Annotated in this window: 101 protein-coding genes and 1 pseudogene (2 of these 102 only partly in view); 29 read left to right on the plus strand and 73 right to left on the minus strand. The window is 67.9% G+C overall.

What is annotated here, in order from left to right:
* Positions 1 to 748, plus strand: partial view of a LuxR C-terminal-related transcriptional regulator gene (locus tag CLV29_RS05375; RefSeq protein ID WP_166649138.1) — the 3' portion only. The gene continues 248 nt to the left of window position 1, outside the view; the window shows 748 of its 996 coding nt (coding positions 249-996); its start codon lies beyond the left edge, outside the window; it ends in the stop codon at positions 746 to 748.
* On the opposite strand, the gene coaBC is transcribed toward CLV29_RS05375, so the two are convergent.
* The 9 genes from coaBC to CLV29_RS05420 form a co-directional block, all read right to left on the minus strand.
* Positions 711 to 1,940, minus strand: coding sequence for a bifunctional phosphopantothenoylcysteine decarboxylase/phosphopantothenate--cysteine ligase CoaBC (gene coaBC, locus CLV29_RS05380; RefSeq protein ID WP_133753971.1), 1,230 nt, complete (start codon positions 1,938 to 1,940; stop codon positions 711 to 713). The genes CLV29_RS05375 and coaBC overlap by 38 nt on opposite strands.
* Before the next feature lie 47 nt (positions 1,941 to 1,987).
* Entirely contained in the window at positions 1,988 to 2,335 is a 348-nt protein-coding gene (gene rpoZ / locus CLV29_RS05385) for a DNA-directed RNA polymerase subunit omega (protein ID WP_243831742.1), read from the minus strand.
* 134 nt (positions 2,336 to 2,469) lie between these two features.
* Positions 2,470 to 3,072, minus strand: a complete 603-nt coding sequence (gmk, locus tag CLV29_RS05390; protein ID WP_243831743.1) for a guanylate kinase — start codon at positions 3,070 to 3,072, stop codon at positions 2,470 to 2,472.
* Positions 3,069 to 3,392: an integration host factor, actinobacterial type gene (gene mihF / locus CLV29_RS05395; protein WP_133753972.1), complete on the minus strand. Its 324-nt coding sequence runs from the start codon at positions 3,390 to 3,392 to the stop codon at positions 3,069 to 3,071. The genes gmk and mihF overlap by 4 nt, the downstream gene beginning before the upstream one ends.
* 56 nt (positions 3,393 to 3,448) lie before the next feature.
* Complete coding sequence (pyrF, locus tag CLV29_RS05400) at positions 3,449 to 4,273, minus strand: orotidine-5'-phosphate decarboxylase (RefSeq protein WP_133753973.1); 825 nt, start codon at positions 4,271 to 4,273, stop codon at positions 3,449 to 3,451.
* Between the two features lie 34 nt (positions 4,274 to 4,307).
* Complete coding sequence (locus CLV29_RS05405) at positions 4,308 to 5,378, minus strand: quinone-dependent dihydroorotate dehydrogenase (protein WP_243831744.1); 1,071 nt, start codon at positions 5,376 to 5,378, stop codon at positions 4,308 to 4,310.
* A complete protein-coding gene (gene carB, locus CLV29_RS05410; RefSeq protein WP_133753975.1) occupies positions 5,371 to 8,733 on the minus strand; it encodes a carbamoyl-phosphate synthase large subunit in 3,363 nt (1,120 codons plus the stop codon). The genes CLV29_RS05405 and carB overlap by 8 nt, the downstream gene beginning before the upstream one ends.
* Positions 8,733 to 9,875 carry a glutamine-hydrolyzing carbamoyl-phosphate synthase small subunit gene (gene carA / locus CLV29_RS05415; protein WP_133753976.1) on the minus strand — a complete coding sequence of 381 codons (1,143 nt, stop codon included), beginning with the start codon at positions 9,873 to 9,875 and terminating at the stop codon, positions 8,733 to 8,735. Before carA ends, carB begins: the two co-directional genes overlap by 1 nt.
* A 96-nt stretch (positions 9,876 to 9,971) precedes the next feature.
* The gene (locus CLV29_RS05420; RefSeq protein ID WP_208292762.1) at positions 9,972 to 10,676 is read right to left on the minus strand and encodes a sugar-binding domain-containing protein; all 705 of its coding nucleotides are present in this window, start codon (positions 10,674 to 10,676) and stop codon (positions 9,972 to 9,974) included.
* A 171-nt stretch (positions 10,677 to 10,847) separates the two neighbouring features.
* On the opposite strand from CLV29_RS05420, the gene CLV29_RS05425 reads away from it, so the two are divergent.
* The 3 genes from CLV29_RS05425 (at position 10,848) to CLV29_RS05435 (ending at position 14,137) form a co-directional block, all read left to right on the plus strand.
* Entirely contained in the window at positions 10,848 to 12,170 is a 1,323-nt protein-coding gene (locus tag CLV29_RS05425) for an MFS transporter (protein ID WP_208292763.1), read from the plus strand.
* Positions 12,171 to 12,243: 73 nt separating this feature from the next.
* Positions 12,244 to 12,942: a GolD/DthD family dehydrogenase gene (locus CLV29_RS05430; protein ID WP_133753979.1), complete on the plus strand. Its 699-nt coding sequence runs from the start codon at positions 12,244 to 12,246 to the stop codon at positions 12,940 to 12,942.
* A 40-nt stretch (positions 12,943 to 12,982) separates the two neighbouring features.
* A complete protein-coding gene (locus tag CLV29_RS05435) occupies positions 12,983 to 14,137 on the plus strand; it encodes a PQQ-dependent sugar dehydrogenase (protein WP_133753980.1) in 1,155 nt (384 codons plus the stop codon).
* A gap of 84 nt (positions 14,138 to 14,221) precedes the next feature.
* Here the strand turns inward: CLV29_RS05435 and nusB are convergent, their stop codons facing one another.
* Together nusB and efp are read right to left on the minus strand one after the other, a co-directional pair.
* The gene (nusB, locus tag CLV29_RS05440) at positions 14,222 to 14,680 is read right to left on the minus strand and encodes a transcription antitermination factor NusB (protein ID WP_243831745.1); all 459 of its coding nucleotides are present in this window, start codon (positions 14,678 to 14,680) and stop codon (positions 14,222 to 14,224) included.
* Entirely contained in the window at positions 14,681 to 15,238 is a 558-nt protein-coding gene (gene efp / locus CLV29_RS05445; RefSeq protein ID WP_133753981.1) for an elongation factor P, read from the minus strand.
* Between the two features lie 939 nt (positions 15,239 to 16,177).
* Here efp and CLV29_RS05450 point away from each other — a divergent pair.
* Positions 16,178 to 16,591 (plus strand): hypothetical protein, encoded by a 414-nt coding sequence (locus tag CLV29_RS05450; protein WP_133753982.1) that lies wholly within the window; start codon positions 16,178 to 16,180, stop codon positions 16,589 to 16,591.
* A 379-nt stretch (positions 16,592 to 16,970) separates the two neighbouring features.
* Positions 16,971 to 17,468 carry a hypothetical protein gene (locus CLV29_RS05455; protein ID WP_133753983.1) on the plus strand — a complete coding sequence of 166 codons (498 nt, stop codon included), beginning with the start codon at positions 16,971 to 16,973 and terminating at the stop codon, positions 17,466 to 17,468.
* 99 nt (positions 17,469 to 17,567) lie between these two features.
* On the opposite strand, the gene amaB is transcribed toward CLV29_RS05455, so the two are convergent.
* From amaB to CLV29_RS05470, 3 genes are all read right to left on the minus strand, one after another.
* Positions 17,568 to 19,091 carry an L-piperidine-6-carboxylate dehydrogenase gene (amaB, locus tag CLV29_RS05460; protein ID WP_133753984.1) on the minus strand — a complete coding sequence of 508 codons (1,524 nt, stop codon included), beginning with the start codon at positions 19,089 to 19,091 and terminating at the stop codon, positions 17,568 to 17,570.
* Positions 19,092 to 19,247: 156 nt separating this feature from the next.
* Positions 19,248 to 20,705 (minus strand): 2-oxoadipate dioxygenase/decarboxylase, encoded by a 1,458-nt coding sequence (hglS, locus tag CLV29_RS05465; protein WP_133753985.1) that lies wholly within the window; start codon positions 20,703 to 20,705, stop codon positions 19,248 to 19,250.
* A 111-nt stretch (positions 20,706 to 20,816) separates the two neighbouring features.
* Positions 20,817 to 22,016 (minus strand): NAD(P)/FAD-dependent oxidoreductase, encoded by a 1,200-nt coding sequence (locus CLV29_RS05470; protein ID WP_208292764.1) that lies wholly within the window; start codon positions 22,014 to 22,016, stop codon positions 20,817 to 20,819.
* A 67-nt stretch (positions 22,017 to 22,083) separates the two neighbouring features.
* On the opposite strand from CLV29_RS05470, the gene CLV29_RS05475 reads away from it, so the two are divergent.
* The 3 genes from CLV29_RS05475 (at position 22,084) to CLV29_RS05485 (ending at position 26,909) form a co-directional block, all read left to right on the plus strand.
* Positions 22,084 to 22,995: a LysR family transcriptional regulator gene (locus CLV29_RS05475; protein WP_133753986.1), complete on the plus strand. Its 912-nt coding sequence runs from the start codon at positions 22,084 to 22,086 to the stop codon at positions 22,993 to 22,995.
* 119 nt (positions 22,996 to 23,114) lie between these two features.
* Positions 23,115 to 24,293 (plus strand): pyridoxal phosphate-dependent aminotransferase, encoded by a 1,179-nt coding sequence (locus tag CLV29_RS05480; RefSeq protein WP_243831746.1) that lies wholly within the window; start codon positions 23,115 to 23,117, stop codon positions 24,291 to 24,293.
* 240 nt (positions 24,294 to 24,533) lie between these two features.
* Positions 24,534 to 26,909 (plus strand): CocE/NonD family hydrolase, encoded by a 2,376-nt coding sequence (locus CLV29_RS05485; protein ID WP_133753987.1) that lies wholly within the window; start codon positions 24,534 to 24,536, stop codon positions 26,907 to 26,909.
* A 182-nt stretch (positions 26,910 to 27,091) separates the two neighbouring features.
* Here the strand turns inward: CLV29_RS05485 and CLV29_RS05490 are convergent, their stop codons facing one another.
* Complete coding sequence (locus CLV29_RS05490; protein WP_133753988.1) at positions 27,092 to 27,520, minus strand: hypothetical protein; 429 nt, start codon at positions 27,518 to 27,520, stop codon at positions 27,092 to 27,094.
* A 611-nt stretch (positions 27,521 to 28,131) separates the two neighbouring features.
* Here CLV29_RS05490 and CLV29_RS05495 point away from each other — a divergent pair.
* Entirely contained in the window at positions 28,132 to 28,794 is a 663-nt protein-coding gene (locus CLV29_RS05495; RefSeq protein WP_166649139.1) for a pentapeptide repeat-containing protein, read from the plus strand.
* 160 nt (positions 28,795 to 28,954) lie between these two features.
* Here the strand turns inward: CLV29_RS05495 and aroB are convergent, their stop codons facing one another.
* The 7 genes from aroB to alaS form a co-directional block, all read right to left on the minus strand.
* Positions 28,955 to 30,034, minus strand: a complete 1,080-nt coding sequence (gene aroB / locus CLV29_RS05500; protein WP_133753990.1) for a 3-dehydroquinate synthase — start codon at positions 30,032 to 30,034, stop codon at positions 28,955 to 28,957.
* Positions 30,031 to 30,540: a shikimate kinase gene (locus CLV29_RS05505; RefSeq protein ID WP_243831871.1), complete on the minus strand. Its 510-nt coding sequence runs from the start codon at positions 30,538 to 30,540 to the stop codon at positions 30,031 to 30,033. The genes aroB and CLV29_RS05505 overlap by 4 nt, the downstream gene beginning before the upstream one ends.
* A gap of 32 nt (positions 30,541 to 30,572) precedes the next feature.
* Positions 30,573 to 31,775: a chorismate synthase gene (aroC, locus tag CLV29_RS05510; protein ID WP_133753992.1), complete on the minus strand. Its 1,203-nt coding sequence runs from the start codon at positions 31,773 to 31,775 to the stop codon at positions 30,573 to 30,575.
* Positions 31,776 to 31,839: 64 nt separating this feature from the next.
* Positions 31,840 to 32,655, minus strand: coding sequence for a shikimate dehydrogenase (locus CLV29_RS05515; RefSeq protein WP_166649140.1), 816 nt, complete (start codon positions 32,653 to 32,655; stop codon positions 31,840 to 31,842).
* Positions 32,656 to 32,674: 19 nt separating this feature from the next.
* The gene (gene mltG, locus CLV29_RS05520) at positions 32,675 to 33,826 is read right to left on the minus strand and encodes an endolytic transglycosylase MltG (RefSeq protein ID WP_166649141.1); all 1,152 of its coding nucleotides are present in this window, start codon (positions 33,824 to 33,826) and stop codon (positions 32,675 to 32,677) included.
* Positions 33,823 to 34,323 carry a Holliday junction resolvase RuvX gene (gene ruvX, locus CLV29_RS05525; protein WP_133753995.1) on the minus strand — a complete coding sequence of 167 codons (501 nt, stop codon included), beginning with the start codon at positions 34,321 to 34,323 and terminating at the stop codon, positions 33,823 to 33,825. Before ruvX ends, mltG begins: the two co-directional genes overlap by 4 nt.
* Before the next feature lie 11 nt (positions 34,324 to 34,334).
* A complete protein-coding gene (gene alaS / locus CLV29_RS05530; RefSeq protein WP_133753996.1) occupies positions 34,335 to 37,022 on the minus strand; it encodes an alanine--tRNA ligase in 2,688 nt (895 codons plus the stop codon).
* 194 nt (positions 37,023 to 37,216) lie between these two features.
* Between alaS and CLV29_RS05535 the strand changes: the two genes are divergently transcribed.
* Positions 37,217 to 38,416 carry a cysteine desulfurase-like protein gene (locus tag CLV29_RS05535; RefSeq protein ID WP_133753997.1) on the plus strand — a complete coding sequence of 400 codons (1,200 nt, stop codon included), beginning with the start codon at positions 37,217 to 37,219 and terminating at the stop codon, positions 38,414 to 38,416.
* 83 nt (positions 38,417 to 38,499) lie between these two features.
* Here CLV29_RS05535 and CLV29_RS05540 read toward each other — a convergent pair whose 3' ends face one another.
* The 10 genes from CLV29_RS05540 to hisS form a co-directional block, all read right to left on the minus strand.
* Positions 38,500 to 39,288, minus strand: coding sequence for a TspO/MBR family protein (locus CLV29_RS05540; RefSeq protein ID WP_133753998.1), 789 nt, complete (start codon positions 39,286 to 39,288; stop codon positions 38,500 to 38,502).
* 7 nt (positions 39,289 to 39,295) lie between these two features.
* The gene (locus CLV29_RS05545) at positions 39,296 to 40,444 is read right to left on the minus strand and encodes a TerC family protein (RefSeq protein WP_133753999.1); all 1,149 of its coding nucleotides are present in this window, start codon (positions 40,442 to 40,444) and stop codon (positions 39,296 to 39,298) included.
* Between the two features lie 184 nt (positions 40,445 to 40,628).
* Positions 40,629 to 40,913 (minus strand): hypothetical protein, encoded by a 285-nt coding sequence (locus CLV29_RS05550; RefSeq protein ID WP_133754000.1) that lies wholly within the window; start codon positions 40,911 to 40,913, stop codon positions 40,629 to 40,631.
* Positions 40,910 to 41,356, minus strand: coding sequence for a DUF948 domain-containing protein (locus tag CLV29_RS05555; RefSeq protein WP_243831747.1), 447 nt, complete (start codon positions 41,354 to 41,356; stop codon positions 40,910 to 40,912). The genes CLV29_RS05550 and CLV29_RS05555 overlap by 4 nt, the downstream gene beginning before the upstream one ends.
* 10 nt (positions 41,357 to 41,366) lie before the next feature.
* Positions 41,367 to 43,367, minus strand: coding sequence for an acyltransferase family protein (locus tag CLV29_RS05560; protein WP_133754001.1), 2,001 nt, complete (start codon positions 43,365 to 43,367; stop codon positions 41,367 to 41,369).
* Between the two features lie 126 nt (positions 43,368 to 43,493).
* On the minus strand, positions 43,494 to 44,855 hold the full coding sequence (locus CLV29_RS05565) for a replication-associated recombination protein A (RefSeq protein ID WP_133754002.1): 1,362 nt from the start codon (positions 44,853 to 44,855) through the stop codon (positions 43,494 to 43,496).
* On the minus strand, positions 44,852 to 45,490 hold the full coding sequence (locus CLV29_RS05570; protein WP_166649142.1) for an alpha/beta hydrolase: 639 nt from the start codon (positions 45,488 to 45,490) through the stop codon (positions 44,852 to 44,854). Before CLV29_RS05570 ends, CLV29_RS05565 begins: the two co-directional genes overlap by 4 nt.
* A gap of 221 nt (positions 45,491 to 45,711) precedes the next feature.
* Complete coding sequence (gene aspS / locus CLV29_RS05575) at positions 45,712 to 47,586, minus strand: aspartate--tRNA ligase (protein WP_133754004.1); 1,875 nt, start codon at positions 47,584 to 47,586, stop codon at positions 45,712 to 45,714.
* Positions 47,587 to 47,747: 161 nt separating this feature from the next.
* Positions 47,748 to 49,160 carry a hypothetical protein gene (locus CLV29_RS05580; RefSeq protein ID WP_133754005.1) on the minus strand — a complete coding sequence of 471 codons (1,413 nt, stop codon included), beginning with the start codon at positions 49,158 to 49,160 and terminating at the stop codon, positions 47,748 to 47,750.
* Between the two features lie 94 nt (positions 49,161 to 49,254).
* Positions 49,255 to 50,580 carry a histidine--tRNA ligase gene (gene hisS / locus CLV29_RS05585; protein ID WP_133754006.1) on the minus strand — a complete coding sequence of 442 codons (1,326 nt, stop codon included), beginning with the start codon at positions 50,578 to 50,580 and terminating at the stop codon, positions 49,255 to 49,257.
* A 170-nt stretch (positions 50,581 to 50,750) separates the two neighbouring features.
* Between hisS and CLV29_RS05590 the strand changes: the two genes are divergently transcribed.
* Positions 50,751 to 52,109, plus strand: a complete 1,359-nt coding sequence (locus CLV29_RS05590; RefSeq protein WP_133754007.1) for a DUF349 domain-containing protein — start codon at positions 50,751 to 50,753, stop codon at positions 52,107 to 52,109.
* A 355-nt stretch (positions 52,110 to 52,464) separates the two neighbouring features.
* Positions 52,465 to 53,133: a DedA family protein gene (locus tag CLV29_RS05595; protein WP_208292765.1), complete on the plus strand. Its 669-nt coding sequence runs from the start codon at positions 52,465 to 52,467 to the stop codon at positions 53,131 to 53,133.
* Positions 53,134 to 53,479: 346 nt separating this feature from the next.
* On the opposite strand, the gene CLV29_RS16130 is transcribed toward CLV29_RS05595, so the two are convergent.
* From CLV29_RS16130 to hisD, 18 genes are all read right to left on the minus strand, one after another.
* Positions 53,480 to 53,623: a hypothetical protein gene (locus tag CLV29_RS16130; RefSeq protein ID WP_166649143.1), complete on the minus strand. Its 144-nt coding sequence runs from the start codon at positions 53,621 to 53,623 to the stop codon at positions 53,480 to 53,482.
* A gap of 302 nt (positions 53,624 to 53,925) precedes the next feature.
* Entirely contained in the window at positions 53,926 to 56,130 is a 2,205-nt protein-coding gene (locus tag CLV29_RS05600; protein ID WP_133755057.1) for a RelA/SpoT family protein, read from the minus strand.
* A gap of 297 nt (positions 56,131 to 56,427) precedes the next feature.
* The gene (locus tag CLV29_RS05605; protein ID WP_133754008.1) at positions 56,428 to 57,540 is read right to left on the minus strand and encodes a potassium channel family protein; all 1,113 of its coding nucleotides are present in this window, start codon (positions 57,538 to 57,540) and stop codon (positions 56,428 to 56,430) included.
* Between the two features lie 2 nt (positions 57,541 to 57,542).
* Positions 57,543 to 58,100: an adenine phosphoribosyltransferase gene (locus CLV29_RS05610; protein ID WP_133754009.1), complete on the minus strand. Its 558-nt coding sequence runs from the start codon at positions 58,098 to 58,100 to the stop codon at positions 57,543 to 57,545.
* Positions 58,097 to 59,272 carry a protein translocase subunit SecF gene (secF, locus tag CLV29_RS05615; protein WP_133754010.1) on the minus strand — a complete coding sequence of 392 codons (1,176 nt, stop codon included), beginning with the start codon at positions 59,270 to 59,272 and terminating at the stop codon, positions 58,097 to 58,099. The genes CLV29_RS05610 and secF overlap by 4 nt, the downstream gene beginning before the upstream one ends.
* Position 59,273: 1 nt before the next feature.
* Positions 59,274 to 60,887 carry a protein translocase subunit SecD gene (gene secD / locus CLV29_RS05620; protein WP_133754011.1) on the minus strand — a complete coding sequence of 538 codons (1,614 nt, stop codon included), beginning with the start codon at positions 60,885 to 60,887 and terminating at the stop codon, positions 59,274 to 59,276.
* Positions 60,888 to 60,912: 25 nt separating this feature from the next.
* Positions 60,913 to 61,410, minus strand: coding sequence for a preprotein translocase subunit YajC (gene yajC, locus CLV29_RS05625; RefSeq protein ID WP_133754012.1), 498 nt, complete (start codon positions 61,408 to 61,410; stop codon positions 60,913 to 60,915).
* 129 nt (positions 61,411 to 61,539) lie between these two features.
* On the minus strand, positions 61,540 to 62,577 hold the full coding sequence (gene ruvB / locus CLV29_RS05630; protein ID WP_166649230.1) for a Holliday junction branch migration DNA helicase RuvB: 1,038 nt from the start codon (positions 62,575 to 62,577) through the stop codon (positions 61,540 to 61,542).
* Positions 62,578 to 62,808: 231 nt separating this feature from the next.
* Positions 62,809 to 63,405 (minus strand): Holliday junction branch migration protein RuvA, encoded by a 597-nt coding sequence (gene ruvA, locus CLV29_RS05635; RefSeq protein WP_133754013.1) that lies wholly within the window; start codon positions 63,403 to 63,405, stop codon positions 62,809 to 62,811.
* A complete protein-coding gene (ruvC, locus tag CLV29_RS05640; protein WP_208292896.1) occupies positions 63,402 to 63,986 on the minus strand; it encodes a crossover junction endodeoxyribonuclease RuvC in 585 nt (194 codons plus the stop codon). Before ruvC ends, ruvA begins: the two co-directional genes overlap by 4 nt.
* 193 nt (positions 63,987 to 64,179) lie before the next feature.
* Positions 64,180 to 64,938: a YebC/PmpR family DNA-binding transcriptional regulator gene (locus tag CLV29_RS05645; RefSeq protein WP_133754015.1), complete on the minus strand. Its 759-nt coding sequence runs from the start codon at positions 64,936 to 64,938 to the stop codon at positions 64,180 to 64,182.
* Between the two features lie 18 nt (positions 64,939 to 64,956).
* Positions 64,957 to 65,955 (minus strand): GNAT family N-acetyltransferase, encoded by a 999-nt coding sequence (locus CLV29_RS05650; RefSeq protein ID WP_133754016.1) that lies wholly within the window; start codon positions 65,953 to 65,955, stop codon positions 64,957 to 64,959.
* Between the two features lie 124 nt (positions 65,956 to 66,079).
* A complete protein-coding gene (locus CLV29_RS05655) occupies positions 66,080 to 68,491 on the minus strand; it encodes an HAD-IB family phosphatase (RefSeq protein ID WP_133754017.1) in 2,412 nt (803 codons plus the stop codon).
* Complete coding sequence (gene priA, locus CLV29_RS05660) at positions 68,488 to 69,306, minus strand: bifunctional 1-(5-phosphoribosyl)-5-((5-phosphoribosylamino)methylideneamino)imidazole-4-carboxamide isomerase/phosphoribosylanthranilate isomerase PriA (RefSeq protein WP_133754018.1); 819 nt, start codon at positions 69,304 to 69,306, stop codon at positions 68,488 to 68,490. The genes CLV29_RS05655 and priA overlap by 4 nt, the downstream gene beginning before the upstream one ends.
* Positions 69,307 to 69,377: 71 nt before the next feature.
* Complete coding sequence (gene hisH, locus CLV29_RS05665) at positions 69,378 to 70,052, minus strand: imidazole glycerol phosphate synthase subunit HisH (RefSeq protein ID WP_243831748.1); 675 nt, start codon at positions 70,050 to 70,052, stop codon at positions 69,378 to 69,380.
* 52 nt (positions 70,053 to 70,104) lie between these two features.
* Entirely contained in the window at positions 70,105 to 70,719 is a 615-nt protein-coding gene (gene hisB / locus CLV29_RS05670; RefSeq protein WP_133754019.1) for an imidazoleglycerol-phosphate dehydratase HisB, read from the minus strand.
* The gene (locus CLV29_RS05675; RefSeq protein WP_133754020.1) at positions 70,716 to 71,924 is read right to left on the minus strand and encodes a histidinol-phosphate transaminase; all 1,209 of its coding nucleotides are present in this window, start codon (positions 71,922 to 71,924) and stop codon (positions 70,716 to 70,718) included. Before CLV29_RS05675 ends, hisB begins: the two co-directional genes overlap by 4 nt.
* On the minus strand, positions 71,921 to 73,282 hold the full coding sequence (gene hisD / locus CLV29_RS05680) for a histidinol dehydrogenase (protein WP_166649144.1): 1,362 nt from the start codon (positions 73,280 to 73,282) through the stop codon (positions 71,921 to 71,923). The genes CLV29_RS05675 and hisD overlap by 4 nt, the downstream gene beginning before the upstream one ends.
* 239 nt (positions 73,283 to 73,521) lie before the next feature.
* Between hisD and ybaK the strand changes: the two genes are divergently transcribed.
* On the plus strand, positions 73,522 to 73,995 hold the full coding sequence (gene ybaK / locus CLV29_RS05685) for a Cys-tRNA(Pro) deacylase (RefSeq protein ID WP_133754022.1): 474 nt from the start codon (positions 73,522 to 73,524) through the stop codon (positions 73,993 to 73,995).
* 33 nt (positions 73,996 to 74,028) lie between these two features.
* Here ybaK and CLV29_RS05690 read toward each other — a convergent pair whose 3' ends face one another.
* The 4 genes from CLV29_RS05690 to CLV29_RS05700 all read right to left on the minus strand — a co-directional run bounded on the left by CLV29_RS05690 (position 74,029) and on the right by CLV29_RS05700 (position 79,900).
* Positions 74,029 to 74,691: a hypothetical protein gene (locus tag CLV29_RS05690; RefSeq protein ID WP_243831749.1), complete on the minus strand. Its 663-nt coding sequence runs from the start codon at positions 74,689 to 74,691 to the stop codon at positions 74,029 to 74,031.
* On the minus strand, positions 74,691 to 78,236 hold the full coding sequence (dnaE, locus tag CLV29_RS05695) for a DNA polymerase III subunit alpha (protein WP_133754023.1): 3,546 nt from the start codon (positions 78,234 to 78,236) through the stop codon (positions 74,691 to 74,693). Before dnaE ends, CLV29_RS05690 begins: the two co-directional genes overlap by 1 nt.
* 162 nt (positions 78,237 to 78,398) lie before the next feature.
* The gene (locus CLV29_RS16970) at positions 78,399 to 78,527 is read right to left on the minus strand and encodes a hypothetical protein (RefSeq protein WP_279586453.1); all 129 of its coding nucleotides are present in this window, start codon (positions 78,525 to 78,527) and stop codon (positions 78,399 to 78,401) included.
* Positions 78,528 to 78,763: 236 nt separating this feature from the next.
* Positions 78,764 to 79,900: an MFS transporter gene (locus tag CLV29_RS05700; RefSeq protein ID WP_208292766.1), complete on the minus strand. Its 1,137-nt coding sequence runs from the start codon at positions 79,898 to 79,900 to the stop codon at positions 78,764 to 78,766.
* Here CLV29_RS05700 and CLV29_RS16410 point away from each other — a divergent pair.
* From CLV29_RS16410 to CLV29_RS17190, 4 genes are all read left to right on the plus strand, one after another.
* Complete coding sequence (locus tag CLV29_RS16410; RefSeq protein WP_208292767.1) at positions 79,872 to 80,351, plus strand: phosphoadenosine phosphosulfate reductase domain-containing protein; 480 nt, start codon at positions 79,872 to 79,874, stop codon at positions 80,349 to 80,351. The genes CLV29_RS05700 and CLV29_RS16410 overlap by 29 nt on opposite strands.
* Positions 80,352 to 80,402: 51 nt before the next feature.
* Positions 80,403 to 82,184, plus strand: coding sequence for a hypothetical protein (locus CLV29_RS05710; RefSeq protein WP_133754025.1), 1,782 nt, complete (start codon positions 80,403 to 80,405; stop codon positions 82,182 to 82,184).
* A 213-nt stretch (positions 82,185 to 82,397) separates the two neighbouring features.
* Positions 82,398 to 83,590, plus strand: a protein-coding gene (locus CLV29_RS05715) for an IS3 family transposase (RefSeq protein ID WP_133754026.1) whose coding sequence is annotated in 2 segments (ribosomal slippage) — positions 82,398 to 82,682 and positions 82,685 to 83,590 — 1,191 coding nt in all. Because the reading frame shifts where the segments join, the coding sequence is not laid out codon by codon here.
* A gap of 96 nt (positions 83,591 to 83,686) precedes the next feature.
* Positions 83,687 to 83,806, plus strand: coding sequence for a VOC family protein (locus CLV29_RS17190; RefSeq protein WP_392508926.1), 120 nt, complete (start codon positions 83,687 to 83,689; stop codon positions 83,804 to 83,806).
* A 236-nt stretch (positions 83,807 to 84,042) separates the two neighbouring features.
* Here CLV29_RS17190 and CLV29_RS05725 read toward each other — a convergent pair whose 3' ends face one another.
* The 4 genes from CLV29_RS05725 to CLV29_RS05740 form a co-directional block, all read right to left on the minus strand.
* Entirely contained in the window at positions 84,043 to 85,071 is a 1,029-nt protein-coding gene (locus CLV29_RS05725) for a YihY/virulence factor BrkB family protein (RefSeq protein WP_133754027.1), read from the minus strand.
* Positions 85,072 to 85,148: 77 nt separating this feature from the next.
* Positions 85,149 to 85,799: a DUF3618 domain-containing protein gene (locus CLV29_RS05730; protein WP_133754028.1), complete on the minus strand. Its 651-nt coding sequence runs from the start codon at positions 85,797 to 85,799 to the stop codon at positions 85,149 to 85,151.
* Complete coding sequence (locus CLV29_RS05735; protein ID WP_133754029.1) at positions 85,796 to 86,245, minus strand: phage holin family protein; 450 nt, start codon at positions 86,243 to 86,245, stop codon at positions 85,796 to 85,798. The genes CLV29_RS05730 and CLV29_RS05735 overlap by 4 nt, the downstream gene beginning before the upstream one ends.
* A complete protein-coding gene (locus tag CLV29_RS05740; RefSeq protein WP_133754030.1) occupies positions 86,242 to 86,949 on the minus strand; it encodes a hypothetical protein in 708 nt (235 codons plus the stop codon). The genes CLV29_RS05735 and CLV29_RS05740 overlap by 4 nt, the downstream gene beginning before the upstream one ends.
* A gap of 353 nt (positions 86,950 to 87,302) precedes the next feature.
* On the opposite strand from CLV29_RS05740, the gene CLV29_RS05745 reads away from it, so the two are divergent.
* The 3 genes from CLV29_RS05745 to CLV29_RS05755 all read left to right on the plus strand — a co-directional run bounded on the left by CLV29_RS05745 (position 87,303) and on the right by CLV29_RS05755 (position 88,932).
* Positions 87,303 to 88,010 carry a TetR/AcrR family transcriptional regulator gene (locus CLV29_RS05745; protein ID WP_208292768.1) on the plus strand — a complete coding sequence of 236 codons (708 nt, stop codon included), beginning with the start codon at positions 87,303 to 87,305 and terminating at the stop codon, positions 88,008 to 88,010.
* A 79-nt stretch (positions 88,011 to 88,089) separates the two neighbouring features.
* Positions 88,090 to 88,509 (plus strand): BLUF domain-containing protein, encoded by a 420-nt coding sequence (locus tag CLV29_RS05750; protein ID WP_133754031.1) that lies wholly within the window; start codon positions 88,090 to 88,092, stop codon positions 88,507 to 88,509.
* Between the two features lie 12 nt (positions 88,510 to 88,521).
* On the plus strand, positions 88,522 to 88,932 hold the full coding sequence (locus CLV29_RS05755; RefSeq protein ID WP_133754032.1) for a DUF1428 domain-containing protein: 411 nt from the start codon (positions 88,522 to 88,524) through the stop codon (positions 88,930 to 88,932).
* A 735-nt stretch (positions 88,933 to 89,667) separates the two neighbouring features.
* Here the strand turns inward: CLV29_RS05755 and CLV29_RS16415 are convergent.
* Positions 89,668 to 89,892: a hypothetical protein gene (locus CLV29_RS16415; RefSeq protein WP_133754033.1), complete on the minus strand. Its 225-nt coding sequence runs from the start codon at positions 89,890 to 89,892 to the stop codon at positions 89,668 to 89,670.
* A 115-nt stretch (positions 89,893 to 90,007) separates the two neighbouring features.
* On the minus strand, positions 90,008 to 90,340 hold the full coding sequence (locus tag CLV29_RS05765; protein WP_133754034.1) for a TfoX/Sxy family protein: 333 nt from the start codon (positions 90,338 to 90,340) through the stop codon (positions 90,008 to 90,010).
* 163 nt (positions 90,341 to 90,503) lie between these two features.
* Here CLV29_RS05765 and CLV29_RS05770 point away from each other — a divergent pair, with 163 nt between their 5' ends.
* Positions 90,504 to 91,607 (plus strand): TauD/TfdA family dioxygenase, encoded by a 1,104-nt coding sequence (locus CLV29_RS05770; RefSeq protein WP_133754035.1) that lies wholly within the window; start codon positions 90,504 to 90,506, stop codon positions 91,605 to 91,607.
* Positions 91,608 to 91,789: 182 nt separating this feature from the next.
* Entirely contained in the window at positions 91,790 to 93,121 is a 1,332-nt protein-coding gene (gene murD, locus CLV29_RS05775) for a UDP-N-acetylmuramoyl-L-alanine--D-glutamate ligase (protein ID WP_133754036.1), read from the plus strand.
* 39 nt (positions 93,122 to 93,160) lie between these two features.
* Here murD and CLV29_RS05780 read toward each other — a convergent pair whose 3' ends face one another.
* On the minus strand, positions 93,161 to 95,044 hold the full coding sequence (locus CLV29_RS05780; protein ID WP_392508927.1) for an ABC transporter ATP-binding protein: 1,884 nt from the start codon (positions 95,042 to 95,044) through the stop codon (positions 93,161 to 93,163).
* Entirely contained in the window at positions 94,984 to 96,729 is a 1,746-nt protein-coding gene (locus tag CLV29_RS05785; RefSeq protein WP_208292769.1) for an ABC transporter ATP-binding protein, read from the minus strand. The genes CLV29_RS05780 and CLV29_RS05785 overlap by 61 nt, the downstream gene beginning before the upstream one ends.
* A gap of 134 nt (positions 96,730 to 96,863) precedes the next feature.
* Between CLV29_RS05785 and CLV29_RS05790 the strand changes: the two genes are divergently transcribed.
* A complete protein-coding gene (locus tag CLV29_RS05790) occupies positions 96,864 to 98,177 on the plus strand; it encodes an aspartate aminotransferase family protein (RefSeq protein ID WP_133754038.1) in 1,314 nt (437 codons plus the stop codon).
* Between the two features lie 352 nt (positions 98,178 to 98,529).
* Here CLV29_RS05790 and CLV29_RS05795 read toward each other — a convergent pair whose 3' ends face one another.
* Complete coding sequence (locus CLV29_RS05795) at positions 98,530 to 98,970, minus strand: anthrone oxygenase family protein (RefSeq protein ID WP_133754039.1); 441 nt, start codon at positions 98,968 to 98,970, stop codon at positions 98,530 to 98,532.
* A gap of 65 nt (positions 98,971 to 99,035) precedes the next feature.
* Here CLV29_RS05795 and CLV29_RS05800 point away from each other — a divergent pair, with 65 nt between their 5' ends.
* Both CLV29_RS05800 and CLV29_RS05805 read left to right on the plus strand, forming a co-directional pair.
* Positions 99,036 to 99,437, plus strand: a complete 402-nt coding sequence (locus tag CLV29_RS05800) for a winged helix-turn-helix transcriptional regulator (RefSeq protein ID WP_243831750.1) — start codon at positions 99,036 to 99,038, stop codon at positions 99,435 to 99,437.
* A gap of 122 nt (positions 99,438 to 99,559) precedes the next feature.
* Positions 99,560 to 100,378, plus strand: a complete 819-nt coding sequence (locus CLV29_RS05805) for a hypothetical protein (protein ID WP_133754041.1) — start codon at positions 99,560 to 99,562, stop codon at positions 100,376 to 100,378.
* 57 nt (positions 100,379 to 100,435) lie between these two features.
* Here the strand turns inward: CLV29_RS05805 and CLV29_RS05810 are convergent, their stop codons facing one another.
* Complete coding sequence (locus CLV29_RS05810; protein WP_243831751.1) at positions 100,436 to 101,257, minus strand: cytochrome P450; 822 nt, start codon at positions 101,255 to 101,257, stop codon at positions 100,436 to 100,438.
* A complete protein-coding gene (locus CLV29_RS16710; RefSeq protein ID WP_243831752.1) occupies positions 101,251 to 101,421 on the minus strand; it encodes a hypothetical protein in 171 nt (56 codons plus the stop codon). The genes CLV29_RS05810 and CLV29_RS16710 overlap by 7 nt, the downstream gene beginning before the upstream one ends.
* Before the next feature lie 197 nt (positions 101,422 to 101,618).
* Here CLV29_RS16710 and CLV29_RS05815 point away from each other — a divergent pair, with 197 nt between their 5' ends.
* On the plus strand, positions 101,619 to 101,975 hold the full coding sequence (locus CLV29_RS05815) for a hypothetical protein (RefSeq protein WP_133754042.1): 357 nt from the start codon (positions 101,619 to 101,621) through the stop codon (positions 101,973 to 101,975).
* The gene (locus CLV29_RS05820) at positions 101,975 to 102,964 is read left to right on the plus strand and encodes an FAD:protein FMN transferase (RefSeq protein ID WP_166649146.1); all 990 of its coding nucleotides are present in this window, start codon (positions 101,975 to 101,977) and stop codon (positions 102,962 to 102,964) included. The genes CLV29_RS05815 and CLV29_RS05820 overlap by 1 nt, the downstream gene beginning before the upstream one ends.
* A 116-nt stretch (positions 102,965 to 103,080) precedes the next feature.
* On the opposite strand, the gene CLV29_RS05825 is transcribed toward CLV29_RS05820, so the two are convergent.
* On the minus strand, positions 103,081 to 103,662 hold the full coding sequence (locus tag CLV29_RS05825; protein WP_133754044.1) for a MarR family winged helix-turn-helix transcriptional regulator: 582 nt from the start codon (positions 103,660 to 103,662) through the stop codon (positions 103,081 to 103,083).
* Between the two features lie 89 nt (positions 103,663 to 103,751).
* On the opposite strand from CLV29_RS05825, the gene CLV29_RS05830 reads away from it, so the two are divergent.
* Positions 103,752 to 104,330 carry an NADPH-dependent F420 reductase gene (locus tag CLV29_RS05830; RefSeq protein ID WP_133754045.1) on the plus strand — a complete coding sequence of 193 codons (579 nt, stop codon included), beginning with the start codon at positions 103,752 to 103,754 and terminating at the stop codon, positions 104,328 to 104,330.
* A 154-nt stretch (positions 104,331 to 104,484) separates the two neighbouring features.
* Here CLV29_RS05830 and CLV29_RS05835 read toward each other — a convergent pair whose 3' ends face one another.
* The 7 genes and pseudogenes from CLV29_RS05835 to lgt all read right to left on the minus strand — a co-directional run.
* A complete protein-coding gene (locus CLV29_RS05835; protein ID WP_133754046.1) occupies positions 104,485 to 104,802 on the minus strand; it encodes a hypothetical protein in 318 nt (105 codons plus the stop codon).
* Positions 104,803 to 104,828: 26 nt separating this feature from the next.
* A pseudogene (locus CLV29_RS05840) lies at positions 104,829 to 106,527 on the minus strand (sodium:solute symporter family protein).
* Between the two features lie 253 nt (positions 106,528 to 106,780).
* Positions 106,781 to 107,293 carry a hypothetical protein gene (locus tag CLV29_RS05845; protein ID WP_133754047.1) on the minus strand — a complete coding sequence of 171 codons (513 nt, stop codon included), beginning with the start codon at positions 107,291 to 107,293 and terminating at the stop codon, positions 106,781 to 106,783.
* Between the two features lie 42 nt (positions 107,294 to 107,335).
* Positions 107,336 to 108,802: a glutamate synthase subunit beta gene (locus CLV29_RS05850; protein WP_133754048.1), complete on the minus strand. Its 1,467-nt coding sequence runs from the start codon at positions 108,800 to 108,802 to the stop codon at positions 107,336 to 107,338.
* Positions 108,795 to 113,333 (minus strand): glutamate synthase large subunit, encoded by a 4,539-nt coding sequence (gltB, locus tag CLV29_RS05855; RefSeq protein ID WP_133755063.1) that lies wholly within the window; start codon positions 113,331 to 113,333, stop codon positions 108,795 to 108,797. Before gltB ends, CLV29_RS05850 begins: the two co-directional genes overlap by 8 nt.
* 231 nt (positions 113,334 to 113,564) lie before the next feature.
* Positions 113,565 to 114,350 carry a CPBP family glutamic-type intramembrane protease gene (locus CLV29_RS05860; protein WP_133754049.1) on the minus strand — a complete coding sequence of 262 codons (786 nt, stop codon included), beginning with the start codon at positions 114,348 to 114,350 and terminating at the stop codon, positions 113,565 to 113,567.
* A protein-coding gene (gene lgt / locus CLV29_RS05865; RefSeq protein ID WP_243831753.1) for a prolipoprotein diacylglyceryl transferase crosses the window boundary here: on the minus strand, positions 114,347 to 115,343 show its 3' portion. The gene runs 101 nt beyond the window's last position; the window shows 997 of its 1,098 coding nt (coding positions 102-1,098); its start codon lies off the right edge, out of view; it ends in the stop codon at positions 114,347 to 114,349. The genes CLV29_RS05860 and lgt overlap by 4 nt, the downstream gene beginning before the upstream one ends.

Below are 115,343 nucleotides of genomic sequence, written 5' to 3' on the forward strand. Positions count from 1 at the left end.
CTCGGGGTGGATGCTGAAGAACCGACGTACCTACCGCTTCAACGAGGACAACGGTGCCCTGCTCGACCGCGGGGTCCGGTTCGGCGATCTGTCCCGCAGGTCCGCCGATGTGGTGACCGTGCCGATGTTCCGGTCCCGCGTCGACGACGTCCCGGAGGTCTATGGGATCGTCTCCATGCACAGTCACACCCCTCACGCCTACCCGCCGCCGGTGGTGCGTGCCTTCGAGTTGCTGTGCAAACTGGCGGCGCAGGTGATGGTGCGTGAGGTCGAGGACCGGGAGACCCTGGCCCAGCTGCACCTGGACGGTCCGCTGAGCTCGCTGATCGCGTCGAATCACTTCGCCGACACGTTGTCGGTACGCCTGGGCAAGGCGCGTCTGGTGGCCGAGCAGGTTCTGCAGGATCCCGAGGCCGACATCGAGACCCTGCGGCGGAGTCTGGGCGACCTGGTGACCGCGTCGCGGATGGTGCAGACCGAGCTGGTGGAGTTGCAACTGCAGATCACCGAGGGCCCGTCGCGCCGGTACGCCTCGTTGACCGACCGGGAGAAGGCGGTGGCCATCGAGCTGGCCGACGAGGCGTCGAATGCCGAGATCGCTGCCCGGCTGGTGGTGAGCACCGAAACGGTCAAGTCCCACATCGCGAGCATTCGTCGCAAGTACGAGATGTCGGACCGGTCAGCGATCGGGCAGGAGATCCGCCAACATCTCAATCATTCGCGTCGGCGTTCGGACTCCGAGCACTGACCACATCCAGGATCCGGTGGGCGCACAGCTCCTTCGAGCCGGCCGCCTCGACCGCCGAACCGTCGCTGCCGATGACGGTGACCGCGGTCCCCTCGGAGCCGAACACCTTGCCGCCACTGACATCGTTCAGCACCAGCCAGTCGGCCTTCTTCCGGGCCAGCTTCGACCGACCGAGTTCCAGCAACCGATCGGGATCGGCGGCGGTCTCCGCAGCGAACCCGACCAGGGTGGGGCGGCCGCCGCTACGCCCGGCGCCGAGCCGGGCCAGCACATCGGTCGTCTGCTGCAGCTCCAGCGTCAGCCCGGAGTCCCGATCCTTCTTGATCTTGCCGGTGGCGGTGCGGGCAGGAGTGAAGTCGGCGGCCGCGACGGCCATCACCACCAGGTCGGCTCCTTCGACGGCCGCCGACATGGCCTGGTCGAGTTCGGCCGTGGTGCCGACGTCGACCACATCCACGCCACTGGGTGTGGCCACCTCGGTGTGTGCCCGGACAAGCCTCACCCGGGCACCCCGCAGCCGGGCGGCCCGGGCCAGCGCCATCCCCATCCGTCCGGAGCTGGAGTTGCCGAGGTAGCGGACCGGATCCAGCGGTTCGCGGGTGCCGCCGGCGCTGACCACCACGGTCCGGCCGTGCAGGTCCTGACCGCGCGTGGCGATCGACGGGTCCTCCAGCAGCACCTCGGCGATCTGTGCCAGTTCATCGGGATCGGGCAACCTGCCCGGTCCGGAGTCGGCCCCGGTCAGTCGACCGCTCGCCGGATCCACGACGACCACTCCACGCTCGCGCTGGGTCTGCACATTGGACCGGGTGGCGGCGTGCTGCCACATCTCGGTGTGCATCGCCGGGGCCATCATCACCGGACAGTGCGCGGTCAACAAGACATTGGTGAGCAGGTCGTCGGCGCGTCCCTGGGCGGCCCGGGCGAGCAGATCCGCGGTGGCCGGTGCAACCACCACCAGATCGGCCTGCCGACCGAGCATCACATGGTTGACCCGATGGGCATCGCTGAACACCTCGGTCGCCACCGGCCGGCCCGACAGGGCCTCCCAGGTCACCTTGCCGACGAAGTTCAGTGCCGCCGGGGTGGGGACCACGGTCACCTCGTGACCGGCCTCGGAGAACCGTCGCAGCAGTTCACACGCCTTGTAGGCGGCGATGCCGCCGGCGACCCCCAGCAGAATCCGGCTCATCCGTGTTCAGCGATCCCGATGGTGCAGTGCAGGTACGGGCGATCTTCTCAGGCGGAGAAGTCGGGGTCGTTGGCGAACTCGTCGTCCTCCACCGCGGACAGCGACGGGCCCTCCTCGGGGTCCTCGGTTGCGGGAGCGTGGGGGTCGATCTGCTCGCACTCGAGCAGGCCGTCCTCGATCTCACGCAGCGCGATCGACAGCGGCTTCTCGGTCACACCGGCATCGACCAGCGGACCCACGTTCTCCAACAGGCTCTCACCGAGCTGGGCGTAGTAGGAGTTGATCTGCCGGGCACGGTTGGCGGCGAAGAGCACCAGGCGGTACTTCGAATCGACCTTGGTCAACAGGATGTCGATCGGCGGGTTGGTGATGCCGACGGCTTCGGTGTGGGTCACGATGCACCTTCGTTTGACTCGTGTTCTTGAATTCGTGGTCGTCGTGGGGCCGGCGGGCTGCACCTGCTCGTCCACGGACGGCGTGCGCCGCGCTCACTGTCTGGGCGCGGTTGCACAGCCGAACCTGGGTGAGTCTATCCGACCCCACCCCGCAGACCCAAGATTTCGGCCAGTTCCTCGACCGTGGTGTCGATGTCGACATTGACCACCACATGGTCGAAGTCGTCGAAATGGGCCAGTTCGGAGCGGGCGGTCTGCAGCCGACGCTGGACCGCCTCCTGGTCCTCGGTGCCGCGGGCGGTCAACCGGCGGACCAGTTCCTCCCACGACGGAGGCATCAGGAAGATCGAATGCGCCTGCGGCATCGTCCTGCGTACCTGGCGGGCACCCTGCGGGTCGATCTCCAACAACACATTGTGTCCCTCGGCCATCGCCGCCTGCACCGGCGCCCGCGGGGTGCCGTACCGCGCCTTGCGATGCACGGTGGCCCACTCCAGCAGGCCGTCATGGGCGATCAGGTCGTCGAACTCGGCGTCATCGGTGAACAGATAGTGCTTCCCGTCGACCTCCCCGGGACGGGGCGCCCGGGTGGTCGCCGAGACCGACACCCACAGCGACGGGTACTTGGCCTGCAGCGCCGCCACGACCGTACCCTTGCCCACCCCGGCCGGCCCGGAGAGGATGAACAACTCCCCCTGACCGGGTCGCTCGCGCCGGTCGGTCGCCTGACCACTCACCGGAACTCCTCCCGCAGCGCGGCCAGTTGGTGTCGGCCGAGACCACGGATCCGGCGGCTGGGGGCGATGTCCAGGCGCTCCATGGTGTCGGCGGCCCGCTTGTCCCCGACCCTGGGCAGCGACCGCAGCAGGTCGACGACCTTGATGTGGGCCAGCACATCGTCGTTCTCGGCCAGGTCGAGGAAAGCCGACAGATGCAGATCGCCGGTACGCAGCCGGGCCTTCGCGGCCGCCCGGTGCCGGCGCACCTGGGTGGCGGCCGCACGCGCCTGCTGGCGCTGGCTCTCCGAGAGCGGCGGTACCGAGGTCACGGGCGCCAACCTACCGACGGACCGGGTTGGCTGCCACCCGGCGCGATCGGGCACCGCGAGAGTGTTCAGCCGAGCTCCCTGACCTGGTCCAGCAGGTCCTCCACCGCCCCCTTCAGGGCGTGCGGATCCGGACCGACCCGACCCACCTGACGGCTGACATTGGGCAGCACCGCCGAGGCCCGATCACCGAAGCGGCGCTTCACATCGGCCACGGTGGCGCCCTGGGCACCGATCCCGGGAACCAGCAGCGACCCGGTGAACTCGTCCAGGTTCACCCCCAGGTCCTCATGGGTCGCCCCGATCACCAGACCGAACTCCGGGCCCAGTACCTCGTTGCGCACCTCGACATCGTCGACGACCTGCTGGGCCACCGTGGCCCCCTCACCGGTCCGGGCCAACTGCAGTGCCGAACCCTCGGGATTGGAGGTACGCGAGAGCACGTACAGACCGCGACCGGATTCGGCAGCGGCGATGAACATCGGGTGCAGGGAACCGACTCCGAGGTACGGGCTGACGGTCAGCGCGTCGATCTGGAACGGCGACTCCTCCATCAGGTACCCACGGGCATATCCCTGCATCGTGGGCTGGAAGTCACCGCGTTTGGCGTCCAGGATCACCAGCGCACCGGCTGCCTTGCAGTCGGCGACCGCACGCTCCAGGACAGCCACTCCGGCCGCACCGTAGGCCTCGAACAGCCCGCTCTGCGGTTTGAACACCGCGACGGTCAACCCGAGCACCTCGATCTGGTGCCGGACGTAGTTCTCCAGACCACTGACGGTCGGCTCGAATCCCCAGCTGGCGATCAGCGACGGATGGGGATCGATCCCCACGCACAACCTCCCGCGGGCCTCGATCGCGGCCTGCAGCCGTTCGGACCAGGTCGTGGACATCAGTTCTCCCTCATCACGATCTTGCTCGTTCCTGTCACCGGCCCGGCCGGAGCCGGTTGATCCCGTTCACCAGCGCCGGTCCGGAGTAGATCCAGCCGGTGTAGAGCTGGACCAACCGGGCCCCGGCGTCGAACATCGCCCGGGCGTCTGCTGGTGTCATGATGCCGCCCACGCCGATCACAGGCCAGTCCGACGCCGAGGTGATCCAGCCGAGCACCTCCCGGGCCCGCCGGGTGAGCGGATGCCCGGACAGGCCGCCGGCCTCGACCGCCTTGGCCAGATCACTCGCCGCCAGGCCGTCCCGGCCGGTCGTGGTGTTGCCCGCGATCAACCCGCTGATGCCGCTGTGCTCACAGGCCGCCAGCAACTGCTCCACCGCAGGTCGGGTCAGGTCCGGGGCGAGTTTGACCAGGATCGGCAACGGATCCCCCGGATCGGCCTGTCGCGCCGCGGAGGTCAGCTCGCCGAGCAACCTGGTCAGCGCGTCGGCGTTCTGCAGTTCCCGCAGGCCGGGGGTGTTCGGACTGGACACGTTCACCGCGATGTAGTCGGCATGGGGCGCCAACTGGCGAAAACAGGTCAGGTAGTCCTCGACCGCCGCTTCCAGCGGGGTCTGCTTGTTCTTGCCGATGGAGATGCCGATGGTGGTCCCGACTGCGCGGTTGCCGCGCCGGACGCCGAGCGCATCGAGCCGGCGGGCCATCTGCTCGGCCCCACCACTGGGAAACCCCATCCGGTTGATCACCGCACCGGAGGCGGGCAACCGGAACACCCGCGGGCGAGGATTACCCGGTTGCGGCTGCGGTGTCACCGTTCCCAGTTCGACATGGCCGAACCCGAGGCTGGACCAGCCGCGTACCACCTCGGCCCGTTTGTCCAGCCCGGCGGCCAGACCGACCCGGTTGTCGAACCGCAGGGATCCGATCCGCACCGGGTCGCCGCCCGGATGCAGCAGTCGCAGGGCCGCCCGACCGGCCGCCGTGGCGGTGGTTGCCTGCAGCATCCGCAGGGCTTGTTCGTGGGCGACCTCCGGATCACCACCGCCCATCCCGAACAGCACCGGCCGGATCAGGGCCCGGTACCCGGTCAACAGCGGATCACGCATCGGCATCCGCTGTGGCAGCCGCCTTCGTCTCAGCAGCCCAGCTCTGCAGCGACCGGACGCCGATGCCGCCGGTCTGCAGGGCTTCGATCCCCTGCACCGCCGAGGCCAGCCCCTGCACCGTGGTGATGCACGGTACGTCGTTGAGCACCGCTGCGGTACGGATCTCGTACCCGTCCACCCGCGGGCTGCCGCCGTTGTTCGCCCCGTGCGGGGTGTTGAAGATCAGATCCACCTGACCGTCGTTGATCAACTCGATGATCGTCGGTTCACCCTCGGGTCCGGTGCCCTCACTGGCCTTGCGGACGGGTTTGGCCGCCACCCCGTGCCGGTGCAGCATCGAGGCGGTGCCGGCGGTCGCCAGGATCTCGAAGCCGAGGTCGGCCAGCCGCTTGACCGGGAAGAGCACGCTGCGCTTGTCCCGGTTGGCGACGGAGACGAAGACCCGCCCCGAGGTCGGCAGGGAGCCGAAGGCACCGGCCTGGGACTTGGCGAAGGCGGTACCGAAGGTCGCGTCCAGTCCCATCACCTCACCGGTGGACTTCATCTCCGGACCGAGCACGGTGTCGACGAAGGAACCGTCCGGGGTACGGAAGCGGTTGAACGGCATCACCGCCTCCTTCACCGCGATCGGCGCCCCGGGAACCGAGTCGGCCCCGTCGCCGGTGGGCCGTAGCAGGCCGGCCGACCGCAGCTCGGCGATCGGCTCCCCCAGCATCAACCGGGCGGCGGCCTTGGCCAACGGGGTGTCGGTGGCCTTGGAGACGAAGGGCACGGTGCGCGAGGCGCGCGGGTTGGCTTCCAGCACGTACAGCGTGTCCCCGGCCAGGGCGTACTGGATGTTGATCAGGCCGCGGACGCCGACGCCGGCGGCGATCGCCTCGGTGGCTTCGCGGATCCGCTCGATCACTTCCTCGCCGAGGGTGATCGGCGGCAGCGTGCAGGCGGAGTCCCCGGAGTGCACCCCGGCCTCCTCGATGTGCTCCATCACCGCACCGAGGTAGAGCTCGGTGCCGTCGTAGAGGGCGTCGACGTCGATCTCCACGGCGTCGTCGAGGAAGCGGTCCACCAGCACCGGATGTTCAGGTGTCAGCTCGGTCGCCCGCTGGATGTAACCGCGCAGGGATTCGTCGTCGTAGACGATCTCCATTCCTCGCCCACCGAGCACATAGGAGGGCCGGACCAGGACCGGGTAGCCGATGTCGGCGGCGATCGCGGTCGCCTGCTCCTGTGAGGTGGCCATACCGTGCTTGGGCGAGAGCAATCCGGCGGCGTCCAGCACCTCACCGAAGGCTCCGCGCTCCTCGGCCAGGTCGATGGCCTCCGGGCTGGTACCGACGATCGGCACCCCAGCATCCTTCAGTGTCTGTGCCAGCTTCAGCGGGGTCTGCCCACCGAGCTGGACGATCACCCCGGCGACCGGGCCGGCCTGGGACTCGGCGTGGCAGACCTCCAGCACGTCCTCGGCGGTCAACGGTTCGAAGTACAGCCGGTCGGAGGTGTCGTAGTCGGTGGAGACGGTCTCGGGGTTGCAGTTGATCATGACGGTCTCGTACCCGGCTGCCGACAGCGTCAGTGCAGCGTGCACACAGGAGTAGTCGAACTCGATGCCCTGCCCGATCCGGTTCGGTCCGGAGCCGAGAATGATCACCGCCGGCTTCTGCCGCGGAGCCACCTCGGTCTCGGCGTCGTAGGAGCTGTAGTGGTACGGGGTACGGGCGGCGAACTCACCGGCACAGGTGTCCACGGTCTTGTAGACCGGCCGGATCCCCAGCGCCCAACGGATGCCGCGGACGACCTCCTCGCTCAGATGTCGCAGCGAGCCGATCTGGGCGTCGGACAGGCCGTGACGCTTCGCCTGCGCGAGCACCCCGGCGTTCAGCTCCGGGGCCTGGGCGACCTCCCGGGCGACCTCGTCGATCAGCACCAGTTGATCGACGAACCAGGGGTCGATGCCGGTGGCGGTGTGCACCTCCTCCACACTGGCACCGGCCCGGATGGCCTGCATCACCAGGCCGAGACGGCCGTCGTGCGGACGCATCGCCTCGGTCAACAGATCACCGGCGCTGCGGGTGATCGGGGTGGCGAAGTCGAAGATGGCCTCGGGCTTCTCCACACTGCGCAGCGCCTTGCCCAGGGCCTCGGTGAAGTTGCGGCCGATCGCCATCGCCTCGCCGACGCTCTTCATGTGCGTGGTCAAGGTGGCATCGGCGTGGGGGAACTTCTCGAAGGCGAAGCGCGGGACCTTCACCACCACGTAGTCCAAGGTGGGTTCGAAGCTGGCCGGGGTGACTCCGGTGATGTCGTTGTCGATCTCGTCCAGGGTGTAGCCGACGGCGACCTTGGCCGCGATCTTGGCGATCGGAAAACCGGTGGCCTTGGAGGCCAGCGCACTGGACCGGGAGACCCGCGGGTTCATCTCGATCACGACCATCCGGCCGTCGGCCGGGTTGATCGCGAACTGGATGTTGCACCCGCCGGTGTCCACACCGACCTCACGGATGATCGCGATCGCGACATCCCGCATCCGCTGGTACTCCCGATCGGTCAGGGTCATCGCCGGGGCGACGGTGATCGAGTCCCCGGTGTGCACACCCATCGGGTCGAAGTTCTCGATCGAACAGATGATCACGACATTGTCGGCCTTGTCGCGCATCACCTCCAGCTCGTACTCCTTCCAGCCGCGGATCGACTCCTCGATCAGCACCTCGGTGGTCGGACTGGCCGACAACCCGGCACCGGCGATCCGCCGCAGATCGCCCTCGCCGTGGGCGAAACCGGAACCGACGCCGCCCATGGTGAACGAGGGACGCACGACCACCGGGTAGCCGAGATCATCGGCCGCGGCCCGCACCTCGTCCATGCTGTGACAGATCCGGCTGCGGGCCACCTCGGCCCGCGGTCCCTGGTAGAAACCGCCGGCGGCGGTGGAGGGCTGGGCGACCCGGGTGACGATCTCCTTGAACTGTTCGCGGTTCTCACCGCGTTGGATCGCTTCCACCGAGGCGCCGATCAGCTCCACGCCGTACTTGGCCAGGACACCGCTCTCGTGCAGGGCGATGGCGGTGTTCAGGGCGGTCTGCCCACCCAGGGTGGCCAAGAGGGCATCGGGCCGTTCGGCCTCGATGATCTTCTCCACGTAGTCGGGCCTGATCGGCTCGACATAGGTGGCGTCGGCGAACTCCGGATCGGTCATGATCGTTGCCGGGTTGGAGTTGACCAGGATCACCCGGAAGCCCTCCTCCTTCAGCACCCGACAGGCCTGGGTCCCGGAGTAGTCGAACTCACAGGCCTGACCGATCACGATCGGCCCGGAGCCGATCACCATGATCGAGGAGATGTCGTCGCGGCGGGGCATCAGCGGTTTCCTTCCATCACCTGCACGAAGCGGTCGAACAGGTAGCCCGCATCATGCGGTCCCGCTGCTGCCTCGGGGTGGTACTGCACGGAGAAGGCGACCACGGTGTCGGCCTTGGAGAGCTCGAGTCCCTCGACCACATCGTCGTTCAGGCAGATGTGGCTGACCCGGGCCTGGCCGAACCCGGTGTCGATCACCTCACCGGTGGGCGCGTCGACGGCGAAACCGTGGTTGTGGGCGGTGACCTCGACCTTCCGGGTGCTCAGATCCATCACCGGCTGGTTGATCCCGCGGTGGCCGTACTTCAGCTTGTAGGTGCCGAATCCCAGCGCCCGGCCGAAGATCTGGTTGCCGTAGCAGATGCCGAAGAACGGGATCCCTGCCTCGAGCACCTGCCGCAGCAGCTGCACCGCATGCTCATCCGACCCGGGGTCACCGGGACCGTTGGAGAAGAAGACGCCGTCGGGAGCGATCGCGGCCAGTTCGGCGAAATCGGTGGTCGCCGGGAGGACATGGACCTCGATCCCCCGCTCCGACATCCGTGCCGGGGTCATCGCCTTGATCCCGAGGTCCACCGCGGCCACGGTGAAGCGCTTCTCACCGATCGCCGGGACCACATAGGCCTCGGTGGTGCTCACCTCGGTGGCCAGTTCCAGGCCGGCCATCGAGCCGGTGTGCCGTACCTTCTGCAGCAGCGCCTGGGGATCGGTGGTCTCGGTGGACACACCGACCCGCATCGCTCCCTGCTCCCGCAGGTGACGGGTGAGTGCCCGGGTGTCCACATCGGTGATGCCGACGACGCCCTGCTCGGCGAGTTCGTCCTGCAGGCTGCGGGTCGAGCGCCAGTTGGAGGGACGGCGGGCGAGGTCGCGGACGACGAATCCGGAGACCCAGACCCTGGTCGACTCGTCGTCCTCGTCGTTCCAGCCCGTGTTGCCGATGTGCGGAGCGGTCGCGATGACCACCTGCCGGTGGTAGCTGGGATCGGTGAGCGTCTCCTGATATCCCGTCATCGGGGTGGCGAAGACCGCTTCACCGAAGATCTCCCCGGTGGCGCCGAAGGATCGTCCACGGAAGTGGCGACCGTCCTCCAGGACCAACAGGGCCGGTACGGGCGTGGGTGATGAACTGCTGTCAGGCATGAACCGTCCTTTCCTGCCTCACGGGACAGGACTTAAAGGTTGGCTGTCGGCTCGACACTACAACACTCCACCGACCCCGCCGTCCACCCGACTCGGTCACGGACGAAGCTCTGCCAGGACGGCCGAGGCGGTCTCCCGGTCGGTCACGAGTTCATCGAAGTAGCCCGCCCTGGCCCCGGCGATGATGCTGCCGGCCTTGTCCTTGCCGGTGGCCGCTGCGATCACGGTCGGGACGGCGCGCAGCTGAGCCGGGCTGATCCGCACCATCCGGTCGCTGCCCTCGAACTCGATGCCGCGTCCGCGGCGGTCGTAGAAGTTCAGGCAGACATCACCGGCGGCCCGCCGGATGAACCGGCTGCCCAGCGGTACGGCGGTGGAGATCGAGTCGCGCTGCAGGGGTGGTGCGCCGACCCCGACCAGGGCCGCCTTGGCCACATCCCAGTGCCCGGTGACACCGCGGAAATCCGGGTCCTGGTCCAGGCTCGCCCGCATCGCCGGTGACGGCAGTGCGGGCGCCCAGAGGAACTGCGGTCGCCCACCGACCCGTTCGGCCACCTCGCGGACGATTTCGTTGGTCTGATGCCAGGCCTCGGGTTCGGAGGTGCCGCCGACCGTCGGGCAGATGAGGACGCCGGACAGCGAGGGCAGGGGTTGTCGGCTCAGCGCATGCAGGACCCGGCCGGAGGCGACGAGCAAGGTGTCCCCTGCCCCGAGACCGGCTGCCCGCAGCGCCTCGTCGAGTGCTCCATTGCCCCCCCAGCGCCCGGGATCTGACCGGACCGTTGCCGGAGTGTTGCACATATGTGCAGGTTGGCACAGGTGTTCTTGCATTCTGTCCGGACCTCTGGGCACGCTGTCCCTCGCCGACGGAGCCGGCGCGCGGAGACCTCGAGGAGACAACGGTGTCGAACCAGCGGCGACAGCCCTCTGCCGAGGTGTCCCCTGCTCCCCAATCCCATGAACGGCGATCCTGTGACCACGAAGGCTGACGAGACCTTTCTCGATCGGATCGGCATCCCCCACCCATTGCGCTGGGGTTTCCTTGGGGTGTTGATCTTCATGACCGGCAACGGCACCGAGAGCAACTTCATCACCCCGCACCTGATGGAGGCCCTCGGCAGCACCGAGGCGACGATCGCCACGGTGATCAGCCTTTACAGCGCTGCGGTGCTGATCGCCAGCTACCTGTCCGGCGCCCTTTCCGATCTGTGGGGCCCGCGTCGGGTGATGGTGCTCGGCGCGGTCATCTGGGTGGTCTTCGAAGTCGCCTTCCTGCTCGCGATCCCCACCGGCAGCCTGGCCCTGGTGACCATCACCTACTTCATCCGCGGTCTCGGCTACCCCCTGTTCGCCTTCGCCTTCCTCGTCTGGGGCAACCTGATCACCCCGACCAAGCGCAACGGCACGGCGGTCGGCTGGTTCTACGTCATGTTCACCGGCGGTCTGCCGACCCTCGGCTCGGTCTTCGCGCTGATCATGATCCCCAGCTTCGGCGGTGGCCTCAGCGGTGAGACCGGGGCCATGTGGTCGTCGATCGCACTGGTGGTGATCGGGTTCTGTGTCGCCTGGTTCGGTGTCCGCGTGCCCCGCGGCCGTCACCGCATCGCACCGGTCGAGGAATCGACACCGGCGGTGCTGACCGCCGGACTGCGGCTGACCGCGACCAACCCGAAGACCTTGATGGGTTTCCTGATCCGCTTCATCAACACCGCCCCGCAGTACGGCATGTTCATCATCCTGCCGGCGGTGATCTCCGACGAACTCGGTTGGGGACAGGCTCGATGGCTGACCATGACCGTCCTGGTCTATGCCACCAACATCGGCGTGAACGCCCTCTTCGGCTACATCGGTGACCGCTGGGGCTGGCAGCGCACCGTGCGCTGGTTCGGCATCTTCGGTTCGGCGGTGGGTCTGCTCGCCTGGTGGTACGTACCGCACTGGGTCCCGGCCGGGTCCACCTGGGGTTATGTCCTGGCGGTGGCCGCCGGCTGTGTCTTCGGCTGTCTGCTCGCCGGTTTCGTCCCGATGGGCGCGATCATGCCCGCCCTGGCACCCGACCACAAGGGTGCGGCGATGGCCATGTACACCACGGCCGCCGGTGGCTCGGCCTTCCTCGGCTCGGCCGTGGTCGCGGTGGTGCTGGCCATCGGTCTGGGCAATGTCGGAGTCGTCTGGGCCTTCATCGTGCTCTACGCCGCGGCCTTCGTCATGATCGGCTTCCTGAAAGTGCCCCAGCCACGGCTCGGTCGGCCCGGCGAGGCCGCCGAGGAACCGCACTGGCCGAGGGCGCGATGACCCGCCACGGATCAGTCAGCCGAGCAAGGGAGTACATCATGGAGCGGGTCCACGCCTCAGCAGGGGTTGTGCCATGTTCGATCTGAGCCAGAAGGTCGCCCTGGTCACCGGCGCCGGTTCCGGGATCGGGAAGCAGGTCTGCAGCAGCCTCGCCGAACGCGGCGCGGTGGTGGCCGGTGCCGATCTGCGCGGTGCCGAGCACACCCCCGACGTGACCGATCCGGCAGCTGTCCACGAGGTGGTGGCCCGAGTGGTCGCAGAGCACGGACGACTGGACATCGTGGTGAACAGTGCCGGCGTTGCCCGGCTGGCCGATGCCGCCGAACTCGGCGAGGACGACTGGGACCTCACCTTGGACGTGAACCTGAAGGGCACCTTCTTCGTCTGTCAGGCCGCGGCACCGCAGATGATCGAGCAGGGCGGGGGCCGGATCATCAACCTCGCCTCACAGGCGGCCTCGGTCGCACTGGCCGGGCACGCCGCCTACTGCGCCAGCAAGGCCGGGGTGAACGGCCTCACCCGGGTACTCGCACTGGAGCGGGGCCCGTTCGGCATCTGCGTGAATGCGGTCTCCCCGACCGTGGTGCTGACCGACCTCGGTCGCAAGGCCTGGGACAACCCCGCCGGTGAGGCCCACCGCGCGGAAATCCCCAACGGCCGGTTCGCCGAACCCGAGGAGGTGGCAGCAGCCGTCTGCTACCTGGCCTCGGACGAGGCGGCGATGGTCAACGGGTCTGAACTGCGGGTCGATGGCGGGTTCACCATCCGCTGATCCCGCCCCGCAGCTTGTCCGCGACTGGCACCATCGAGCCATGGCACTCTTGCGGGGAACCCGGCTGAGCGGACTCGGACAGCGACTCGGAGTGGTGCTCGCGGTCGGTGCCCTGGGCGCATGTTCAGCCGCCGGCGAACCGGACACCGCCCCGACCCCACAGACCGACGACACGACGTCGGCCGCGCCGGCAACCAGCGCGGCGAGCCCTACTTCGGCCTCACCCTCGGCCGAGGCCGAACCTGACCCGCAGACACCGACCGACCTGACCACCGGTCTGACCTCCCCCTGGGGGATCACCGAGCGCGACGGTGTGCTGGTGATGACCGAACGCGACAACGGCACCATCATCTCGATCGACGGGGAGTCGAAGACCGAACTGGCCACCGTCGACGACGTTGACACCTCCTCCTCGGAGGGAGGCCTGCTGGGGGTGGAGATCTCACCGGCGGCCGATGCCCTGTTCGTCTACTACACCGCGGGTTCGGACAACCGGGTCGCCAAATATCCGTACTCCGATGGCGAGATCACCGGGGATCCGGAGGTGATCCTCGACCAGATCCCGGCCGGCAACACCCACAACGGCGGCCAGTTGCGCTTCGGACCGGACGGCTACCTGTACGTGTCGACCGGTGACGGCGGTGACACCTCCAATGCCCAGGACACCGAGAGCCTCGGCGGGAAGATCCTGCGGATCACCGCCGACGGGGACCCCGCGCCGGACAACCCGTTCGACAACGAGGTCTACTCCTACGGCCACCGCAATGTGCAGGGACTGGCCTTCGACGACGATGGCCGCCTGTTCGCCAGCGAGTTCGGCCAGGACACCTACGACGAACTGAACCTGATCACGGCCGGCGGCAACTACGGCTGGCCCGAGGTCGAGGGCGACGGTGACGACGACGGGGACTACATCGACCCGCTGGTCACCTGGAGCACCGACGAGGCCTCACCGTCCGGTCTCGCCTACTCCCACGGCTCGCTGTGGATGGCCGGTCTCGGCGGCCAGCGGTTGTGGGAGATCCCGACCGATGGCGAGGAGGTGGAGGACCCGACCGCACACTTCACCGACGAGTACGGCCGGCTGCGCGCGGTGCTGGCCACCGAGGACGGGATCCTGCTCGGCACCTCCAACACCGACGGCCGTGGCGATCCGCGCAGTGGCGACGACCGGCTGATGGAAGTCGAGCTCTGAGACCGGGGCGATCCGATCGGGAGCGGACGTGCCTCGGGGCGGGCAGGTACGACACCTGCCCGCCCCGAGTGCGCGGATCCCGTCTCAGTCCTCGGCGACCCGTCCCAGAAGTCCACTAAGGAAGGCCGGTGACTCATCGGTCGACAGGTCGCCGGCCAGGGCGACCGCCTCGGCGATGGCCACATCAGGTGCCACCTCGGTCCAGTCGAGTTCATAGACCCCGAGGCGGGCGGCGATCCGGTCCACCCGGGGCATCCGCTCCAGCGTCCAGCCCGGGTTGATCGCCGCCCGCAACCGGTCGTCGATCGCCTCGGCGTGATCGGCGACCCCGCGTACCAACTCCCGGGTGAACTCGCGTACCGGCGGGTCACCGGCGGCGATCTGGGCGTTCAACAGCTGCTTCGCATCCGTTCCGCGGAGCTCGGCGGCGAAGAGGATGTCCAGCGCCGCCTTGCGGGCCTTCGACCTGGTCGACAGCTTGGTCCGGGGCGCATGCCCCTTGACCGGCTGGACCTCGACCGGGGTCTCGTTCTGCGCGGCCACTCAGACCCTGCTCAGGTAGTCACCGGTCCGGGTGTCGACCTTCACCCGCTCACCGGTGGTCAGGAACAACGGCACCTGGATGGTCTTGCCGGTCTGCAAGGTGGCCGGCTTCGTGCCACCGGTCGAGCGGTCGCCCTGCAGTCCCGGTTCGGTGTAGGTGATCTCCAGCTCCACCGAGGCCGGCAGTTCGATCGACAGCGGGTTCTCCTGGTGCAGCGCCACGGTCGCCATGGCCTCCTCCAGCAGGTAGTCCTTGGCATCACCGACGACGTCATAGGGAATCGTCAGCTGGTCGTAGGTGGAGGTGTCCATGAACACGAACCCCGCGCCGTCATCGTAGAGGTACTGCATCTCGCGGCGGTCGATGTTGGCGGTGTCGACCTTCGAATCGGAGTTGAAGGTCTTGTCCACGACCTTGCCGGACAGGACATTCTTCAACTTGGTCCGGACCACGGCGTTGCCCTTGCCGGGCTTGTGATGCTGGAACCACTGCACCTGCCAGAGCTGACCGTCCAGGTCCAGCACCATGCCATTCTTGATGTCGTTGGTGGATGCCACCGCGTGTCCTTCCGTACCGTGCGCGCAAAGTCCGGGCCGGCGGCCCGAAGAGCTCGTGAACAGTGGACCATCTTAGCTGCTGCGCGCCGGTCCCCGCGCACGCGAGCCGGAGCGACGGCCCTGGGCACCCGAGCCAGAGCACTCGAGCCAGGCGTCGATACCCCACACCCGTACCGCAGCCGGGACGCCGGCCCGCGGCACCGGCACCGGCACCGGGGCACCCCACAGGCCGGTGCCGTCAGAACTGCGCCTGGTCCGCTCTGGTCACCGAGACGCAGCGTTCGCTGCCGGAGACGTCGAGACACGTCGGCAAGGTACGTCTGCAAAACAAACGTCACACTCGATCAGGCCGATGCCGCTTCTCGACGGCGTGTCGTCCCGGATCCACGATCGGGTGTGACGTTTGTCTTGTTGAGACCGCTCGCATCGGAAAGTGACCATCCCGCTGAGACCATTCCCGCGGGTCAGGACCACGCACAGCCACAGAAGGTGAGCCGGTCCTACCGAGACCGTGATCGCGCCCGCTCACCATCGGTGAATCTCACGGCGAAGCGCCACCTGCCATCCACCGGGCGGCAACCTCGAGCCCTTCGGCACCCCACCTCGTCCCCCACTCTCGACACAAGCACTATCGATACCCATAATTCTTGAATGGCCCCCCAACCACGCCCTCGTCGCCGTTCCCGGGCGCGCATCGCCGCCGCCGCAGCAGCACTCGCCTTGTCGTCCGCCGCCGCGTGCGCACCGGACGCCGAGGAACCGGCTCCCCAGCCGCCCGCCTCGGTGCCGCCGACCACCGAAGCTCCACCGGTCACGACACCTGTCGAATCTTCTCCACCCGAAGAGACCGGACCCCCCAGTCCGGTCGTCGACCCGGACCCGGACCCGTCAGCAGTTCCGACCCTGGGCCCCGACGATGCGGGCCGCCCGCTGAGTCTGGTGGATCTCGCGAACGCCGCCGAACTGCAGGACGACGACTTCCGGGACGACACCTTCCAGGTCGGCGCCGAGTCCATCGCGGGAATCGGAGGCGAGGTACAAGCCTGCGGGGAGGACGATCCCGTGATCTTGGACCTGCGGACGTATCAGCGGTTCTCCAAGATCAACTTCGATCTCGGGATCGACGGCAGTCTGACCCCGACCGATTCCACGACCCAGACCCTGGTCGCCCAGATCCTGGGCAACGGGGATGAGGTCCTGGCCACCGGTCGGGCCGAACTGGCAGCGCAGACCCAGGTCAGTGCCGACATCGGTGATGTCGTTGCGGTGAAGATCCGCCTGTATCTGGACGAGAGCACCTGCGAGTACGACAACTCGGTGGTCGGGGTCGTCTCCAACCTGGAGGTCTCGTAGGTGTTCACCTCCACACCAACCGCCTGTCGTCGCCGAGCCGGTCGTGAATGATCAACAGACCGGAGGATCACCCAGCGGTTCGTCCGGAACTGGCGGGGGGCTCCGCAAGGTCCTGGACCATTGGCGGATCGCCCTGGTCACCATGGTGGTCACGGTCATCGGTGTAGTCGTCACGGCCGTCGGTGTCGCGTGGGCCATCGGGTCGGACATCTTCGGTCTGACTCGGGTTGACGGTGCACCGCCACAGGAGACGCCACCGATCGCATCCACGACGCCCGATCCCGGCCCGTCGCCGACACCAGGAAGTCAATCGGAGTGCTTCACGCAACCAGCGGCGCAGAACCCGGTCGCATGCTCTGAGGATCACAAGTACGAAGCCTTGAACGACCCCGGTCCTGACGGTTGCAGCATCGGATCGGCAACGGAGTTCCTGGGCGGTACGGCAGGCATCGACGTCCTGGTTCCCGAGGTGCAGGTGGAGACGATCGGTGAGACCTGCGTGCTCACGGTGCCGATGGAAGCGGTGGCCGGTACGGCCGCCGGGGTTCTCGACACCGACCAGGACGCTGCCTGGCGGGCCTGCACAAACGCACACGCGGGAAAGCTGGTGGTCCCCTGTTCCGAACCTCATACCGGCGAGTTCGTCGGCTGGGATCTGAGTTCGGGATCCACCCCGCTGGAACGATGCAACACGGCTGCGGCCACCTACCTCGGAGCCGACCCGGGACCGCTCGACGACAGGATCCGGGTCACCATCGAACCGGACGCCGACACGCCGACGCCCTGTCTGTTGTCCACGACGAGAACCAACTTGGGGATACCCGTCGTGCTGCGCAACCTGTCGGACTGGGGCTTCACCGTCACTTCGCTCGACTAGGAAGGCGACCGGGGCAATTCCGGTCCGAACCGCCGCCGGCAACTCACGTTCGCGATGGACAGTGGTCGCGAACGGGAGCCGGCCCCACGCAGCACAAGCTCAGACGAACTCGACTCCCTGGGCAAGCGGCAGCTCACCGGAGTAGTTGACGGTGTTCGTCGCCGGCCGCATGTAGGACTGCCAGGCATCGGAACCGGACTCACGCCCGCCACCAGTCTCCTTCTCACCACCGAAGGCACCACCGATCTCGGCGCCGGAGGTGCCGATGTTCACATTCGCGATACCGGTGTCGGATCCGGCACTGGACAAGAAGCGCTCGGCCTCACCCTGGTCGGAGGTGAAGATCGCCGAGCTCAGACCCTGCGGTACGGCATTGTTCAGCCCGATCGCCTCGTCGAGCTCGTCGTAACCGATCAGGTAGAGGATCGGCGCGAAGGTCTCGGCCTTGACGATCTCGGTCTGCGACGGCATGGTCACCACCGCCGGTTCGACGTAGTAGGCATCGGCTGCCTCGTCGGCCAGCACCCGGACTCCCCCGCACTCGACCTTCCCGCCCTCGGCCTCGGCCTGCCGCAGCGCGGCTTGCATCTTGTCGAACGAGGCCTTGTTGATCAACGGCCCGACCAGGGTTTCCTCCGCGGTCGGGCTGCCGATCGCCAAGGTGCCGTAGGCGGCGACGATCCGGTTCCGCAATTCGTCGATCACACTGGAGTGGGCGATCACCCGTCGCATACTCGTGCACCGCTGTCCGGCCGTACCGGCGGCGGCGAAGACGATCCCGCGCACGGCGAGGTCGAGATCGGCGCTCGGGGCGACGATCGCGGCATTGTTGCCACCCAGTTCCAGCAGGATCTTGCCGAAGCGGGCGGCCACCTTCGGTGCCACCTCCCGACCCATCCGTACCGACCCGGTCGCCGACAGCAACGCCACCCGCGGATCCTCGACCAGTACCTCACCGCCGGAACGGTCACTGACCACCACATGGTGCAGATCGGCAGGTGCGCCGACCTCGGTGACCGCCCTGGCCAGCAGGGCATCGGCGGCCAGTGCGGTCAGTGCGGTCATCTCACTCGGCTTCCAGACCACCGTGTTGCCGCAGACCAGGGCCAGCGCGGTGTTCCAGGACCAGACCGCGGCCGGGAAGTTGAAGGCCGAGATGATGCCCACCACACCGAGCGGATGCCAGGTCTCCATCAGCCGGTGCCCGGGGCGTTCCGAGGGCATCGTCTTGCCGAACAGCTGCCGCGACTGCCCCAGGGCGAGGTCGCAGATGTCGATCATCTCCTGCACCTCGCCGAGGGCCTCCGAGGTGATCTTGCCGGCCTCGGCGGTGATGATCGCGGCCAGGTCCGCCTTGTGCTCGGTGAGCAGCTCGCCCCACCGCTTCACCAGCTGTCCGCGGACCGGCGCCGGGGTGTCGCGCCAGGTCGGGAAAGCAGCTGCCGCCCGGCCGATCGTCGCCTCCACCGAGGCGGCGTCGTCCCCGGCAACACCGAACAAGGTGGCCCCGGTGATCGGGGTACGGGTCTCGAAATCGCCCTGCAGTCGCGACTGCGGTACGCCGCAGGCAGCCAATGCCTGACGGACCGAGTCGACGATGGCGTCGGTGGTGGGCACTGTCATGATCAAGAACTTCCTCACATCGATTGGGTTGGTTCGATTGGGTTGGTCGTGGGGTCCAGCACCGCCGGCGGTACGGACCGCCGCGGGTACGGAGCTGGGCGTTGGTCTTGTCGCGGCGCAGACTACTCGGTGTTGCGATCTACTCGGTGTCGCGATCTACTCGGTGATCTCGGTGCCGAGCCGTTCTGCGGCCTGCTGCAGCGATGCCGCCCGCTCAGCCCGGTAGAGCCCGTGCGGATCGGCGATCGGTGCGCCGATCAGTTCCGAAAGCCGGTGCAGATCATAGGCCTCGGCGTCACGGGTGGCGTCGCGCTCGCCCTCGGCGGCCAGGTTCGACTGGAAGATGCCGGCCGCCGAGCGCGGCAAGAAGTCCTCATAGACGATCGGGCGCCGCTCCAGCACCCCGGCGTGCACCAGCTCCGACAGCGATCGACGCGTACCCTCCCCGCCCTGCGGGGCATCGACGTGCGGGGCATCCTGCGCCACGGCGTAGCTGAACCATCCCATGCCTGCCTCGTCGAGGGCCTGTTCGGTCGCCGGCATCGCCTCGGTCCACACCTGCCGGGCGGTCAGCTGCCGCGGTGTCGACAGGGCCCGGATGTCGGGCTGGTCCGCCACCGATGCCTTTGCCGGGCCGTCGGGATCGGCTGCCAATCGTCGATCGACTTCGGTCAGCAGTGCATCGTAGTGATCGCGTCCAGCGGGGGTGAGTGCGATCCCCCGGGCCTCCACCTCCCCGAAGCGGACCCGCAGCGAACCGGGACCGACCGCGCCGTCGGCGAACCGGAAGGTACGTTCCTCGTCCAGCGCCCGGAAGGAGGTCTGTCGCAACAACACATCCGGTCCGTGCCACCGCGGCGGGCCCTGGATCTCGTCGATCATGGTGATCCCGCGCTGCTCCATCCGGTCGTAGAGCTGGTCGATGTCGAGCACTCGCGGGGTCAGGTGGTTGATATGGGTCGATCCGATGCCGGCGATGTCGGCTGCCACCGCGCTGATCTTCTCCAGTCGGCGGTACCAGTCGTGATCGACCGGTTCGGCCGACAGTTCGAAGGCGGCCGTGGCCAACTCCAACAATCGTTCGGCATCGCCGGAATCGAGACCGCCGGCTGCGATCGCGGCGTCGGCGAGTTCCAGCAGTTCTGCTCCGAACAGCTCCCGCGCATCGACGAACCGATTGATCTCGGCACTCAGCTCGGGATCGAAGAACCGCCGGTCGTCGGTCGCCAGCATCGAGGTGAACACCCGGAACGGATTGCGGGCCAACTCCTCGGCCTCGGTCGGGCGGAAGGCGGTGGAGACCACCGGCACCGAGGACTTGGCGGCATCACGCAGGTCGTAGAAGCCGACCGCGTACATCCCGAAGGCACCGAAGACCCGGGCCACCTGCGCCATCTCCGCCGGGGAGCCGACCCGGATCGCGCCATGGCGTTCAGCGGTCACCCGTGCGATCGAACCCAGCCGCTCGGCGTCCTCGGCCCCGGCAGCCACATCGGTGTTCACCCCCAACGACACCTCGACCAGGGTCGTGTACGCCGGCACCTCGGTGCCGTACATACCCGACAGCGCCCGAGCGAAGGCGGCCCGCAACTCCCAGGCGGGAACGAAACTCACGATGTTCTCCTTCCGGTCCGGACCTCGACCCCGATGCCCCGACGGGTGATCGGATCGGTCTCGGTGCTCCACGGTACGTACCCCTGCGTACCAGCCACCGACGGGTCGGCTTCAGATGATGTGCAGTTCACGGAACTCCCCGGTCCTCGATCCGAATCGGTCCAGACTGAACGGTGTCGGATCCATGAACGACGAGCGCCCCTGCAGCAGATCGGCCACCAGCCGGCCCACCCCGGGAGCCTGCAGGAACCCGTGCCCGGAGAAGCCGGTGGCGTAGACGAAGTTCCCCTGGCGTCCGATCAGCGCATTGTGGTCCGGTGTGTTCTCGTACAGACCGGCCCAGATGTCGAACGGTTCGGGTTCGGCCAATCCCGGAGCCAACCGCTGTGCCGCGGCGCGGAACGGTGTCAGCCACTCGAGGCTGGGTTCGCGGTCGAAGCCGACCGGGGTGGCGGGATCGGAGATGCCGATCAGCATCGGATCCCCCGCTGCTGCCGCGACCGATCCGAAGCTGCCGTTGTGGAAGTACATGGTGGTCCGCAGGTCCAGGGTGAACGGCACCTGCGGCCAGGCAGCCGACCTGGGTGCGGGGAGCATCGCGATCTGCCGCTTCACCGGTTCGACCGGCAACGCGATGCCGGCGAGTCGGGCGAGCACACCGCTCCAGGCGCCGGCGCAGCAGATCACCGACTGGGTACGGATCAGCCGGTCGGAGACCGCGACGCCGCTCACCTCACCGGCGGTGTGGTCGAATCCGGTCACCGTCTGCCCGGTGAGAACCCGGACGCCGGCTGCGGCGGCGGATTCGGCATAGGCCTGCAGCACCAGTGACGGTTGGGCGAACCCGTCGTCGGGTGACCAGCTCGCCGCGAGCAACCGTTCGGGGTGCAACGGCGGGCAGAGTTCCGCGGCGCGTCCCGGGTCGACCAGTTCGGCCCGGGAACCGAAGGCGTTCTGCACCTCGATGGCCGCCTCGGCCGCCGGCAGATCGTCTTCGTCGGTGATCAGGAACAGATAGCCCACCTGGTGCAGGCCGATCGAGCGGGAGAAACTCGCCTCGAACTCGGCGTAGCGACGAAGGCTCCAGGCAGACAGTTCCACATTGGCCGGGTCGGAGAAGGTCGCCCGTACCCCGCCGAGCGGTTTGGCCGACGAGCCGCTGCCGATCTCACCGGCCTCGAGCACCACGACATCGGTGATCCCGTCGCGGGCCAGCTCATGGGCGACCGCGGTCCCGATGACCCCGCCGCCGATCACCACCACCTCGGCACGATCGGGCAATTCCTGCTGCACGACGACCATCACAGCCATTCGATCTGTTTACGTCAAGCGAAAGTTTGTTGACTATTTCGTTCGGTTTCACTGAACTGTGTGGGTGATGCACTGGACACCGCAGCAGCTGACCGCCTTCGTCGTGGTGGCGCATGGGGCGACGGTCGCCGAGGCGGCCGACCGGCTCGACCTGAGCATCGCCGCGGTCTCCCAACGCCTGGCCGGCCTGCAGCAGGCGATGCCGCAGCCGTTGCTGTTCCGCGACGGCCGCCGGCTGGCGCTGACCGACGCCGGCCGGGTCTTCCTCGGCCACGCCGAACAGATTCTGGCGACCGGCCGGGAGGCCGAACTGGCCCTCAGCGCGGGGAGTCCCCAGCACTCGACCGTCGTCCTCGGGGTCTTCGGTTCGGCGGCCGCCACCATCGTGCCGCCGGCCATGCGGGCACTGGCCCACGGGCCCGTCACCGTGGAGACACGGGAGGTCGGCGTGGACGAACTGGGCGCCGCCGTGGCCACCGGCACTGTCGATGTCGGACTCGGTGTCGGCTATCCCGACGCACCCGAACCGCCGCTGCGCGGGGTGCAGACCGAGGTCTTGTCGACCGAGGAGCTGCTGCTCGCCGTACCCCCACCGGGGACCCCGGGCGCCCTCGGGGCGGACGAACTCGACGATCCCGAGCGGATCACCGCCTATGCCAACGCCACCGACTGGATCCTAGGACCGGCGAGCTCCTACTTCGGACGCGCGGTCCGGGTGGCGACCGGTCACAGCCGGATCACCCCTCGGGTACGCCACGAGGTCACCGACACCGCGGTGGCCATCGCCCTGGCCGAGGCGGGCGCCGGGATCACGCCGGTGACCCAGCGGATGGTCCGTCTGCGGCCGACCCGTTCACCCCTGGTACGCCTGCCCGTACCCGCCCATCGCGAGGTGGTGGTCCGGGTACGTACCGCCCAACGCCAGCGAGCCAGTGTCGACCGGGTCGTGCGCACCTTGGCCGCGATCGCCCGGGACTGACCTCGCGACCGCATCGACATTGCATCGACCCAGCCGCATCACCCGGGGCGCACATCACCCGGGACGCGCAGCATCGGACAAGCCGCAGCACCGCCGGGTCGCGTGACAGACTGTGGCGCGTGTCAGAACAGATCCACGGCTCCCCCCTCGTCCCCCGGCTCCGCGGTTTCGGCAGCAACATCTTCGCCGAGATGAGCGCACTGGCGACCGCCGAGGGGGCGATCAACCTGGGCCAGGGGTTCCCCGACACCGACGGCCCGGCCGAGGTGCTCGAGGCAGCCGTGGACGCCATCCACGAGGGTCACAACCAGTACCCGCCCGTGCGCGGGATTCCCGTCCTGCGCGAGGCGATCGCCACCCATCAGCGCAATCGGTACGGCCTGACCTGGGATCTGGAGACCGAGATCGTGGTCACCGCCGGGGCGAACGAGGCGATGACGGCGACGATCCTCGCGACCTGCGAGTCCGGTGACGAGGTGCTGTTGATCGAACCGGCCTTCGACTCCTACTGGGTGGCGATCGCCATGGCCGGAGCCAAACCGGTCGCGGTCCCCCTGACCGGCCCCGACCAGCGAGTGGATGTCGAACGCCTGGCTGCCTCGGTGACCGACCGTACGCGGTTGATCATCGTCAACTCACCGCACAATCCGAGCGGTCGGGTCTTCGACGCAGACGAGCTCGAGGGGATCGCCACGATCGCCCGGGAGCGGGATCTGCTGGTGGTCACCGACGAGGTCTATGAGCACCTGACCTTCGACGATGCGGTCCATCTTCCGATCGCGACGCTGCCCGGTATGCGCGAGCGGACCATCTCCATCTCCTCGGCCGGCAAAACCTTCTCGGTGACGGGGTGGAAGATCGGCTGGGCCTGTGCACCGGCGCCGTTGGTGCAGGCGGTGCAGACGGTGAAGCAGTTCATGACCTTCGTCAACGGGGCGCCCTTCCAGTACGCGATCGCCCGCGGTCTGCTGCTGCCGCCGGAACGTTTCGAGCAGATCCGGGCCGATCTGCAGCGGGGCCGGGATCTGCTCGTACCGGGCCTGCAGGCCGCCGGGTTACAGGTATTGCCGAGTCAGGGCACCTACTTCGTCACCGCCGACATCTCACCGCTGGGTGAGACCGATGGGCACGAGTTCTGCCGGTCTCTCCCCCGCCGCTGTGGCGTAGCGGCTGTTCCGAGCCAGGTCTTCTACGCCGACCCGTACCCCCGCCCGCTGGTCCGGTTCGCCGTCTGCAAACAGCCCGAGGTGCTCGCCGAGGCAGCAGACCGGCTGGCCGGACTGAATCTCCCCACGTGAGGGTACGAGGGCCCGGGTGCGCTCGGAGCTCAGTTTCTCCGGGCCAAGAGCCGGCTCCTGCTCGTACTGCCTCACTGCCCGCTGGACACCCGCTGTTCCACCCACCCCCATTCAAGGTCACGATTCCATAACCCCACTGTCGATTCCTCACAATTTCTCAGCTAACCGATAGGTTCGATCCCAATCCCCGGCCGGTTGTCCTTCCCCCGACAGGCCCCCCTGAACCGAAGGATTGACACGATGAGACCCTCATCGCGGCTGCTCGCAGCTTCGACGGCAAGTGTTCTGGCCCTGACCGGGCTGGTCGCCCTCCCCCAGAACGCACACGCTGAACCCTTGCCCGAGGGTGTCACCACTGCGGAGAATCCCCGAGTGCCCGAGGGTGCAGAGTGGACCGAGGCGTACTTCCCCTCCAGCGTCGAGTCGAACAACGGCGATCCGGTCGAACTGCACGCCGACATCCTTCGCCCGACTCACCTCGCCCCCGATGAGGCCAGCCCGGTGATCCTGGCCGCCGGCCCGTACTTCGCCCACGAGGGGCAGACCGGGGACGACGGTTTCGACCACACCGGTCCTTCGGAGCGCTTCTACGACCTGGTGGAGGGGGGTGATCTGATGGAACGGGGTTACACCTTCGTCATGGTCGACACCCGTGGGTACGGCGGCAGTACCGGATGCATCGACTGGCTCGGTACCGGTGAGCAGGCCGATGTGGTCAGCGCCGTCGATTGGATCACCGACCAGGAGTGGTCGAACGGCAAGGTCGGTATGTACGGCAAGTCCTACGACGCCACCACCGGTCTGGCCGGTGCCAACCTTCAGCCCGAGGGACTGGAGGCCGTGGTCGCCCAGGAACCGGTGTGGAACATGTACAACTACCTGTACTCCAACGACCTTCCCCGGCCGAACCAGATCTACACCCCGGATGCCTACAACGAGATCGCACAGCTGAGCGGTTTCGAGGAGGGCTACGCCGAGGACGGACTGGACGTCCCGACCGACACCGACCGGTACCTGGCGAACGCCGCTTATGAGCAGGGTGCGCCGGAGTGCCTGGAGAAGAACTCGATGGACGGGTACAACAACACCGCTCTCACCGACGACTACTGGGTTGATCGCGATCTCCCGAGCCAGGCCAAGGGTTCGACGGTGCCGCTCTTCGTCACCCAGGGGTTCATCGAACCGAACACCAAGCCCGAGGACATGCAGACGTACCTGGCCAACCACGAGGGACCCCAACGCGGCTGGCTCGGCCAATTCGAACACGTCCGTGGCAATGACGTCTATGAGGACGGCTCGCTGGCGATGGGTCGCGAGGGCTGGTTCGAGGAGGTGATGAGCTTCTACGACGAGTACCTGCTCGACGTCGAGCCCACGGTGGACTACCCGAACTTCCTCTTGCAGGACTCCAACGGCAAGTGGCGCGCGCAGGATGCGTGGCCGGAGGCCACCAAGGACGTCACCGTCGAATTGGAGTCCGGCGTCTACAACGACAACGGTGTTGCCCAGGGCCCACCGCCGAGCAACCCCGACGCGGCGGTCGGCGATGACAGCCACCTGTCCACGCCGAACTCCGGGAACATGGAGGAAGGCCCGGGCCTCACCGGGCTGGAGGACTCCGCCGCACGGGACATCGCCGGCAGATCGGCCGAGATGGCCGCGGAGGTCAACTATGCGACCTTCTCCGAGCCGGTGCTGACCGATGTCCGGTTGACCTCGACACCGACCATCCGGCTGGAGACCGAGGGCGAACGCAACGTGATGGTACGGCTCTGGGACATCGATCCGGACGGCACCACCACAATGTTCAACGAGAACGTGGCGGTGCTGGACAGCGACGGGTCGACCGAGTTCGACCTGAAGGGTCAGGAGTGGACCCTGGATGCCGGTGACACGCTGATGGTGACTATCGGCACCGTCACCGATGGTTACTGGTGGCCGTCGCCGTCCAACGCCGACGTGACAGTCACCTCCGCTGAGCTCGACCTCGGACTACAGACGACCGCCGACGATGTGTCCGCCGAGGGGAGGTCGAACATCTTCCTCGACTACTACAAGGAGGCCTACACCCTCCCCGAGCCGGTCACCCCGACCGAGGGCACGTTCGTCCTGTCCTTGGCCGATCCGAGCCTCAGCGTCAGCCCGGACAGCGTCGAACCGGGTGAAACTGTGGAGCTCACCGGTGCCGGCAATGACCCGGGAGCCAAGGTCGAGGTGACCGTGGGCGATCAGGATCCGGAGACGGTGACCGCCGACACCGACGGCGGCTGGAGCTCGGAGTACACGGTGCCGGATGATGCCGAACCGGGTGCCGTCACGGTGACCGCCACCGCACCCGACGGTACGGTCTCCACCGCCGAGTTCACCGTCGAATCGGTGGCCACGCCCACCCCAACGCCGACCGGCCCGCCCAGCCCGTCCGAGGATCCCTCGACCTCGCCGGACCCGACCGACGACGGCTCCGGTGACGACGGATCAGGTGATGACGGGTCTGGCGACGGTCAGGGCAAGGGGAACCTCGCCGATACCGGTGCCCCGGCCATGGCGGCCCTGCTCGGCGCGGGTTTGCTGGCGGCCACGGCCGGAACGATGATGCTGCGGCGCCGCCGGGGCTGAGATGACTCAACCTTGGGCCATCACGGCTGGGTCGTAGCGGCTGTGTCACAGTGGATCGGTCAGTCCGCCCGATCCGACCTCGTGCAGATGCCAGCCACGCAGAGCACTGACCCGCATCCGCACTGAGGGCCCTGGAACCTCCCTGTTCCGGGGCCCTCGGCGCGTCTGGGGACTCACCATGATCACCTCAAGCCCCGCCCCATCCGTTCCACAGCAACTGCACCTATCACCCGCCCAGAAGTGCGATACCTGCGGAAGAGTCGTGGGCCACCGCCGGGCACCGGAAGACAACCGCCGAGGTCGTGCAGCCGAGCGAAGACGCATGCTTGCGGCGTCAGCTGGCGGGGTCGCGCATCACGCGAATGGCCGGCACCCTCGTCGTCGTGCTCGAAGTGTGCGACGTAGCCGTCGAGCTCGTACAGCTCCCAGCCGTCGTCGTCACTGGTCCGCGTCGGCTCGCCGAGCGCGGCTCGAACGCCCGCCCTGGTGCCCTTGAAGGTCGGCGCCTTCGCCCTGGCCTGCTGCTGCTCGAAGTATCGCTGGGGGATGCTTCGTCCTTCGGTTGGCCGGGCGACCAGGTACGGCGTCCAGTCACCGGTGATGGTCGTCATGGCGTGGCTCTCATCCTCGGCGGGTACATGTGCACGCGTAGGGGAACGCGGGCAGTACAAACCCCCGACCCTCGCTACGGCATGCCGGGTGAAGCCGGGTCAGCAATAAGACAAACGTCACACTCGATCGCCGATTCCGGCGAAGAGCGGCACGCTGGAGCGTCTCTGCTGATCGAGTGTGACGTTTGTCTTGTTGCCACACCACTCAGATGTCTTCTTACGACCACCCCGGACATCAATCGCCATCAACCGAGCACCAGATCCGGCGGGTACGCCTACCCACTCAACTGTTCCGCAGCACCTGCACCCATGACCCGCCCTGAGGTGCGAAACCTGCGGAACGGATGACGAACGGGGACTGCGTTTTCGTCGGCGCGGGGCGGTCGGCGCTCCAGAGCACTGGGCCGGTCGCCGCTCCAGAGCACTGCGCCAGTCGCCGAGCCAGCAACCGGGCCGGTCGCCGCGGCAGAGCAACGGGACCAGGCGTCGCGGCAGAGCAACGGGGCCAGGCGTCGCGGCAGAAAACGCGGGCACTGATCGGGGCCAAGAATCGCGTGCTGGGAGCCGGAGCCAGGTCTCGGGAGTCGGTACGGGTCGCTAACCTTCGGCTCATGTCGACTGTGCCGCGCGCTCCGGCGAAACCACGACTGGATGATCTCGAATCCGTTGATCCGCCGGCCCTGTCCTCCGATCTGGTCCTCACCGATCGTCGTCTCGCCGATGCCTACTGGGCGGCGACCGACACCGAGTTCGTCGAACTGCTACGGATCGATCTGCAGGCCGGCAGCCTGGCCGATTCGCACTGGTACCGGACCCAGTGGACCGATCTGCAGTTGGTCGGCGCGGATGTCGCCAACACCCACCTCGTGGAGTCGGGGCTGCGGCGGATCCGGTTCGCCGACGTCCGGGCGACCGGGCTCTCGCTGGCCGGCTGCCGGGTGGAGGACCTGACCGCCGACAACAGCCTGGCCGAGTTCGCCAACTTCCGTCAGTCCACCCTGGTCCGGGCACGATTCAACGGCTGCCGACTCGCCGGGGTCGATTTCTCCGAGGCGAAGCTGACCGACGTGGTGTTCGACAACTGCGACCTGTCGGCCGCCATCCTGCGAGCGGCGGAGCTGAATCGGGTGACCTTCCGTCACTGCCGCCTCGACGGCCTGGCCGGGGTCACCGCGTTGGCGGGTACGCGGATCGCCACCGATGACCTGATCGGTCTCGCCGGCCAGCTCGCGGACGCCCTGGGGATCACCCTGCTCGGGCCGACCGAGGATTGATCCGGGCGGCCGGATTGTGTTCGCGGGCGACCGACCCACGATCACCGCCACGACGGCGATCAGCGACGCCCGAGCAGGCCCGCGACCACCGATCGACGCTACCGGGGTGACCAGCGGCAACCACTCGGTCCCGCCGGGCCGCTCAGCAGCGACAACGAGATCAGCGACGCCCGAGCCGCTGCCAGGCCGCGACCAACGCATCCTCCGGCGGTCCGGAGACGATCCGGGCGCTGGCCAGACCGTCCAGCAGGACGAACCGCAGCATCGACCCGCGGGTCTTCTTGTCCAGCGACATCGCCTGTCGCAACTCGGCGAAGTCGAATTCCGCAGCACTGGTCGGCAGCTCGAAGCCGGCCAGGAGATCGAAGTGGCGTTGCACCAGGGTCTCGTCGATCAGGCCCAGACCGTGGGACAGCTCGGCGGCGAAGGCCATGCCCACCGAGATCGCCTCACCGTGACGCCAGCGGTAACCACTGGCCCGCTCGATCGCATGACCCAGGGTGTGCCCGTAGTTCAGCAGTTCCCGGCCGGTGACCCGGCCGACCGAGGTGCTCTCCCGCAGATCACCGGAGACGACCGTCGCCTTCACCCCGATCCCACGGGTGATCAACTCCGCGAGTGCTGCACCCCGGGGATCGAGTGCCTGCAGAGGATCGGCCTCGATCAGCTCCAGGATCTGCGGGTCGGCGATGAAGCCGCACTTGATCACCTCGGCCATGCCGGCACGAAGATCGGCCGGTGGCAGTGTGGGCAGCAGGTCCAGGTCGCACAGCACCCCGGCCGGCTCGTGGAAGGCGCCGACCAGGTTCTTCCCGGCACTGATGTTGATCCCGGTCTTCCCGCCGACCGCGGCGTCGACCATCCCGAGCACGGTCGTCGGTACGGTGACCAGCCGCACCCCGCGCAACCAGGTGGCGGCGACGAAACCGGCGAGGTCGGTGGTGGCGCCACCGCCGAAACCGACCACCGCGTCGGAGCGGGTGAACCCGTCGGCTGCCAGCCGGTCCCAGCACCGGGCCAGCACCTGCGGAGTCTTCGCCGCCTCGGCATCCGGTACCTGCAGCAGGCTCACCGTGGCCGGCAGTTCCGCGGCCAGGGCTCTCGCCCGATCCGCCAGCACCGGCGGATGCAGGATCGCCACCCGCTCGCCACCTTCGAGAAGCTCCGGCAGCTCGGTCAACGCACCGGCGGCGATCCGTACCGCATAAGGCCTTTCGGCGCTCACCTCGATCGTGCTCATCGGCGTTCGAGCTCCCGTCGGTGTTCGATGATCAACTCCACGATGTCGTCGGCGCCATGATCATCGGTTTCGACCACGTGATCGGCCAACCGCTGGTAGGTCGGCGTCCGTGCGTTCAGCAGGCTGACCAGTCGGCTGCGCACATTCCCCAGCAGCAACGGCCGGGCGACGTTCAGGCCGACCCGATCCGCGGCGGCCCCGGGACTGACCTTCAGCCACACCACATGGTGCGGTGCCAGCGCCTCGGCGATCGCCTCGGTCATCGGTGCCCCGCCCCCCAGGGAGACCACCTGCTCCTCACTCCCAGCCAGTGCCGCGACGGTGGCCGCACGCTCCAACTCCCGGAAGGTCGCCTCACCGTCGGTGGCGAAGATGTCGGCGATCTCCCGCCCGCTGGTCTGCTCGATCAACTGGTCGACGTCGACGAAGGGCAGGGACAGACGGTTCGCCAGCCGCCGCCCGACCGTCGACTTCCCGGCGCCGGGGGCACCGATCAGCACCAGCATCCCGACCTGCTCCGCCGAGACTTCGGTACCGCTCATCGTCCGGGGGTGACCGCGAGCCCGCGCTCGGCGATCTCTGCCAGGTAGGCCTCGGCATTGCGCCGGGTCTCGGCCACCGAGTCGCCGCCGAACTTGTCCAGCACCGCCTCGGCCAGCACCAGCGCCACCATCGCCTCGGCCACCACACCGGCGGCCGGGACGGCGGTGACATCACTGCGCTGATGATGGGCCTTGGCCTGTTCACCGGTGGCGGTGTCGAGGGTACGCAGTGCGCGCGGCACCGTGGCGATGGGCTTCATCGCCGCCCGGACGCGCAGCGCCTCCCCGGTCGACATACCACCCTCGGTGCCACCGGCATGGCCGGAGGCGCGCTGCACCCCGGGGTGGGTGGGCAGGATCTCGTCGTGGGCCTGCGAACCGCGGAGTCGGGCCAGTTCGAACCCGTCGCCGATCTCGACGCCCTTGATCGCCTGGATGCCCATCAACGCACCGGCCAGCTTGGCGTCCAGCCGCCGGTCCCCCTGGATGTGGGAGCCCAGGCCCGGCGGCACACCCCAGGCGACCACCTCGACGACACCGCCCATGGTGTCCCCGGCCTTCTGGCAGGCGTCGATCTCGGCGACCATCGCCGCCGAGGCCTCGGGGTCGAAACAGCGGACCGGGTCGGCGTCGATCGTGGCCAGGTCCTCGGCACCGGGAAGCCGCGGCGGGTTGGCCCGGATCGGCCCGAACTCCACCACATGGGAGACGATCTCGATCCCCAGCACCTGCCGGAGGAAGTTCGCCGCGACCGTGCCGAGGGCCACCCGGGCAGCGGTCTCCCGGGCCGAGGCGCGCTCCAGGATCGGGCGGGCCTCGGTGTGGGCGTACTTCTGCATGCCGACCAGGTCGGCATGTCCGGGCCGGGGTCGGGTCAGCGCCGCCCCGCGAGCCTGCGCGGCGAGCAGTTCGGGATCGACCGGGTCGGGTGACATCACGGTCTCCCACTTCGGCCATTCGGTGTTGCCGATCTCGATCGCGATCGGCGAGCCGAGGGTACGCCCGTGGACGATCCCGGCGAGCATCCGTACCCGGTCGGCCTCGAACTTCATCCGGGCGCCGCGGCCGTACCCCAACCGCCGCCGGGCCAGGGCGGCCGAGATCTCCTGGGTGGTCACCGAAATGTGTGCCGGCAGGCCCTCGATGGTCGCCAGCAGCGACTCACCGTGGGACTCCCCCGCGGTCATCCAACGAAGCATGGGCCTCAGTTTGTCACGGCTTGGCCGACCTGCCCATTTGCGTCCAGGGCATCCGGCCACGGGCTCAACCGCGCCCGGCCAGCTCGGCCCGCGCCGCGGCCGACAACAACTCGGCGGGCACCGTGCGGCCGGTCATCAGCTCCAACTGCAGTACCGCCTGGTCGGCCAGCAACTCCAGCCCGTCGAGCACCGTCACGCCGTCCGCGGCAGCGTAGGCGAGGGTGCTGGGCCACGGGTGGTAACTGATGTCGAAGAGCACCGGGACCCTCGCCAGCAGTGCGGCATGGGCGTCGTCGAGGCTGCCTCCGGGCAGGGTCGAGATCACCAGCTCGGCGGCGTCCGGAGGCTGCTGGCCCCAGGGCAGTTCACGCAGGTCGACCCGCAGTTCGTCGGCCAACGGGCCCAAGGCCACGATCTTGTGCGCCGACCGGGCGGTCACCCAGATCCGTTCGGTCCCGGCATCGGCCAGGCCGATCATCGCCGAACGGGCGCTGGCACCGCTGCCGACCACCACTGCCTCGGCGAAACGGTGCCCGGGCAGCCGGCGCTGCAGGGCCCGACCGAATCCGCCGATGTCGGTGTTGTCGACCCGCAGGCGATCCTCGTCGAGGATCACGGTGTTGCCCACCCCGGCCCGGCGGGCATTGTCGCTGACCTCCGCCCGGGGCAACTGCAGCAGTTCCGGTTTCAACGGCATGGTGACGCTCAGCCCGCGCCAGGCCACGTCCAGCCCGGCGACGAACTCCGCGACCCGACCGGCCGGTACCTCGATCGCCTCATAGGTCCAGTCCAGGCCGAGCGCGGCATAGGCGGCGCGATGCATCGCCGGGGACAACGAGTGCGCGATCGGCGACCCGATCACCGCACATCGGCGGCTCACGCCACGCCACCGGCGTGGATCAGCACTTGCCCTGGTTGTCCCAGCACCACTGCCGGTACTCCTCGACATTGGCCTGGTGACCGGCGGCGTCGTCGGCGAACTTCGTCTCACCGGTCTCCAGGTCGACGGCCACGAAGTACAACCAGTTGCCGTCGGCCGGATTCGCCGCGGCCTCCAGGCCGGACTTGCCCGGCGCGCCGATCGGGCCCGGCGGGAGCCCCTCGTACAGGTAGGTGTTGTACGGGGAGTCGAACTTGCGCTCCTCCTCGGTGGTCTGAGAGTTGCCACGAACACCATTCGCGTACTTGACGGTGGTGTCCAACTGCAGGGGCATCCCCTGCTCCAGGCGGTTGTAGAGCACCCGGGCGACCTTCGGCCGGTCCTCGTCGCGACGTACCTCGGCTTCGATGATGGAGGCGACGACGACGAGTTCGCGCGGGGTGTAGCCGAGTTCCTCAGCCCTCTTCTCCAACTCCACATCGTCGGCCACCGACTCGAACTGGGTCGCCATCGCCGACAGGACCGGGATCGGGCCGGCGGCGGTCTGCACGTTGTAGGTGTCGGGGAACAGGAACCCCTCGGGATTGCCCTCGGCCCACGGCGACAGGCCGTAGGCCTCACCGTCGGCACCGGCGGCCTCCAGTTCCTCGACGGAGAAGTCGGTCGCCTCGGAGATCTCCTCGTACTGCTCCTCCAGGCGCAGCGCCTCGCGAACCGTCACCTTCTCCTGGTCCAGGGCGTTCGGGTCGAGCATCCGGTCCAGGGCCTGTTCGGCACTCATCTGGGTCAGCATCTGGTACCAGCCGGCCTGCAGGTTGACCTCCTCCTCGGCCGCGTTGACCGCGTCGCTCCAGGCGTCGGTGGAGCGGATCACATCGTGCTCGACCAGGATCGACCCGATCTCGCTGACCCCTGCCCCGCTCGGCACCTCGATCAGGATCTCCTCCTCGCCGGGTCCCAGGTAGTCCTCGGAGGTCAACGCCTCCCGCAGTTGGCTCTGCACGGTGGACAGGGCGAACCAGCCGCCGCCGACCAGCACCACCAGGGCCACGATCACCGCCGCAGCGCTCTTGCCGTGATAGGCGAGATTGCGCAGGTTGAATCCCTTCGGCGGCTCGGAGAACTCCTCCCGCGCACGCTCGGACGGTCTGGTGTCGAGATGATCGCTCACGCGCCAGCCTCCCCGCTCGGCGGTTGCCGAACCCTCAGTTCCTCGCCCGGCGGTGTGCCGGTGCCACGCTCGGCGTCGAGCGCATTGTCGAGAATCGCCACTGCTGCGGCCTGGTCGATCACCGATCGTTGACGCTTCGCGCTGCGGCCCTGGCCGGACAACATGCGCGAGGCGCTGACGGTGGTCAGCCGCTCGTCGACCAAACGTACCCGAACATCGGACCCGACCCCCGAATTCGCCACGGCCACGGCCAGGGCCGCCGCATGATCCCGGATCCGCGCGGCCGCCGGCCCCTCACCCCCGGAGAGCGAGCGCGGCAGCCCGACCACGATCTCGATCGGTTCGTACTCGGCGACGATGTCCAGCAGTTGCGCCAGTGCCCGGTCCCCGGCCGGTACGGTCTGCACCGGGAAGGACATGGTCCCTGCCGGGTCGCACGCGGCGACACCGATCCGGGCCTCACCCCAGTCGATGCCGAGTCGTCTGCCGATCCGCATCCGGTCGCCGTTCAGGACTGCAGCACGTGGCCGACGGCGTACTCGATGGCCTTCAACGCCTCCGGTGCCTTCGCGGCATCGGTGCCACCGCCCTGGGCCAGGTCCGGCTTGCCGCCGCCCTTGCCGCCGAGCTCGGCCGCGCCGATACCGACCAGCTTGCCGGCCTCCAGGCCCCGCTCGCGTGCCCCGGCGTTGACCGCCACGACCAGCGTCGGCTTGGCCTGCGTACCGCCGATCAGCGCCACCACCCCGGGACGGTCGCCGAGTCGGTCGCGTACCTCCTGGGCGAGGGTACGCAGGTCACCGGCGGCCACCTCGGTCTGCTGGGCGATGAAGGCCACACCCCACATGTCGTGGGCGGACTCGACATAGCTGCCGATCCCGGCGCGGTTCTTCTCCGCCTGCAGGGCGGCGATCTGCTTCTCCGCATCCCGCAGCTGGGTGACCATCCGTTGCACCCGGTCGGTGAGCTGATCCGGTTGCACCTTCAGGGTGTCGGACAGGGTCATCACCAGGCTGCGTTCGGCGGCCAGCCGGTCGAAGGCGTCGCGCCCGACCAGCGCCTCCACCCGGCGGACCCCCGCACCGACCGAGGACTCACCGGTGAGTGTGAGCAGCCCGATCTGCGAGGTGTGGGCGACATGGGTGCCGCCGCACAGCTCCCGCGACCAGGCGCCGTCGAGCTCGACCATCCGTACCCGCTCGCCGTACTTCTCGCCGAACATCGCCATCGCACCCAGTGCCTTGGCATCGTCGAGTCCCATCTCGGTCGCGGTGACGGCGAAGTCGTCGCCGATCGCCTCGGCCGAGCGTCCCTCGATGTGTTCGCGCAGGTCATGGCTCAGCGCCTGGTTGGAACGGAAGTCGAAGCGCAGGTAACCGGGCCGGTTGTACGAACCGGCCTGGGTCGCTCCCTCGCCGAGGGTCTCCCGCAGCGCCGCGTGGATCACATGGGTGGCGGTGTGCGCCATACAGGCACCGCGGCGGTAGTGGCTGTCGACCAACGCCGCCACCCGCTGACCGGCGTGCAGTTCGATCCCCTCGACGACGATCTTGTGCACGATCAGTCCGGGCACCGGACGCTGCACGTCGATCACCTTCTGGTCCACCCCGCCGATCCGCAACACACCGGCATCGGAGTCCTGACCGCCGCTCTCGGGATAGAACGGGGTCTCGGCCAGCACCACCTCGACGGTCTCCCCCGGCCGGGCCACCTCGACCACGGCACCGTCGCGGATCAGCCCGCGGATGCTGGTCTCCTCGGCCAGTTCGGAGTAACCGGTGAAGAAGCTCTCCCCGTCGGCGCGCAGCAACCGGTACGCCTCGGTGGAGGTGGTGAGCCCCTTCTTCGCCCGGGCATCGGCCTTCGCCCGGTCGCGCTGTTCGGTCATCAGCGACCGGAACGCCGCGGTGTCGACCTTCAGGCCCTGTTCGGCTGCCATCTCCAGGGTCAGGTCGATCGGGAAGCCGTAGGTGTCGTGCAACTGGAAGGCCGGACCGCCGGCGATGGTGTCGGCACCGGAGGCCTTCACCTTCGCTGCCTCGGTGTTCAGGATCTGCGTACCCGCGGCGAGGGTACGGGCGAACGCCTCCTCCTCGGCATAGGCCGCCGCCGAGGTGGACTCCCAGTTCTCCAGCACCTCCGGCCAGGAGGCACCCATCAACTCCTTCGAGATCGGCAGCAGGGTCGGCAGCACCGGCTGGCTGACCCCGAGCAGCCGCATCGCCCGTACCGCCCGGCGCAGCAGCCGCCGCAGGACGTATTCGCGGGCCTCGTTGCCGGGCCGGACACCGTCGGTCAACAGCATCAACGAGGACCGCACATGGTCGGCGACCACCCGCAACTGCACATCGTCGTCATGGTTGTCGCCGTAGTTCTTGCCGGCCAGGTCGGCGGCGGCGTCGAGCACCGGGAAGATCTCGTCGATCTCGTACATGTTGTCGACACCCTGCAGCAGGTAGGCCACCCGCTCCAGGCCCATCCCGGTGTCGATGTTCTTCCTCGGCAGCGGGTGGGCGATGTCGAAATCGGCCTTGGAACGCACCGCGGACAGTTCCTCGGACATGAAGACCAGGTTCCAGATCTCCAGGAACCGGTCCTCATCGGCCGCCGGGCCGCCGTCGACGCCGTACTCCGGTCCGCGATCGATGTAGATCTCCGAGCACGGTCCGCCCGGACCGGGCACACCCATGTTCCAGAAGTTGTCCTCCAGCCCGCGGCCTTGGATCCGCTCGGTCGGGACGCCGACCTGCTGCCAGTACCTGATCGCCTCGGTGTCGCCGTCGGGGAAGTCGGGATGGTGTCCGGGCCCCAGCACGGTCACCCAGATGTCCGCGGGATCGAAACCCAGCCCGCCCTCGTCCTGGCCGGTGGTGATCAGCTCATGGGCGAACCGGATCGCCTGTTCCTTGAAGTAGTCGCCGAAGGAGAAGTTGCCCAGCATCTGGAAGAAGGTGCCGTGCCGGGTGGTCTTGCCGACCTCTTCGATGTCGAGGGTCCGCACGCACTTCTGCGAACTGGTCGCGCGCTCCCACGGCGCGGTCTCCTCGCCGGTGAAGAACGGCTTGAACGGGACCATACCGGCGTTGACGAACAGCAGCGTCGGATCCGGGTGCACCAGCGGCGCCGAGGGCACCTCGCTGTGTCCGTTGCGGACGTAGAAGTCGAGGAAGGTACGCCGGATGTCGGCCGTTTTCATCGCGGTCCTGTCTGGGTCGGGTCCATGCTGTGGTCGTGGGTGCACGACCGGCGTCCAGACTACCGTCGAAGGCACCCGGATCCGCCACTGCGATACCCGGCGGCCGACCCGCTCACCGCGAACGGCCCGGTGGTCGTATCGTCACCTCTGCACCCCCGTACCGCATTGTCGATCCGTATCCCGAAGGACCGTCCATGAGCCTCGACGTCGCCGCGATCCGCGACCAGTTCCCCTCCCTCGCCTCCGGTATCGCCCATTTCGACGGCCCCGGAGGTACGCAGACCCCGGCGATCGTCGGCGAGGCGATCGCGAAGACCCTCACCGGCCCGTTGTCCAACCGGGGAACGGGCACCGCCAGCGAGGACAATGCCACCGCCGCGGTCGGCGCCTTCCGCGCGGCGGTGGCGGATCTGCTCGGGGGTGTGCCCGAGGGTGTGGTGTACGGGCGGTCGGCGACGCAGATCGTCTACGACTTCTCCCGGCATCTGGCGAAGGGCTGGCGGCCCGGGGACGAGATCGTGGTCAGCCAGCTCGACCACGACTCCAATGTCCGTCCCTGGATCCAGGCCGCCGAGGCGGTCGGTGCGACCGTTCACTGGCTGCGCCTGGACCCGGCCACCGCGGACCTGGACCTGTCCGCGCTGGAGGAGGTGATCGGCGAGCGGACCAGGCTGGTCGCCCTGACCGCCGCGTCGAACCTTCTCGGCACGAAGCCGGCGGTGGCGCGCGTCGCCGCCCGGGCCCATGCGGTCGGCGCCCTGGTCTGGGTCGACGGGGTCCATTACACCGCCCACGCGGCGGTCGATGTCGCCGCCCTGGGCGCCGACTTCTTCGTCTGCTCGCCCTACAAGTTCTTCGGTCCGCACTGTGCGGCACTGATCGCCGATCCGGCCCTGTTGCAGACGATCACCCCGGACAAGTTGCTGCCGTCGACCGATCTGGTGCCGGAGCGTTTCGAGTTCGGCACCCTGCCGTACGAGATCATGGCCGGGGCAACGGCGGCGATCGACTTCATCGCCTCGCTGAGTCCGGTCGACGGTTCGCGTCGGGAACGGATCCTCGCCGCCGAGCAGTCGATCGATGACCACGAACTGGCGCTGCGCCGGCGGATCGAGCAGGGGCTGGCCGAGCTCGGGGATTCGATCACGCTGCACTCGGTCGCCGCCGACCGTACCCCGACGCTGTTCTTCACCCTCCGGCGCACCGAGGCCGAACAGGTGTACCGGAGCCTGCAGCAGCGCGACATCCTGGCCCCGGCCGGTGACTTCTACGCCTACGAGACCTTCCGCGCGCTCAACACCGGCAAGCCGGCCGGGATCCGGGTCGGTCTTGCCCCCTACAACGACGACGCCGAGGTGGACCGGCTGCTGACCGCCCTGCACGAACTCGTCTGACTGCGAAGCGATCGCGGCGATTCCTCGGCCGGGATCACACCGCCGGGGACAACTCCGCGGGAACGTCCTACGAGCAGGAGCCCTCAGGCGAGCGCGGTACGGGCCTGCGACCGGCGCCCACCGAGCAGGGTGACTGCCAGCACGCCGAGGGCAACTGCCACCGCGGTCACACCGACCAGCGCCGATTCCGGCTCGCCGGTCAGGCGACCGAAGGCCAACCAGCCCAGGCCCCAGGCCATCGCCAGGGCGACGGTCCACCGGGTTCCGGTCCGGCGGGAGATGAACCAGGCCAGCCCGATCACCAGCAGCAGCACCGCCGAGGCCACCCAGGTCGCCGCGGGTGGTTGCAGACCGGAGCTGGTGCCGGCGGCGGCCACATTGGCGAAGGCCGCGACCGAGACCCAGCCGGTGTACAGGCCGATCGTCCCGTCCAGCACGATCTGCTCCTCGCGGCCGTGCGGTGGCTGTTTCGCCAACGCCTGCAGGATCAGGCCGAGGACGATCGCCAGGGCGAGGATCACGACCACGCTGAGCCAGATCCATCCCTGCTGGGTGACCAGCAGCCAGGTCGCATTCAGCAGCATGCTGGTCGCCACCAGGTAACCGGTGCGGCGCACCCGCGGGCGTACCGCCACCGACGGGAACCACTGCCAGACAGTGTAGGCGGCGAGCCCGAGGTAGATCACCGACCAGATCGAGAAGGCCGGTCCGGCCGGCGCCAACAAGGTTGCGTCGGCGGACAGCGCACCACCGGAGGATTCGGCGACGCGGGTGCCGATCACCCCGGTACCCACCAGGGTGCCGAGGATGCAGGCAACCTCGCTGACGGTGACGACCAGTTGGCGGGTCCGGTCGCTTCGGTTCGGCGTCACGGAGAGCTCAGCGGTCCTCGTGGTCGTTCGGATGGGTACCGCCGGCGTGATGCGTTCCCTCGGTCCGGTCGTCGTCGGTCATGGTGGGCCATCCGGCGCCGTCGTCGTTGCGGTCGGTCGTACCGGCCGTCGCGCCCGAGCCTCCGGCCGCTGCTTCCTTGCGGGCATCGGAGCGGCTCTTGATCAGGCTGGCGATGGTGGTGATGGTCAGGATGCCGATGATCACGCCGAGCGACACCGAGATCGGGATGTCAGGTGCCCATTCGATGTGCTCGCCGCCGTTGATGAACGGCAGTTCGTTCAGGTGCATCGCGTGGAAGATCAACTTCACGCCGATGAAGGCCAGCAGCACCGACAGGCCGATGCCCAGGTAGACCAGCTTCTGCAGCAGACCACCGATCAGGAAGTAGAGCTGCCGCAGACCCATCAGGGCGAAGATGTTGGCCATCAGCACCAGGAACGGGTCTTGGGTCAGACCGAAGATCGCCGGGATCGAGTCCAGGGCGAAAAGCAGGTCGGTCAGGCCGAGCGCGATGATCACGATCATCATCGGGGTGAAGACCTTCTTGCCGTTCTCCACCACCCGCAGCTTGGTCCCGTGGTCCCAGGACTCGGTGAACGGCAGCCGCTTCTGCACGAAGCTGACCACTGCCGGAACCTCGTCCTCGTCGTCATCATGACCGCCGATGTTCTCCATCGCCAGCTTCACCGCGGTGTAGATCAGGAAGGCGCCGAAGAGGTAGAACACCCACGACCACTGGTTGATCGCCTGGGCGCCGACGAGGATGAAGATCGCCCGCAGGACCAGGGCGATGACGATGCCGACCAGCAGGGCGAACTGCTGGTACTTCCGCGGCACGCCCAGCTTGGTCATGATGATGATGAAGACGAAGAGGTTGTCGATCGACAACGAGTACTCGGTCAGCCAGCCGGCGTAGTACTCGACAGCGAGCTGTGAACTGCCGGCGAACCAGACATAGACACCGAACAGCAAGGCAGCGCTGATGTAGACACCGAGGGCGATCCCGGTCTCCTTGTTCGACGGCACGTGGGGCCGGCGACCGAGCACCATCACATCGAAGATGAGCACCACGATGGTCACGCCGACGACCAGGCCGATCACCCACAGTGGGGCGAAGGAGTTCGCGAAAGCCACGTTCTGATTCCTCTCGTCACGACCGGCAGGGCTGGGGAACAAGTGCCGAATCGGTCCGGCACATTCTGTCAGAAGATGCCCGTCGGCACCGAATGTCGCACCGATCCGGCGGCTGGCGCAGCGCTGCGCCGGACACCTCGCCGCAGTGCCATCGGGCCGAGGAAAACCCGGCCCGGGTCAGCGCTCAGGCCTGGCGACGCGCCTGCGGAACGACCTCGTCGGGGTCCAGCACCGGCGCCATACCCAGTTCGGCGCGAAGCTCTGATTCGCGGCGCCGGGTGTTCACCCGGACGTCGTCGATGAAGTCGGCCACCTGGTCGCCGGCATTCTGCGCGCTCCGGGCGACCCGGCTGACGATCGCATCAGGCCGGGCCTGGGCGACCAGCTCATCGAACTTGCGCAGCAACCAGCGGAACAGCAGCACCCCGGTGACCGCACCGAGGGTGAACAGGATCACATTGCGGATCACCGGGTCTCCAGATCGCTGCGCTGCACGGTGGTGGCACGGTCGCGGCGACCGCCGCTTCCCGAGCTGCTCCCCCGGCGTTTCCCGGCCGCCATCTTCAAGCCCTGGACGAAGGCGGTGACCCGGATGATCGGACCGCCGATGGAGGTGGTCAGCAGGTTCGACAACTGCGCACCGTTCTCAGCGATCGTGCTGACACTGCCCGACAGCTTGGACGCGTCGTCGGTGACCACCGCGACCTTGGTCAGTTCGACATTGGTGGCCTGCACGGTCCCCTGCAACTCGGTGAGGATCGGCACGGATTCCTCACCGAGCTCGTCCACGGTCTCCTTCATCGCGTCGAACAGCTTGCCCAGCTTGTACAGCGGTACGGCCAGGAAGCCGACCAGGATCAGCAAAGCGATCGCGGCGAGGAGCCCGGCGATTCCGCCCAAGGTCAAAGTCATGAGGCCGAGACTAGCGAGCCGGACCGGTTTCGCCCCAACCGGTGGCGGCGAACCATTCCCGTTCGAACTGCGGAACTGCCGATTCGAGGTAGGTACGGGAGATGTGGTGGCCGTCCAGATAAACCCCGACATTGCCGATCGCTGCCTGACAGGCATCGTCGGGACAGAGCAGGAAGGTCAGGTCCATGCGCGTCACCCCGGGCACGGCAGCGAGTTCGGTGAGCGGGGACTCCTCGGCCAGCTTGTCGCCCAGCGGCGCGGCACAGACACCGGGGGCGTCGGCGTTGCGGGCCAGGCATTCGGGCGGGTTGGTCAACCAGCGCGGGTTGTCCCGCAGGGCGACCACGTCGATCCCGGCCTCCTGCCAGGGCTGCACCGCGTCGGCGTACCCGGGCACCAAGATCTCCTCCGGCCCGTCCCAGGCCGAGCGGGTGGCGACGGTCAGCACCACATCGGCGTCCTCGTCGATCACCTTGGCCGTGGCGGCCTCGTTGAAGGCCCGGCAGTCCTCGGCGGCCTCGTCGAGTTCGCCCCGGAACTCGCAGTCGGCCATCTCCAGCTGCAGCAGCCGCCAGCCGTGCTCGGTGGCCAGGGGCAGCAGTGCACCCACCCATTGGGCGGCATGGGAGCTGCCGACCACCGCGACGGTGGCATTGGCCCCGCCCTCGGGTTCGTACAGCTTGCAGCGGGCGTTCACCGGCTCGGGGTAGTAGAAGTCGGGACACACCTCGATGTCGGGGGCCCATTCCTGATCCAACCGGCTGGGCAGCGGCAGCAGCACCCCGTCGTACTCCTCGGGGTTGGCATAATCGGCCTGCAGTGCCCGCGCCCCCGGGTTGGCCGAAGCCGGCTGCGCGGCTGCCCGGCTCGCCTCGGCATCGTCCCAGCGCTGCAGGCTGAAGACGAGCCCGACCACCAGCACCATCGCTACGCCGGCCAGTACGGTCTGCCCGATCCACTTCGGCATCCGTACCGCCTGCGGATGCCACCGCTTGACCGGTACCTCCACGAAACGGTGGGTCAGGTGGGCCAGCGCCAGCGCCGCTGCGATCACCGCGGCACCGTCCAGCACCCCGGCCTGGGGCCGATGGCTGAGGCTGAGCCAGAAGATCAACAGCGGCCAGTGCCACAGGAACAACCCGTAGGAACGGTCGGCCAGCCAGGTCAGCGGCGCGCTCTGCAGGAACCGCCGAGTGAACCCGACACCACCCTCGGAGACGATCACCGCCACGGTGGCCAGGGTCGGGACCAGGGCCACGACGCCCGGATAGCGCACGTCCAGCGGCAGCACGAAGGCCGCACCGATCAGCACCGCCAGGCCGGCGGTGCCGACCACGGCCGCGGTACGGGCGCCCAACCGGATCCGGTCGACCAGGATCGCCAGCAGGCCACCCAGGGCGAACTCCCACAAGCGCGCGGCGGTGGAGAAGTAGGCAACCGTCGGGTTCTGTGCGGTGAACCAGACCCCGTAGCCGAAGGAGGCGACCAGCAGCACGCCGAAGGCGGCCGTCACCAGCCAGCGCATCGCCCGCGGGTCGCGTACCCGGGTCAGCAGACCCAGCCCGAGGCAGAAGGCGATGATCACCTGTCCCTGGATCGACAGCGACCAGAAGTGCTGCAGCGGACTCGCCAGTTCCGAGGCCCCGGCGTAGTAGTCGACCGCGGAGTCGATCAGGACGAAGTTGTTGCGGAACGTCAGCGACGCGACGGCCTGGTTCCAGACCGTGGCCCACAAGGTCCCGGGCAGCAGCCATGGGGTGAGGGCGACCACGGCGGCGATGGTCACCGCAGCCGGCGGGATCAGTCGTACCAGCCGTCCGGCCAGCACCCGGACCGGAGCGGGGTCCTGACCCCGCTCATGTCGGCGCAGGAAACTGCCGGTGAGCAGGAAGGCACCGATCAGCAGGAAGGCGTCGATACCACCGGAGATGCGACCGAACCAGACATGGTGCAACACGACCAGCGCGATCGCCACGGCGCGGACGCCATGGACCTCGCTGCGGAATCCCATACTGGTGTGCTCCTGGTGTCGGACGGTTGCTCCTGTTCCGGACCGGCGGGCACCACAGGGGAAGGGCCTCGACGCGCCCTGCAGCCGACCTTGGGCAGGCAGCGCGATCCGGTTCGGTCGACCAGTCTAACGGACGCGGCCCAGCAGCTGGTCCAGCGCACGCAACCGTTCGGCCATCGCCGCCTCCCGACCGTGGTCGGTCGGCCGGTAGTAGCGGGCATCGCTCAGCTCGTCGGGCAGGTACTGCTGCGCCGCCACACCGTGCGGGGCGTCATGGGCGTAGAGATAACCCTGGCCGTGGCCCAACTTCTCCGCGCCTGCGTAATGGGCATCGCGAAGATGCGGCGGGACCTGCCCGATCCGGCCGGCCCGGACATCGGCGATCGCCTCGTCCAGGGCCAGGTAGGCCGCATTCGACTTCGGCGCCAGGGCACAGGCGACAGTGGCCTGGGCGAGGGGGATCCGGGCCTCCGGCATCCCGATCAGCTGCACCGTCTGCGCCGCGGCCACACACAGCGGCAGAATCGTCGGGTCGGCCATCCCGATGTCCTCCGAGGCCGAGATCATCAGCCGCCGGGCGACGAACCGGGGATCCTCGCCGGCCACCAGCATCCGCGCCAGGTAGTGCAAGGCGGCCTGCACATCGGAGCCGCGGATCGACTTGATGAAGGCACTGATCACGTCGTAGTGCTGGTCGCCGTCCTTGTCGTAGCGCACGGCCACGACGTCGATCGCCGATTCGATCACCTCGGTGGTGATCTGCTCCAGACCGTCGGCAGCAGCCCCGGCGGCGGACTCCTCGAGGAAGGTCAAGGCCCGCCGCGCATCGCCACCGGCCATCCGCAACAGCGTCTCCCGGGCCTCCCCGGTCAGCTCGAACCGGCCGTCCAGTCCCCGGGAATCGCTGACAGCACGATCGATCAGCGCTCCGATGTCGTCATCGGTCAGCGGTTTCAGGGTCAGCAGCAACGACCGGGAGAGCAGCGGGGAGATCACCGAGAAGCTGGGGTTCTCGGTGGTGGCGGCGATCAGGGTGACGATCCGGTTCTCCACCGCCGGCAGCAGCACATCCTGTTGCGCCTTGGAGAACCGGTGCACCTCGTCGACGAAGAGCACGGTCGGCTCGCCCCGGGCCAGGTCCGCCCGGGCGGTGTCGAGGATCTGCCGTACCTCCTTCACCCCGGCGGTGACGGCCGACACCTCGACGAACTTCGACTTCGCGCTGCGGGAGACCACGCTGGCGATGGTCGTCTTGCCCACCCCCGGCGGCCCCCAGAGGAAGACCGACATCGCCGTGTCGCCCGAAGCCAGGCGGCGCAACGGCGCCCCGGGAGCCAACAGATGCTGCTGGCCGAGGATCTCGTCGACCGAACGCGGGCGCATCCGTACCGCCAACGGCAGCCGGTCGTGATCGGCGTCCAGGCTCCCGCCCCGGGGGCCGCTGCGTACCGGCTCCGGGGTGGAATTGCCGAACAGGTCCTCGCTCATGCAGGACTCTGGAGGAAGGCGTTCAGGTCGGTGATCACCCGGCCGTCGATCGAATGCGCCAGCCCCGGGTAGACCTTGGCGGTCAGCTCCGCCCGGCCGTCCAACCACCGTGCGGTGGATTCGATCCAGCGCTGCGGGATCATCGGGTCGGCATCACCGCGGCCCCAGAAGACCCGCGGCAGGGGTGCCTCCGGCGGCGCCTCCCGACCGGTGGGTACGGCGAAGCCCGACAGCACGATCCAATCCGCGGCCGCCGTGGGCCGCTGGGCCATGGCCGCCAGCGCGACACTCGAGCCCTGGGAGAACCCGCCGACGCTGACCCGCTCGGCCGAGAGCCCCTCCAGCCATCGGTTCAGGGTCGCCGCGTTCTGTGCCGCGGCCGTGGCGTAACCCGGTTCGTCGACCACCCCGGTCTGGCTCAACTGCAGCGGGTACCAGGCACGCCCGCCCCAGGGCAGTTGCACCGGTGCCCGCGGGCAGGCCAGGACCGTACCGGCGGGAAGGTGCGGGGCCAGCGACAGCAGGTCGTTCTCGTCGGCGCCGAACCCGTGCAACAGCACCACCAAGTGGTCGTCGGGCTGCAGCGGCGCCGACCAGGCGACGGTCCAGTCCTCGCCGGTCTCCGGTGTCGTCATGCTCGGGTTCCTGTCGTCATACCGCGACTCTCCTGTCGTCATGCCCCGGCTCGGGTCGGGTCGTCATCTCCCGGCTCGGGTCCCCATCCCCGCGCCATACCAGCACCTTCGTCTCCTCATCCGTTCCGCAGGATCGGCACTTCTGGCGTACCTATTGATGCGTGTGCTGCGGAACGGATGGGAGAGGTGATGCGTGTGCTGCGGAACGGATGGGAGAGGGGTCAGGACTTCGGGGTCGCCGGGTCGGCCTGATCGGCTCCTGCCCGCTCCGGCGACTTCTCCCCGGCCACGCCCGGTCCGGGCGCAGCGGGGGCGTCGTCGCCCTTGCGCTGGGGCTTGGCGTCGACACCGGCCTCCTTGCGCTGCTGGGCGGTGATCGGGGCGGGTGCACCGGTCAGCGGGTCGAACCCGCCACCGGACTTGGGGAAGGCGATCACGTCGCGGATCGAGTCGTTGCCGTTCAGCAACTGCACCACCCGGTCCCAGCCGAAGGCGATCCCGCCGTGCGGCGGTGCGCCGTAGGCGAAGGCCTCCAGCAGGAAGCCGAACTTCTCCTGGGCCTCCTCCGCGCTCAGCCCCATCACCTTGAACACCCGCTCCTGCACTTCTCGGGAGTGGATACGGATGGAGCCGCCGCCGATCTCGTTTCCATTGCAGACCAGGTCGTAGGCATAGGCCAGGGCGTGACCGGGGTCGGTGTCGAAGCTGTCGATCCATTCCGGCTTCGGCGAGGTGAAGGCATGGTGCACCGCGGTCCACGCACCCTCACCGACGGCCACGTCGCCGGCGGCCACAGCCTGCGCAGCAGGCTCGAACAGCGGCGCATCGACCACCCAGCAGAAGGCCCAGGCATCGGGATCGATCATGTCGGTACGGCGGGCGATCTCCACCCGGGCCGCGCCGAGCAACTCCTGGGAGGAGGGTCGCTCCCCGGCACCGAAGAAGATCGCGTCACCGGGTTTCGCCCCGACCTGAGCTGCCAGGCCCTCACGCTCGGCCTCGGTGATGTTCTTCGCCACCGGACCGCCCAGCGTGCCGTCCTCGGCGACCGTGACATAGGCCAGGCCCTTGGCCCCGCGCTGACGGGCCCATTCCTGCCAGGCGTCGAACTGCCGGCGGGGCAGCGAGCCTCCCCCGGGCATCACCACGGCGCCGACGTACTCGGCCTGGAACACCCGGAACGGGGTGTCGGCGAAGTACTCGGTGACCTCGGTGAGTTCGTTGCCGAAGCGCAGGTCCGGTTTGTCCGAACCGTAGCGATCCATGGCATCGCGGTAGGTGATCCGCGGGAACGGCCGCGGCAGCTCCACCCCGATCAGGGTCCACAGGGCCGCCGTGATCTCCTCACCGAGGGCGATCACGTCGTCCTGGTCGACGAAGCTCATCTCGATGTCGAGCTGGGTGAACTCGGGCTGCCGATCCGCCCGGAAGTCCTCGTCCCGATAGCAGCGCGCGATCTGGTAGTAGCGCTCCATCCCGGCGACCATCAGCAGCTGCTTGAACAGCTGCGGGCTCTGCGGCAACGCGTACCACGATCCCGGGGAGAGCCGTGCGGGTACGACGAAGTCCCGGGCACCCTCGGGGGTGGAACGGGTCAGCGTGGGGGTCTCGATCTCGGTGAAGTGGTGGGCGTCGAGCACCTGCCGGGCCATCTTGTTCACCGCCGAACGCAGGCGCAGCGCGTCCCCGGCGGATTTGCGGCGCAGGTCGAGATAGCGGTACTTCAACCGCGTCTCCTCGCCCACCCCGGAACGGTCGTCGATCTGGAACGGCAGCGGCGCGGACGGGTTGAGCACGGTCAGCTCGCTGGTGACCACCTCGATCTCACCGGTCGGCAGGTCGGGGTTGGCATTGCCCTCGGGCCGCAGCTCGACCACTCCGGTCACCTTGATCACGTACTCGTTGCGGAGGTCGTGCGCACCGGAGGCCTCCAGCACCTCGTCACGGACGACGACCTGGGCGATGCCGGAGACGTCACGGAGGTCGAGGAAGGCCACTCCCCCGTGATCTCGGCGGCGGGCCACCCACCCGGCGAGGGTGACGGTGGTTCCGGCATCGGAGGCGCGAAGGGTTCCTGCATCATGGGTACGGATCACGGGTACGGCTATTCCTCTCGGGTCACCCCGTATCGACGGTACGGGCGCATCTCGATGCTATGCCCGTCGACCCCATCGGCGCATCTCGGAATCGCTCCCGGGTCGATCGGCCCGGTCGCCCCGGACCGACTAGAACCAGACCCGGCTAGAACCAGACCCGACTAGAACCAGACGATGTCAGGCTTGTCGCTGGTGACACCGTCCATGATCATCGTGAAGGTCTGCTTCCCGGTCTGCGCCCGGCTGAAGGTCGCCTGCTGACCGTTCACGGTGCCACTGGCCTGGAAATCCCAGTCAGCCTCGATCTGCAAGGAGGCGGTATCGGGGGCATAGGTCACGTCGATATCCCCGCCCCAGGGGTCACCCTTGATCGTCCGGCTGATGCTGTCGGTGTTCACCTCCTGGCCGCCGCTGGCCTGGATCGCCATCGGACAGCCCTGCGGCGCGAGCTCCTTCTTCTTGGCGCAGGAGTCCAGCGCCTTCTTGCCCTCGTCGATGATGAACTTGCGCCCCTTGTCGGTCAGCGCCAGCTGGCTGGACCAGGTGCTGCCGGCCTGGTCGAGCACCAGTGCCGAATCGTTCTCCCAGGCCGTGCGGTCGGTGCCGGTACCCATCGAGTACACACCGGGGAAGACCGGCAGCGCCGAGCCGCCCTGCACCTCGACCCCGTTCACCTCCACCGGATCGGCGCCCTCGAGGGTCAGCACCGGCAGTTCGCTGGTCACCTGCCACGCCTCACCGGCGCGGCTCAACTGCAGATCCCACTCGGCGGTCTCACCACCGGCCGCGACCACCGCGGTGGCCCGGGCCTGGCTCAGGTCGTCGGTGACCGTCGGCTGGACGTCGGAGATGGTCAGCGGCTCGTCCCCGCGGGCAGCCTCCAACACCTCGTCGGTGAGCAGGGTGGTGTCGGTCGGCTCGGCCGACAACATACCCAGCACCTCGTCGGCACTGCCGGCCGACAGCGCCTGGCCGTAGGCGTTGACCGTCTCGGTGACCGCGGTGCGCTGCTGCGCCAGGTCGGCAGCATGCTGTTCGGCCGCGACCTGTTCCTGGTGCCGCTGATAGGCGAAGACGGCAACCACGGCGAGGACGAGCACCAACACACCGGCACCGATCCCGAAGAGCAGCTTGCGGGAAACCTTCTTCTTCGGCTGCTGCTCGGCCTGTCCGGGACCGCCCGGTTGCCCGGGAGGGTTCTGTCCCGGACCCCCGGGCCCCTGGTTGCCGCCCGACCAGCCGGCGGCACCGGCTCCGGCGGCCGGTCCCCACCCCTGGCCGGGTTGGCCCGGCGCCCGGCCCGGTTGCTGCGGGCCCTGGTAGTTCGGCTGCCCCGCTGGCGGAGTGTTCGGCTGCTGTCCGGGGCGAGCCCACTGTCCCTGCTGGCCCCACTGTCCCTGCTGGCCGGGGTTGCCGTACTGCCCGGGGTCTCCCTGGCCACCGGGCTGACCCGGTTGCTGGGGTCCCCGCGGTTGCGACTGGTTGTATCCGGGCGGGACGGGTGAACCGTTCCCTCCAGCGGAGCCGGGCGACCACTGCGGTCCACCTGGCGGCGGCTGGGGTGGCTGATTCATCGGATTCCTCCCACTTCACGGATGCTGCGATGAAGCGTACTGACCGAGGGGCCCGATCCACCAGATTTGGATCCGCCGGGTCCTTCGCGGCCGCTCAACCCAGCTTCACCGTGGCGGTACGGTCGGCTGCCGGCGGCTCCCACCGCGTGGGGTCGGCCTGCACCTGCTCGCCGCTGCGGATGTCCTTCACCTGATCGGTGCCGAACCAGACGAACGGGATCCCCCGGCGTTCGGCATAGCGGATCTGCTTGCCGAACCGGTCCGCCCGCGGTGCGACCTCGGTGGCGATGTCGTTGGCGCGCAGTGCGGCGGCCACGGCGAGTGCCTCACCGCGCTGCTCCTCGTCGGTCACCGCCACCAGCACCACGCTCGGCACCGAGCGCGATGCACTCGCCGTACCGTCGGCGACCAGCGGGCCCAGCAGCCGGCTGACCCCGACGCTGATGCCGACACCGGGATAGGTCTGCTTGCCGTCGTCGGCCAGCGAGTCGTAGCGGCCGCCGGAGCAGATCGAACCGAGCTCGGGATGGCCTTCGAGCACGGTCTCGTAGACGGTGCCGGTGTAGTAGTCCAGTCCGCGGGCGATCCGCAGGTCGGCGACCAGTCGTCCGGGGCGATAGGTCTGCGCGGTCTGCACCACCTCGGTCAGCTCGGCCAGGCCCACGTCGAGCAGTTCGTGTTCCACCCCGAGCGCGCGTACCCGGTCGGCCAACTCGACCCCACCGGACCGGATCTCGGCCAGGGCCAGGCACTTGTCGGCCACCTCGGCGGCCAGACCGAGCTCGTCGGTCAGCAGCGCTGCCACCTTCTCCGGTCCGATCTTGTCCAGTTTGTCGATCCGCTGCAGCACCGCACCGGTCTCGGTGATGCCGAGCCCGCGGTAGTAGCCCTCGGCGAGCTTGCGGTTGGAGACGTGCATGGTCACCGGCGGCAGTCCCAGTTCGTCCGACATCCGCGCGAACGCACCCAACATCACCAGCGGGATCTCCAGGTCGTGGTGGGTGGCCAGCGAACCGGCGCCGACGATGTCGATATCGGCCTGGGTGAACTCGCGGTAACGGCCCTGCTGGGGGCGCTCCCCCCGCCAGACCTTCTGGATCTGGTAGCGACGGAAGGGGAAGTTCAGCTTCCCGGAGAACTCGGTCACATAGCGGGCGAAGGGGACGGTGTTGTCGTAGCGCAGGCCCAGTTCGTCGGCGGTGGCCTCATCAGCGTGCAGCCGGCGTACCGCATAGACCTCCTTGTCGATCTCCCCCTTGCCCGCCAGCACCGACAACGGCTCCACGCTGCGGGTCTCCAGCGACGCGAAACCGTGCAGCTCGAACTCGTGGCGCAGCAGGTCCAGGACACGCTGTTCCACGATGCGTCCTACGGGAAGGAACTCGGGGAAGCCGGACAGTGCTCTGGGACGGGAATTCACAAGGGCCAACTCTAGGACACCGGCGCGAGCGGTTTCCGCCTTCGTCGCCGACGAGTTCGTCGTCCGGCAGGCCCGGGGCCGCGCCCGTACCGGCGATTCCGCGCGATCGGGAGCGTCCGGGCCCTGCAGGTCTCGAACGGGCGGGCGGTGAATACGGCAAGATGGGCCTCATGAGTGAGTCCGACGTGCCAGACCCCGGCCAGACCCCGGCCAGCGACAAGCCGACCCGGGCTGCCGCGCCGACACCTGCGTCCTCCCCGGCCAATCTGGCGGCCGCGGCCGATGGCGCGCGGAGCGCCGATCCCCGCAGCTTCGGCCGGGTCGATGACGACGGCACCGTCTATGTCCGTACCGACGACGGTGAGCGGGCGGTCGGTCAGGTTCCCGATGCGACACCGGAGGAGGCGCTGACCTTCTTCACCCGCCGCTTCGATGCGCTCGCCCTGGAGGTGCAGTTGCTGTCGACCCGGGTGGGCAATGGCACCGTCGGTCCCGATGAGGCACGCAAATCGGCGTCGGCCCTGCGCAAGAGCATCGCCGAGGCAAACGCGGTCGGCGATCTGGCCGCCCTGAGCCGCCGCCTGGAGTCACTGACTCCGGTCCTGGAGGAAGCCCAGGCCAAGCGGCGCGAGGAGAAGGCCCGCTCGATCGCCGAGGCCAAACAGGCCAAGGAGAAGATGGTCGCCGAGGCCGAGAAGCTGGCCGCCGGGAACGACTGGCGTGGCGGGGTCAACCGGTTCCGGGCACTGCTGGACGAGTGGCGTGCCCTGCCACGCATCGACAAGGCCACCGACGACGAGTTGTGGCACCGTTTCTCCTCCGCCCGCAGCAGCTACACCAAGCGCCGCAAGGCCCAGTTCAGCCAGCAGGCGAAGCAGCGTGCGGAGGCGCAGACGGTCAAGGAACGGATCATCGCCGAGGCCGAGGGACTGGCCACCTCCACCGACTGGGGCCCGACCGCTGGCGCCTTCCGGGAGCTGATGAACCGGTGGAAGGCCGCCGGACCCGCGCCCCGGGAGGTCGACGACAAGCTCTGGGCACGTTTCCGCGGCATCCAGGATCAGTTCTTCGGTGCCCGCAATGCCGAGCTGGACAAGCAGAACGAGGAGTTCCTCACCAACCAGAAGGCCAAGGAGGAACTGCTCGCCACCTACGAGCCGAAGGTACGCCCGGAGGAGGACCTGAGCGGATCCCGGGCGGCCTTCCGGGAGTTCCTGGAGCGCTGGTCGGAGATCGGCAAGGTTCCGCGGGAGGCGATCCGGCCGCTGGACCAGCGAGTGAAGGCGATGGAACGTTCGCTGAGCTCGGTGGAGCAGGCCGAGTGGAAGCGTACCGACCCCGAGGCGCGGGCCCGGGCCGAGGACACCGCGGCGAAGCTGCGCAACCAGATCGAGGAGCTGGAGGCGAAGGCGTCGAAGGCCGAGGCCCGTGGGGATGCCTCGGCGGCAAAGAAGGCGCGGGAGTCGGCCGAGACCTACAGGACCTGGCTGGAACAGGCCGAGAAGGCGGTACGCGACTTCTCCGCCTGAGCCGTTGGGGCGATCCACGCCCGGTCGTGTCACCGCCACCGGTCTGTCGACCGCGACACGAGCACGCGACGAACGCCGTCGACCTCGCGAGTCGGCACAAGACAAACGTCACACTCGATCGTCGTTTCCCGCCCCACGCGCCAAGATCCGCGGGTTTCGCTGATCGAGTGTGACGTTTGTTCTGTGCCCGTCGACGGTCCCGCCCGTCTGGCCCCAGGCGAACTTGCGCCCGTACCGTCAGCCGCAGCCCCGCCCGTCGGGACCAGCCGCAAACCCCGCCGATGTGCCCGCACGGTGGGTCGATTCATCCCTGAGTCGCTGGTCTTCCGGCCGTTCAGCGGGTTGAATCGCTGGTGTGGACCTTGCCAGCTTGATGGATCAGATCACCGCAGCAGTCGAATCGGTGGCTGGCACCTGGTGGGTCTACCTGGCGATCTTCGGCTTCACCACGATCGACGGGTTCTTCCCGCCCGTACCCAGTGAGTCCCTGGTGGTGTCGTTGGCGGCATTGTCGATGTCGTCAAGAGAGCCGTCACTGGCCCTGCTGTTCCTGGCCGCCGCCGGTGGCGCGATGGCCGGGGACAACATCGCCTACCAGATCGGCCACGTCGTGCATCCCAGCGACGACCGGGGACCGGTCTGGCTCCGCGGGCCACGGATGCAACGTACCTTCGCCTGGGCTCGCCGGGCGCTGGACCGCCGGGGGGCGATGATGATCCTGGTGGCCCGGCACATCCCGGGGTGCCGGGTGGCGGTGAACATGATGGCCGGCGCGACCGGGTACCCGCGCCGCCGATTCGTGGCGCTGACGCTCGTCGCGGCCGTCCTCTGGGCGGCCTATGGGATAGGTATCGGCGCCGTGGCCGGGCACTGGATCAAGGATGAGCCGCTGCTGGCCGCCGCCCTCGCCGTGGCGGTGGCGATCGTGCTCGGTGTGGTGGTGGACCGGATCTTCGCCGTCGTCCAACGCCGTCGGGGCCGGCGGCTCCCCCACGAGGCCGAGGAGCCGATCAGCCAGTCCTGAAACCGTCGGGACCGGCGAGCTTCGCGGACCACAGACCGGCAGCCGGCCGACGTTTCCCCACCATGCCCCGACGTCAACTAAGACAAACGCACACTCGATCACCCGTCCCCGCCGAAAACGCCCAAATCAGGCGATTCCGCTGATCGAGTGTGACGCTTGTTTGAATCCCCACCCGCGCGCTGGGACACCCGTGGATGCTCGACCAATTCGCCTACCCAGAGTCGGCAAACCCGTCATCGACGCCCCACGAGCGCGACACCCGACGGTCCTGCGCCCCTCACGAGGGAGTCTTCACCTCGCGCCCAAGGACCTCCCGGGCAACAGCTCGATCCCTTAACTCGATCCCTTAAGACATCACCCGGAACACGTCATAGACACCCTCGACCCGGCGGATCGCCTTCGCCAGCGCATCCCGATGCCGCTGGTGGCGCCGGCAGAAGTAGTTACCGGGGTTGATCGCCCAGCGGTGCAACCCACAGGCACCAGGCATTGCGACAGCAAGGACCCCGACGTCAGCAAGACAAACGTCACACTCGATCGCCCATCCCCGCCGAGAACGCCCAGATCGGGCGATCTCGCCGATCGAGTGTGACGTTTGTTTCACTCCCCACCCGCGCGCTGGGACACCCGTGGATGCTCGACCACTTCGCCTACCCACAGTCGGCAAACCCGTCATCGACGCCCCACGAGCGCGACACCCGACGGTCCTGCGCCCCTCACGAGGGAGTCTTCACCTCGCGCCCAAGGACCTCCCGGGCAACAGCTCGAACGGTCCCTCCCAGGCGTCACCCGCTAAGACGTCACCCGGAACACGTCATAGACACCCTCGACCCGGCGGATTGCCTTCGCCAGCGCATCCAGATGCTTCGGGTCGGAGGTCTCGAAGCTCATCTTGATCTTGCAGACCCGGTCCCGATTGGTGGTCAGGCTGGCCGAGACGATGGACACATGCAGATCGGTGACCGAACGGGTGATGTCGGAGAGCAACCCGTGCCGGTCCAAGCCCTCGATCTGCAGGGAGACCAGGAACCTGCTCTGCGCATTCGGCGCCCAGTGCACATCCACCAGCCGCTCGGGCTGGGCCAGCAGGGAGGCAGCGTTCGTACAGTCCCGGCGATGCACCGACACCCCGGCGCCACGGGTGACGAAGCCGATGATCGGGTCACCCGGTACCGGCGTGCAGCATTTGGCCAACTTGGTCCACAGGTCGCCGGCGCCGTCCACCTCGACCCCGGACCCCGATCCCGGTTCGGAGCGGTAGCTGCGATTCGGGGCGGCGAAATCGGTCTCGTCCTCCTCGGTCTCGGCACTCTCCAGACCGACCAGGCGTTGCACCACCGATTGGGCGCTGACCGTACCCTCGCCGATCGCGGCATACAGCGCGTCGACGTCCCGCAACCGGTGGAAGGTGGCTGCCTCTGCCAGATGGGCCTGGGTCATCAGCCGCGACAACCCGGCCTTGCGGATCTCCTTGGCCAGCGTCTCCTTGCCCGACTCGACCGCCTCCTCGCGGCGCTCGCGGGTGAACCACTGCCGGATCTTGTTCCGCGCCCGGGGGCTCTTGACGAACTGCAGCCAGTCCCGGCTGGGGCCGGCGTTCTCGGCCTTGGAGGTGAGGATCTCGACCACGTCGCCGTTGCTCAGCGCCGACTCCAGCGGCACCAGTCGACCGTTCACCCGGGCACCGATGCAGCGATACCCGACCTCGGTGTGGATGGCGAAGGCGAAGTCGACCGGGGTGGCACCGGTCGGCAGCGCCTGCACATCACCCTTCGGGGTGAAGGCGTAGACCTCGGTGGTGTTGATCTCGTAGCGCAGGGAGTCGAGGAATTCGCTCGGGTCCGAGGTCTCGGACTGCCAGTCGGTGAGCGACCGGATCCACGACAGTTCGTCACCGGGCAGGGCCTGGGACTCACCGGCTCTCTTCGCCTCCTTGTACTTCCAGTGGGCGGCGACACCATACTCGGCCTTGCGGTGCATGTCCCAGGTACGGATCTGCAGCTCGACCGGTTTGCCCCGCGGGCCCAGCACGGTCGTGTGCAGCGACTGGTACATGTTGAACTTCGGGACCGCGATGTAGTCCTTGAACCGCCCGGGCAGCGGATTCCAGCGCACATGCATCACACCCAGCGCGGCATAGCAGTCGCGCGGGTTGTCGACCAGGATCCGCAAGGCGACCAGGTCGTAGATGTCGGAGAAGTCGCGCCCGCGGACCACCATCTTCTGGTAGATCGAGTAGTAGTGCTTGGGTCGTCCCTGCACGGTCGCCTTGATCTTGGCATCACGCAGGTCGGCATTCACCTGCGCGGTCACCTCCCGCAGGAAGCTCTCCCGCGACGGCGCCCGCTCGGCCACCAGGTGCACGATCTCGTCATAGATCTTCGGGTGCAGCACCGAGAAGGACAGGTCCTCCAGCTCCCACTTGACGGTGTTCATGCCCAGTCGGTGGGCCAGCGGGGCGAAGATGTCGAGGGTGTCGCGAGCGATCCGGCGCTGTTTGTCGGGCCGCAGGAACTGCAGGGTACGCATGTTGTGCAACCGGTCGGCGAGCTTGATCACCAGCACCCGGATGTCCCGCGACATCGCGATGACCATCTTCCGGATCGTCTCGGCCTTCGCCGAGTCGCCGTAGCGGACCTTGTCCAGCTTGGTCACCCCGTCGACCAGCTGGGCCACCTCGGCACCGAAATCGGCCTCCAGCTGGGCCAGGGTGTAGGAGGTGTCCTCCACCGTGTCGTGCAACAGCGCTGCACACAGTGTGGGCTCGTTCATGCCCAGCTCGGCGAGGATCGTGGTGACCGCCAGCGGATGGGTGATGTAGGCGTCGCCGCTCTTGCGGGTCTGTCCGGAGTGGTAGTGCTCGGCGGTACGGTACGCGCGCTCGATCAGCGCCGTGTCGGCCTTCGGGTGGTGGGAGCGGATCACCTTGAACAGCGGGTCCAGCACCGCCATCTGCGGACTCCGGGAGGCACCGAGGCGGGCCAGTCGCTGACGCATCCGCAACCGTGGTTGTTCCGGACCGGAGCTCAGCCTGCTCTGGGTCGGTTCCGACAACGGTTCGGCGAGGATGTCGACCGGTCGGGCGTCACGCGTCGGGACGCGCCGCAGTTCCTCCTGACCGCTCTCGCGTCCCAGTTCGGCCATGCAACCCCCTTCGTGACCACCTGAGTCTACTCCCGCGTAGCGAATCACACTGCCCAAGCAGACGAGCAGCTGGGGGTGGGTCACCGATCCCCCGGAATCCGCCGCTGTCGGGACTCGACAGGCAGATCCGCAGCCTCGGAATCACACCTCTCAGTCGAGTTCGCTGCGCTGATGTCCTTCGCGCATCGCGGGCGAGCCGGCCGCACGCTGGCGGGCGGCATCGGCCTCGGAGCGGCGGACCACGATCAGCTGGTCACCGGTGGACAACTGCTTCACCGACGGGTCGTAGAAACGGCGCAGGGTCTTGTTCCGGACCACGCCGAGGACCTGCTCGCCGTTGACCTCCAGCGGTGACCTGCCCACCTCATCGGGGCGTACCTGCCGCTCGGCGACCTCCAGGCCCTCACCGGAGGCGAGCAGATCCTCGATGGTGGTGCCGATGTCGGGGCTGACCGCGGACAATCCGAGCAGCCGGCCCACCGCATCGGAGGAGGTGACCACCGAGTCGGCACCGGACTGGCGCAGCAGCGAGCCGTTCTCCTGCTCACGGACCGCCACCACGACATGCGCGCTCGGATTCAGCTGCCGCACCGTCAAGGTGCAGAGCATCGCCGCATCGTCGCGGTTCAAGGTGATGATGACCTCCTTGGCCTTGGAGATCTCGGCCCGCCGCAGCACATCGCGCCGCGTACCGTCACCGTGGATGGAGGCCACCCCGTCATAGGCGGCATCCTCGATGCCGACCGGATTGGAGTCGATCACCACCACCTTGCCGAGGTCGGACTCGTGGCGTTTCAACGTGGCCACCGCACTGCGGCCCTTGGTGCCGTAACCGACCACCACCGTGTGATTGCGCATGTTCTTCCTCCAGTGGCTGTCGATCCAGATCCGGCGGCCCTGATTGGCCAGCACCTCCAAGGTGGTGCCGACCAACAGCACCAGGAAGGCGATCCGCAACGGCGTGATGACGATCGCGTTGATCAGCCGCGAGTGCGGAGCGATCGGGGTGATGTCGCCGTACCCGGTGGTGGTGACGGTGACCGTCGAGTAGTAGATCGCGTCGATCAGCGTCACCGTACCGTCGTAGTTGTCGGTGTAGGCGTCCCGGTCGAACCAGACCAGCAGGGTGGAGACGGTCAGCAGGCCGAGCGCGATGAGCCCGCGGACCAGCAGCTGCCGCAGCGGTGAGGCGTCACGGAACGGCAGGTTGACCAGGATCCGCTCACTGCGCCAGTCCCCCTTGCGGCCCGCGACGACGCCCATCGTCAGCCGGTGATGACGGCCGAGAAGTCAGCCAGGCCCTGTTCGGCGAGGCGCTCCCGGCCACCGAGCCCGGCGATCTCCAACAACACGGCCACATGCACCAGGTCGGCGCCCAGGCTGTTCAGCAACTTGGCCGTGGCGGCGATGGTGCCGCCGGTGGCCAGGATGTCGTCCACGATCAGCACCCGGGACCCGGGTGCGATTGCATCGGCGTGCACGCTCAGGGTCTCCGAGCCGTATTCCAGGGCGAAGGTCTCCGAGACCGTCTCCCCCGGCAGCTTGCCGGGTTTGCGCACCGGTACGAAACCCGCCCCCAGGGCGAGTGCGATCGGTGCGCCGAAGATGAAGCCCCGGGCCTCCATACCGACCACCAGGTCGATGTCGCGAGGAGAGTCGGCGACCAGTTCGGTGACCGCGGCAGCCAACCCGGACGGACGCGCCAGCAACGGGGTGATGTCCTTGAACACGATGCCGGGCTTGGGGAAGTCCGGTACGTCGCGGATCAGCTCGGCGATCAACCCCCGATTCCCGGTGGTGCTGCTCTGGGCAGGTGAGGTCATCGCGACTTCCTCTCACTTCGGGTCTGCTTGCGCGGCTGCGGGCGCCCCGATGCGCCCGTGCTCCGCCCCTCATCCTTCAACAGCTTCTCGGCCTCGGTCCGGTCGACGGTGAGCACCGACGCAGCCGACGGTACGCCGTCGGCGGTGGTCGAGTCGATGTGCACGGCCGGGGCATCGGCGTCGGCGCGCTTGCGTTCGGCGTCGGTGCGCTTGCGCAGGATCTTCGAATCGCTCCGGGCCACCTCGGCCTCCCGGCGCTTCAGGTCGACCACCAGCGGGGTGGCGATGAAGACCGAGGAGAAGGCGCCGGCGAGCATGCCGACCAGCAGCGCCAGACCGACATCGGCCAATGGTCCGCTGCCCAGCAGCACCGACCCGGCGAACAGCAGCGCAGCGACCGGCAGGACACCGATCAAGGTGGTGTTCAACGACCGGATCAGCACCTGGTTGATCGCGGCATTCGCATTCTCGGCATAGGTCTTCTTGGTGTCCCGCCCGGTGTTCTCCCGCAGTTTGTCGAAGACCACGACGGTGTCGTAGATCGAGTAGCCGAGGATCGTCAGCACCGCGGTGACGGTGGTCGGGGTGACGCTGAAGCCGACCAGGGCGTAGACACCGATGGTGATCACCAGGTCGTGCAGCAGGGCGACGATCGCGGCGATCGAGTACTTCCAGTCGCGGAAGTAGATCGCGATCATCACCATCACCAGGGCGAGGAAGATCACCAGGGCGATCAGTGCCCGATCGGTGACCTGATCACCCCAGGAGGCGCCGATCACGCTGCTGGCCACCTCGTCGGGCGAGATGCCCAGCGCGGTCGCGATGGCGTCGCGGATCACCGGGGTCTGCTCGGTGGTCAACGACGGGGTCTGCGCCCGGACGCTGTCACCGACGATCTGCGCGGTGACCTCGTTGGAGGCGACGATCCCGGTCGAGTCGATCGCCTCGGTGACCTGTTCGGCAGCGGTGGCGGTGTTCGCCGCCGGTGCGGTGAAGGCAGCTCCACCGGTGAACTCGATGCCCAGGTTCAGTCCGCGGGCGAGCAGCGCGACGATGCAGATGGCGATCAGCACGCCGGAGGCGATGTACCAGCGGCGACGGTTGGCGATGAACTCGAAGTCGAGCCTGCCGCTCCAGAACTTGCCGAGCAGTCCGGTCGATTCCCTGGCCATCTCAGGCCTCCTCTCCGGCCGTCGCGGGTCGCCGACCCGGCAGCCCCCGCACACCCATGTGGTCGGCACTCAGACCGGAGAACCGGTGCTTGCCGGAGCCGAAGTACTGGGTCCTGGCCAGCAGCGTCATCAGCGGTTTGGTGAACCAGAACGCCACCGCCAGGTCGATCACCGTGGTCAGGGCCAGGGTGAAGGCGAACCCGCGGATCGCGCCGATGGCCAGGATGAAGAGCACGACCGCCGAGAGCAGGGAAACCGCATTGGCGATCAGGATCGTCCGTTTCGACTTGTCCCAGCCGGTCTCCACCGCCGATCTGAGCGTTCTGCCGGCCTGCACCTCGTCACGGATCTTGGCGTAGAAGATCACGAAGGAGTCGGCTGTCAGACCGATCGCCACCACCGCACCGGCCACGGCCGGCAGGTTCAGCGCGAAACCGGTGACCGGGCCCAGCAGCACCATCGCCTGGTAGGTCAGCACCGCCGCCAGGGACAGGGTGCTGAACACCACCAGCGCCAGGGCGCGGTAGTAGAGCACGCAGTAGGCCAACACGATCAGCAGGCCGACCGCACCGGCGATCAGACCCGCATTGAGCTGTTCGGCGCCGAGTGTCGGGGAGACGGTGTCGACCGAGTCGACGGTGAAGGACAGCGGCAGCGCGCCGTAGCGCAGCACCTGTGCCAACGACTCCGCACTGGCCTGGGTGAAGCTGCCGGAGATCTGCGCCTGCCCGCCGGGGATCGCCTGATCGACCGAGGGGGCGGAGATGGTGTTGCCGTCCAGCACGATGGCGAACTGGTTCTGCGGTGAGGACTTGGCCGCCAGCTGGCGGGTGGCCTCCTCGAACTGCGCCGAACCCTCGCTGTTGAACTCCAGGCTGACGACCCACTCGAACTGCCCCTGCGGGATGCCGGACTGGGCGTCGGTCACCTGTTCGCCGCTGATGATGGTCGGGCCGAGCAGGAACTTGGTGGTGCCCGCCTCGTCGCAGGAGAACAGTGGCTGGTCGGCCACGTCGGGGAACTCCTGGCCACAGGTCCACTGGGCGAAGTCGGACAGGTCCTGCTCCGAGGGCTGCCAGGCCAGCGCCTGGTCCGGTGCGGTGGCCCCCTCGGCCCCCTCGGTCGACGGCCGCGGGGCCAGTGGCTCCGGTGGGGCGGTCGGCAGGCCGGGGGCAGGCCGGTTGTTGCCGTCCTCGGGCTCGGCGGTCGGCTCGGCATTGGGATCGACGGCCGGGGTCACCGACTCCATCGTGTAGACCGGCCGGAACCGCAGCTGGGCGGTGGTGCCGACGAGTTCGACCAGTTCGTCCTGGCCGACGTTCGGCACCGCGACCACGATCTGCCGGTCACCGGAGGTGGTGATCTCGGCTTCGCCGACTCCGAGTCCGTTCACCCGCTGCTCGATGATGCTGCGTGCCTGTTCCAGGCTGTTCGGGTCGATCAGGCCACCACCGGTGACGTTTTCGGCGGTCAGCGTGATGGTGGTACCGCCACGAAGGTCCAGACCCAGCCGCGGGGTCCAGACCTTCAGTGCCGCCATACTGCCGAAGAGGGCCGCCACGACGACCGCGAAGACGATCAGCGTGCGTACCGGATGCACCTTGCGTGCTGCCACAGCTCAGCTACCTTCCCGCCCGGTCTCAGCGACCGGTCGACTTGTCGTCGGTGTCGCCGGATCCCTCGGCAGCGGTGTCGGTGGAATCGCGGGTGGTGGATCGATCGGTCGCCCGGGGGTCGACGCTCGAGGTGTCGTTCGTTAGGGGCTCGTCGGTGGTGTCGAACCGGTCGACGGAGTCGTCAGCATCGAAGTCGTCGTCGAACTCGGGGTCGCGCTCGAGCATCGTGTCGGGGTCGAGGAATTCGTTGGCCTGCTCGTCGGGGAGGACCTGCATGATCGCCTGCCGGACGACGGTCATGTACACCTCGGGGGCGATCTCGATCATCACCTGCCGATCACCGGTGCGGTGGATCCGGCCGACGATGCCGGTGGTGGTCATCACCCACACCCCGGGGGTGGCCGACTCCAGGGTCTTCGCCTGTTCCTTCTGCCGGTTCCTGGTCGGCCGGATGATCAGGAAGTAGAAGCCGACGACCATCAGCGCAATCAACCCGAGAGTGGTCAGGTTCTCGAGGTTCATGGGTCTCCTGCAGTCGTGTATCGGTACGCCGGTCGGCGCTGGACAGATGTCGTCGGAGGAGTTTCCTCCCCCGACCGCGGGAGTCTACCCAGACAATTGATGAATTGCCGCACCGAGGCGACGGCGCGGCTAATCCTCACCGTCGAACAGGCTCGGCGCGCCGGCTGCCGGCGAGGGCGATGCCGACGGCGGGGTCAACCCCAGGTGGGCCCAGCCGGCGGGGGTGGCTGCGCGCCCTCGGGGGGTACGCATCAAGAACCCCTCGCGGACCAGGAACGGCTCTGCCACCTCTTCGACCGTCTCGGCCTCCTCGCCGACGGAGATGGCCAGGGTCGACAGGCCGACCGGTCCGCCGCCGAAGCGGGTGCACAGTGATTCCAGGACCCGTCGGTCGAGGCGGTCGAGGCCGCGTTCGTCGACCTCGTACAGTTTCAGGGCCGCCCGGGCGAGTTCGCGGGTGATGTGCCCATCGGCCTTCACCGCGGCGTAGTCACGTACCCGACGCAGCAGCCGGTTGGCGATCCGGGGGGTGCCCCGGGAACGTCCGGCGATCTCGGCGGCCGCATCAGGATCCAGACCGACACCCAGGCGGCGGGCGGAGGTGACGACGATCTCGGTCAGCGCCTCGGGTGCGTAGAAGTCCAGCTGCGCGGTGAAACCGAAGCGGTCCCGCAACGGACCGGGCAGCAGCCCGGCGCGAGTGGTCGCACCGACCATGGTGAAACGCGGGATCTGCAACGGGATGGCGGTCGCCCCCGGCCCCTTGCCGACGATCACGTCCACCCGGAAGTCCTCCATCGCCAGGTAGAGCATCTCCTCCGCGGCCCGCGACATCCGGTGGATCTCGTCGAGGAAGAAGACCTCCCCCTCGGCCAGGCCGGACAGGATCGCCGCCAGGTCACCGGCGTGCTGGATCGCCGGGCCCGAGGAGATCCGCAGCGGCACCCCGAGTTCGTTGGCGATGATCCCGGCCAGGGTGGTCTTGCCCAGTCCGGGTGGCCCGGACAGCAACACGTGATCGGGTACGTGGGCCCGGTTCCTGGCCGCGGCGAGGACCAACCCGAGCTGTTCTGCCACCCGCGGCTGCCCGCGGAACTCCGCCAGCGTGTGCGGTCGCAGAGCCGCCTCGGCGGCTGCCTCGTCGGGCTGGGCGTGGGCATCGACCATCGGGTCGGCGGCATTCACCGGATCCCGCCGGACGGCATCGGGATCGCTGTTGGAATCACCCACCGAAGACACCGTGCCATTGTGACAAAGAACCCTGCGACGGCCCGGCATCTGCTGCGCGGGGCGCGTACCCCTCCCGGATCCGTTCCGCAGCACCTGCACCCTCACCGGGCCGGAAGCTGCGAAAGCTGCCGAACAGCTGCGGCGACACCGGACCGGGGGCCCTTCGACTCACTTGCGTGCCAGGGTCTGCAGTGCCGCGCGCATCAGCTCGGCCACCGACTCGGTGCCGGTGGCGTCCTCGGCGACCCGGTCGCAGGCGGCTTCGGCGTCCTTCGCCGACCAGCCGAGGCCCTGCAGCCCGAGCATCACCTGGTCGCGCCAGGTGTCGACGGGTTCGGATGCGACCGATTGTCCGGTACGGATCGGCGGCCCGACCTTGTCCCGCAGTTCGAGGGAGATCTTCTCCGCCCCCTTCCTGCCGATCCCCGGCACCTTGGTCAATGCTGCGAGATCGGCTTCGGCGATGGCCAACCGGAGGTCGTCCGGTCCGTGCACGGCCAGAGCGGCCTGGGCCAGTTTCGGGCCGACGCCGTTGGCGGTGATCAGCAGCTCGAAGAGGTCCCGCCCGGCGGCGTCGGCGAATCCGTAGAGGGTCATCGAATCCTCTCGGACCACCAGGGAGGTGGCCAGGGTGACCTCGGTGCCGATCCGCAGCCCGCTGGCGGTGGCCGGGGTGACCAGGACCGCCATCCCGAAGCCGTTGACGTCGATCACGGCGCTGGTCATGCCGACGGTGACGACGGTTCCCCGTACCTGGGCTATCACTGGACTCCTCGATCGGTTCTGCTCAACGGGTTCTGCCGCCGCCGGGCCTCGGCCACGGCCTGGGCGTAACCGTTGGTGCCGGGACCTGCAGCAGCAGCTTCGGCATAGCGACTGGCTGCCCCGCCACGCCAGATGTGGCAGATCGCCAGTGCCAGCGCATCGGCGGCATCGGCCGGCTTCGGGGCTGCGTCGAGCTGCAGGATCCGGGTCACCATCTGCCCCACCTGCTTCTTGTCCGCCCGGCCGGAACCGGTGATCGCCGCCTTCACCTCACTCGGGGTGTGCAGCTCCACCGGCAGGCCCTTGCGTGCCGCCACCAGCATCGCCACCCCGGCGGCCTGCGCGGTCCCGACGACGGTCTGCACATTGTGCTGGGCGAACACCCGCTCCACGGCGACCTTCTCCGGGCGGTACTCGATGATCCATTCCTCCAGTGCCGCCTCGATCTGCACCAGCCGGCGGGCCGGGGGTAGTTCGGCGGCGGTACGGGCGACACCGACCGCCACCAGCCGCGGCGGCCGGCCGAGGCCGCCCTCGACCACGCCGAGCCCGCAGCGGGTCAGACCGGGATCGATCCCCAGCACCCGCATCAGTCCCGGCTCCTGTTAGAACACACGTTCGGATGTTAGCGATCCGGCCACGCGATGGCCGGAAGCCACGCCGTCAGCGACATCTGACTGCGACTCCTGGCCCCCATGGCCTCGATCGGGATTGTCCGGGCGCAGCAACGGCCGGATGATCGCTCATCCGGCCGTCGTCGAGGTCCGTTCGGGATCAGGCGTCGGCCAGTTCCTCATCCGGTACATCGGCATTGGTGAACACGTTCTGCACGTCGTCGGAATCCTCCAACGCGTCGACGATCTTCTCCAGCTTCGCGGCACCCTCGGCGTCGACGTCCTGGGTGTAGTCGGGTACGAACCCCACCTCGGCCGACTCGTAGTCGTAACCGGCGGCCTGGATCGCCTTGCGTACCTCGACCAGTTCGTTCGGGCCGGAGATGATCTCGAACACCTCACCCAGGTCGTTCACCTCCTCCGGGCCGGCCTCCAAGGTGGCCTCCAGCAGATCGTCCTCGGTGAGCGTCTTCTCCCCCTGCTTCTTCTCCAGCACCACCACACCCTTGCGCTGGAAGATCCGCGAGGTCGAGCCGACATCGGCCATGGTGCCGCCGTTGCGGGTGACCGCGACCTTCACATCCGAGGCCGAACGGTTCCGGTTGTCGGTCAGGCACTCGATCAGCAGCGCGATACCGGCCGGGCCGTAGGCCTCGTACATGATCGTCTCGTAGTCCGCACCGCCGCCGTCCAGACCACCGCCGCGCTTCACCGCGCGGTCGATGTTGTCGTTCGGCACGCTGGACTTCTTCGCCTTCTGGATGGCGTCGTACAGCGTCGGGTTGCCGGCCGGGTCGGGCCCACCGAGCCGTGCCGCGACCTCGACGTTCTTGATCAGCTTGGCGAAGAGCTTGCCGCGCTTGGCGTCGATGGCCGCCTTCTTGTGCTTGGTCGTCGCCCATTTGGAATGTCCACTCATAGCCCCACCATCCTATAGTCAGCTGCCCGTATGCCGTGCACGGCGCGGCGAGACGGCGTCGCGGCCGTACTGGATGACGGTGTCACTGGGCCGATAACCCAGCGATTCGTACAGCGTCAGCCGCTGCTCGGTGCTGTCGGCGCCGAGTCCCGCTCCGTCCAGACCCGCCTCGGCGAAGGAATCCAGGCTGCGCCGCAACAGGGCCCGGGCGATACCGCTGCCCCGCCAGTCCGGATGGACGCCGATCCGGTCGGTCCACCCCTCGGCATAACCGTCGCGGCCACCACCGGGGGCCAGGGAGTTCAACGCATAACCCACCACCTGCGGGCCGGCCAGGGCGACCCAGGACCACTCGGGCCGGGCGGCCTCGCGGCGCAGCGAACGCTCCCACTCCTCCGGCGGGATCGGGCCGGCGCCCCATTGGTGGGCGAACGCCGCATGGTGCACCAGGCGTACCTGTTCGCTCAGTTCGGTGCGGAACGGTACGAGGGTCACCGGCGGCGGCACCGCATCGGGGAGCCGGTCCAACTCGGTCAGGTCCCGGTGCAGATCACTGAGCCAGCGGGTCGGGGTGAAGCCGTTGCGTTCGTAGAGTCTGCGGCGGCTGCCCAGATGATCGTCGCTGTAGGCCTCCAGGCTGAGCCCGGCGTCACGCCCTTCGGAGTAGTACCAGGCATGGGCCCGCGACAACTGCCAGGCGAAGATCGCCCGCCCCAGCTTGTCGTAGCGCCAGCCCGGATGCACCACCCCGGCCAGGGCGACCCGTGCCCGGCCGTTCTCGAACCGCGGATGGTTCCAGCCGTAGACGATCGCCGAGTCACCCTCCCAGCCGACCACCGCATGCTCGGCGGGATCGGTCGCGGACTCGACGAAGGTCCGGCGGAGTTGGCCGAGATCGTGGCGTTCGGCGGTGTCGTCGAGATGCTCGGCGGCTTCGATCAACTCGGCCAGAGGCTCCAGATCGGAGGCCCGCAATGGGCGCCAGTCCAGTGCCGTGTCGGTCAGTTCAGGGATCACCGTTGATCCTCTCCCCCTTCGGTCGTACCCATTGAGGGTGCGCGATCAGGTTACCCGGGGAGACCAACCATGACCCGGACCGACGGCGGGAAGCCGCAGGACCGCCGATTCCCGCCGCGCCGGTTCAGCGCCAGACCGAGATGCTCGGGTCGTCACCGCGCGACGATGTCCCGGCTGTCAGGTCGCGGACCTCGGCCGGCTCCTGCCCCGGCTTGGCCCGGTTCCATTCGACCACCGGCCATCCCTGGGCATCGGCGGCCCGCAACAGACCGAGGTCGGGACTGACCGCCACCGGCCGGCCGACCGCGGTCAGCATCGGCTCGTCGGCGTGGGAGTCGGCATAGGCGTAGCTGCGTTCGAGGTCGAGGCCGTGCAGCTGGGCATAGTGCCGCAGCCAGGCGCCGCGCGATTCCCCGACCATCGGCGGACCGGTCAGGAACCCGGTGCAGATGCCCTTGTCGTCGGTCTCCAAATCGGCGGCGACGATCACGTCGAACCACCGGCGCAATGGCCGGGTGAGTGGCCGGACGGCACCGGTCAGCAGCACCGTGGTGTGCCCGGCGGCCCGATGCTCCTCCACCCGGGCCAGCGCATCGGGGGAGATCCGGGAAAGGATCTGCGCATCCAGCTCGGTGTCCACCAGCTTCTCCAGCGCCGCCAGTTCGGCACCGGCGTAGCGGCGGTAGAAGCTGCGCAGGAAGGTTCCGCGGTCCCGACTCTCCGCACTCAGGTACGCCGGAAGTCTGCGGACCAGCCCGGCCAGTTCGCCCAGCCTGCCGGCCGCGCTCAGCTCCGGCATCCGCGCCCACAGGTAGGTCTCGACCACATTCGTCGACAACACGGTGCCGTCCAGGTCGAAGGCGGCCAGCACGTCGTCGGCACTGGGCAGCGGTGCGGTGCCCTTGGCCACGCTCTCCTGGCGTCGGCGGCGGTGCTCACCGCGACGGACCGGGCCGGTGACGCTCGGGGCATGCACCTCGGCCATGTAGTACGGCCAGGTGAAGGTGGCGGAGTCGAATCCCCACTCCGGCGCGTCGGCCGGGTCCAGCGACTGGTGCAGGGACAGGGTGCGGTCGTCGACGAAGTGCAGTTCGGACTGCAGGTACTCGCCGTAGAGGACCAGGTAGCGCTGCAGGAAGTCGGCCTGCCGGGAGGCCTTGTCCACCTTCCGCGCCCACCCCCGTACCTGCTTGGACCGCGGCAGCAGGACCAGCCCGCGGCGGGCGGCGTCGATCCCGGTGCGGTACCAGTGCAGCCGCCGTTCGACGGCCTCGGCACCGGGGAAGGTCCATTCGGGCAGCTCGGGGTGCTTGCCGTTGATCTCGAACGGATGTTCCAGGAAGTAACCGCGGATGATCTGGTACAGCCGGGCGTAGGTGAGCGGGTTCCGGGCGCCGGAGTTGAGGTGGAAGTACTCCGGGACCCCGACCTCGGGATCGGTGGCGCAGACGGCCAGGGTGGCATTGACCACCAGGTCGACCGGGATGATGTCGATCACCGAATCGGGCGAGGCGGAGAACTCCGGCATCTGCCCCTTGCCGTAGGCCATGATCAACGGTTCGGCCATCTTGAAGCCCTCGATCCAGCCGGGGTACGGCTGGCTCAGCGCCGACTCCACGATCGCCGGCCGGACGATGCTGACCTTGATCTTCGACCCGAGGTCCTCCACGGTCCGCTCGGCCATCGCCTTGGCGAAGGTGTAGACATCGGTCCAGCCCAGCGAGCGGGCCCGCTCGGTACCGGCTTCGACCAGTTGCTCGTTGACCCATTCCAGGCGGCGCCGCTCGGTGTCGCGGGAGGTGGTCAGGTAACCGGCCTTGCGGTGTTCCCGCTCCGCGGCCCGGCGCAGTTCGGCGAGCTGTTCGGGGGTACGGGACTGCTTCTCGATGGTCTCGCTCATCGCCAGCGCCTGCTGGGTCTCGGCGCGGTAGTCGACATCGTGGTCGTGGGCGGCCTCGGGGATCGCCCCGCGCCGCCGGCCGGCGGTGTAGGCGGTGGAGACGTGCACGTAGTGCGGGATCCGGGTCAGCTCACCGTCGGTCGAGCAGGCCTCGACGGTACGTTCGATCAGCGCCTTGGTTCCGAGCACATTGGTCAGGAAGGCCTTGTCGATCGGCGGATCGAAGGACACATCACCGGCACAGTGCAGCACGATGTCCAGGTCGCTCGGCAGCGCCGGCACCTCGGGCAGATCGCCCTCGACGACCTGCACCCGCTCGGCCATCAGCACCGCCACACCGTCGGGTTCGGCCTCGGTCGCCGCGGCCTCGCGGACCTCGGCGAAGATCTGCTTCTGCAGCAGTGCCCGGACCCGCGTCGCGGCGTCCCGCTTGCCCTTGCGCCGGACCAGCACGGCCACCTTGGTGTCGGGCAGCGAGGAGAGGATCTTCCACAACAGCAGCTCGCCGATGAATCCGGTGACCCCGGTCATCACGATCTTCTTGCCGGCCAACAGCTCCGACAGGCGGCCGTCCAGGACCGCTGCGGGCGTGATGGCGCCCTTGCCGAAACTGTCGGCGGGTGCGTACGAGGTCATCGGCGGGGTTCTCCTTCACCCGGGATGTCCCGGGCCTGATCGTGATCGGCCGGGTCGGTTCCGGCCGGTTCGTGGGGTGAAGTCGGGTCCTCACCGCGGCAGACGGCCAGCGCGTCGGTGAGGGAGAAGTTGCCGACGTAGAGGGCGGTACCGACGATGGCTCCCTCGACGCCGATCGGCACCAGTCCCCGCAGCTGCCGCAGGTCCTCCAGGGTGGAGATGCCGCCGCTGGCGACCACGGCCGCATCGGTCCGGGCGCAGATGTTGCCCAGCAGTTCGTAGTTCGGGCCGCTGAGCATTCCATCGGAGTTCACATCGGTGACCACGAATCGCTCGCAGCCGGCGTCGGTCATCCGGGCCAGGGTCTCGTAGACGTCTCCGCCGTCACGGGTCCAGCCGCGGGCGGCGAGGGTCTCGTTGCGGACGTCCAGGCCGATCGCGATCCGGTCACCGTGTTCGGCGATGATCCGCTCGCACCATTCGGGATTCTCCAGCGCGGCCGTACCGATGTTCACCCGCCGGCAGCCGGTGGCCAGCGCCCGCTCCAGGCTGGCGTCGTCGCGGATGCCACCGGACAGCTCGACCTGCAGCGGCATCGCGGCCGCCACCTCGGAGAGGATCTCGGTGTTCGCACCGTGGCCGAATGCCGCATCGAGGTCGACCAGATGCAGCCACCGGGCACCGGCGTCGGCCCAGCGCTTGGCCGCGGCGAGGGGGTCGCCGAAGATCTTCTCGGTGCCGTCGACGCCTTGGACGAGCTGTACGGCCTGGCCGCCCTTGACGTCGACCGCCGGCAGCAGTTCGAGTTCGAGCACCCGCCGACCTTACTCGACAGGCGGCCTCACGGGCCAAGTCGAGCACCCTGCGGGCAGGCGCCGACGGCGGTTCAGAACCGCTTGTCGAAGCCGTCCAGCCAGTTCCGCAACAGCCGTCCCCCGGCCTCGCCGGACTTCTCGGGATGGAACTGGGTGCTGGACAGGCCGTTCCACTCCACGGCGGCGACGAACCGGTCACCACCGACCTCGGCCCAGGTGACGATCGCATCGGCCGGCAGGCCGCTCGCATCGCGTACCGCGTAGGAGTGGACGAAGTAGAAGAACTCGTCGGCGACGCCGTCGAACAGGCGGCTCCCCGGCCCGGCCTCGACGGTGTTCCAGCCGATGTGCGGCAACCGCGGAGCGTGCAGCTTCTCCACCAGTCCGGGGTAGAGCTGGCAGCCGGTGCTGGCCACCCGGTGCTCCACCCCGCTGGAGAACAGCACCTGGTGGCCGACGCAGATGCCCAGGACGGGTCGGCCGTCGGCCAGCGCATCGGCGATCAGCGACGGGCCGTCGACGTTCACCAGTCCGTCCATGCACGCGGCAAAGGCGCCGACCCCGGGAACCACCAGGCCGTCGGCTGCGGCGATCACCTGCTGATCGGCGGTGATCTCCACCCGCGCGCCGACACTGGCCAGGGCCCGGGAGGCCGAGTGCAGATTGCCCGAGCCGTAGTCCAACAGGGCGACCCGCGGCCCACGCCGCAGGCTGAAACCGGGCGGGCTGACCGACTCCGAGGTCACCGGCCACCTCCGGAGCTCGGCGGCGGCCGGTGCCCGGGGACAAGGGGCATGCTCACAGGGCGCCCTTGGTGCTCGGCACACCGTCGACGCGCGGATCGGGCTCCACCGCGGCGCGCAGGGCGCGGGCCAGTGCCTTGAACTGGGACTCCACGATGTGGTGCGGGTCGCGGCCGGCGAGCAGCCGCAGGTGCACACAGATCCCGGCGTGGAAGGCCAGCGACTCGACCACATGGGCGGTCAGCGAACCGGCGTACGGTACGGTTCCGCGGCCTCCGCCGATCAGCGCATAGGCCTGCCCCTCGGGCTCACCGGAGATCACGCTGTAGGGGCGACCGGAGACGTCGACCACGCAATGGGCCAGTGCCTCGTCCAGTGGCACGGTGGCCTCGCCGAATCGACGGATCCCGGCTTTGTCCCCCAGCGCGCTGCCCAAGGCCTGGCCGATCACGATCGCGGTGTCCTCGACACTGTGATGGGCGTCGATCTCCACGTCGCCGATCGTCTCCACCTGCAGGTCGATCAGCGAGTGCTTGCCGAGCGCGGTCAGCATGTGGTCGTAGAACGGCACCCCGGTGGAGATCGAGGTGCTGCCGGTGCCGTCGAGGTCGAGCCGTACCCGGACCGTCGACTCGGCGGTCTCTCGGGTGAGCTGCGCGGTTCGGGTCATCGGGAGGCCTCCTGGGCGTTCGTCTGGTCGGCGGCGACGGCCTGCGGCAGACCGAGGTCACGCGCCACCGAGTCCATAGCCTGCCGGAAACCGGCCATTTCCTCAGCCGTACCCGCCGAGACCCGCAACCATCGGTCCGGACCGGTCTCCCGGATCAGCACCCCGCGCTCCAGCAGGCCGGAGAACACCGCATGCCGGTCGTCGAAGGTACCGAAGTAGACGAAGTTGGCATCGCTCTCGGCGACCTCGTACCCCCGGCCGCGCAGCCAGTCGGTGAGCCGGTCACGCTCGCTACGCAGCGCATCCACCTTCTCCAGCAACGCATCGGTGTGCCGCAGCGCCACCCGGGCGGCGAGCTGGCTCAGCGCCGACAGGTGGTACGGCAGGCGGACGATCCGACAGGCGTCGACCACGGCCGGGGACGCCGCCAGGTAGCCGAGCCGGCCACCGGCGAAACCGAAGGCCTTGGACATGGTGCGGGTGACCACCAGTCGCGGGTGGTCGGCCAGCAGTTCCAGCGCAGACGGCGTACCCTGGCGGGCGAACTCGGCATAGGCCTCGTCGACGATCACCATGCCGGGCGCGGCCTCCACCAGGGCGGCCAGGACCTCGGGATCGGTCGCGGTTCCGGTCGGGTTGTTCGGCGAGGCGATCATCACCACCGCGGGTTGTTCAGCCGCGATCGCCTGCCTGGCGGCCTCGAGGTCGATGCTGAAGTCGGCTGCCCGGGGCGCGGTGACCACACCGGTGTGGGTGTTGCGTGCGTACTCGGGATACATCGAATAGGTCGGCGGGAACAGCAGCAGGCTGCGTCCCGGGCCGCCGAAGGCCTGCAGCAGGTGGGTCATCACCTCGTTGCTGCCGTTGGCCACCCAGATGTTGTCGGCGTTCAGCGGAACGATCCCGGGGTTGGTGCGGTTGAGGTAGTTCGCCAGGTCAGCGCGCAGGGCTCGTGCCTCCCGGTCGGGATAGCGGTTCAGGTGCGCAGCCTCGGCAGCGGCTGCCTCCCCCAGCTCGGCGCTCATCGCGGCCGGCGCCGGGTAGGGGTTCTCGTTCACGTTCAACCGGATGGCCACGTCGAGTTGCGGTGCACCGTAGGGTTCGGCGCCCTGCAGTTCCGGGCGCAGCGGCAGGTCGGCCAGCCCGAGGGTCGGCTCCTTCACGGTGCGGTCGGTGGCGGGCTGGGTCTGCTTCGGCGTGCTCATCGGCGTTCTTCTGCTGGCTCGGAGGAGGAATCGGGGGCCGTGACGGGCTGGGCGATCTCGAAACGGGCGGCGACGGCGGCACCATGGGCGGGCAGTTCCTCGGCCTCGGCGAAGGTGACGATCGCCCCGGCCACCGCGGCCAGAGCGGGGGCGTCGTAGTCGATCACGTGCACCGCCTTCAGGAACGACCGCACACCGAGTCCGGAGGAGTGGCAGGCGCACCCGGCGGTCGGCAGGACGTGGGTGCTGCCGGCGACGTAGTCACCGAGGGAGACCGGTGAGTGCGGACCCAGGAAGATCGCGCCGGCATTGGTGATCCGGGCGGCCACCGCACCGGGGTCGGCGGTCTGGATCTCCAGGTGTTCGGCGGCATAGGCATCGGCCACCGCGACCGCGGCGTCGAGGTCGTCGACCAGCACGATCGCCGACTGCCCCCCCGAGAGCGCGGCGGCGATCCGTTCGGCATGTCTGGCCTGCGGTACGCGGGCGGCCAACTCGCCGCGTACCCGTTCGGCCAGGTCGAGGCTGGTGGTGATCAGTACCGCACCGGCCAGGGGATCGTGTTCGGCCTGGGAGATCAGGTCGGCGGCGACGAATCCCGGCTCGGCGGTCTCGTCGGCGAGCACGGCGATCTCGGTCGGGCCGGCCTCGGCGTCGATCCCGATCCGGCCGCGCAGCAGCCGCTTGGCGGCGACCACGTAGATGTTGCCCGGGCCGGTGACCAGGTCCACCTTCGGGCAGACACCGTCCACACCGTGGGCGAACATGGCGATCGCCTGGGCACCACCGACGGCGTAGACCTCCTCGACCCCGAGCAGTCCGCAGACCGCCAGCACGACCGGGTGCGGCCAGCCGCCGAAGTCCTTCTGCGGTGGTGAGGCGACGGCGATCCGGCCCACGCCTGCCACCTGGGCCGGTACGACATTCATCACCACACTGGACGACAGTGGCGCCAACCCGCCGGGAACGTAGAGACCGACCCGGTTCACCGGTATCAGGCGCTGGGAGACCCGGGCGCCGGGTGCGACCTCGACACCGGCATCGCGCTCCCCTGCCTCCACCGCGGCCACCGCCCGGCGGCGGGAGATCGAGGTCTCGATCGCCGACCGCAGCGCGGGGTCGAGGTCGGCCACCGCCTGCTCGATCATCGCCACCGGCACCCGGAAGCTCTCCGGCACCACCTGGTCGAACCTGGCCGAGTACTCGGCCAGCGCCTCCGCGCCGCGCTCGGCGACCTCGGCGATCAGCGGCGCCACGACCGCGGTGGCGGCGTCGACATCGAACGGCGCCCGCGGGACGATGCTTCCCAGGTCGAGTCCGTCCAGATCGCTTCCGCGCAGGTCGATGGTGGCAATCACGGGTCCCATCGTAGGAGTTCTCGCCGACCTCGCACGTCCGATATCGGCCCGGCGAGACACCCCCCTTGGCGTCCGTTCCGCAGGAATCGCACCTCAGAGTGGGCCTAGAGTGCAGGTGCTGCGGAACGGATGCACCGCGGGCACCCGGGATCGAGGGCAAGCAGTGGGCAGCGAAGCGGGCACAGTAACGGTCAGAGAACCGGTCAGAGAAGCCGTCAGAGAACAGGAGTGAGCAGAGGATGGGTACAGCGACCCCGGCCACGAAGGTGTTGGACGCTGCCGGCACCGCGTACACCCTGCACAGCTACGACCACGACCCCCGCGCGGCCTCCTTCGGCGCCGAGGCGGCCGAGGCCCTGGGCACCGACCCCGACCAGGTCTTCAAGACCCTGCTCGCCCACGGCACCGGCGGACTCGTCTGTGCCGTCGTACCGGTGTCGGGTCAGCTGGACCTGAAGGCACTGGCCGCGGCCTGCGGCAGCAAACACCTGACGATGGCCGACCCGGCCACCGCCGAACGCAGCAGCGGGTACGTGGTCGGCGGCATCTCGCCGCTGGGACAGCGCACCCGGCTCCCGACCTTCATCGACGAGACCGCCCAGTTGTGGGACACGATCCACGTCTCCGGTGGCCGTCGCGGGCTGGAGATCGAACTCGCCCCCGACGACCTGTTGCGCCTCACCGGCGGTGCCTGGGCCGCGATCGGCCGCTGAGCGTCGCGACAGCTGTCGACGGGCAGTCCGGGGTCAGCCGTTGCTCCGCCACGGCAGACGCAGCGGCTTCGGCTCCTCCTCATCGGGTGCCAGCGACGACCACAGCAGCACCGGGATGATCCCGCCGAGCATCCAGGCCAACAGTGCCGCCGGGCCACGGACGGTGAGTTCGATCGGCACCAGCTCACCGGGTTGGGCCACCGCGATCCGGTTGCCGAAGTCGCTCGGCCCGAGCAGCCAGCCGACGCCCCAGCACAGGAGTCCGGCGACCAGGGCGCTGATCACGGCGACCAGGGTGACCGGCCAGCCGATCCGGTTCAACAACCGCCAGCAGACGATCCCAAGCCCGATCCCGACCAGCAGGCCGAGGACCACGAACCAGGCGTCGGAGGCGTAGTAGTTGGCGAGCCCCCGCTGATTGGTCACCGCCCGCCCGTCGGGTTGGATCTCGTAGACGGTCAACGGCACCAGCAGGTACCACACGACACCGATCACGGCCCCCACACCGAGGGCCAGTCCCAGCATCACGCCGAGCCGACGCAGCAGCTGGCCGGTGCCGAGCTCCGGCAGCGTCGGGGCCGGTTCGAAGTCGTCGGTGATCACCGGGATGGACCCGGTGGTGACTGCGTCCCCGACGTAGCGGACACCGGGCTGTTCGGCGGCCTCCCGCTCCTGTGGGTGTTCCGGACCGACCATCAGCTGGCCAGACAGGAAGGCCCGAGCAGTGCCTTCAGATCGGCGATCAGCGGTGCCGACGGGGCGACCCGCAGCGAGTCGGGCAGACGCCACCGCTGCCTCGTACCGGTCCCGGCGACCACCACCACCTGCACGTCGGTCGTACCCGGGTAGCGCCGGAGCACACTGCGCAGTTCGTCGGCGTTGTGCAGGTTGATCCGGGTGGGGTTCAAGGTGAGCACCACCGGGCCTGCCGGCCCGGTCTCGAGATCGGGCAGGGTCATCTCCTGGCCGATGATCTCGAGCGTGTCCTCCTTCGCCCGGGCCCGCCCCTTCACCCGGACCACGGTGTCGGTGGCGAGCACATGGGCCACCAGTTGGTAGGACTTGGGGAACATCAGTACATCGACCGAGGCCTCCAGGTCCTCCACGGTGACCACTGCCCAGGTGTCACCGGCCTTGGTCACCCGCCGGTTCACCGCGGTGATCATCCCGGCGATGGTCACCATCGCGTCCCGCGGGCCTTCCTCCCCGATCAGGGTGCCGATGGAGACATCGCGTTCGGCGGCCAGCACATGCTCCAGGCCCTGCAGCGGGTGGTCGCTGACGTAGAGGCCGAGCATCTCGCGTTCGAACGCCAGGCGGGTCCGCTTGTCCCATTCCTCGACCTCGGGCAGCACCACCGACTGGCTGCTGCCGCCGTCCTCCACCCCGGCGAACTCGCCGAAGAGGTCGTCCTGACCGTTGGCCTCGTTGCGCTTGAGTTCCACGATCTGGTCGATGGAGGTCTCGAAGACCTCCATCAGGGCACGCCGTTTGTGTCCCAGGGAGTCGAAGGCCCCGGACTTGATCAAGGACTCGGTGACCCGCTTGGAGCAGGCGATCAGCGGCATGTTGGCCAGGTACTCCCCGAAATCCTTGGCATGACCGTTCTCCTCCCGCCCGGCGATGATCCCGCTGACGACGTTGCCACCGACATTGCGGATCGCGGTCAACCCGAAGCGGATGTCGTCACCGACCGGGGTGAACCGAAAATCGGACTCATTGACATCGGGGGGCAGCACCTTGATCCCCATGTGCCGACATTCGGACAGGTAGACGGCCAGCTTGTCCTTGTCGTTCTTCACCGATTCCAGCACCGCGGCCATGTACTCGGCCGGATAGTGGGCCTTCAGGTACGCCGTCCAGTACGAGACCAGGCCGTAGGCCGCGGAGTGGGCCTTGTTGAAGGCGTAGGAGGAGAAGGGGACGAGGACTTCCCACAGCGCCTTGATCGACTCCAGGGAGAAGCCGTTGGCGAGCATGCCCTCGCTGAACGGGACGAACTCGGCCTCCAGCACCTCCTTCTTCTTCTTGCCCATCGCCTTGCGGAGCATGTCGGCTCGACCGAGGCTGTAGCCGGCCAGTTGCTGGGCGATCTTCATCACCTGCTCCTGGTAGACGATCAACCCGTGGGTCTCGCCCAGGATTGGTTCCAGCGCCTCGGCCAGTTCGGGGTGCAGGTACTCGACCTCCTGCATGCCGTTCTTCCGCAGCGCGTACTTGGTGTGCGATTCCGCACCCATCGGACCCGGCCGGTACAACGCACCGAGGGCGGAGATGTCCTCGAAGTTGTCCGGTCGCATCTGCCGGCACAACTGGCGGTAGCCGCTGGAGTCGAACTGGAACACACCCAAGGTGTCGCCGCGGGTCAGCAGTTCGTAGACCTTCTCGTCGTCCAGGGTCTTCGACAGGGCGTCCAGATCGACGTCGATCCCGCGGTTGGCCTTCACATTGCGTACCGCGTCGTCGAGGATCGTCAGGTTCCGCAGGCCCAGGAAGTCCATCTTGACCAGGCCGAGCGTCTCACACGTCGGGTAGTCGAACTGGGTGATGACCGCGCCGTCGGTCTCCCGCTTCATGATCGGGATGATGTCCAGCAAGGGATCACTGGACATGATCACACCGGCCGCGTGGACACCCCACTGACGCTTCAGGCCCTCGATGCCCATCGCCTTGTCGACGACGAGTTTGGCCTCACTGTCGGTGTCGTAGAGGGTACGGAACTCGCCGCCCTCGTGGTAGCGGTCGTGCTGGGGGTTGAAGATGTCGCCGAGTGGTACGTCCTTGCCCTGCACCGCCGGCGGCATCGCCTTGGTGATCCGCTCACCGGTGGCGAACGGATATCCGAGCACCCGGGAGGCGTCCTTCACGGCCTGCTTGGCCTTGATCGTGCCGTAGGTGACGATCATCGCGACCCGGTCGTCGCCGTACTTCTCGCTGACGTAGCGGATCACCTCCGGGCGCCGGCGGTCGTCGAAGTCGACGTCGAAGTCGGGCATCGACTTGCGCTCGGGGTTCAGGAAGCGTTCGAAGATCAGGCCGTGCTGCAGCGGGTCGAGGTCGGTGATCCGCATCGCATAGGCACACATCGATCCGGCGCCCGAACCACGACCGGGGCCGACCCGGATGCCGTTGTCCTTGGCCCAGTTGATGAAGTCGGCGACCACCAGGAAGTACCCGGGGTAGCCCTTGTTGACGATCACCTCGGTCTCGAACTCCGCCTGCCGGCGTACCTCCGAGGGAATGCCGTCGGGGTAGCGGTAGTGCAGACCGCTCTCCACCTCCTTGATGAACCAGGAGGTCTCGTCCTCACCCTCGGGCACCGGGAACTTGGGCATGAACCTGCCCTCACCCTCGGTGAACTCGACATTGCACCGTTCGGCGATCTCCAGGGTCGAGTCACAGGCTTCGGGGAGTTCGGCGAAGAGCTCGCGCATCTCCGCGGCCGACTTCAGGTAGTAGCCGTCGCCGTCGAACTTGAACCGCTTCGGGTCGTCCATGTTGGAGCCGGACTGGACGCACAACAGCACCTCGTGGGCCTGCGCGTCCTCCCGCCGGGTGTAGTGCAGGTCGTTGGTCGCGACCAGCGGCAGGTGCAGGTCCTTGGCGATCCGCAACAGATCGGCGCGGACCCGGTTCTCGATGTCCAGGCCGTGGTCCATCAGTTCCACGTAGTAGTTCCCGGCACCGAAGATGTCCCGGAACTCCGCCGCCGAGGCGCGGGCGGCCTCGTACTTGCCCAGCCGCAGCAGGGTCTGCACCTCACCCGAGGGACAGCCGGTGGTGGCGATCAGCCCCTTGCCGTAGGTGTTCAGCAGCTCTCGGTCCATCCGGGGCTTGTAGAAGAAACCCTCCAGTGAGGCCCGCGAACCCAGCCGGAACAGGTTGTGCATGCCCTGGGTGGTCTCGGCCCACATCGTCAGGTGGGTGTAGGCACCGGATCCGGAGACGTCGTCGCCACCGCCATTGCCCCACTGCACGCGCTTGCGCTCACTGCGGTGGGTGCCGGGGGTCAGGTACCCCTCGAGGCCGATGATCGGCTTCACCCCGGTGCCCTGGGAGGCCCGGTAGAACTCGTGGGCACCGAAGAGGAAGCCGTGGTCGGTCATCGCCACCGCGGGCATCTGCTCGGCCGCGGCGGTGGAGAACAGGTCGGGTACGCGAGCCGCACCGTCCAGCATCGAGTATTCCGAGTGCACGTGGAGGTGGACGAAGGAATCTCCGTTGCGGGCATCACGCGGCATCGGCTGCGGCCTCCTGAAGGTGGTGGGCGGTGATCGCCGGTCTGTCGTGACGGTGCCGGGCGACCTTCTCGAGGCCACCGGCTCCGGGGGTCATCGGGCGATGGACCGCCAGCCTAATCCCGTCCACTGCCGGACCGGAATATCGGCACGCCGGGACCGGTCTCACGGTCGGCTGTTGCGCTCCAACCAGCGGGTCACCAGCTTGCGCAGGATCCAGATCATGAAGACGATCACCGCGAGCATCACCAGGCAGGCGAGGACCAGCGTGATCACGCTGCCGCTCGAAGTCATCCAGTCCTCCAGATCGGTCGAGGCCCCTCCTCACCGGTCGAGGTCGGGCCCTCACCGGGCCCGGGTACCTGACAGGAAAGCTAGCAGCCGTGGCCGCACCGACCGCGACGTGGCGCGCCGCCGCCGTGCGGATCGGCGGCCGCGGCGCCATGACGCTTGCCCTCAGTGCCGAAAACCCGGCAGGGAGACGCTCAACCGGGGTGCCAGGATCCCGGCCACTGCGGTCAGCAGCGACATCAGGGTGAGCAGCAGCGCCGCCGGCCACCAATGGTTGCCGGCAGCGGCACCAGCGCGGTCGCCACCAGCGGCAGGAACCCGGCCAGCACACCCGCGGCGTTCTGGGCGAAGGCGACCCCGGTGAACCGGGTGGTGGCCGGGAACAGTCCGGTGAGCACGGTGCCGGATGCGGCGTCGGGGAAGGACAGGGCAGAGACGGCGATCGCCATCCCGGCCACGACCAGCACCGGCTGCCCGCTGACGATCAGCAGGAAGCTCGGCGGCGTCAGCACGGCGCTGGCAATACCGCCACCGATCACCACCCGGCTGGCACCGAAGCGCTCCCCCAGCCGGCCGCCGATCAGCAGCACCCCGATCTCCAGCGCCGCGGCGATCATGCTGCCGAGCAGCATCAGACTCGAGGAGTAACCGAGGATGTTCACGCCGTACCAGACGACGAAGGTGGTCACCAGGTAGAAGCCGGCGACGCCGAGCACGGCCACCAGCATGCCGACCAGGATCTGTCGCCAGCTCTCCCGCAGGGTCTGGCTCACCGGTGAGGTCACGGTCTGGCCCGATTCCACCAGTTCGGTGAAGACCGGCGACTCCTCCAACCGGCTGCGGATCACGATCGCCACCCCCAGCAGGGGTATCGCGGCCAGGAAGGGAACCCGCCATCCCCAGGCATTGAAGTTCTCGGCGGAGAACACCAAGGTCATCACGAAGAAGCCACCCGAGCTGAGGATGGTGCCGATCGGCGAGCCGATCTGCGGTACGGCGGCGTAGCGGGCGCGTTTCTCCAACGGCGCGTTCTCCACCACGATGGTCATCGCGCCCGACCATTCGCCGCCGACGAACAGGCCCTGCAGGATCCGCAACAGCACCAGCAGGATCGGCGCGGCGATCCCGATCGCCTCGTAGTTCGGCAGCAGGCCGATCAGTCCGGTGATGATGCCGATGCCGACGATGGTGATCATCAGCACGTTCCGCCGACCGATCCGGTCACCCAGATGCCCGAAGACCATCCCGCCGACCGGCCGGGCGACCAGTCCGACGCCGAAGGTGGCGAAGGAGGCCAGGGCCGAGGCCGTGGCGCGCGCCTGGGACCATGCACAGCAACGTCGGCCCGTGCCGAACCTGCACGGAGTGTTGATCACCGAACCCGCGGCCCGGGCACACCGCGACCACGGTGTTGGCGAGCTGTGGGGTGTTCGCGCAGCAGAGGCCCACGGCCGGCGCGTGATGTACGCCCGGGCGCTCACAGCCAGCGTCGAACGTGACTGTGACGGCTGCTGCAGCGACCGGACAGACCAGCGCCGCCAACACGGGGGCACGGTGTCCCGGGCCGACCAGACCGTCGCCTACGGCCCGATCTGGGACTGGACCGACGACCAGGTGTGGAACTACACCGCGCATCACCGACTGCCGGTACATCCGGTCTACGCCAAGCTCCGGCGGCTCGGTGCTCCCGACCACGCGCTACGGATCTCGCAGATCCTCGACGGCAGCCATCTCGAAGCCGGCCGGTTGACCTGGCTGAAACGCGGCTGGCCCGACCTTTACCACGATCTACGTCAGGTGCTGCCGCGCATCGACGAGTTCACCTGACCAAGGGTGTCTGAGGGGTCCTACCTGGCGCGGTACGCCAGACTTTGGTCGATGGGAAGCCAACCAACCAGCAGCATCGACTGGGACAGCATGGGGCAACCGGAGTTCGATCGAATCGTCGAGGCGTTGATCCATCGGATTGAGCCGGCAGACGCAACAGTGCGGGCCTACGAGGGCCGCGGAGGCGACGGCGGCAAAGACGTCGAGGTGCTGTACCCCGCGGGCAACCGGAAGGTCTACCAGCTGAAGTACTTCCTCGGGCGTGAAACCGGCATGGGCGTCAGCCGCCGACGCCAGGTCAAGAAGTCGCTCAAGAAGGTGATGGAAGGTGACGTGCCCCCCGAGGAATGGGTCTTGGTCGCTCCGTGCAAGTTCACTCCTGCCGACTACACGTTCATCGACCAGCTCGTTGCGGATTATCAACTGGAACATGCGGTGTGGGACCGGCCGAAGCTCGATGAGTTGCTGGCGCGGCATCTCGACCTGGCAGCCAATCACCTACGCCATGACTACGCGCTGGAGATGATAAAGATCGCGGGAATGGAGGCGGCTGCTCTGACCAATGGAGCCGCTGACGTCGTCGACAGGATGCACTCTCTGGGTTCGGTGATCGACGGTGTCGATCCCAATTGGGGTATGGACGTCTCGCGTGTTGACGGTTTGGTGTGCGTCAGCCCTCGCGCGAAACACTCCCGGTCTGCCGAGGTGGCGCCGATCAGCATCACGACTGAGGTCGAGTTCGGAGCTGAAGATCATGTTCTCCGAGACGCTTTTCGGAAGTCGGTTGGGTTTGGTAGTTCCAGGCCGGTTCGCATACCGGCCGAGAACGTACGAAGCTTCAAGATCGAAGGCCCACCCCTGTTCGCCCGGGAAGGGAGAAACGGCGAGATCGAACTCGGCATCCATAGCGAGGCGCGCCTTGTCGATCGTCCGGTGAATGTACGGCTGCTGGGTGGGGGCGGCCAGTTCATCGGGGGTTACGTGGGAGTGACGAAGCACGTCGGGCGCGGAACCGAAGGGGTGACACTCGAGCTCGGGTTTGCCTCCAATCTTGTGACGCTGGAAATGCAGTTCGTGCCGACCAGTCCGAACTCCCCAGTGTCGGCAGCACTGAGCTATGAGGTTCCGGAGGGGCTGATGCCGGAAGTGCACCTTGAAGCCACCCGCCTGATGTTGGACCTACGGACAACGGAGGTGCTGGAACTGGAGGTCGATGGGATGCGGGCCGGCAGGTTCGCAGGCGTCGGTTCAGGGCTACTCGCAGACACCGAGTTCGTGGACGTGCTGCGGACGGTGAACCAGGCGGCCGAGGACCTTGTCGTGGTGCAGCGGGTCACCAACGATCGATTCGCGATGCCGCCCGAGCTTGATGGTCGGTCGCGGGCATGGTGTCGAGCGATCAGGCTCATCAGCGAAGGCAGGTGTGTGCTGGCGCCCGATTTGTGGCGACCCACTATGACCCTGACCCCCGCGGAGCAAGTTGGAGACAGCGACCCGTTCTACCAAGGACAACCGGTCACCTTCTATGCGCGCCGAACACCCTTCACCGTCGAAATCTATGGACGGAAGATCATCGCCATGCCGATCGAGATGTGGCACCCCGCGGTCCGTGTTGTGGATGCGGCATCGGCACGCCAATCTCTGCTCGCGGGCGAGCAAGTAAAGGTGGCCCTGGCTGCGGCTGAACCAGAGCAACGGTGGTGGCTGGTCGACGCAGAGAAGTACGTGGGAGCCGACCCCCTTCAGCTGACCGCCTGGGATCTCGAGGGGATCGACAACCCGCCCGTACCGAGTTTCGTGGCTGAACTCCCTTCCGAGGTCTCGGGGGAGTGACGCCTTACGGCAGTGGCGTCGGGAGGTGGAGTTCGTACTGGCGGGCGGGATGCATATAGGGGGGTCGGATGCCAGCGGTGCCGGTGCCGCCGTCGACGGGTGGTGCGGTGATCTGGGCGAGACATGCGGCGGGTGTTGGCCGGCCGGGTCTGCTGCACGAGTAGGTGACAACCGATCTGTGGTGCTGAGAGGTGCCGCTGGAAGGATGTCGCTGTGCCCAAGCCGTACCCCAAGGAGTTCCGTGACGATGTCGTCCGAGTCGCCCGCGACCGAGAGCCTGGTCAGCATCTGAAAGACATTGCTGCTGACTTCGGGATCAGCGAGTCGTGTCTGACGAACTGGATGAAGACCGCCGACGTCGAGGCCGGGGTTAAGCCCGGCACGACAGCGTCTGAGAACGCCGAGTTGCGAGAAGCCAAGAAACGGATCCGACTGCTCGAGCAGGAAAACGAGGTGCTGCGCCGTGCGGCTGCCTATCTGTCGCAGGCGAACCTGCCGGGAAAATGATGTACCCGCTCGTCCGCGTGCTGGCTGTCGACGGGATCCCCGTCACGGTGACGTGTCGGGTGCTCAACATCGCTCGCCAGCCCTACTACCGTTGGCTGGCCTGCCCGGTGACCGACGCCGAGCTTGTCGAGGCCTACCGCTCCAACGCTTTGTTCGACGCCCACAAGGACGACCCTGAGTTCGGCTACCGGTTCCTGGTCGACGAAGCGAAACAGGCCGGCGAAGCGATGGCGGAACGAACCGCATGGCGGATCTGCTCCGAACTCGGTTGGTGGTCGGCGTTCGGCAAACCCAAGCGGGGCAAGGCGAAGAAGCCCGGGCCGCCGGTCCACGACGACCTATGCGCCGTGGTCGACCCCCACGGCGTGGTCCGCCACGTCTTCAACGCGGATGGGCCGAACAAGCTGTGGGTCGGCGACATCACCGAACATCGGACCGGCGAAGGCAAGCTGTACGTCTGCGCGTTCAAAGACGTCTACTCCAACCGGATCGTGGGCTACTCGATCGACTCGAGGATGAAGGCTCGAGTCGCCGTCGCCGCGGTCAACAGCGCCGTCGCCAGGCGCGGTGACGTGGCCGGTTGCGTGGTCCACACCGATCGTGGATCGCAATTCCGTAGCCGACAATTCGTGGCCGCGCTCAACCGTCACGACATGGTCGGATCCATGGGTCGCGTCGGTGCCGCGGGTGACAACGCGGCGATGGAGAGCTTCTTCTCGCTGCTCCAAAAGAACGTCTTGGACCGCCGAGCCTGGGCCACCCGCGAGGACCTACGGATCGCCATCGTGACCTGGATCGAGCGCGCCTACCACCGGCGTCGTCGCCAAGCCAGTCTCGGCCGATTGACCCCCATCGAGTACGAGACCATCATGACCACACCAGCCACTCAGGCTGCGTGACCCAACCTGTCACCCGATCGTGCAGCAGACCCTGCCGACGGCGGAGCGGTCATCACGTTCACTTCTGAAGTCGGTATTGACGCTGAGGTCGAGCGTCTGCAGCAGGCCGGGGTGAATTTTCCTGGGGGCATCAGCGACCACCCGTGGGGTCGAATCGCACCCTTCAAAGACACCGAAGGTAACGATCTTCAGTTCTACGCGAGCCCGCAGAGCTGAAAGACGCACGGGCGTAGTTTGCCCCTGTCGCCGAGCGAGTAGGTCGCCGGGGTAAGTGGGTCAGGGCCCGCTTGGCTCACGTACCCTTGGGGACCGTCCACTCGACGAAATCGTCAGCGTCGCGAGTACGACCTCGACGTGCTTCGAGCGCTGTGCTGCGTAGCCTAGGTCAATCGGGCGCCCGGGTGGCATCGCGTGCCTGGTCAGCCCTCGCCAAGTGCGAGAGCGGTCGGTACTCATCGTTTCTCGTTGTGCGCTGTTGCGTCTGAGCTTCGGTCGGCAGTCGCAGTTGATCTGGGTGTGGTGTCGGCTTTGACGGCGTCGCGCTGTCCGAGGGGTTCTTCTTCGCCCTGGGTGCTGTCCCGGATGGTTTGTTGTTCGGATTCGGCGTTGATCTCTGCGCCGAGCAGGATCGCGAACGACGTCAGCCACAACCACAGCAGGAGCACGATGATCCCGGCGAATGCTCCGTAGGTCTTGGCGTAGTTGCCCAGGGTGGTGACGTAGATCGAGAAGCCGATCGAGGCGAGGAGCCAGATCGCGGCGGCGACGACAGCGCCGACCGACACCCATCGGAATCTCGGCGCGTCCCGGTCCGGGGCAAGGCGGTACAGCACGGCGAGGGCGGTGACCACGACGACTGCGAGCACGAGGTAGCTCACGATCTGAAGGATGATCCTGACTGCCGGGCTATCGCCGAGGAGTGATTGCAGAAGTGGCGGGACCGCGGTGATCAACGCCAACACGAGCAGGAGGACGATGATAGCGCCGATGGTGAGGAGGAGGGCCAGACCACGCTTCTTGATGAAGTTGCGGGTCTCGTCCTCGTCGTAGGCGGCATTGACGGCGGCGATCAGGTTGTTCATACCGCCCGAGGCGCTCCACAGGGCGACCAGGATCGAGATGATCACCCCGATGCCGAGTCCTTGGCGGCCGGTGGAGGTCAGCGATGCGATCTGGTCGGTGATCAGGGCGCTCGCCTGGGGCGGCAGAGCTTGGGTGATCTGCTGGACCTGGGTGGCGATGGTCGCCGGATCGGCGAACAGCCCGTACATGCCGACCATCGCGGCCAGGGCGGGAAACAGGGCGAGGAAGGCGAAGAACGCGACCCCGGCCCCGAGGAGCGGTACCTGGTCGAGGGTCGCTTCGGCCCAACCACGCTTGACGATCTGGAGCCAACCTTGTGGGGGGATCTCGGTGGGTGTCGTCGCCTGCTCACCTGGAATGTCGTCACCGCGGGCGGTAGGACCGTGTAGCTTCGTCACGGGCTGTCATCTCCTCAGACACGGGGGCCCGAGCGCACCCGCAGTGTTGGAAGGGGCGCGGGTGCGCTCGGGAGCCGTTAGTTGTCGCGAGACTCGCGGACGTTGGCTGCCCCGGTCTGTGCCTGGTCGCGGACATCGTCAGCAGCGGTGCTGGCTTCGCCCTTCACCGTGTCGGCTGCCTCGGTGGCGGTTTGCTTGACCGATTCGACAGCCTCTTGTGCTGGCTGTTGCAGGTTCTCGCCCAGCTTCTGCACCCCCCGTTTCGCTTCGGCGGTGAGAGGTTCGGCCCGTTCGGCCAGATCGGAGACCACACGCTGCTCTCGCTGGCTGGCCGGGATCAGGCTGGCGATAAGCACACCGGCCCCGAAGGCGATCAGACCAGCAGCCAGCGGGCTGCCCTGATAGTTGGCCTTGGCCTTGTCCGGCGCCTGGGTGACGACCTTGCCCACCTCGTGTGCGGCGCCACTGACCGCTTCTCGGGCATCGCGGCCAGCACCTCCGGTGGTGTGGTGGCCGCTGTCGGGGCTACCCATCACCTTCTCGGCCACCCCGGCGACGGCGTGCCGGGCCTTCTCACCTTGGCGTCGGGCGATGTTCTTCGGGTTCGCGGTGTCGGCCAAGGTGTTCACGTCATCGCTGAGCGAGATTCTGGTCTCGGCGATCTCGGCACGGATGCGATCGGGATCGTTACTGCTGACCGGCTCCCGGGTGGGATCGATGTTGCTCATCTGTTGTCCTCCTCGTGACCTTTCACGGCGTTCGGGATCTTGCTCAGGGTCTCGGTGGTGCCCGAGAGGCCTCGTATTCGCTGCAGCTCCGCCCGACCGGCGAGGGCCAACACTCCTGCGATGACAGCCCAGATCAGCGCGACGATTAGTGCTGACCACTGGTTGCCGATGAACTGGCCGAGTCCCCACCAGGCGCTGACCGACAAGAACACCAGCAGCAGCAGGCCTGCGATGGCCGCCCCGACGAACATGCCGACGCCTTTGCCGACCTTGGTGACCGACTGCTGGGCCTCGGCCTTGGCCAGCGCGATCTCTTGGCGCATCAGCTTCGACACATCACCGGCGATGTCACCCATCACCTCGCCCACGGAGCGACCGTCAGCAGCCTGTAGTGCTCCACGGTCCTTGCCCGCGGGCTGGGGAGGTTGGGCCGGATGCTGGCTCATCGAAGACCCTCGCCCGAGGAGGTATCGCCCCACGTCGTGCCGGTGTTGATGCCGCCCTGACCGGGCTGAGGACCGACCGGATCAGCTGGTCGGCTGCGACTGCCCAGAGCTGGGGTGTCGTTCGACCCGTCCTTCTTGTTGGCCGCGATGCCGCGCACCAGCCGGCCTATGAGGAACCCGGCACCGGCGGCGCCGAGCAGGAATAGCGCGGGCTCGCGCCGGGCAAATCCGCGGAGGTCGGCCACGATGTCGGCGGGCTCGCGGGCCTCAAGCCAGCTAGCGGTCCGGCTCAATCGCTGGGCCACCTCTTGGGTGACCTCGGTCGCGATGCCGCTCTGCTGCGAGTTGCGGGCCATGTCCGACAGCTCATGTGACGCCGAGTGCAACCCCTCAGCGAGGCGCTGTTGCTGTTGCTGGCCCTGAGTGCGTACCTCACCCTGTACCCGGCTGGTCAGATCCGCAGCCTGATCGCGAACCTCGGCCGCCACATTCGACGCCTCACTCCTGGCAGTCGCGGCGACATCCTTGCCCGCCCGCACTGCCTCGTCCTTGGTCTGGGCAGCTTCCTCGCGAGCGACGTCTTTGGTCGACCCCGAATCCGTAGAGGTGCCCGGCGTGTCAGCGGCCGGTGTCCAACGTTCATCACCGACGACCTCGCCACCGGCTCCCTCGTCGCCGACCAGCTGGCCGCGGTCGCCGATCACGGCATCGCTGACCGGTGGCTGCTCTCGTGCCCCGGCAGACCAGGATTCGTCTCCTTGGGTGCGGTCGTCGGGGGGTGGGGTTGATCCGAACGGGAACTGACTCATATGTCTATCTCCTTCGTTCCAGACTGGAGGGGCCTCGGCGATAGCCCGAGAGCATCACTCTCGCACAGCAACTTACGGTGTAAGTAGGCGGGAAGGGAAGGGGGTCCGCCAACAACCTCCTCGGTCAGGCACGAACGCGGACCCGCATCGGCCCTGGCCGATCAGCCAATTCCAGATCGGGCAGACTGGACACACCAGGAGGTGCCATGACCGACTCAGCGAACTCCGACACCGACCAGGCCGACTCCTTGGATGCCGACCTCGACGCCATCAACGGCCGCGAGCTGCCTTCAGCACAGATTCCCCTGAGTCGTGAACGGATCGTGCAGACCGCCATCAGCTACATCAGCGATCACGGGTTGGCCAGCCTGAGTATGCGACGGCTCGCTACCACCCTCGGGGTCGAAGCAATGTCGTTGTACCGTTACGTCGTATCACGCGATGACCTCCTCGACGCCATCGTCGAAGACCTCGTCGAAGAGATGGACAGCTATCCCGACGTCATCACCGCCCCCGATCACGGCTGGCAGGACTTCCTGCAACGTCTCGCCCACGGTGTCCGCAAAGTAGCTCTCGCCCACCCCGCCGCGTTCCCGCTCATCGCCTCCCGCCCGGCCGAGGCACCCTGGCTTCGTCCACCGCTGCGCAGCCTGCGTTGGGTCGAGTTCTTCCTCAACGGCTTGGAACAGGAGGGGTTCAGCAACCAGGCCGCCGCAGCCGCCTACCGTGCCTTCACCAGCTTCCTCCTCGGCCATCTCCTCCTCGAGGTCGCCAGCCACGGCGCCGATCTCGGACCCCTCGACGTCATCGACGACGACCACAACGACAGCCTTGATGCCTACCCGACCGTCGAACGGCTGTCCCCCCTGCTGCGCGAGGATCATTCAGCCGCCGAGTTCGAGGAATCGCTGGAAAACCTGCTCGACCGCATTGCCTTGATCAAATCCGAGAACTAACCCTCGCGCGCTCTTCGAGCTAACCCACTCTCCTCGACCTGGCGGCAGTGCTTGACGTCGTCGGATAGGTTGCGAGCAAATGTCATCGTTCTCGCTGGTCTACAGCAGCCAAGCCACCCGCCCACTCAACGCCGAGGGCCTGATGGCGCTCCTGGAAGAAGCCCGCGCCTTCAACGCCGAACACCAGATCACCGGCATCCTGCTCCACGAAAACGGCACCTTCCTGCAACTGCTCGAAGGCAATGAGCAGGACGTCAACGAACTCTACGGCCGAATTCGCAACGACCCCCGCCACCACGAGGTCCGCACCGTCTGGGTCAGCACCGGCGCCGAGCCACACTTCACCCACTGGTCGATGGCCTTCGCCGACTTCGCCGACACCACCCTCGATGATCACCCAGCCTTCTCCAACCTGCTCACCACCCAGGACACGATCACCAGCAACCCGGACCGCCGTGCCGATCTCCTGGCCGTCCTTGAGTCCTCACTCAAGGCCTAAAGGACCACCAGCATGACGTTCGCTGATGTCACGATCGTCCCGGTGCCGGCGGACCACCGGGACGCCTACGTCGAATTCTCCCAGCGGATGGCCGATGTGTATCTCGATCATGGTGCGATCAGCGTCACCGACTACTGGCAGGTCGACGACTCGACCGAACAGCAAGAGTTCCACGCAGCCAGCGTCACCTACGGTGCCAATGAGCTACGGGGCATCGCCCGGGCAGTGAATGCCCGCAGCTCAGAGTGCCTGGTCGTGTCGGTGATCGAATGGCCATCACAAGAAGAACGCGACCGGGGCACCGCCGCAGCGACTCGCGACCCGCGGATCCAGGAGACACTGACCGAAGAACCCGTGTTCGACGGCCGCCGTCTGATGGGCAACAGCTTCGAAGTCGCTCTCATCCGGCGACGTCACGATTGATCAGAGAACCTGTTTGTCGCCGGTCACACCGAGCACCGTGCCCGGGACGATAGCTCGTCTCGGCCGTAGGCCGATTCGGCGCACCGCGGCTGTCTCGCGGTCAGGCTGCTCACCGTTGAGGTCCAGGCTCACGGGGTGGGGCGCGGGTTGTGCACGGTCAGGTCAGTACCCCGACGCTCGCCGAGAGACGAGCCGCCCATGACCCTAATCTCTAGTTCTGGACCGTTGCTGCTTCTGCATCCGGCGGAAAGGACTCGGCGAGCAACCCGGGCGGTCGGGGGTGTGGGCCCGCCGCGCGGGCAGCTTGTGCCTGTCGACGCTACAGGTCCCGAACGGCCCGTCCGGGCTGGTGAGTGCTGCAATCATGGGGTCGCAGTGGGTCGTGTGCGGTGGGTGGGTTGTTGTTGGCGGGTGTGGTGGGGGTGCTTGGTGGGTCCGGGGTGGTTGCTCGGGTTGCTGCGGAGCGGGTCGGTGAGTTGGTCCCGGGGCATCCCGCGATCGGGGTTCTGGATGACGTGGCGCTGTTGGGACCGAGCCGGGCGTCTGCTGTCCTTGGTGAGTTGTTGATCATGGACGGCGTCAGCCGGTCCATGTTTAGTTGATCATGGACGGCGTCAGCCGGTAATGATCTTGGACCGCGACAGCGGTTAGTCTGTCCGACCCGACTGGGTCGCCACCCAACCAGGCAGAGAGTTGATCATGGAGGCCGACAGGCCGGCAGCTCCGCGAGGCGCGTCAGCGCCGAGCGGCTGCCCCCCTGGCACCGGAGAAGTACTGGATGTTGAACACCAGCGCTGCAGCGGCGCTGAAGAGGAAGAAGTCGTACCACTCCAGCGCGTTGCCGATCAGCGCTCCGGTGGTGACCCGGCGGGCCTCCCGCTCGGTGACTCCGGCGACGGCGCGGGACTCCCTGCCTCCCTCGTCGGTGCTGGGTACGGATCCTGGCTCGGGACTGGTCATCGGCACACTCCTGAATCGGGGGATCCCCAGCCTTGCAGTTCCGGCCGGGCCCCGGTCCGATTTCGCCGATTCCGTCGAGTTCGACCCAGCCGGCCTCGACTCAGCCGGACTCGACTCAGCCGGTCAAGGTGGCGTTGTGGGCCAGCCCGACCTCCAACCAGTGGGCCAGCGACGCGTCGTCGGTCAGGGTCGTGGTGTCCACCTCGATCCATCCGGGTCCCATCGAGCGCCCGGCCCCCATCTCGGGCTGCGCGACCCCGGGTTCGGCCAGATGCGATTCGTGGTCGGCGGCGGCGACCCGTACCAACATGGCGTCGGATCGCACACAGACGACCAGTTTCTCGTTCACCATGAACGACAGACCACCGAACATCCGAACCTCACGGACTGTCGGCTGCTCGGCCAGCGCCGCGCGTACCCGCTCGGTCAACTCTGCATCTGCGGCCATGGCCACACCCCCTGGGATCGGATCCGGTGGGACGATCCTCGCCTATCGCCGGTGCAGCTGACGTACGATCGTGGTGATCTGCCGCACAGACTCCAGCCCCGGCCATCACTTAGGTTAGGCTAAGTCTGGCCCTGATTCCGATCCGTGGAGGACACCAGAACTAATGAGCAATCTCACTCTCGACCATTACTCACATCTCGACACCGTGGTCCTGGCCAAGCCCAGCGACCATGACATCTCGGTGTTGAGCGACACGGTGGAGAGCCTGTACCCCGAGCTCATCGATCTCGACCATGCGGCCGCCTTCGACCGGATGGCCGCGGTCGGCGCCGATCTGCGGGAGAAGGCCCCCGAACTCGCCGAGCTGCTGGACAAGATCGCCAGCCACAGCGCCTACAAGGCGACCGTGCTGCAACTGCCCCCGCCGGCCGACGACGAGCTCCCGCCGACCCCGATCGACTACCGCAGCCAGGCCGAGAACACCCTGCTCAAGGTCGGCGTCTTCCGCGGACTGATCCTGGGCATGGCCGGGTGGTACGGCTACGGCTACACCTCGCAGCAGCCGGGCAATGTGATCAACGACGTGATCGCGATCAAGAAGCTGTCGGGTGTGCACGGCGTCAGCGCCAATGCCGCCGCCGAGTTGGGGCTGCACACCGAGGACGCCTCCTACAACCTGGCCGACGCGGTCGCCGAGGACGGAAGCCGGCTGCCGAACGACTACGACATCAGCCCGGACTGGCTGACCCTGCAGTTCCTGCGCAATCCGGACAAGGTGCCGACCTTCGTCTCCGCACCGGACCCGAACGTACTGCCCGACGAGATCCATGCGCTGCTCCGCGAACCCTGGTACATCAACCTGACCAACCCCGGTCAGGGTGGACAGGACAACAATGCCGACCTGCCGCAGGCGCTGCTCTACGACATCCCCGGCAAGCCGGAGACCTTCATCCGCGCCAACACCGCGAACCTGATCGTGGTCAAGGACGCCGACCCGAAGGCCCAGGAGGCGCTCGACGCCTTCCGGGGCATTTTGGCCGACTTCGCCGTCGACCTGCCGACCGATCCGGGCGCCCTGGTGCTGATCGACAACCGCCGGGTGCTGCACGGCCGTCGCAACTACACCGAGGCGAAGTCCCCGCGCTGGGATGGCACCGACCGCTGGCAGCAGCGGGTCGTCTGCGCCGACGACTCGGTGCGGGTGAAGTCCTACGAGGACGCTCCGCGGATCATCAATCCGCAGAATCTGCTCGCCCGGTTGAAGTGACCCGCTTCGCCTGAGCCTGCGAATGCCGCCCCGAAGCGGGGCGGCATTCGTGTGTCCGGCGGTCGTCGCCGGTTGACGAGACGGCCGGTTCTCGGTGAAGTAGCCTCGTTCGAGCAGCAGGACTCGGCGGGGGCCGAAGCGATGTCGGCCTGCGGTACAGGCCACGGAATGAGGGGTTGTCGATGCGGGTAGCGATCGTCGGTTATGCCACCGACGGCCGAGCCTCGGCCCAGTACTACGCAGAGCGTGGCGACCAGGTCGAGATCCGGGACGGCAACACCGACCTCGCCGTACCGGCGGAGTTCGACTCCCGGCTGGGCCCGGACCATCTGCAGGGGCTGGACGCCTTCGACCTGGTGATCCGTTCCTCCGGTGTGCACCCCGACCGGTTGACCGAGGCGAACCCGCAGTGCCCGGACCTGGCCGAGCGGATCACCACCAGCGTCAACGAGTTCGCCAAGCACAGCCCCAGCCCGCGGCTGATCGGTGTCACCGGTACGAAGGGCAAGGGCACCACCAGCACCTTGGTCGCCGAACTCCTGACCGCAGCGGGGAAGACGGTGCACCTGGGGGGCAACATCGGCGTCGGCATGTTGTCGCTGCTGCCGCAGGTCGCCCCCGGTGACTGGTGCGTGCTGGAGCTCTCCAGCTTCCAGTTGCACGACTTCACCGCCCGGATCCCCCGGGCGGTCGGTCTGAGTGTCACCCCTGAACACCTGAACTGGCACGCCGACCTGGCCGACTACCACCGGGCGAAGGGACGCTTGTTCTCCCATCAGCATGCCCAGGACCTGACGGTCTACAACTCGCGGTCGACGGTGGCATCGGAGCTGGCAGCCCTGAGCCCGGGCCACAAGGTCGGTTTCGACGTCCCCCCGGCCGGGCGGGCGGCGACGGTACGCGAGGGCGCGTATGTGGAGGGCACCACCGTGTTCCACGGTGACACCGCCGTGATCGAGACCGCGGAGATCGCCCTGCCCGGGCGGCACAACCTGGAGAACGTCTGTGCGGCGGTCTCGGTGCTGTGGGATGTGCTCGACGGGGACGTCGGGGTGATCGCCGGGGTCCTGCGCTCCTGGACCGGGTTGGCCGAGCATCTCGAGCTCGTCCGGACCATCGATGGTGTCCGCTGGTACAACGACACCTATGCCACCGCCCCGGATGCGGCGCTGGCCGCGATGCAGGCCTTCGACGAGCCGAAGGTGATGATCATCGGCGGTATCGACAAGCAGGTCCCGCAGGACGACTTCGTCGCCGAGATCCTGGCCGATGACTCGGTCCGGGCGGTGGTGCTGATCGATGACCTCGCACCGAAGCTGCAGCCGCTGTTCAACGGTGACGGCCGGGCCGTGCTGGGCGGTGGTTCGATGGAGCAGATCGTCGCCACAGCAGCCGATCTGGCGCAATCGGGTGATATCGTGCTGCTCTCCCCCGGTGCGGCCGGCAACGGCGGCATGTTCCGCGACAAATGGGACCGCGGCCGCCAGTTCACCGGGGCCGTCGGCGCCTTGTGACAGACCTCGCGACAGACCTGACGCCGCAGGCCTGACGCCTCAGGCCTGCGGGTCCTCGGTCACTGCAGCGCCGGCGAACTGGGCGTTGTAGAGCCGGCGGTAGGCCCCGTCGGCCAGGGCCAGGAGTTGATCATGGGTACCCTGTTCGACCACCTGACCGTGCTCCATCACCACGATCAGGTCGGCCTCGCGGATCGTCGACAAGCGGTGCGCGATGACGAAACTGGTGCGGCTGCTGCTGAGCCTGGCCATCGCGTGTTGCACCAGCACCTCGGTCCGGGTGTCCACCGAGCTGGTCGCCTCGTCCAGGATCAGGATCGCGGGATCGGCCAGGAAGGCCCGGGCGATCGTCACCAGCTGTTTTTCCCCGGCGCTGAGGTTGTCGGCCTCCTCGCTGATCATGGTGTCGTAACCGTCGGGCAGTGAACGCACGAACCGGTCGACATAGGCCGCCGTGGCAGCCGCGCGCACTTCGGCATCGCCGGCCTCGGGCCGGCTGTAGCGGATGTTCTCCGCGATCGTGCCGTGGAACAGCCAACTGTCCTGCAGGACCATGCCGGTGACCGAACGCAGTGCGGACCGCGGTACCGAGGCGATGTCGGTGCCGTCGATGGTGATCATCCCGGCCTGGACGTCGTAGAACCGCATCAGCAGGTTCACCACGGTGCTCTTGCCCGCCCCGGTCGGGCCGACGATCGCCACCTGCTGTCCGGGCAGGAGCTGCAGGTTCAGGTCGGTGATCAGTTCGGTCGTCTCGGGATTGTAGGAGAAGTCGACATGCTCGAAGCGGACCTCCCCGCGCAACGGGCTCGGCAGCGATCCCTGCCGATCGGGGGTCTGCTCCTCGGCGTCGAGGATCTCGAAGATCCGTTCGGCCGAGGCCACCCCGGACTGCAGCAGGTTCGACATCGCCGCGATCTGGGACAACGGCTGGGTCAGCTGGCGGGAGTACTGGATGAATGCCTGCACCCCACCGATGCTCAACTGGTTGGACACCACCTGGATGCCGCCGACGACGGCGATCGCGACGTAGCCGAAGTTCCCGATCAGCATGGTCACCGGCATGATCAGTCCGGACAGCGCCTGGGAGACGAAACCGGCTCGGAACAGCTTGTCGTTGCGCCGTCCGAACTCGGTGCGGACCTCGGCCTCGCGGCCGAACACCCGTACCAGCTGGAAACCCGAGTAGGCCTCCTCGACCTGCGCGTTGACCTCACCGGTGGCGGCCCAGTTGTCCACGAACCGTCCCTGGGCGCGGGATCCGATCAACGCCGTGACCACGATCATCAACGGAATCGAGACCAGGGCCACCAGTGCCAGCAGCGGCGAGATGAAGAACATCATGATCACCACGCCGAGCACCGTCAGCAAGGCGTTCAACAGCTGCGAGATCGTCTGCTGCATCACCTGGGAGACGTTGTCGATGTCATTGGTCACCCGGCTCAACAGGTCACCGCGCTGGTGCCGGTCGAAGTAGCTCAGCGGCAACCGGTGCAGTTTGTCCTCGATCCGTTCCCGGAAGGTCCGGATCGTCCGCTGCACCGCCTCGTTCAGCGCCACCCCCTGGACGAAGCCGAACAACGAGGCGGCCAGATAGCTGCCCCCGGTCACAGCCAGCACCTGCAGCAAGCGAGTGAAGTCGATCCCCGCTGCCGGGTCGACGACGGCGCCCTGCCAGACCACATCGGTGGCCATGCCCAACAGGTACGGGCCGATCACCATCAGCAACACACTGATCACCGCGAAGGCCACGGCGAGCAACAACAGCACCTTGTTCGGTGACAGCTCGGCGACCAGCCGCCGCAGGGAAGGCCCGAATCGCATCGCCCGCTGGTTCGGCGCGGGACCGGCTCCGTTCTCGCTCATGCGCCGGCCTCCTCGGCACTCAGCTGGGATGCGACGATCTCGGCATAGGTCGGACAGGTCTCGATCAGTTGATCATGGGTTCCGCGGCCGACCACCTTCCCGTCCTCCAGCACTATAATCTTGTCCGCCTCCCTGACCGTGGCGATCCGCTGCCCGACCAGCACGGTGGTCAGCTCTTTGCCGAACTCGGCCAGTGCACCTCGCAGTCGCGCGTCAGTGGCCATGTCCAGGGCGGAGAAGGAGTCGTCGAAGAGGATGATCCTGGCCCGGCTGACCAGGGCGCGGGCGATCGAGAGGCGCTGCCGCTGGCCACCGGAGAAGTTGGTCCCGCCCTGACTGACCGGTGCCTGCAGCCCTTCGTCCAGTTCGGCCACGAAATCGGCGGCCTGGGCAGTCCGCAGCGCCTGCCACAGTTCGTCATCGGTGGCCGCGGGATTGCCATAGCGCAGGTTGGTCGCGATCGTGCCGGAGAACAGGTAGGCGCGTTGGGGTACCAGGGCCAGTTCCCGATGCAGGGCACTGGGTGCAAGTTCGCGGACGTCGACCCCGCCGACGGCGACCGAGCCCGAGCTGGGGTCGAACAGTCGCGGGATCATCGACAACAGCGTGGTCTTGCCCGAACCGGTGGCGCCGATGATCGCCACGGTTTCACCCGGTCTGGCGGAGAAGCAGACATCGCTGAGCACCGGGTGCTCGGCACCGGGATAGCAGAAGCTGACGTGGTCGAGGTCGATCCGTCCCGGGTGCGGCACCTCGGTGATCCCGTCGGCCGACTGGATCAGCGAGCTCTCGGTCTGCATCACGGTCTGGATCCGCTCACCGGAGACCGCGGCCCGGGGCGCCATCACCAGCAGGAAGGTCGCCATCATCACCGAGATCAGGATCTGGATCAGGTATGAGATGTAGGCGGTCAGCTGGCCCACCTGCAGGTCACCACCGATGATCCGGAAGGCGCCGAACCAGACGACCGCCACCCCGGACAGATTGCTGACCAGCAACACGATCGGGAACATCGCCGCCATCCACCGACCGGCCCCGATGGCCACGGCGGTCAGGTCCTGATTGGCCCGGGCGAAGCGCTCCCGCTCGGCCGGTTCGGCGACGAATGCCCGGACCACCCGGATGCCGGTGATCTGTTCCCGCAGGATCCGGTTCACGGTGTCGATGCCCAACTGCATCCTGCGGAACCGCGGGCCGAGCCTGGTGACCACGACGGCCACCAGCGCGACCAGGACACCGACCGAGACCGCGATCAGCCAGGCCAGACCGGCATCCTCCCGGATCGCCAGGATCACGCCGCCGACCATGGTGATCGGGGCGGTGATCGACAGGGTCGCGGCCATCAGCACCAGCTGTTGCACCTGCTGCACGTCGTTGGTGTTCCGGGTGATCAGGGTCGGTGCCCCGAACTGGTCGAACTCACGGGCGGAGAAGGTCAGTACCCGGGCGAACAACCGTTCCCGGATGTCCCTCCCGAGGCAGGCCGCGATCCAGGCACCGACGAATACCGAACAGGCCTGGCCGATCAGCTGCAGCACACTGACTCCGGCCATCACCGCACCGAGCTGCCAGACCCGCGGCAGGTCACCGGTGGCGACTCCGTCATCGATGATCCGGGCATTCAGGGTGGGCAGGTACAAGGCCGCGCCGGCGCTGACGATCTGCAGCACGATCAGCAACACCAGCCAGCCGCAGTAGGGCCGCAGACCCGTACCGATCAGGCGCAGCAACGGCATCGGCATCCAGCCGGTCGTGGAGCTTTCACCGCTCCATTCTGCCCCTGTCCGCGGCGGCTGTGACTTAGCCCTCCCTCAGCTGCAGCATCAGCGACAACAGGACCGCCATGCCGACGCCGCGGATGTGGAATCATGGCGCCATGAGCGCCTCCGATGATGTCCTGGCCACTGATCTGGCCCATGTGTTCCACTCCTGGTCCGCGCAGGACAAGGTGAATCCGATGGTGATCGACAGCGCCGAAGGCAGCTGGCTCACCGCCGCAGACGGCAAACGCTATCTCGACTTCTCCAGCCAGTTGGTGTTCACCAACATCGGTCACGGCCACCCGAAGGTGGTCGAGGCGATCGCGAACCAGGCTGCGAAACTCTGCACCCTGGCTCCGGCCCACGCCTCGCAGGCCAAGTCCGGGGCTGCCCGCCGGGTGGCCGAGATCGCCCCGGGCGACCTCGACAGCGTCTTCTTCACCAATGGTGGTGCGGAGGCGACCGAGCACGCGGTACGGATGGCCCGCCAGTTCACCGGCCGGAACAAGATCCTGTCGCGCTACCGCTCGTACCACGGGGCGACCAGCACCGCGATCACCATCACCGGTGACGAGCGCCGCTTCCCCAATGACCTCGGCACGATGGGCACGGTGCACTTCTTCGGCCCGTTCCTCTACCGCTCGGTGTTCGATTCCCAGACCGAGGAGCAGGAGTGCGAGCGGGCGCTGAAGCACCTGGAGCAGACGATCGTGATGGAGGGCCCGTCCACCATCGCGGCGGTGATGTTGGAGAGCATTCCGGGCACAGCCGGCATCATGGTGCCGCCGGCGGGTTATCTGGCCGGGGTCCGCGCGCTGTGCGACACCTATGGCCTGGTGCTGATCCTGGACGAGGTGATGGCCGGGTTCGGCCGCGCCGGCAGCTGGCTGGCGCTGGACCACTTCGACGTGGTGCCGGACCTGATGACCTTCGCCAAGGGCGTCACCTCCGGATACGTACCCCTGGGTGGGGTGGCCATCTCGAAGAAGATCCGTGACTTCTTCGGCGAGCGGCCCTACCCCGGCGGTCTCACCTACTCCGGACATCCGCTGGCCTGTGCCGCCGCCGTGGCCACGATCGACGTGATGCGCGAGGAGGGCATCGTGGAGCAGGCGGCCGCCCTCGGCACCGATGTCTTCGGCCCCGGGCTGGCGAAGATCGCCGAGAACCACCCGAGTGTCGGTGAGGTACGCGGCATCGGCGCCTTCTGGGCTCTCGACCTGGTCTCCGATCCGCAGACGAAGGCGCCGATCACCCCCGAGGCGCTCGCGGCCACGGTGGGTGCTGCGAAGCAGGCCGGTCTGATGCCGTTCTCGTCCGGCAACCGGATCCATGTGGTTCCGGCCTGCAACATCTCACCGGAGGATGCCCGCACCGGTCTGGACATCCTGGACTCCGCCCTGACCGCGGCCGACGACGCGATCGGCTGATCACCGAGCGGGCCGATCGCCGAGAACCCCCGCCGCACACCTGCCGAGGTGTGCGGCGGGGGTTTCTCGGTTCAGCTGCCGCGTTACCGGCCGGTGTCGTGTCGAAGGAAGGGCGATCCAGGAACTGTCGCAGCAGGAGCGCCGCCAGCAGCAGCCCGACGAGGATGCCGACCAACCCAGCAGCCGCCGCGATCGCCCGCCGGCCGTGATCGAATTGGTGCGCCCCTGAGGTGCTGACCGGTCGTTCATCCGGGGCTCCTCCGGTCACAGGGGATGATCAGTACTGCGGTGATGCCAGCATAGGAGAATGATCATCGGACCCGGGTCCGCGATTCGGTGGCCCATGGGTTGATCAAGTCCGCGAAAGGGCCACCAGCAGTGCGATGTTGATCAGTACCAACAAGGCGATTCGTACGCTCTGCAACCGATCCCAACGGGCGACCTCGTCCTGCCACCCGCTACGGCTTCCGCTTCCCGACGGATCAACGCGAGCGATCCGGTTGTTCAGCGGCACCATCATCGTCAGGGTCCCGATCATCACCAGCACGAACAGGGCAGCGGCAACTGCCGCCGGAGTCGAGAACTCGGCGATCACCGTCACCCCCAGCGACACCCCGAGCACCCCATAGGCGAACGGCATCCATCGACCGAAGGTCCTCGCGCCGAGGGCACGCGCCGTCGACGCCGCAGGACCGAGACCGTTCAGCACGGTCCGCATCCCGGTGCCGACGACGAGTTCTGCACCGGCGAGCAGGCCGCTGACCAGGACCGTGGTGATCATCACTGTCGTCATGCGACCAGTCTGGAACTATGCTGCCACGCATGGAAGTACTGTCTTCAAAGTCAGCGTCAGACGGTGTGACGCCCGACGTACCTGCGGCAGCCAACCGGTCCGCTGCGTTGCCCGAGCCGTCCGTCGAAGAGCTGGCCGCGTGTCCGGTCGACGCGACCCTCGCCGTGATCGGCGGACGGTGGAAGGCCACCATCTTGTGGCGGCTGTCCGAGCGCCCGATGCGTACCAGCGAATTGCGCCGGAGCATTCCCGCAATCACCGAACGGATGCTGATCAGGCACCTGCAGGAGCTCGTCCGCGACGGGATCATCGACCGACATGATCATCGGACCGTGCCACCGCATGTCACCTATTCGATCTCCGATTACGGGCAGACGCTCGCCCCGGTGGTGGGCGCACTGTGCGACTGGGGACGGGAACACCGGGCCCGTACCGAACAGCTCCCGGCGCCCCACGATCGGCACTGACCGGCCCCCCTTGCCGTCCGCCGCCCGCCGATCTGGTGGAATGGCATCGGGTCCAACCCACGCATCGTCGCCCACCGACACCTCGGGCCGGCGCGATGCGGAGCCGACAGAAGGAGCCGGACATGAACGCGAACATCGGATGGATCATCGCTGCAGTGATTGCGGTGATCATCGTCATCGCCGTCCTGATCGTGGTCACCAACAGGCGGAAAGCGGCACAACAGGTGGCGGATCGCCAACGTGCGGACGAACTGCGCGCACAGGCCGACGAACAGCGCAGGGTGGCCGACCAACAGGAGTTGAGCGCCCAGGAGAAGGAACTCCAGGCACGGGAGTCGACGCTGGAGGCCGACCGTGCGAAGTTGGAGGCCACCCGCAAGGAAGAGGCGGCACAGGTGAACCTGACCGAGGCCGAGCAGCAGCGCAGGGCCGCCGACGAGCAACATTCACAGGTCGATGCCTCCCTGCGCGAGGCCGAGGAACTGGATCCGGGCGACCGGTCGACCGCCGGTGATGCCGGCGGAACGCGGGACCCCCGTCCCGGCGCGGCTTCGGGCGCCGCCGCAGGTGTGGCCGCCGGTTCGGTGGACGACCCAGGCGCAGCGGATGCCGCCCGACGGCACGCCGAGAGCGATGACATCGGCCGAAGCGACGACCAGATCCACACCGAGGATCCGGCAGTGGATGGCGCGGTGAGCGACCAGCGCGAAACCCAGGCAGATCTCACCGGTTACGGTTCCCCCGGATCGGATGAGGTGGAGACGACCGGTTACGGCTCGCCGCAGACCGAGACCGAGGTACCGGCGGGCGACGGCTCCCCCGTCGAGGAACCCATCCGCCCGCAGGCCGACGACCCCATCGGCTACGGCGCACCGGATCCGGGGCAGGGAGAGCGCGTGGCCGACGATCCGTTCACCGATCCCGATCAGGGTCGCCGCTGATCCGGCGCTGCTCGAACACCGCTGGGGTGGCTCCAGATCGCGTTTTCGGCACCCCGATCAGTGATTCGCCCGCGGGTCGGTTCCGGCAGCGGTGGACAGCACCTGCACGATGCCACCGGCAGGCACCTGCAGGCCGAACAGGTCGACGTCCTCGGCTGCCTCCCGGGTCACCCAGGTGACGGTCGGGTTCACCCGCATCACCTCTTCCACGGCCCGCTCGCCCAGCTCGGGGCGTTGCCCCAGCAACGTCCACTGCTCCCGATGGCGCAGGAAGGTCTGCAGGGCAAGACCCAGCTGGTTGCGGGTGGTCTCCATCCCGGCGAAGGCCAGGAAGACCAGGCTGACGCTCAGCTCGCGGGAGGTGAGCTTCCCGCCGGTCTCCTGCTGCTGCAGCAGGGTGGTCGGCAGGTCCTCGCGTGGCTCCCGCCGGCGTTCTGCGACCACGGTGTCCACGTACCCGGTGAGTCCGGCCAGGCATTCCTCGATCAGCGGCAGATCGGAGGCGACATTCACACCGAAGGACTTGCCCAGCCCGTCGGCCCAGTACGCCACCTGGGGCCATTGTTCGTCGGGCAGTCCGAGCAACAGACAAAGGATCCTGGAGGCGTACGGTTCGGCGAACTCGCTGACGAACTCCACCTCCCCCCGCTCGGCGAAGCCGTCGATCAGCTCGTTCGCAAGTGCCTGGAACCGTGGGCGCAGTTTCGCGATCGCGCCGCTGCGGAAGGCCGGCATCAACAACTTGCGCAGGCGGGTGTGGTCCGGGCCGTCCAGGGACAACAGGGTCTCGGTCCACCACTGGGCCCATGCCCCGTCATGGATCCCGTTCTGCGCCGGCCAGCGGGCGTTGCCCTGCCGGAACCGGCGATCCTTCAGCACCGTCGTGCCCTCGGCGTGGCGCAGGATCGCCCAGCCCCAGGGGTGCGGGCGTACCAGTTCTGCTCCCGGGCCCGTTCCATCTCGTGGCCGGTGACGTCGAAACCGGGATCGGCGAGGTCGAGGTAGGCGACCTCGTCGGATCTGCCCTGCACGATCTGGGTCATGATCGATCACCGATCGACCTGGTCCATCCCTGCATCGAAACCACCTGCTTCACACCATGATCATTGTCTTTCGCAGCCTACTGCCGAGCCGTCCTTCGCGGGGCTGAATCAGCACCTGGTCGGGCTGATCGCCCACTCACCGCCACACCACACATCCGGCACAGGTACGCCACAGCGAATCTCGGAAGCATCGCTACATGGCAGCAGCATCCGAGAACCACGGTCCTCCGAGCACCGAGCCTCCACGGGTCAGCAGCCTGCGTCGCGTTCGAGCGATCACCACGGCTACGGCCATCTCTGCCGCGGTCGGTGTGGCAGGGCTTGCCGGACTGCTCGCCGGCAGCGCCCAGGAGGAGTCGGCAGCCGGTGGGATCGGGACCGTCGACGCCTCCGGTGACAGCACGACCACCGACACCTCGAGCACTGACCAGGCCAGCTCCACCGGCGGTGGTACGGGCGGCGACGAGCGTACCGTCACCGCGGCGAGCTGGGACAGCAGTGCTCCCGGTTCGGGCACCGGGGACGCGGCCGACACCAGCACAGGAGGTTCATGATGATCGACAACATCAACCGACGGAGGGCATCGGCCTACAGCTGGCACCAGCTCGGCACCCGCTGCACGGTGATGGGCACCGGCCCTGGTGACATCCGGCTGGCAGCAGCACTGGTGCAGGGTGAGCTCGCCCTGCTCGACCGCACCTGCTCCCGCTTCCGCAGCGACACCGAGTTGGCCGAGGTCACCCGGGGTCGCTGGAGCGAGGTCAGTGCCCTGCTCTTCTCCTTGATCAGCGCGGCGATCCGATCGGCCGAGCTGAGCGACGGTGCGGTGGATCCGACCGTGGACCTGGCCCGGCTCGGTTACGACCGGGACCTGTCGTTGGTTCAGCTGCGGTACTCACCGGCGGAGGACAGGCGGGCCGGGCCGCTGGTGCTGACCCCGGGATGGCGCGGCATCGGTCTGAACGCATCCAGCAGCCAGGTGTTCCTCCCCGAGGGGGTCGACCTCGATCTCGGATCCAGTGCCAAGGCGTGGGCCGCGGACCAGGCCGCCACCACCTGTGCCGAGGTCTTCGGCGACGGTTTCCTGGTCAACCTCGGCGGCGACATCGCCACTGCCGGGCCGGGTCCGGCCGATGGCTGGCAGGTGATGATCGAGGAGTCGGCGGGCACCTTCGGGGCGGGCCAGGACTTGGGTGCCGGCCCGGTGGTCAGCCTGCACCACGGCGGTCTGGCCACCTCCTCCACCGTCTCCCGGACCTGGCGACAGGGGGGCCGCCTGCGTCACCACATCATCGACCCGTCCACCGGGGAGCCGGCCGAACCGGTCTGGCGAACGGTGAGTGTGGCTGCAGCCAGCGCCGAACTGGCCAACACCGCCTCCACCGCCGCCGTCGTGTTCGGTGAGCAGGCCCCGCTGTGGCTCACCGAGCGCGGGATCGCAGCGCGGTTGGCGCCCACCCACGGGCCGGTTCGCTACACCTGCGGTTGGCCCGTCGACCGAGAGCCCGGCACCCGACCGGCCGACAACCTGGCACTGTTGTGATCAGGTGATCGACCGGTGGGTTGTGCTCCTGGATGGGTTGTGCCCCTGGATGGGTTGTGCTCCTGGGTGGCCCGTGCCCGCGGACTGGCCTCGTCGACGCGTCGCAGGCGGCACCACTAGCGCTCCGCGACCGCCTGCACCGAAGGTTCGGGGTCTGCTCGACACGGTCTCGGATCGGCGCTGCACGGGACCGCTGCATCGGCGTCGGTGGAACTCTCGGCGGCAACCGGGCCAGCGGTCACCTCCAGTCGCCCCTCGGGGTCGAGTCTGGCCAGGATGGCGAGGCTCAGCCCGGCGAGCTGCTCGACTCCCCCGTCCGCCAGGCCGTCGAGGATCAACCGACGAACGGCCTCGGCGTACCGTGGGGCGGCCTCGGCGTAGCGCTGACGGCCCAGATCGGTCAGCACCGCATTGGTGGCCCGGCCGTCGAGCTCACAGGCCGCCCGGACGATCAACCCCTTGCGTTCGAGACCGCTGGCCACCCGGGACAGCCGCGGCAGGGTCGCGTTGGTCCGTGCTGCCAGGGCCGACAACCGCATCCGTCCCTCCGCAGCCTCGGCCAGCGCTTCCAGGAGGACGTACTCGAAGGAGGTCAGACCGATGGCCGCGAGTTCCTTGTCCAGAGCGTTCGGGAGCAGTTCCAGCAGAGCTCGCAGCCGGGCCAGTGCGACGCGTTCGGGGTGGGCCAGTCCGTTCATGTCCCCAGTGTAGATGTTGCTTGTACCTACAACCAATAGGGATATAGTTGTAGCTACAAGTAAATGAATGGCCGGAAAGGACCACGTAGATGACCACAGTCACCATCATCGGAACCGGGAACATGGGATCCGCCATCGCGGGCGTGCTCGAGAAGGGCGGCTCGACAGTGCAGTCGCTGGATCACGACAGCCTCGCCGCGGCCACGATCGAAGGTGAGATCGTCGTCCTCGCCGTCCCCTACCCGGCGCTGGCCGACATCGCCGCCAAGTTCGGCGATCAGTTGGCAGGCAAGACGGTCGTCGACATCACCAACCCCCTGGACTTCTCCACCTTCGACTCCCTGGTCGTTGCCGCGGACGGTTCGGCCGCCGCCGAGCTGCAGGCGTCCCTGCCGACGAGCAGGGTGCTGAAGGCCTTCAACACCAACTTCGCCGCCACCTTGAGCAGCGGGAAGGTCGGTACGGAGACCACCACCGTGCTGATCGCCGGTGATGACGCCGAGGCCAAGGCATCGCTGATCGCCGCCGTGGAGGCGGGCGGTCTGACTGCGGTCGACGCAGGCAGCCTGTCTCGCGCCCGCGAACTCGAGGCCCTCGGGTTCCTGCAGCTCACCCTGGCCGCCGGCGAGAAGATCGGCTGGACCGGTGGTTTCGCACTGATCCGCTGATACTCGGTTCCGCTGATTCGGTGGTCCGCGTCACGCGGTCACACCCGTCACGCGGTCACCCATCCGGAAAGTCGAACTGCCCGGGGCGTCATGCCCCGGGCAGTTCGTCGTTCGGCCGGTCGGCTGGTCGGCCATCGACTCCAGGCTCAACGCCTCACTTGTCGTCGTCCAACGGAGCAATGTCCTTCGGCGACTCGGCTCCGGTCTCGTTGTCGGAGACGACGATCCGGATCGGTTCCAGCTTGGCCCAGATGAAGAAGACCAGCCCGACTGCGATCATCGCCAACCCGGTCCACAGGTTCGCGTTCATGCCACCGGTCTTCGCCGCCTCGTAGTCGTTGAAGAAGAAGATTCCCCAGACGGTGAGGATCAGCCCGAAGATACCGATCAGCAGACCGATGAAGTTCCGGATGTCGAATCCGCCGACCTTCTCCACATGCTGACCGCTACCGGTGGTTGTCTCGTCACTCATATCTCACTCCTCGCTGTGCTCGCCGCTCAGGCGAAGATGATGTTCAGGGCGATGACCAGGACCAGACCCAGCAGGGCCATGGGTACCGGCCGTCGCCAGATCGGCAGGGACTTCTCCTCGGGATCGACCAGATCGGCCTTCGGGGTCTCGGAGTAGACCAACCCCTTCAGCTCATGGACCGGCTTGGGCCGGGTGACCAGGGAGACGATCACCGACACCACGATGTCGACCACGAAGGCCGCGCCGGCGGCGACGAAGGCCGTGCCCTGACCCGGCAGATCGATCACACCGGTCTCGGAGAGGATGAAGACGAAGACCGCCGAGCTGGTACCCAGGACCAGACCGACCCAGCCGGCCGTCGGGGTCATCCGACGCCAGAACATACCCAGGATGAAGGTCGCGAACAGCGGTGCATTGAAGAACCCGAACAACGTCTGCAGGTAGTCCATCAGGTTCGAGAAGTTGCTCGCGATCAGCGCGGTGAAGATCGCGATCACACAGGCGGCGACGGTGGCCCAACGCCCCACCCGCAGGTAGTAGTCGTCGGGCTTGTTCTTCACCACGTACTGCTGCCACAGGTCGTAGGAGACGACGGTGTTGAAGGCGGAGATGTTCGCCGCCATACCGGCCATGAAGGCGGCCAACAAACCAGCCATGGCGACACCCAGCAGACCGTTGGGCAAGACATCGCGCATCAACAGCAGCAACGCGTCGTTGTAGGAGACCCCGCTCGCTGCGGCAGCCTCCTCGCCCTGGGTGTATGTAGTAGAGATGCTTGTAGTCGGCCAGTTCGTTCACCAGCACCGCGGCGATCATGCCGGGGATGACGACGATGAACGGGATGAACATCTTCGGGAAGGCGCCGATGATCGGGGTCATCCGGGCGGCAGTGATGTTCTTCGAGGCCATCGCCCGCTGGACCTCGACGAAGTTCGTCGTCCAGTAGCCGAAGGAGAGCACGAAGCCGAGTCCGAAGACGATGCCGATCACGCTGAGGACCGGGTTGTTGAATCCGGACAGCTGCTCGCCGGGCCAGGTGCTGAGCTGTTCGGCACCCAGCATCCCGTCGTTGCTGATCCGTTCGGTCAGGCCTCCCCAGCCACCGACGCGGTGCAGACCGATCAGTGTCAGGGGCAGCAGCGCCGCCACGATCACGAAGAACTGCAGCACCTCGTTGTAGATCGCCGCGGACAGACCGCCGAGGGTGATGTAGGCGAGCACGATGCCGGCTGCCACGATCAGGCCGACCCACAGCGGCCAGCCCAGCAGGCGGTTGACGATCGTACCCAGCAGGTAGAGGTTCACACCGGCGATCAGCACCTGGGCCGAAGCGAAGGACAGCGCGTTCACCAGGTGGGCGCCGGTGCCGAATCGCATCCGCATGAACTCGGGGACCGAGCGCACCTTGGAGCCGTAGTAGAACGGCATCATCACGACACCCAGGAAGAGCATCGCCGGTACGGCGCCGATCCAGAAGTAGTGCATCGTCGGCAGTCCGAACTGGGCGCCGGTGGCCGACATGCCCATCACCTCGACCGCGCCGAGGTTGGCTGAGATGAACGCGAGCCCGGTCACCCATGCCGGCAGTGAACGGCCCGAGAGGAAGAACTCGATCGAGCTGGAAACACCGCGGCGGGCGAACCATCCCACACCCAGAACAAACAAGAAGTACACAGCAATCAACACGTAGTCGATCACATGCGCATCGAGACGAATCTCGCTCATGCGATTCTCCGATCAGCTCCCACCATCGGGAGTTCGACGACCAAACGAGCGCCGGGGGCGCCGCTACAGAGTAATCCCACAAACGATCCGACGCCACCACCTCGGACGATCCGAAGTCGCGGAATGGGACTTCTCACAGCCCGGTACGGGCCGGTCAACCGGCCGAGTGCCACGTTCACACGTGTGCGAATACGTTTGAATCCTCCGCCACCGCCAGGACCGGGCCGACCCGGCCGGTCCGAGCGGCACCAACTCAACCGGTCGACCGGCGCCTGAACGTACGGCGCCACCACAGCGCCCAGGCGACCAGAAGCGCGACGACGACGACACTGGCCAGCGTGATCCCCGTCGTCACCGGCGCCGGGTTTCCCGGATCGGTACGGACGACCGCCGCCACCACTGCAAGCAGGAACACAGCCGTGACACCGAGAATGCCGGCCAGACCGCCACGGATTCGTCGCAGGGTTTCCTGCCGATGTGTCGGTGCCAGCCAGAACTCGGCATCGGGCAGGTTCAGCAGCGCGGGATCGGCGGTTCGTCGCAGGAGCACTCCGACCAGCCACGGGATCAGGGCGAACAGCGCCAGTACCGCGGCGATCCCGCACAACAGCCACCACTTGCTGCCCAGCCGGGCCCCGGCCGATCCGAGGTGGACGACCACCTGGGACGGCAGGGTGAACGCGAGCCAGAGCCAGATGCCGACGGCCACCAACCAGCTCAGGGCAGTCAGCGCACGACGCAGCGGAGACTCCTCCACTGCCGACACCGGCTGATCCTCGGCCACGACGGCGCCCCGGGCCCGCCCGGCTCAGACGCCGATCGGGCGCTCGTGCGGACCGATCGGGCGGGGCAGCTTGGTCTCACCGGACAGGTACTTGTCCACCTCGGCGGCACAGGCGCGTCCCTCGGCGATGGCCCAGACGACCAGCGACTGACCCCGTCCGGCATCACCACAGCAGTACACCCCCGGAACCGAGGTGCGGTAGTGGTCGTTGCGCTCCACATTGCCGCGGGCATCCAACGCGGTGTTGATCTGCCGGGTGAGCGCGTCGGTCTCCGGGCCGGAGAAGCCGATCGCGAGCAGCACCAGGTCGGCCGGGATCTCCCGCCGGGTGTTCGGCTTCTCCTCCCAGGCACCGTTCACCCGTCGTCCCTCGCTCAAGGACAGGGCCTTCACATTGCCCTGGCCGTCGTCGACGAACTCGGCGGTGTTCAGCGCGTACAACCGGTTTCCGCCCTCCTCATTGGCCGAGGCGACCCGCAGCACCCGCGGGTAGGTCGGCCACGGATCGGCTTCGGTCCGGTCCGGGGACGGTTCGGGGTGGATGTCCAACTGGGTCACCGAGGCGGCCTTCTGCCGCAGTGCCGTACCCAGGCAGTCGGTACCGGTGTCGCCACCACCGACGATCACCACATGCTTGCCCTCGGCGCTGATCAGGTCCGCGACCTGCTCACCCCGGGCGATCCGGTTGCCCTGGGGCAGGTACTCCATCGCCTGGTGGATGCCCTTCAGCTCACGCCCGGCAACCGGCACCTCGCGGGGTACGGTCGCGCCGGTGGCGATGATCACCACGTCGTAGCGACGCTTCAGGTCCCGCCAGGAGACGTCGACACCGACCTCGGTGTTGCAGCGGAAGATGGTGCCCTCGGTCCGCATCTGTTCCAGCCGACGCTCCAGCACCGCGGTCTCCTGCTTGTACTCCGGGATGCCGTAGCGCATCAGGCCACCGGGGGCGTCATCGCGTTCGATCACCGCAACGGTGTGCCCGGCACGGGTCAGCTGCTGGGCCGCGGCCAGACCCGCCGGACCCGAGCCGACGACGGCGACGGTACGTCCGGTGTGCCAGTCCGGCACCTGCGGCTGCACCCGGTCGTCGGCGTAACCCTTGTCGATGATCGAGACCTCGACGTTCTTGATCGTCACCGGATCGTCGGAGATCGCCACCACACAAGCCGATTCGCACGGTGCCGGGCAGAGCCGGCCGGTGAACTCGGGGAAGTTGTTGGTGGCGTGCAGCCGGTCCAGCGCCCGTTCCCAGTCGCCCCGCCAGACCAGGTCGTTCCATTCCGGGATCAGGTTCCCCAGTGGGCACCCGGTGTGGCAGAACGGGATACCGCAGTCCATGCAGCGGCCCGCCTGTTCGGTGATGATCGGCAGCAGTGCCCGGCCCGGCGAACCCGGGTAGACCTCGTTCCAGTCGTTCAGTCGTTCCTCGACCGGACGCCGCTTGGCGAACTCGGCGTCGTACTTCATGAAGCCGCGAGGATCACCCATTTGCTGCCTCCATCATCTTCGTCGTGGTCGCCTGCTCGTCCAGACCCTCGGCCTGTGCGGATTCCCGCGCCGCCAGGACCCGGGCGTAGCCCCGCGGCAGCACCTTGGTGAAGCGCCGGGACAGCTCATCGGCATCGGCGGCGAGCAGGGTCTCGGCGACTGCCGAACCCGTCTCCTCCAGATGCCGGACCAGCAGCTCGCGGATCCGGGCCAGATCATCGGCCTCGATCGGTAGCGGATCCACCAGCTCGGTGTTCAGCAGTGCCCGATCGAGGTCGAGGACATAGGCGAAGCCTCCGGACATACCGGCAGCGAAGTTCCGGCCGGTGGGACCGATGATCAACACCTCACCACCGGTCATGTACTCACAACCATGATCACCGATGCCCTCGACCACGGCCACGGCGCCGGAGTTGCGCACACAGAATCGCTCCCCCACCTGGCCGCGGAGGAAGATCTCGCCACTGGTCGCGCCGTAGCCGATCACATTGCCGGCGATGATCTGCTGCTCGGCGACGAAGGCGGAATCGGAGTCGGGACGCACGGTGATCCGTCCACCGGACAGGCCCTTGCCGACGTAGTCGTTGGAGTCACCCACCAAACGCAGGGTGACCCCGGCTGGCAGGAAGGCACCGAAGCTCTGACCGCCCGAACCGCGCAGGGTGAGGTCGATCGTGTTCTCCGGCAGCCCCCGGCCGTCGGTGGCCTTGGTCAACGCACTGCCCAACATGGTGCCGACGGTCCGGTTCACGTTCCGCACCTCGATCTCGGCGCGGACCGGCTCGCCACGTTCCAGTGCGGGCGAGGCGAGCTTGATCAACTCCGCGTCCAGGGCGACGTCCAGACCGTGGTCCTGGCCGCGGACCGAGCGCAACGGGGTGCCTTCGGGCAGCTGTGGGCGGTACAGGATCGGGGTCAGGTCGAGGCCGTGGGCCTTCCAGTGGTCGACGGCGTTCTTCGTCTGCAGGATCTGCACCTGGCCGATCGCCTCGTCCAGGCTGCGGAATCCCAGCTGGGCAAGTAGTTCGCGCACCTCCTGGGCGATGAAACGGAAGAAGTTGACCACATGCTCGGCCTTGCCGGTGAACTTCTTGCGCAGCGTCGGGTTCTGTGTGGCGATGCCGACCGGACAGGTGTCGAGGTGGCAGACCCGCATCAGGATGCAGCCCTCGACCACCAGCGGGGCGGTGGCGAAGCCGTACTCCTCCGCACCCAACAAGGCGGCGACGATCACGTCCCGACCGGTCTTCATCTGCCCGTCGACCTGGACCACGATCCGGTCCCGCAGACCGTTCATCAACAAGGTCTGCTGGGCCTCGGCCAGGCCGAGCTCCCAGGGTCCGCCGGCATGTTTCAGCGAGGTCAGCGGCGCCGCCCCCGTACCTCCGTCGTGACCGGAGATCAGCACCACATCGGCCTTCGACTTCGAGACGCCCGCAGCGACCGTACCCACACCGGCCTCGGCGACCAGCTTCACGTGGATCCGGGCCGCCGGGTTGGCGTTCTTCAGGTCGTGGATCAGTTGCTTCAGATCCTCGATCGAGTAGATGTCATGATGCGGCGGCGGCGAGATCAGCCCGACCCCGGGGGTCGAGTGACGGGTCGTGGCCACCCACGGGTAGACCTTCGACCCCGGCAGCTGACCACCCTCACCGGGCTTGGCCCCCTGGGCCATCTTGATCTGGATGTCCTCGGCGTGGACCAGGTAGTCCGAGGTCACACCGAAGCGCCCGGAGGCGACCTGCTTGATCTTGGAGCAGCGTTCCGGGTCGCGCAGCCGCTCGGGGTCCTCACCACCCTCACCGGTGTTCGACTTCCCGCCGAGCATGTTCATCGCCACGGCCAGGGTCTCGTGCGCCTCGGCACTGATCGAACCGTAGGACATCGCACCGGTGGAGAACCGCTTCACGATCTCCTCGACCGACTCGACCTGCTCGATGTCCACCGGCTCCCGGTCGGGGGCGAAGTCCAACAACCCGCGCAATGTCATCAGCCGCTTCGACTGGTCGTCGACCCGCGCGGTGTAGGACTTGAAGATGTCGTAGCGACCGGTACGCGAGGCGTGCTGCAGTCGGAAGACCGTCTCGGGGTCGAACAGGTGCGGCTCACCCTCGCGGCGCCACTGGTACTCACCACCGGTCTCCAGTTCCCGGTGGGCCAGCGGGATGCCGTCGACCGGGTAGGCGGTCACGTGCCGGGCACGGATCTCCTTGGCGATCTCGACCAGACCGATGCCACCCATCTTGGAGGTGGTGCCGGTGAAGTAGGTGTTGATCATCTCCTTGCTCAGGCCGTAGGCCTCGAACAACTGCGCACCGGTGTAGGAAGCGATGGTGGAGACGCCGATCTTGCTCATCACCTTCAGCACCCCCTTGCCGAGTGCCTTGCGGACGTTCTGCACCGCCTGGGTGGGGGTGACGTTCACGTAGCGACCGTTGCGGGCAAGGTCCTCGGCCGATTCGAAGGCCAGGTACGGGTTGACCGCCGAGGCGCCGTAGCCGATCAGCAGTGCCACATGATGCACCTCGCGGACGTCACCGGCCTCGACCACCAGTCCGACCTTGGTCCGGGTCTTCTCCCGCACCAGGTGGTGGTGGATGGCCGCGGTCAGCAGCAGCGACGGGATCGGCGCCTTGATCGCGTTCGAGTGCCGGTCGGAGAGCACGATCGTCCGGGCCCCGCCGGCGATCGCATCGCTGACCTGCTGGCAGTAGGCGTCCAGCGACCGCTGCAGCGAGTCAGGTCCGCCGTGCACCGAGTACAGGCCGCGGACCACGTGCACCTCGTACCCGGGCAGGTCGCCGTCGAGGTTGATGTGCCTGATCTTGGTCAGCTCGTCGTTGTCGAGCACCGGGAACGGGATCACCAGCTGCCGACACGAGGCCGGGCTGGGATCGAGCAGGTTGTGCTCGGGGCCGATGGTGCCGGCCAGCGAGGTGACCAGTTCCTCCCGGATGGCGTCCAGCGGCGGGTTGGTCACCTGGGCGAACATCTGGGTGAAGTAGTCGAAGATCATCCGCGGGCGCTCGCTGAGCGCGGCGATCGGGGTGTCGGTGCCCATCGACCCGAGCGGCTCGGCACCGCTGTTGGCCATCGGGGCGACGATCAGCCGCAGTTCCTCCTCGGTGTAGCCGAAGGTCTGCTGCCGCCGGGTGACCGAGGCGTGACCGTGCACGATGTGCTCCCGGTCGGGCAGGTCACCGAGGGTCAGCCGGCCGGCGGTGACCCACTCACCGTAGGGCGCCTCGTCGGCCAGGGTCTGCTTGATCTCGTCATTGGGGACGATCCGGTGCTCAGCCAGATCGACCAGGAACATCTGCCCGGGCTGCAACCGCCCCTTGGACTCGATCCGTTCCGGCGCGATGTCGAGCACCCCGGCCTCGGAGGCCAGCACGACCAGCCCGTCGGTGGTGACCCAGTAGCGGCCCGGGCGCAGGCCGTTGCGGTCCAGCACGGCGCCGATCTGGGTGCCGTCGGTGAAGCAGACGTTCGCCGGGCCGTCCCAGGGCTCCATCAGGCAGGCGTGGAACTCGTAGAACTCGCGCAGCTTCGGCGGCAGCGTCTCGTTGTTCTCCCAGGCCTCGGGGATCATCATCAGCACCGCATGCGGCAGCGACCGGCCGCCCAGGTGCAGCAGTTCCAGCACCTGGTCGAAGGATGCCGAGTCCGAGCTGTCGGGGTTGACGATCGGGAACAGCCGTTCCAGGTCACCGGGGATCAGGTCGGAGGCCAGCAGTTCCTCCCGGGCCCGCATCCAGTTCCGGTTGCCCCGAACGGTGTTGATCTCGCCGTTGTGGGCGATCATCCGGTACGGATGCGCAAGTTCCCAGGCCGGGAAGGTGTTGGTGGAGAACCGTGAGTGGACCAGGGCCAGGGCACTGGCCATCCGCTCGTCGGACAACTCGGGGAAGACCTCGCCGAGCTGGTCGGTGGTCAACATGCCCTTGTAGACGACGGTTCGAGAGGAGAGCGAGGCGAAGAACGTACCGGCCTCGTTGTGCGCCCGACGACGCAGGCAGAAGGCCAACCGGTCCAGGGCGACCCCGGACGGACGGACACCGTCGGCCCCGGGAGCGGCGGTCACCAGCAGATGCTCGAAATGCGGCATCGGTGCGAGGCTGATCGGGCTCAGGGTGTCGGTACGCACCGGTACGGCCCGCCAGCCGAGGACCTGCAGCCCCTCGTTCTCGGCGATCTCGTTGATCTTCTCCCGGGCGACCTCGCGCTGGCCCTCGTCCTTCGGCAGGTAGGCCATGCCGACCGCGTACTCCCCGGCGGCGGGCAGGTCGAAGTCGCAGACGGCACGGAAGAAGGCGTCGGGTACCTGCAGCAGGATGCCTGCACCGTCACCGGCTGCCTCATCGGCACCGGTGGCACCTCGGTGGTCGAGGTTGCGCAGGGCCTCCAGACCCTGGGCGACGATCTTGTGCTCGGGAACGCCCGAGAGCGAGGCGACGAAGGCCACCCCACAGGCATCATGCTCGAACCGCGGGTCGTACAGACCCTGCGATACCGGCAGCGAGTCCGGCATCGACTGAGCCGCAGGCGTGGAGCCTGACCTCGGCAGCGACGAACCCATCGCGGACCTCCTCCGTTCGGCACACTCCGTCCTCCGACGACGGTGTCGGCAGCAGGTGTGCGCGCGTGACGGCCGGATCCAGTCCGTCCGTCATTCGAGAATCGTGTCTCAGTTTAAGGTCTGGCTCGCACGTGAGCGAACCACTTGCAGCACAACAGGGGTGGCGTCGCGCTCCGGCGCAGCCTAGACCACCGAGTGACCCAGTGCTGCACGTCGCGCCCAATTCGGGACGAAGGGGGCCACCAAGGCGATGGCCACGCTGACCCCGGCGACGATCGCCATCCCCGCGATCACCCCCGCCTCCTCGTCACCGGCGACCAGCAGACCCATGGCCAGTACCCAGCGGAAGCCGATCGCGACCACGGTCCGACCCGAGCGCAAACCCTTGCCCAACCGCAGGATCAGCGCCGACAGCGCGATCTGGGTGACCACCAGCAGCAGCACCTGCAGTGGCCCGATGACGGCCACCCCGGGCAGCGCCCAGGCTGCCCAGACGACCCCCACGCCGACCACCGCGGCCCGATCGTCGAATCGCTCGGCGAGGATCGGCTGGAGCACTCCGCGGAATCCGATCTCCTGGGCGATCACCGCCACCAACGTGATCAAGGACACAACCCCCAGTGGGAGTGGCAACAGACTCATCTGCGCCGGCATCGGGTCCCAGTCGAAGAAGATCCGGACCTGGATGATGCTGATCACCACGGCGAAACCGACCAGCGCCCCGACGACCAGCCGGCGCCCGATCTGCCCGGTACGCGGTACGGCGAGGTCGATCGGCAGCGACCAGCCGGCCTGGCGGGCGGTGACCAGCACGGCCAGCGCACCGACCAGGGGTGCTCCGGAGGCGAACGGCCAGGCCGCGGCGATCTCCGGGGTGAGTGGTTGCCACCACCACAACGGGATGGCTGCCAGTGCCGTGGCGAGGCAGAAGATCAGCGTCGCCAGCAGCAGTGGCGGCCGGCGGGTCATCGTCCGGGCGCCTTCTTCGGCGATGCCGCACCGTCGGAGGATTCACCGTCCGGGCGGGGGTCCTGCCCGGTCTCGGCGGGCTCGGTCGTCTCGGACCCGTCCGGTGGAGCGGCTTCGGCGGTCGGCGTCTCGGGCGCAGCATCGACGTCCGGATCGGACGGGCCAGCTTCCTCGGATTCCTCGGACCGGGCCTGCTCGGACTGGACCTGCTGGGACTGGGCCTGCTCGGAATCGGGGTCGGCCTGCTCGGTGGAGCTGTCGTCGGCCTGGCTGTCCGATCGGCGCACACTCTCCTCGCGCCCGGGTCGGTTGCGGACCAGCCAGGCGAACCAGAGCAGACCGGCGATGAAGGCGATCGCGGAGGTGTAGTTGTTCAACCGCAACCCGGCGATCTCGTTCACCGTGTCGATCCGCACGTACTCGACGAAGAACCGGCCAAGGCTGTACAGCGCCACGTAGAGGGCGAAGACCTTGCCGTGGCCGAGCCGGAAGCGGCGATCGGCCCACAGCAGGAGGCCTGCGATGAGCAGGTTCCAGAGCAGTTCGTAGAGGAAGGTCGGGTGGAAGGTGGCGTACTGCTCGTACCCGTTCGGGCGGTACTGCGGATCGATCAGCAGGCCCCAGGGCAGGTCGGTCGGCCGTCCGAAGAGTTCCTGGTTGAACCAGTTGCCGAGCCGGCCGATCGCCTGGGCGATCAGCAGTCCCGGCGCGATCGTGTCGGCGACGGCAAGGAACCGCACCCCGGTACGACGACAGCCGATCCAGGCGCCCAGCGCCCCCAGGGCGACCGCGCCCCAGATGCCCAGGCCGCCCTCCCAGACGTACAGCGCCCGGATCGGTTCACGGCCGGGACCGAAGTAGAGCTGGTAGTCGGTGATGACGTGGTACAGCCGGGCGCCGACGAAGCCGAACGGGATCGCCCAGAGCAGGATCGTCTCCAGGGTCTCGGAGTCGCCGCCGCGTGCCCGCCAGCGGCGGACGCTGATCCAGTAC

Origin of the sequence: Naumannella halotolerans, from assembly GCF_004364645.1 — a bacterium.
Lineage (GTDB): Bacteria > Actinomycetota > Actinomycetes > Propionibacteriales > Propionibacteriaceae > Naumannella > Naumannella halotolerans.

Excerpts from the sequence above, each read along its gene's own strand:
- carA (WP_133753976.1), bottom strand. The coding sequence starts at position 9,875 with ATGCCTGACAGCAGTTCATCACCCACGCCCGTACCGGCCCTGTTGGTC.
- CLV29_RS05560 (WP_133754001.1), bottom strand. The coding sequence starts at position 43,367 with ATGGGATTCCGCAGCGAGGTCCATGGCGTCCGCGCCGTGGCGATCGCG.
- CLV29_RS05675 (WP_133754020.1), bottom strand. The coding sequence starts at position 71,924 with ATGAGCACGCCGAAGCAGACCCAGCCCGCCACCGACCGCACCGTGAAG.
- CLV29_RS05645 (WP_133754015.1), bottom strand. The coding sequence starts at position 64,938 with ATGAGTGGACATTCCAAATGGGCGACGACCAAGCACAAGAAGGCGGCC.
- CLV29_RS05805 (WP_133754041.1), top strand. The coding sequence starts at position 99,560 with ATGAACGCGAACATCGGATGGATCATCGCTGCAGTGATTGCGGTGATC.
- CLV29_RS05710 (WP_133754025.1), top strand. The coding sequence starts at position 80,403 with ATGGGAAGCCAACCAACCAGCAGCATCGACTGGGACAGCATGGGGCAA.
- CLV29_RS05435 (WP_133753980.1), top strand. The coding sequence starts at position 12,983 with ATGGCACTCTTGCGGGGAACCCGGCTGAGCGGACTCGGACAGCGACTC.
- amaB (WP_133753984.1), bottom strand. The coding sequence starts at position 19,091 with ATGACAGTGCCCACCACCGACGCCATCGTCGACTCGGTCCGTCAGGCA.
- CLV29_RS05830 (WP_133754045.1), top strand. The coding sequence starts at position 103,752 with ATGACCACAGTCACCATCATCGGAACCGGGAACATGGGATCCGCCATC.
- dnaE (WP_133754023.1), bottom strand. The coding sequence starts at position 78,236 with ATGCCGCGTGATGCCCGCAACGGAGATTCCTTCGTCCACCTCCACGTG.
- CLV29_RS05850 (WP_133754048.1), bottom strand. The coding sequence starts at position 108,802 with ATGGGTGATCCTCGCGGCTTCATGAAGTACGACGCCGAGTTCGCCAAG.
- CLV29_RS05825 (WP_133754044.1), bottom strand. The coding sequence starts at position 103,662 with ATGAACGGACTGGCCCACCCCGAACGCGTCGCACTGGCCCGGCTGCGA.
- CLV29_RS16970 (WP_279586453.1), bottom strand. The coding sequence starts at position 78,527 with ATGACTTCGAGCGGCAGCGTGATCACGCTGGTCCTCGCCTGCCTGGTG.
- CLV29_RS05755 (WP_133754032.1), top strand. The coding sequence starts at position 88,522 with ATGACGTTCGCTGATGTCACGATCGTCCCGGTGCCGGCGGACCACCGG.
- alaS (WP_133753996.1), bottom strand. The coding sequence starts at position 37,022 with ATGAAAACGGCCGACATCCGGCGTACCTTCCTCGACTTCTACGTCCGC.
- CLV29_RS05820 (WP_166649146.1), top strand. The coding sequence starts at position 101,975 with ATGATCGACAACATCAACCGACGGAGGGCATCGGCCTACAGCTGGCAC.
- CLV29_RS05860 (WP_133754049.1), bottom strand. The coding sequence starts at position 114,350 with ATGACCCGCCGGCCGCCACTGCTGCTGGCGACGCTGATCTTCTGCCTC.
- carB (WP_133753975.1), bottom strand. The coding sequence starts at position 8,733 with ATGCCCCGCCGCGACGACATCTCCTCGATCATGGTGATCGGCTCCGGG.
- CLV29_RS05485 (WP_133753987.1), top strand. The coding sequence starts at position 24,534 with ATGAGACCCTCATCGCGGCTGCTCGCAGCTTCGACGGCAAGTGTTCTG.
- yajC (WP_133754012.1), bottom strand. The coding sequence starts at position 61,410 with ATGAACCTCGAGAACCTGACCACTCTCGGGTTGATTGCGCTGATGGTC.
- murD (WP_133754036.1), top strand. The coding sequence starts at position 91,790 with ATGCGGGTAGCGATCGTCGGTTATGCCACCGACGGCCGAGCCTCGGCC.
- coaBC (WP_133753971.1), bottom strand. The coding sequence starts at position 1,940 with ATGAGCCGGATTCTGCTGGGGGTCGCCGGCGGCATCGCCGCCTACAAG.
- CLV29_RS05475 (WP_133753986.1), top strand. The coding sequence starts at position 22,084 with ATGCACTGGACACCGCAGCAGCTGACCGCCTTCGTCGTGGTGGCGCAT.
- gltB (WP_133755063.1), bottom strand. The coding sequence starts at position 113,333 with ATGCCGGACTCGCTGCCGGTATCGCAGGGTCTGTACGACCCGCGGTTC.
- hisB (WP_133754019.1), bottom strand. The coding sequence starts at position 70,719 with ATGACCCGAACCGCGCAGCTCACCCGAGAGACCGCCGAGTCGACGGTC.
- CLV29_RS05735 (WP_133754029.1), bottom strand. The coding sequence starts at position 86,245 with ATGAGCCAGCATCCGGCCCAACCTCCCCAGCCCGCGGGCAAGGACCGT.
- CLV29_RS05535 (WP_133753997.1), top strand. The coding sequence starts at position 37,217 with ATGAGCCTCGACGTCGCCGCGATCCGCGACCAGTTCCCCTCCCTCGCC.
- CLV29_RS05605 (WP_133754008.1), bottom strand. The coding sequence starts at position 57,540 with ATGGGCGTCGTCGCGGGCCGCAAGGGGGACTGGCGCAGTGAGCGGATC.
- CLV29_RS16415 (WP_133754033.1), bottom strand. The coding sequence starts at position 89,892 with ATGACCAGTCCCGAGCCAGGATCCGTACCCAGCACCGACGAGGGAGGC.
- CLV29_RS05795 (WP_133754039.1), bottom strand. The coding sequence starts at position 98,970 with ATGACGACAGTGATGATCACCACGGTCCTGGTCAGCGGCCTGCTCGCC.
- CLV29_RS05580 (WP_133754005.1), bottom strand. The coding sequence starts at position 49,160 with ATGAATCAGCCACCCCAGCCGCCGCCAGGTGGACCGCAGTGGTCGCCC.
- CLV29_RS05490 (WP_133753988.1), bottom strand. The coding sequence starts at position 27,520 with ATGACGACCATCACCGGTGACTGGACGCCGTACCTGGTCGCCCGGCCA.
- aroC (WP_133753992.1), bottom strand. The coding sequence starts at position 31,775 with ATGCTTCGTTGGATGACCGCGGGGGAGTCCCACGGTGAGTCGCTGCTG.
- CLV29_RS05420 (WP_208292762.1), bottom strand. The coding sequence starts at position 10,676 with ATGTGCAACACTCCGGCAACGGTCCGGTCAGATCCCGGGCGCTGGGGG.
- CLV29_RS05790 (WP_133754038.1), top strand. The coding sequence starts at position 96,864 with ATGAGCGCCTCCGATGATGTCCTGGCCACTGATCTGGCCCATGTGTTC.
- CLV29_RS05555 (WP_243831747.1), bottom strand. The coding sequence starts at position 41,356 with ATGACTTTGACCTTGGGCGGAATCGCCGGGCTCCTCGCCGCGATCGCT.
- CLV29_RS05730 (WP_133754028.1), bottom strand. The coding sequence starts at position 85,799 with ATGAGCAACATCGATCCCACCCGGGAGCCGGTCAGCAGTAACGATCCC.
- pyrF (WP_133753973.1), bottom strand. The coding sequence starts at position 4,273 with ATGTCCACGACCTGGTCCGAACGGCTGCAGGCCGCGATCGAGGCCCGC.
- CLV29_RS05405 (WP_243831744.1), bottom strand. The coding sequence starts at position 5,378 with ATGCGTGATCCGCTGTTGACCGGGTACCGGGCCCTGATCCGGCCGGTG.
- ybaK (WP_133754022.1), top strand. The coding sequence starts at position 73,522 with ATGGGTACAGCGACCCCGGCCACGAAGGTGTTGGACGCTGCCGGCACC.
- ruvB (WP_166649230.1), bottom strand. The coding sequence starts at position 62,577 with ATGGTCGATGCCCACGCCCAGCCCGACGAGGCAGCCGCCGAGGCGGCT.
- CLV29_RS05570 (WP_166649142.1), bottom strand. The coding sequence starts at position 45,490 with ATGACGACACCGGAGACCGGCGAGGACTGGACCGTCGCCTGGTCGGCG.
- CLV29_RS05590 (WP_133754007.1), top strand. The coding sequence starts at position 50,751 with ATGAGTGAGTCCGACGTGCCAGACCCCGGCCAGACCCCGGCCAGCGAC.
- CLV29_RS16710 (WP_243831752.1), bottom strand. The coding sequence starts at position 101,421 with ATGACCCAGATCGTGCAGGGCAGATCCGACGAGGTCGCCTACCTCGAC.
- CLV29_RS05770 (WP_133754035.1), top strand. The coding sequence starts at position 90,504 with ATGAGCAATCTCACTCTCGACCATTACTCACATCTCGACACCGTGGTC.
- CLV29_RS05600 (WP_133755057.1), bottom strand. The coding sequence starts at position 56,130 with ATGCGTCAGCGACTGGCCCGCCTCGGTGCCTCCCGGAGTCCGCAGATG.
- CLV29_RS05835 (WP_133754046.1), bottom strand. The coding sequence starts at position 104,802 with ATGAGTGACGAGACAACCACCGGTAGCGGTCAGCATGTGGAGAAGGTC.
- CLV29_RS05610 (WP_133754009.1), bottom strand. The coding sequence starts at position 58,100 with ATGACCTCACCTGCCCAGAGCAGCACCACCGGGAATCGGGGGTTGATC.
- CLV29_RS16130 (WP_166649143.1), bottom strand. The coding sequence starts at position 53,623 with ATGCCTGGTGCCTGTGGGTTGCACCGCTGGGCGATCAACCCCGGTAAC.
- secF (WP_133754010.1), bottom strand. The coding sequence starts at position 59,272 with ATGGCCAGGGAATCGACCGGACTGCTCGGCAAGTTCTGGAGCGGCAGG.
- CLV29_RS05750 (WP_133754031.1), top strand. The coding sequence starts at position 88,090 with ATGTCATCGTTCTCGCTGGTCTACAGCAGCCAAGCCACCCGCCCACTC.
- CLV29_RS05430 (WP_133753979.1), top strand. The coding sequence starts at position 12,244 with ATGTTCGATCTGAGCCAGAAGGTCGCCCTGGTCACCGGCGCCGGTTCC.
- CLV29_RS05690 (WP_243831749.1), bottom strand. The coding sequence starts at position 74,691 with ATGGTCGGTCCGGAACACCCACAGGAGCGGGAGGCCGCCGAACAGCCC.
- CLV29_RS05655 (WP_133754017.1), bottom strand. The coding sequence starts at position 68,491 with ATGACCTCGTACGCACCCGCCGACAGTTTCGGCAAGGGCGCCATCACG.
- CLV29_RS05815 (WP_133754042.1), top strand. The coding sequence starts at position 101,619 with ATGGCAGCAGCATCCGAGAACCACGGTCCTCCGAGCACCGAGCCTCCA.
- CLV29_RS05565 (WP_133754002.1), bottom strand. The coding sequence starts at position 44,855 with ATGAGCGAGGACCTGTTCGGCAATTCCACCCCGGAGCCGGTACGCAGC.
- ruvX (WP_133753995.1), bottom strand. The coding sequence starts at position 34,323 with ATGCGGATCGGCAGACGACTCGGCATCGACTGGGGTGAGGCCCGGATC.
- CLV29_RS05495 (WP_166649139.1), top strand. The coding sequence starts at position 28,132 with ATGTCGACTGTGCCGCGCGCTCCGGCGAAACCACGACTGGATGATCTC.
- CLV29_RS05505 (WP_243831871.1), bottom strand. The coding sequence starts at position 30,540 with ATGCTGGTGCTGATCGGTGCCCCCGGCGCCGGGAAGTCGACGGTCGGG.
- CLV29_RS05470 (WP_208292764.1), bottom strand. The coding sequence starts at position 22,016 with ATGGCTGTGATGGTCGTCGTGCAGCAGGAATTGCCCGATCGTGCCGAG.
- CLV29_RS05765 (WP_133754034.1), bottom strand. The coding sequence starts at position 90,340 with ATGGCCGCAGATGCAGAGTTGACCGAGCGGGTACGCGCGGCGCTGGCC.
- aroB (WP_133753990.1), bottom strand. The coding sequence starts at position 30,034 with ATGAGCACGATCGAGGTGAGCGCCGAAAGGCCTTATGCGGTACGGATC.
- CLV29_RS05785 (WP_208292769.1), bottom strand. The coding sequence starts at position 96,729 with ATGCCGATGCCGTTGCTGCGCCTGATCGGTACGGGTCTGCGGCCCTAC.